Below are 94,620 nucleotides of genomic sequence, written 5' to 3' on the forward strand. Positions count from 1 at the left end.
GAGCCGATATGGCTGACCGCCGACGAAGTTCGTCATCGCCAGCCGGAACAGCTCGCTTTTCGCGGGCGTACGCGGGGGCGCCTTCGTGGGTGCGGATGGTGGCGACCTGTTCGGTACCCAGCGGGCAGTTGCGGTCGAACCGTCGCCGGTCGACGATGTTGAACTTCGCCATGGGATGGGCCTTCGCGTCGCGTGTGCGGGGTGGTGCACGCACGGAGCCCGGCAAGGTGAACCGAGAAGAGGTCGGACGAACTGACGAGTGCTCTGCCAGTTGAGCTTCGTCGAGGCCTTGGCCTCGACGACAGGACTCGAACCTGCAACCACCACTTTGAGAGAGTGAAGTAAGCCCGCCCTGCGCAGCGATGTCGTACCGGTCCCCGTGCGTGCTGCCAGCCGAGGAATGGTCGGCCGAGACGTTCGCACTCCAAGTGGAGTAGCCCCGGCCTGCGCATCGGCTGGCTCGGTCAACGCTAGGGGGCCACGGGCGCCGGGCGCGCGCCGATGTGGACTGGGCCACAGGGTTTCTGCGGCCGTCGATGCGACATCGGCCGATCAATGCCCGAAGGCAACGATCATCATCCATAGGCTGGCTGTTTATGGGATGCCCGGGCCGCCCTGCTGCCCGCCATCGTGGTGGACGTGCCGAAAATGCCCACCCCCGCCCCGCCCGCCAACCTCACGCCCGAGCAGCTGAGCCGGCGCAAGCGCATCAACGCCGTCCTGCTGTCCGGAATCGCGCTGATGCTGTGCTGCTGCGGCGGTGTACTGCTGTTGGGCGACAGCGACGAAGCCGAGCAGCCGCCGCCGCAGCAGCAGCCCGCCGGCGGCGTGAGTGCCTCGCCGAGCGCGGACCCTTCGCCGTCGCTTGAGCCGACTCCCACGGCCCGGCTCGGTGAGGTGTCGTCGTCGCCGCGGCCCACCGCCGGCAGCCGGCCGTCGCCGACCCGCTCGCCGCGTCCCACCGTGCCGCGCACCAGCACGCCGCCGCGCCCCGAACCGACCCGGGCGGATCCGCCGAGCGTGTACTACGCCAACTGCGACGCGGTGCGCGCCGCCGGCGCCGCCCCGCTGTACGCCGGGGAACCCGGGTATTCGCTGAAGCTGGACCGCGACAAGGACGGGGTGGCCTGCGAGACCTAGGCCTGTCCGGCGCGCGCGGCCAGCACCTCACGCCCGGCTTCCAGCGCTTCGATCTCGGCGGCGGTGGGCGCCTCGGCGAGCTCCCCGGTGTTGGCGATCAGCTTCCGCAGGCTGTCGGCCCGGTTGACGTTGAGACGCCCGAACTCCTCCACGGCCAGCACCACGTATGCGCTGGGCTGGACCTCGGACAGCTCGTCGGCGGCCTTGGTGAGCTCGCCGGGGTCGGTGACCAGGCGCACCCCGTAACGACGCAGGCCGGCTGGCGACCGGCCCTGCAATGCCCGCACCCGGTCCAGGCGCAGGTCGTGGACCTGCTCGTCGGCGAGGGCTTTCTGGGCGCGTTGCCGGGCCCGCCAGTCGCCCATGCCGGCGGTGCCGCCGACGACTGCGGCCAGGGCGAGGGCGAGGGTGCTGAAGTCGCCGGCGATGCTGGCGGCGCTGTATCGCTCCGCCAGCACCATCGATGTCCTCGCCCAGGTCAGCCGCATGGGCCGGCGGCAGGTGCCGGCCGATCTGGCCGCCAACGGCATCATCCCGGCGCGGGAAGGCGGCCGCGACGACGGCTCCCTGGCCGGCTCGTAGGCTGTCGGCCGCGAATCGCCGTCGATGCTCTCCTCCGAGGACGGCGGTCACACCAGCAGCGGCCCCGCCTGGTCAGGCGGGGCCGCGGCGGGGGGGGGGCGGAGTGGGTCGGGGCGGCGGGTGGCTGCCGGCGGGGCGGGTTTGGTACAGGGAGCTGATCTTGTCGCGAGCTGCGACAACGAAGTTCGAGCCGCTGGTGCTGTGCGGGTGGGATACCCAGTGCGTTCCCTCTTTGTAGGCACCCTCGTAGAGGTCAAAGGTGTGTCCGCTGCGGTTCCAGTGGCTCTTCGAGTTGTTGTTCATGCCCTGGGGGCCGATGCTGTCGCCGAGGTTGGCGTCGCCCTTCACGAAGTACGCCATGACTCCGGTGCCGTTGAGGCCGGTGAAGAGGCAGTACCGGATTTGCGGGCAGCGGGCGTACCCGGTCGCCGCGGACGCGGGTCCCGCCACGGTGAGCACCAACGCTGCCGCGGTTGCCGTGGCCGCCGCAGCGCCCAGCAGACGTCTCATTCGCATTTGTCTCCCTTGTGGTCGGTGCCGCTCGAAGGCGGGATCGAAAATTATCAGCGCCGAGTCGGCGGCCACAAGACACTCACCGCGCTAAATGATCAACGGTTTGTCCAGAAGGTTTGGCCGATCGTCGCTAGCATCGGCGCAGGACCAGCCGCATTTGTTGCCCCACGGCGCAGGCCGGACCTGGTGGTGCGGGAGCGGGTGCGCGCCCAGTTGCGTGCCGCCTGGGCCGAGCGCGAGGTCAACGCCGAGCAGCGCTTGGCCTGTTCGATGCCGCAGCGGTCGGAGCAGCACGAGCCCGCCATGCGGTTGGTGGCCACGAAACCTTGTGCCATGACGCCGGTGCCGGCTGCGGGTACGGTGCCGAGGTGAGCGCAGACACCGCCGGGGCTTCGTACGGGTCGGTCCGGGACGCCTACGACACCGTCGCCGAGGATTACGCAGCGCTGCTTCCCGACACCCGCGCCGAGGCGGCACTGGATCTCGCGATGATCGATGCCTTCGCCGCTGCCGTCGGCAAGGGCGCCCGGGTGCTCGACGCCGGCTGCGGCGCCGGGCGGATGAGCCGCTACCTCGCCGGACGCGACGTGGCAGTCGAAGGCGTCGATCTCTCGCCGGGCATGGTCGCCCGGGCGCGGCGGGATCATCCGGACATCACCTTCTCGGTCGGCTCGATCGCCGATCTCCCGTACCGGGCGGGCTCCTTTGATGGGGTGATGCTCTGGTACTCGACCATTCACACCCCACCGCCGGATCAGCCCCGGATCTACCAGGAGGTACGCCGGGTGTCGCGCCCCGGCGGTCATTTGCTTGTCGGCTTCCAATCGGGCGAAGGCGTCCACGACGCGGCGCCCAGTTACCGCCGGTACGGGCACGATGTCACGCTGGTCCGTCATCTCTTCACCGCCGACGAGGTGTCGGGGTGGTTGACCGCCGCCGGATTCCACGAGGAGTGCCGCCTGGTCCGCCGTCCGGCGGGGGTCTACCCCGACGACCAGGCATTCTTGATCGCGCGCGCCGGCTGACACCTAGTGGGACCGCCTCGGCGCCAAGGCGGCATTGAGTGCGGGTTACCCGTTCGTGTCGGGGCGGCGGTCCTGGGCGAGGTAGAGCACGTAGGAGAAGACCGCCGGCGCCTGTACGGGCAGCTTCTCCGGCTTGCGCAGGAAGATCGACTCGTAGGCCAGGAGCCAGCCGGTGCGCTGGTCGAAGATCAGCAGGTCGCGGGTGCCGTGGTCCTGCGAGTCGACGCTGACAGCGAGTCCTTCGCGGCCGAGTCTGTCGGTGACGGTGCCCCGCAACAGCACCTTGTCGGTGCGGGCGAGCAACCGCAACGCCGCGACGCGTACGTCCCGGTCGACCGCTGCCCAGCGATACAGATCGGCGATTCCCCGGGCCGTCGACACCGCAGGGTCTCCGAGCGGCTGGTGGCCGTACAGCACCTGGGCGAGGTTGCCGGGGGTCGGTTCGGTGAGGCTGAACGCCAGTTGCCCCGCGGCGTACGTTTCCGCCGTTGGTGTTCGCCGTGCCGCGACTGCGAGCAGGGTGGGGGCGTCGGGCAGTTCGTCGAGGTCCGACGGGCCGAGGGTGACCGTGGCGCGTTTGCCGGAGCCGTCGGCGGCCCGCCAGACGGAGATCACCTGAGGCAGGATCGCCGCCGTCGTGCCGCTTTCGCCGGAGGAGAAGTCCAGAGACCATTGGGCGACCTGTACGAAGCTGACGGGGCCGCTGCGGGGTGGTGCCGGTTCGGCCTGCTTCTCGACGGAGGCGGCGAGCCGCAGCAGGGTGTCGCGGGCCGCGGGCGCGCCGGTGTCGTACTGCAGCCGAAGCGGCGGTGGGGTCGCGGCGAACACCGGCGCGGGTGCGCCGGTTACCTGCACGATCACCGCACCCGTCACGCACGCGGCCACGCCGACGGCCACGGCGCCAAGGGCCGCTCGGCGTCGCCACCGGCGGCCGAGCTGCGCCGTCATTCGACCGGCCCCATCCAGTGCCGGGCCGCCTTGCATGGCCGCCCAGTCGATCTGCGGCGTCGACGGCCAGTCGGTGATGTCACGGACCGGGTCGAGATCCTTCAACAGCTCACTGCTCCGTCTCATAGCGCGCCTCCACGGACAGATGTCGGGACCGGGCGGACGCGGACCGGCGGCGGGGTGTCCATCAGTTGGTGAAGTCGCCGCCGGGCCCGGAACAACCGGACCCCGGCGGCCGTCCGGCTGCACCCCAGGACCTGCGCCACCGCGGCCAGGTCGAGTTCCTCCCACGTCACCAGGCGCAGGATTTCGCGGTCCGGCTCCGAGAGCCTGATGAACGCCTGACGCAGGTCCTGCGCGAGGCTGACCGCGTCGAACCCGCCGTCTTCGGCCCCCGCGTCGGTGGACTCCGCGACGGGCACGGTGACAGGGCGTGCACGCCGCGTGCGCCAGTGGTCAGCCAGCACCCTGCGGGCGATCCCGTACAACCAGGGTGCTGCCGGCTCCGGCGCGTCCCGGCGGCGGCGCCACGCCACCACGAACGTCTCCTGCGTCAATTCCCGCGCGTACTCAAGATCGCCTAGTCGCCGGTAGCAGTAGCGCAGCACCAGCTGGTGGTGCGCGGCGTACATCCGCTCGAACGCCCTGTGCTCACCCTGGTCAACCCCCACTGGTCGCCTCCATCCCTACTGACTACTCATGGCGTCGGTCGGGCTGGTGTTACAGGTCGAGGCGGATTCTCGTCCCGTGCGCCCCAGGCCGGCGCAGCCGCCGGGCGCGCCGATGCCGACCTCGTCACGACACGGGCCACCGGAGTCGCGGCGCGGGGCCGGCGCGGCTTAGGGTCTTCAGGGGCAAGTCGGCGTGCGGTCGGGGGAGACGAGTGGGCGATCAGTTCGTGCATCTGCACGTACACAGCGAGTACTCGATGCTCGACGGCGCGGCCCGGCTGAAGGAGTTGTTCGCCGAGGTCAAGCGCCTGGAGATGCCGGCGGTGGCGATCACCGACCACGGCAACATGCACGGCGCGAACGACTTCTACAAGCAGGCGATGGCCTCCGGTGTGACCCCGATCGTCGGGGTGGAGGCGTACGTGGCACCGGCGTCGCGCTTCGACAAGAAGCGCATCCGCTGGGGTACCCAGGACCAGCGTTCCGATGATGTCTCCGGTGGTGGCGCGATCACCCACATGACCATGTGGGCGCAGAACAAGTCCGGCCTGAAGAACCTGTTCAAGCTCAACTCGCGGGCATCCATGGAGGGCCACTACGTCAAGTGGCCGCGCATGGACATGGACATCATCGCCGAGCACGCCGAGGGGATCATGGCCACGACGGGTTGTCCGTCGGGGGCGGTGCAGACCCGGCTGCGGCTTGGCCAGTTCGACGAGGCGCTCAAGGTCGCCGGCCAGTATCAGGACATTTTCGGCGCCGACAACTACTTCCTCGAGTTGATGGACCACGGCCTGGAGATTGAACGCCGGGTCCGTGACGGTCTGCTGGAGATCGGCCGGCGGCTGGACATCCCGCCGCTGGTCACCAACGACCTGCACTACACCCACGAGCACCAGTCGCAGGCGCACGACGCGCTGCTGGCGGTGCAGACCGGCAAGACCCTCGACGACCCGAACCGGTTCCGTTTCGACGGCTCCGGCTACTACGTCAAGACGGCGCAGGAGATGTACGCCGTCGACTCGTCGGACGCGTGGCGGCAGGGGTGCCGCAACACCCTGCTGGTCGCCGAGAAGGTCGACCCGGCGGGGATGTTCGAGTTCTACAACCTGGCGCCGCAGTTCCCGGTGCCGGCCGGCGAGACGCTGGAGTCCTGGTTCCGCAAGGAGACGTACGCCGGGCTGGAACGCCGCTTCCCCGGCGGCATCCCCGATGATCGGCGCCGGCAGGCCGAGTACGAGCTGGGCGTCATCATCGACATGGGCTTCCCCGCCTACTTCCTCGTGGTGGCCGACTTCATCGGCTGGGCGAAGGCGCAGGGCATCCGGGTCGGCCCGGGGCGTGGCTCGGCGGCGGGGTCGCTGGTGGCGTACGCGCTGGGCATCACCGACCTGGACCCGATCACCCACGGGCTGATCTTCGAGCGGTTCCTCAACCCCGAGCGTGTGCAGATGCCCGACGTCGACATCGACTTCGACGATCGGCGCCGCGGTGAAGTGATCAAGTACGTCACCGACAAGTGGGGTGAGGACCGGGTAGCCCAGATCGCCACCTTCGGCACGATCAAGGCCAAGGCGGCGATCAAGGACTCGTGCCGGGTGCTCGGTTTCCCGTACGCGCTCGGCGACAAGATCACCAAGGCGATGCCGCCGGCGGTGATGGGCAAGGACATCCCGCTGTCGGGGATCTTCGACCCGGACCACCCGCGCTACGGCGAGGCGACCGAGGTGCGCCGGCTCGCCGAGACCGAGCCCGACGTGGCCAAGGTGATGGAGGTCGCCCGCGGCCTCGAAGGCCTGGTACGCCAGCTCGGGGTGCACGCCGCCGGTGTCATCATGAGCGCCGAGCCGCTGATCGAGCACATTCCGCTGGTACGCCGCGACGCCGACGGCGCGATCATCACGCAGTTCGACTATCCGACGTGCGAGTCGCTCGGGCTGCTGAAGATGGACTTCCTCGGCCTGCGCAACCTGACGATCATCGACGACGCGGTCAACAACATCGAGGCCAACCACGGCACGAAGCTGGACCTGCTGGGCCTGCCGCTGGACGACAAGGCCACCTACGAACTGCTGGGCCGCGGCGACACCCTGGGCGTGTTCCAGCTCGACGGCACGGCCATGCGTTCGCTGCTGCGGTTGATGAAACCGGACAACTTCGAGGACATCTCGGCGGTGCTGGCGCTGTACCGGCCGGGCCCGATGGGCATGGAGTCGCACACCAACTACGCGCTGCGCAAGAACGGCCTGCAGGAGATCACGCCGATCCATCCGGAGCTGGAGGAGCCGCTGTCGGAGGTGCTCGGCACCACCTACGGCCTGATCGTCTACCAGGAGCAGGTGCAGCGCGCCGCGCAGATCCTGGCCGGTTACAGCCTCGGCGCCGCCGACAACCTGCGCCGGGCGATGGGCAAGAAGAAGAAGGAGGTCCTCGACAAGGAGTTCGTCCCCTTCCAGCAGGGCTGCCGCGAGCGCGGCTACTCCGACGAGGCGATCAAGGCCGTGTGGGACGTACTGGTGCCGTTCGCCGGCTACGCCTTCAACAAGGCCCACTCCGCGGCGTACGGCCTGGTGTCGTACTGGACCGCGTACCTGAAGGCCCACTATCCGGCCGAGTACATGGCGGCGCTGCTGACGTCCGTCGGTGACGACAAGGACAAGATGGCGCTGTATCTGGCCGAGTGCCGGTCGATGGGTGTACGGGTGCTGCCGCCGGACGTGAACACCTCCATCGGCAAGTTCGGCGCCGTCGACGGGGTGATCCGCTTCGGGTTGGGCGCGGTGCGCAACGTCGGCCACAACGTGGTCTCCGCGATCATCCGCGGGCGCGAGGAGAAGGGCCCCTACACCGGCTTCGAGGAATTCCTGATCAAGGTGGATGCGGCGGCCTGCAACAAGCGCGCCATCGAATCACTGATCAAGGCAGGAGCCTTCGACGAGCTGCCGCAGCCGCACACCCGGCTGGATCTGTTCGCCAACCACGAGGCGGCGGTCGACGCGGTGATGGGCGTCAAGCGCCAGGAGGCGATCGGCCAGGACGACCTCTTCGGCACGGTGCCCAGCATCATGCCGCAGGACGGCATCGTCGGGTTCAGCTTCGCCGCGACCGGCCGCGAGTGGGAGCGGCGCGAGAAGCTCGCCCTGGAACGGGAGATGCTCGGCCTGTACGTCTCCGATCATCCGCTGGCCGGTGCGGAGCGGATCCTGAAGGCCAACAGCGAGCAGACCGTGGCCGAGGTGCTGGCCATGGAGGACGCCGACCGCAAACCGGTGGTGCTCTGCGGCCTGATCTCCGGGGTGAACCGGCGCATCACCGCCAAGGGCGCCAGCTGGGCGATCGTGCAGCTGCAGGACCTGACCGCCAGCATCGAGGTGCTCTTCTTCCCCAAGAGCTACGAGTTCGCCGCGCCGTACCTGATCGAGGACACCGTGATCAAGGTGCAGGGCAACATCAGCGTCCGCGACGGTTCGGTCAGCGTCTTCGGTTCGGACCTGGCGATGGTCGACGTGTCGTCGGTGACGGGCAACGGGGACGCCCCGGTGGTGCTGCACGTCGCCGCCGACCGGGTCACCGAAGCGCTGATCGCCGACCTCAAAGAGGTGCTGCTGGCCCATCCGGGCAAGACGCCGCTGCAGATGCGGCTGCGCTGCCCGGGCAAGGAGATCCGCCTGGCCTTCCCCAACTACTCGGTCACCAACGACCTGGAGTTCCGCAGCGAGGCCAAGGTCGTGCTGGGGGCCGGCGGCGTCGAGTGAGCGGTGACGGTGCCGGCGTGGCGCAGCAGCGGATGCGGTGTCCGGGTCAGTGCGCCGGCTCTGGCCGCAGGCGTCGGGCCAACTCCGGGTAGTCGATGACAAGGCCGTCGGCGTCGACGGTCAGGTGGGTGCTGACGTTGCGGCTGAAGCTCGTGTACTTCACGCGCCGCTTGCCCTCGGGTGCCGCCGAGGCGTAGACCTGGTCGCTGCGGAGCACCCGCAGCGACGGAATTTCGACCCAGGCCATCACGAGGTGGGTGTCGGCGACATCCCGGTCGAGCAGCCGCAGGCGGCGGATCGGCATGGTGTTGGTGACGGGGCAGAGCGCCAGGTCGCAGTCGATCGCGCCGGCGACGGTGCCGGGGTCGTCCAGCCCTGGCTCCGGCAGATCGATTTCACCGTGCCGGGCGACGGCGGCGCACCAGTCTCCGGTCGGTGCGCGGGTCAGGTCGAGGCTGCGCGACCAGCCGAAGCCGCGGACGGTGACGTGCAGTGCGCGGGTCTGCCAGCCGTCGGCGACCTCGAGCTCCCAGTTTGTGGTGAAGGCCTCTGCGCAGGCGCCGCCGATCGCCCGCATCGACTCACCGTGCAGTTCGATGCTCGCGTTCTCGATCCGCTGTGGATCGCCGATGCCGGCCCAGGAGAGCAGACGGTGTGCCATTGACCCAGTATCACCGGGGTCTGGCCGGCGGCACCACAACCCATCTCGCCAGGCTGATCCCGGCGTCGCAGGGGCGTCACCGCTGTCCGGTCCCGCGTCGCTGAATCATGACGGTGTCATGGAGCGTGAAGACGAGCGTTGTGGCTGTCGCGGCCGAGATGGCCGCCGTGGAGTGGGACACGCCTTGCGTCAAGCGTGCATGGGTGCAAGTCTGCACTCGTGCAAGATGGATCTCAGGGGCTGCGGGAGAAGAACCGGGCGCGCACCACCCGCGAACTTCACGAGGCGGCCGCCGCGCTGGTGCTCGAACAGGGATTGTCGGGCGCGACGGTGGAGGCGATCGCCGACCGCGCCGGCGTCTCCCGCCGTACGTTCTTCAACTACTTCGCCTCCAAGGAGGACGCGGTCCTCGGCGCCTGCCCGCCTGCGCTGCCGGAGGTGGAACTCACCCGTTTCCTCGCCGACGAGACCGACCGGTTCACCCGTACGGTGCGGCTCATCGTGGCGATCCTGCGCAGCAGCTTCGTCGACGGCGCCACCTACGAGCGGCGCCGGCTGCTGACCCACCGCTGCCCGGAGCTGCGTGAGCGGCTCAGCGAGCACATCCTCGCCGTCGAGAAGCTGATCCGTACGGCGCTCGACCGGCGCGCGGACGCCGGGACGGCCGCCGAGTCCGCCGACTCCACCCGGGCGCTGCTGATGCTCGCCGCCACCGTGCTGCGCTTCGTCTACAGCCGCGACCCGGAAGCGATGGAGACCGACCCCGAGGCCGCGGTCGACTCCGCCATCTCGATCTTCAAGAACGCTCTGGAGGACATCTCGTGACCGCCGCGACTGCGACCGTGACCGAACAAAAGGGTCCGGACCGCGGACTTCAACTGCTCTTCGCGGGCCTCATGGTCACGATGCTGCTGGCCTCGCTGAACCAGACCATCCTGTCGACGGCGCTGCCGACGGTGGTCGGCGAGCTCAACGGCGTCGACCAGATGCCCTGGGTCATCACCTCGTACATCCTGGCCTCGACGATCACCATGCCGGTCTACGGCAAGATCAGCGACCTCTTCGGACGCAAGCCGGTCCTCATCGCCGCCATCATCACCTTCCTGGCCGGCTCGGTGATCTGTGCACTGACCGGTGACGTCACGTGGCTGATCGTCGGCCGGGTCGTGCAGGGCCTCGGCGGCGGCGGTCTGATGATCCTCTCCCAGGCCGCGATCGCCGACGTCGTCCCGCCCCGGGAGCGGGGCAGGTACATGGGGGTGATGGGGGCGGTCTTCGCCGTCTCCTCGATCGCCGGACCGCTGCTGGGCGGCTGGTTCACCGAGGGCCCCGGCTGGCGCTGGACCTTCTGGATCAACCTGCCCCTCGGTCTGCTGGCGATCCTCGCCGCGTTCTTCTTCCTCAAACTTCCCGCCCGGCCCGACCGGGAACGCCCGCGCCTGGACTATCCCGGCATGGCCCTGATCGCCGCGGCCACCACCGCGCTGGTCCTCGTCGGCACCTGGGGCGGCTCGGAGTACGCCTGGACCTCCCCGACGATCCTCGGGCTCGCCGCGGCCGCGGTCGTGCTCGGCGTGGCCTTCGTCTACGTCGAGTCGCGGGCCGCCGAGCCGATCATCCCGCTCGGCCTCTTCCGCGACCGGAACTTCACCCTCGCCACCGCCGCCGGCCTCTGTGTGGGGATCATGATGTTCGGCACCATCGGCTACATGCCGACGTACCTGCAGATGGTCACCGGCGTCAGCGCCACCAACGCCGGCATGCTGATGATCCCGGCGATGGGCGGCATGCTGGTGGCCTCCACAGTGGCCGGCCGGCTCGTCTCCCGCACGGGCCGCTACAAGCTCTCACCGCTGCTCGGCGTGCTCGTCATGGGAACCAGCCTCCTGCTGCTGGCGAGCCTGCGGGTCGACACCGCACTCCCCGTCGTCTGCGCCTACCTCGGCGTCTTCGGTGTCGGCCTCGGCATGTCGATGCAGATCCTGACCCTGATCGTGCAGAACTCCTTCCCCAACTCCCAGGTCGGCACCGCCACCGCCGCCACCAACTACTTTCGGCAGGTCGGCGCCACCCTCGGCTCCGCGGTGGTGGGCTCCATCTTCGCCACCCGGCTCACCGCGCTGATCACCGAACGCATCCCGGCCGCGAGCGAACGCCTCGGTGGTCTGAACTCGTTCACTCCGGCGCTGGTGGGCGGGCTGCCCGACGAGCTCCGGCTGCCGATCATCACCTCCTACAACGAGGCGTTGCTGCCGATCTTCGGCTTCATGGTCCCGCTCGCCGTCCTGGCCGCCGTGCTCCTCGCCTACCTCCGCGAGAAGCCGCTGGCGACCACGCTCGACGACGGCCCCGCCGCCCCGGCCGCCGGCGGGCCGTCGATGCCGGTCGCCGGCGCCGCCTGAGCGGGCCGGCTTCTGCCGGGCGGACGAAGTCATTTCATGCTGCCGTCGGCGGCTGCGAAGTTGATAGATTCGTAGCCGTCCGGATGCCGGTCGAGAACCGAGGGGTGCACAGTGTCGGCGGAGGTGTGGCTCTACACGCTGCTGTGGGCGGTCCTGCTGATCGCGGCGGCCATCGCCGGTCGCCGGCTCGCCAACCAGCTCACGGTCACGCCGCTGGCTGTCGCCTCGACCGCGGTCGCCCTCACCCTGCTGATCGGGCTGCTCGGCGGCACCGTCGTCGAGGCCGCGGTGGCGACGCTGCTCTGGGGCGGGCTGATGGTCGGGGCGACCGTCCTGGTCACCCGCCTCGGGCCCCTCCCCGGTGCGACTGTCGCCGGCTTCGGTGGGCTGATCGCCGTGCAGGCCGCCGTGGTGGCCTTCGTGCTGGTCCGGTTCAGCGCCGAAGAGGCCCCCCGGGCGTACGCGCTGCACTGGCTGCCGGCGGTGCTCAACGGCGCCATCAGGGACGTGGGGGAGCCGGCGGGGCTCGACGAGTCGCCCTTCGGCGCGCAGCTCACCGCCGAGGCCGGCCTGCTCTTCGGCCTCCTGGTGCTGGCGACCGGTTTCGTCCTCGCCTTCGCCGCCCGCCGGCGCGCCTCCGCGTTCATCTCCCGCTCCGCGCACTGACCCCGGCTGCGTCGATGCCTCGGTTCCGCCGGCGAGCCCGGCGCGGGCCGCACGGCCGCGGGGCCGAGTTGCCGGCGCGGCCGATCAGGGCGGTTTGAGCGCCGCCGACCTGGGCAAGCCCGCGGATATGACTTCGCGTGCCGCTCCCGTGCTCGACAACACCCTGCGCCTCGCCATCGAGGGCTACGGCTGGCTGCCGAATCTGCGCCGACACCGGGGCGTGCGGACCGTGGCCACCCGGCTGGCCGGGATGCGGGCAACCGCGCTCTGCGGCCCGGAAGCCGCCGCCTTCTTCTACGACGAGGACCACGTACGCCGCCACGGTGCCCTCCCGGAGCCGATCCAGGCCACCCTCTTCGGCAAGGGCGCGGTGCACACCCTCGACGGGCTGAGCCACCGGCAGCGCAAGGAGGTCTTCTGGCCGCTGCTCGACGCTGCGGGCATCGCGCGACTGGTGGAGCTGACCAACGACTCCTGGGACACGACGGCGGCGACCTGGCCGCAGCGCGGGCCGGTGGTGCTCTTCGACGAGGCGAGCCGGATCATCGTGCGGGCCGTGTCGCGCTGGACCGGGCTGCCCCTCGACGAGGCGGAGGTCGCCTCCTTCGCCGCCGACATGGTGACCCTGGTCGACGGGTTCGCCACCGCCGGCCCACGCCACTGGCGGGCCCGGCGGGCCCGGCACCGCCGTGAGAAGTGGATCGCCGACCTCGTCGTACAAATCCGAAATGGCGAGGCGGCCGCCCCGGTCGGCTCGGTGCTGGAGCGGATCGTCGTGCACCGTGACGTCGACGGCGAGCTGCTCGACCCGCGGCTGGCCGCCGTGGAGCTGATCAACGTGATCCGGCCGACGGTCGCGGTGAGCTGGTTCGTCGCGTACGCGGCGCACGCCCTGCACCGCTGGCCGGCCAACCGCAAGCCGCTCGCCGAGGGCGACCGGGCCTACACCGAGGCGTTCGCCCACGAGGTCCGGCGGTTCTATCCGTTCGCCCCGTTCATCGGCGGCAAGGCGGTCCGCGACCTGGTCTGGGACGGTGTGGACATTCCCGAGGGGTCGATGGTGCTGCTGGACCTCTACGGCCAGAACCACGACCCCGAGGTCTGGACCGATCCGTACACCTTCGACCCGCAGCGCTTCATCGGGCGCGTGATCGGGGAGTACGAGCTGGTCCCGCAAGGTGGGGGCGATCCCCGCAGCGGGCACCGCTGTCCGGGCGAGCAGATCACCGTCGCGCTGCTGGAGGCGTTCAGTGTGCATCTGGCCCGGCTGGAGCACACCCTGCCGGAGCAGGACCTGAGCATTTCGCTGCAGCGGATCCCGGCGCGGGTCCGCAGCGGCGTCGTCATCGCCGTACCCGAAGGCTGAACCGCCGACAGGGAGCTGTCACCGTCGAGAAGGAGCTGGCCATGGCACAGCAGAAACCGCTCGCCGTCGTCACCGGAGCGTCCAGCGGCATCGGATACGAACTGGCCCGGGAGTTCGCCCGCAACGGGTTCGACCTGGTGGTGGCCGCCGAAAACGCCGGCATAGCGCGGGCGGCGCAGGACTTCGAGGGCCTCGGCGCACAGGTCGAACCGGTGCAGGTGGACCTGGCCGACTACGCCGGCGTGGAGCAGCTCTGGGGCCGGACCACCGCGCTGGGGCGCAGCGTCGACGCGGTCGCCGTCAACGCCGGCGTCGGGGTCAGCGGTGACTTCCCGAGCATCGAACTCGACAACGACCTCAAACTGATCGATTTGAACGTGCGCTCGGCGGTGCACCTGGCCAAGCGGGCCTCCCGGCAGATGGTCGACCAGGGCCGGGGGCGGATCCTGTTCACGTCGTCGATCGCGGCCACGCAGCCGGGGCCGTTCGAAGCGACGTACGCGGCCTCCAAGGCGTTCCTGCTGTCGTTCTCGGAGGCGCTGCGCAACGAACTGAAGGAGACCGGCGTGACGGTGACCGCGCTGATGCCCGGTCCGACCGACACGCGCTTCTTCGACCGGGCCGGGATGGGGGACACCAAGCTGGGTGTCGGACCCAAGGACGACCCGGCAGAGGTGGCACGGGACGGCTTCGAGGCGCTCATGAAGGGCAAGGACCACGTGGTGGCGGGCTCGATGCGCAACAAGGTCCTCGCCGGCTCGGCCAAGGCGGCGCCGGAGCACATCAAGGCCGAGCTGCACCGGCGGCTGTCCGAACCCGGCTCCGCCTGACCTGAGCCGCGCACGCCATCGCGGTAGCGCACTCACGCCATCGCTGTAGTACGCACCACAGCGATGGCGTGAGTGTTCTTACGACTGTTGTTTCCAGCGGGTAGCAAACCCGCCGGGTCAGGACTTCCGGTCCTGGGACTCCCGCCAGTCACGCATGCCGTCGCGCATCCGGTCGAAGAGCGCCATCGGCGGCCCGGCGATCAGGTTCGCCGCCATCGACTCGCCGGCGTTCGGGTGCGGGCGGGTCGGGGCCATCCGCTCGGCGAAGAGCACCGCCTCGGCCATCCGTTGCAGCTCCGGGGCGGAGAGGCTGTGCCGCAGGCCGGGGAACTCGTCGGCCTCCTCATGACCGGCGTGCTCGATCACGGCGCTGGCGAAGTCGGCGAGGCGGGCGTCGAAGTCGGGGTGCTCGACCCCCATGTCGTAGAGGGCGGCCAGTTCCCGCTTCGCCTCACCCTCCTCGTGGAGGCGGGCGTCCACCACTTCCTTGCCGTGGTTGAGCTGCCGCCGGGCCGCCGGGTGCACCACGAGCTCCTCCGCCGTTTCGTGGGCCGCGAGCAGCCGTACGAGGTCCTGGAAGAGCTCCTGTTTCTGGGCGCCCTGGGCGGTGCGCAGCTGCTGGAACAGGCTCTTGATCCGGTTGTGCTGGTCGATCAGCAGGACAACCACGTCCTCCTGGGTCGTCGTCACGAGACCACCTCCTCTGTTGCCCTGATGCTAGGGGAGCCGATGCCCCAAAGCGGGGCAAAGCTCGCAAGTGCCCGCCGTCAAGCCGTCCGTCGCCCCCGGGCGGAGCTGGTAGTTTGCGATGGTTCATCAACCGGGCGGGCGAGAGGGGTGCGGGTGCCGAGGACCCTGCGGATCACCACCCGCAACGCGGCCTTCCAGCAGTGGCAGGCGCTGCTGACCAACCGCACCAAGCGGCAGCGCGCCGGGGAGTTCCTGGTGCAGGGCGTACGGCCGATCAGCCTCGCGGTCGAACACGGCTGGACGATCCGCACCCTGCTGCACCTCGACGGGGCGCCGCGGTCGCGCTGGGCCGCCCAGCTGCGCGAGCAGGTGGCGGCCGACCGGGTGGCGCTGGCCCCGGAACTGATGAGTGAGCTGGCCGGCAAGGACGAGGAGCCGGCGGAGCTGCTGGCCGTGGTGGAGCTGCCACCGGACCGGCTGGAGCGCATCCCGGTCGGCCCGGATCTGCTGGTGGTGGTCTTCGACCGGCCGGCCGTCCCGGGAAACATCGGCACGCTGGTGCGCTCCGCCGACGCCTTCGGGGCGGCCGGGCTGATCGTGGTCGGGCACGCCGCCGACCCGTACGACCCGAAGGCGGTACGGGCCAGCACGGGTTCGCTCTTCGCCCTGCCGGTGGTACGGGTCCCCAGCCACCGTGAGGTGCTCGACTGGGCGGCCGGCCTGCGGACCCGGCAGGTGCCGGTGCAGCTGGTCGGCACCGACGAGGCGGGTGAGGTGGACGTCGCCGCGCACGACCTGAGTGGACCGACACTGGTGCTGATCGGCAACGAGACCCGTGGGCTCAGCGCCGCCTGGCGGCAGGCCGCCGACCGGATGCTGCGCATCCCGATGACCGGCGCCGCCAGCTCGCTCAACGCCGCCGGCGCCGGCACCGTCGTGCTCTACGAGGCGGCCCGCCAGCGGTCCCGGCCCCAGCCGGCGCCGAGCCCGGCCCAGCGCGCCAGTGACCCGGAGCTCCCCGCGCAGCTGCGCTGAGCGGTCAGCCTCCGTAGCCGAAGCGGGCCAGCGGCTCGACCAGTTCCCGCTCCTCGTAGGCCAGATGCGACAGCAGCGTGTCGGTAAGCAGGTTGACGGCCTGCTCCAGCTTCTTGCCGCCGTCGGGTTCGCTGACAAAGCTGATCAGCGCCCGGTCCACGTCCTCGATGACGTCGTGGATGACCCGGTGCTCGGCCTCCAGCCGGTCGATCACCGGCGTCAGCCGGCCGTCGGCCCGCCGCAGGTGCGGGAACATGCCGCTGTCCTCGAGCGTGTGGTGGACGGTGACCGTACGGCAGTAGGTGGCGCAGTAGGCGCCGAGCGTCCAGCTGTTCTGCCGCATGGTCATGGTGTTGAGGTGGCCGCGTGCCGCGCCGGGGCCCATCGTGCCGTCGAGGACCTGGTCGACGATTGAGCGGACCTCGCGCAGTTCGGCGCGGAGGTGGTCGTGGACGTCGACCAGATGCCGCCCGGAGGCCTGCTCGTGCGGGGTGTAGCTGCGGTCCGGGTCGGGGGCGGGGCCGCTCGGCCGGCTGCTCTCGTCCCACGGCTGCACGTCACTGAGCCGGTTGCCGTCGTCCGGGGTGGGCTGCACGGCGAGCGGACCGGCGCTCGGCGCGCTCCGGCGGGCCGGCCGTGCCGGCACCCCGCCGCCGGTCACCGAGGGGCGGCCGGTTTCCGGCTCGTCGGCGCCGTCGGTTTCAGTCCCCTCAGCGGGGCCGTCGGCGGCCGGCGTGCCGGTTCCGCGAGGGCCACCGGCGCCGGTCCCGCCGCCCGGCGCGGTCCCGCTCCGGCCGGCGGCGACGAGTTCACGGACGGCCGGGGCGACCTCGCCGGCGAAGCGTTCGATGTCGCGGGGGTCGTCGGAGGCCAGGATGTAGATGCTCACGCCCTGGTCGAGGGTGAGCTCGGCGAGCTGCTCCGCCCAGAGGCGCGGCGGCCCGTTCAGGAAGCCGTCGCCGGGGCCGTCGAAGGAGCCCATCAGGTTGTAGAGCCGCCGCACGTCACCGGGCTGCCGGCCTGCCGCCGCCGCGGCCTCGTCGATGATCGCGTTCGAGGCGGGCAGCTGCTCCGGGGGGACGTAGGCGCTGCTCGGCAGCCAGCCGTCGGCGAGGCGGCCGGTCAGCCGCAGCATCCGTGGTTTGATCGCGCCGAGCCAGATCGGGACCTCGTGGGCGGGCACCGGTCCGGCGTGGGCGCCGCTGATCCGGTAGTGGGCGCCGTCGACGCGTACCGACCGGCCCTGGGCACCCCAGATGCCGCGGATGACGCCGATCGCCTCCTCGAGCGCGGCGACGGCCTCGCCGGGGGCGAGCTTCCGGCCGCCGTACGCGCCGATGGCGTCCCAGAAGCCTCCCGCGCCGAGGCCGAGTGCGGCACGGCCGCCGCTGAGGATGTCGAGGCTGGCGACGCTCTTGGCGAGCACGGCAGGCGGGCGCAGCGGCAGGTTCGCCACGTTCGGCGACAGCCGCACCCGGGAGGTCTTTCCGGCGAGCACCGACAGCAGGGTCCAGGCGTCGAGGAAGCGGGCCTGGTAGGGGTGGTCCTGGATGGTGACCAGGTCCAGCCCGGCCGCCTCGGTCAGCTGCGCCAGCGCCACCACCCGGTCGGCGTGCGCGGCGTCGGGAGTCAGGAAGGTGCCGAAGGTCAGTTCGTGTCCGTAGTCGCCCATGTCCCCGCTCCTCCATTTATGTGTACCGTCAACAGTCTGCCACACAGACGAATGGTTGAGTAGATGATCGGCAGGACCGCGCGTGGCGTACGCTGGGATCATGTCCGAGGTCACCGCCGCGTCCGCCGCAGCCCCGCTCGCCGACGACCTCGGCTGGGGGCTCGGGGTGCTCTTCCGGGCGTACCTGAAAACCCTCGACACGCTCCTGGGCGACCTCCCCGGAGGTGTCCGCGGCTGGCAGGTGCTCTCCGCCGCCGCCACGACCGAGGCGAGCGGGCAGGGGGCGCTCGCCGCCCGGCTCGGCATCGACCGGACCGTGATGACCTACCTCGTCGACGACCTCGAACGCGCCGGACTGGTCCAGCGCCACCCCGACCCGGCCGACCGGCGGCACAAGCGGGTCGTCGCCACCGAACTCGGCCGCCGGACCGTCGTCGCGCACCGCAAGCGGCTCGCCGAAGCCGAAGAGCACCTGCTCACACCGCTGCCCGCCGCCGACCGCGGACGCTTCCGGCAGCTGCTCGCCGCCCTGGCGCAGCACGCCGACCGGCACGACCCCGTGCGAGACACCTGCCAGATCGTCACCGAGGTCGCCGCCGGCCACGAGGCGCCACCGGTGCGCCGCCGCCGGCGGTGACTGTGCGGAACGGCTGAGCCGCCGCGTCGGGTTCCCTACGCTTGCCCCATGGAGAGCGACACGCTCCGCCGGGCGTACGACCTGCTGTTCGCCGAGATCGACGCGGGCGGGTTCGCCGCTGCGCCGCCCGGCGACGGTCACCTCAGCGCCGAGGAGATCGTCGCCCACCTCGTGATCAACGACGAGCTGATGATCGAGGCGAGTGAGGCGGTGCTGGTCGGCTCCAACTGGGCCGACTACGACCTGGACGCCGTGCACCGGCCGCAACTGGCCGAGATGGTGCGGCGCTGCGCAGGCTTCCCCGGCCTGACGACGGCCTTTCACGCCACCAGTGACCGGCTCTGCTCCCTGGCCACCTGTCTCGGTGCGGCGGCCGGCACGCCGGTGCACACCCACCTGGAGGAAGGGCTGGAGCTGAGCGTCGACGAGGCGCTGCCCTGGGGGCGGGTGCTGGACCTGCACGGCCGGGTCCACCTGCCGATGCACCTGGCGCAACTGCGCGCCCTGCGTCCCTGATCAACCCGACGGACGAATAATCAGATTCGTCTACGTCGACAGGTGCAAAGTGCGGGGCGGATGGGTAGGAGCGGCGAGTGTTCGCCGTTGACGCCGCGTCTGTGCCCACCGTGATCCGGTTCCTCTGCCGCCTGATCGGCCGGGAACTGGACGACTCCGCCCTGGACGTTCCCCCGGCCGTGTGCCCGAAACCCCGTCCGGCGCCGTCCGCCGAGAACCGCGACGGCGACTGTGTGCCGCCCCGGCGCCGTCGACGCCGCCGGGCCCGCACAGCCACCCGCTCGCCCCGCAACCGCAGCACCCCGCTGCGCCGGTGACCACCACCCGTCGTACGCCGCACCGGCGTGGCCGGGATGCCTCGGTGGTCGGCGCCGAGGCCGGCGGGCTCGCGCCGCCGCAGGTCAGGGGCGGCACACCCGGCTGACCCGGCCCGGGGTGGGCGGTGGACGACCGCTAGGTTCGGCGGGTGCTAAACGGCGGCAGGACACCTCGGCGGGTACGCAGCGGCGACAGGACAGCGGGACACCCGGCCGCGGTGCTGGCCGCCGTGCTGCTCGCCACCATCGCGTTGCCGATCACGCTGACCGGGGCGTCGGTCGCGCTGCCGCGCATCGGCGCCGACCTCGACGCCGACCTGGCGGCCGTGCAGTGGGTGGTGAACGGTTACAACGCCACCTTCGCCAGCTTCATGCTGGCCGCGGGTTCCCTCGCCGACGTGCTGGGCCGTCGCCGGGTCTTCGCCACCGGCATGGCGATCTTCACCGTCGGCGGGTTGGCGAGCGCCTTCGCCGGCGACATCGTGCTGCTGGACGCGTTGCGGGCCCTGGCCGGCATCGGCGCCGCGGCCGGTGCGACCGGAGCGTCGGCGCTGCTCGCCCAGACCTTCCACGGGCGGGCGCGGGCCCGGGCGTTCGGGCTCTTCGGGGTCGCGCTCGGGGTGGGGCTCGCGTTCGGCCCCTCGATCGCCGGCGCGCTGATCGAGCTCTTCGGCTGGCGCGCGGTCTTCGTCGCCCCGGCGGTGGTCGGCGCGGTGGTGCTGCTGCTGGTGCCGCTGCTGCCGTCCGGGCGCGGTGAGCAGACCGGACGACTCGACTGGGCCGGCGCCGCGACCTTCACCGGCGCGCTGCTGCTGGTGATCTTCGCCTTTGTGCAGGGACCGGACTTCGGCTGGGGGCATCCGCTGATCCTGGCCGCCTTCGTCGCCGCGGTCGCCCTGCTCGGGCTCTTCGTGCGGGTGGAACGCCGACACCCGGCGCCGATGTTCGACCTGGCGCTGCTGGCGAGCCCCCGCTTCCGCGGCGTCTGCCTGGCGGCCGCCATCATCGTGATGGTGCTGGTGCCGCTGCTGGTCTACCTGCCGTCGTACTTCACCACCGTGCTCGGCATGAGCGCCGGTGGCGCCGGCGCGACCCTGATCCTGCTGACCGCCCCCACCCTGGTGCTGCCGCTGGTCACCGGAATGATCACCCGGCGGGGCGTCTCGCCGTACGCCGTGGTTGTCGTCTCGGTGGCCGTGGTGGCCGCCGGCGTGGCCTGGCTGACCACCATCGGCCCGGACAGCACCGCGGCCACGCTCGCCGCTCCGCTGCTGACCGTGGGCACCGGGGTCGGCATCTCCATCGGACTGCTCGACGCGCTCGCCGTCGGCAGCGTCGATCCCGCCCGGGCCGGCATCGCCTCCGGCATGGTCAACACCGCGCGGGTGGCGGGGGAGACGGTGGCGATCGCCGTGGTCGGCTCGGTGCTGGCCACCACCACGGCGGGCCGGCTCGCCGATCCCGGTTTCACCGGCGGGCTGCACGCGGTCCTCTGGACGATGGCCGGGGCGGCGGCGCTCTGCGCGATCAGCGCCGCCTCGCTCACCCGGTCCCGGCCGGTGCCGGTTTCGGCAAGCGTGGGCTGAGCGCGGACCGGGTATCAAGGCGGCATGTTCTTCATCTTCGGATTGCGGACCTCGGTGGACCGGCTCGGCGTGACCCACGAGCCGTGCCCCAACTGCCGGCAGTCCGCCGCGCAGGTCGTCACCCGGCACCGGACCCGGTTCACGCTCTTCTTCGTTCCGTTGATTCCGATCCGCACCCGCCACCAGCAGCAGTGCACCTGGTGCGGCGCGGCCTACGACCGCGCCGCACCGCAACCCGGCACCCTGGTCGCCGGCTGACCCCTCGGGCGACCTGCCGCACCTCAAACCGTGTCGTGCGGCGCCACGGGCAGGGACGGCATATCGTGGGGCGATCATGACCACCACCGAGGAACGGCTCGCCCGCATCCGCGGCCCGGTGCCCGCGCAGCGGCACAACGCGCGCACGATCGCGGCGCTGACCGGAAATCCCGGCTGCACCCGCCGCACGGTGCTCGACGGCGCCGGGATCGACAAGACCGCGATCGCGGAACGGATCGGCTTCCCCGCCCGTTTCGGCCAGTCCCGCTTCGCCATCACCCGCGGCAACGCCTTCGAGGCCCGGGTCAAGGCCGACGACGGCGCCGAACTGCTGCGGCTGCTCGCCGAACGGCTCGGCGTGCCGGCGCCGCAGGCCACCTACACCGACCTCGGGGCCGGCGACGGCGACCGGGTCGCCCGCTCGGCCGATGTGCTCCAGAACGCCGCCGCCGGTGACGACGCGGCGCTCTTCGACCACCCGCTGCTCACCCTCGACGTCGCCGGCCAGCGGGTGCGCCTGGAGCCGGACCTGGTCGCCGCCCGCCTCGGCGGCCGGTTCCACGTGGTCGAGATCAAGTCCTTCCCGGTGATCGACGGCGGGGCGGACGCCGCGAAGGTCTCCGCCGCCGCGGTCCAGTCGGCCGTCTACGTGCTGGCGATGCGGCAACTGCTCACCGCCGCCGGCCACGACCCGGAGACCGTCTCGCACGAGGTGGTCCTGGTCTGCCCCCGCGACTTCTCCAACCAGCCGGTGGCGAGCCTCGTCGACGTCCGCCGGCAGATGCTGGCGCTGCGCCGCCAGCTCGACCGGATGGCCCGCCTCGACGACCTGCTCACCGGGCTGCCGGCGCAGCTGCGCCTCGACCCGTCCGACCCGCCGGAGACGCTGCGCGCCGCCCTGGCCCAGACCGAGGCCCGGTACGCCCCGGACTGCCTGGCCACCTGCGAGCTGGCATTCCACTGCCGCAACGAGGCGCACGGGCAGACATCCGCGCTCGGGCGCACCGTCCGGGAGGCCCTCGGCGGCATCGACTCCGCCGACACGGTGCTCGCCCTCGCCGCCGGCGAGGCGACGCCCGAACCGGAGCAGACCGAGGTCGCCCGGCTGCTGCGCACCGCTGCCGAACTGCGCGCCGAGGCGCTGAGTTCATGAGCATGCTGCGGGCGCTCGCCCGCGTGCAGGCCCTGGCGGCCGGCCGTGCCCAGCCGATCGCCACCGTGCGCCACCTGCACCTGGCCGACCCTCCGCTGGTGCTGGTGCCGCTGACCCTCGCCGGCGAGGCGAACGCGCCGCTGGCGCTGCTCGCCGGCACCGACCCGGCCACCCCGCGGCTGCTGGTGGTGCCGCAGCCACGCAACCGCGACCTGCGTACCGCCTTCCACCTCGAACTCGCCGAGATCCTGCTGCCCTATCTGGAGGCCCACCGCTCGGTCACCGAGGCCGTCGCGACCGACCGGGGCCGCGACGTGCGGCACCGCTACGCCGACGCCCCGCAGATCCTGCTCCCCAACAGTGCCGGCATCACCTTTCTGCGGCTGCTCGGCCGGGCCACCCGCTTCGCCGAGACCGAGGGCGAGTACGCCGTGCCGGCCGTGGTGCCGCTGCTCGGGCGCTGGCTGACCTTCCTCGCCGAGCGGGCCGAGCACCCGGGTTCGGCGCTGACCGTGGCGCTGACCGAGGCGCTCGGCCTGCACTGGGCGACCGGTCAGAGCAATGTGGAGGATCAGCACCTGCCCGCCCTGCTCGCCTGGATCGACCCGCCCGCCGGCACGCCCGGCGACGTCGCGGCCCGCGCCGCCGAGTTCGCCCCACCGGCCGGCCCGGCCACCGACCCGGAGTTCGACAACGAGGTGCTCGCCCCGCTGATCACCGCCTACGAGGAAGCCGGCGAGGACCCGCAGGCCCGCCAGGAGGCGTACGACCGGCTCGCCGTCGCGCTGCGTGGCCAGCTGGCGGGGACCTGGGAGCTCATGTGGCGCGGGGTGGCGCTGCTACGGGCGCTGCCCGAAGGCGCCCGGGCGCCGGGGCGCTGGGACGGCGACAAGGACGCCTTCACCGCGTACGCCGAGCACGTCGACGAGGGCGGGGCACCGCAGCCGCGCCGGGACGGGGCGGTCGCCGCGGCGGGCCGGCTGCACCGGCTGGAGCGTGCCCTGCAGTCGTACGCCGTGCAGCGCGCCTACGACGATCCGCTGGTGCTGGCCGAGTACCGGCTCGCCGGTGAGGCGTTCGCCGGTGAGGTGACAATGGCGGACCCGGCCCGGATCGACGACACCGGCAAGCGGCCGGTGCTGCGCCCCCGCATCATGGTTGTCACCGCCGACGCGGTGACACTGCAGCCGGGGGCGAAGGTGCAGAGCCCCGTCCGCCCGGCCCAGTCCGCGAAGGTCGTCTTTGTGACCCGGCTCGACGACGGGCGGACCCAGCTGGTGCTGGAGCTGGTCAGCGGCATGGGACGGGGGCTGACCGCGGCGCCGGGGAGCGTCCCGCAGGTGGGGGAGCGGCTCACCTACACCACCCTGTCGGACGCCTACCTGCCGTCGCCGGCCCTGCCCGAGCCGGACCGGACACCGTGGACCCACGGCGGCCCGCCACCGGACCGGGAACCGGCCGGTTAGCGCCGGCTACACCTCGAAGAAGTCCCGCAGCGCCTTCTCCAACCGGGCCATGCTCGTCCCGGTGACCATTCCGACGCGGACCGCTCCGGGCAGGCGCGGAATGCGACGCATCCGGTTGACGACCACCACCCCGGAGAGCGGGTCGGCCTCGTGCAGCGCCACGGCGAAGGGCGGCAGGTCCGGGCCGCGCTGACGCACGATCGGCGCACAGAACGGGACCGCGCCGCTGCGTTCGTTGTGGGCGTCGCTGGAGAGCACGACCACCCGGTGCCGTAGGTCCCCGGGGCCGCCGACCGTCCAGATCTCGCCCCGCTTCACGCCGGGTCGGCCAGGTCCGACCGGTGCCTTGCCGCCATGCGCCCGATGTTACCGCCATCGCCGCCGTCCGCCCGCCGGTGGCGGCAGCCGCCGCGCACGGCATTCCTGATCAACGGCGTCTGTGCTAGCTTGCCGTCCGCCGACGAAGGCCGCGGCGGGTGCCCAGCAAGCGGCGCGGGCCGCCGAGCGTCCTTGGTGCCGGGACGTGCGATGAGGGGAGCGAGCCGACGTGTCGCTGCCGGGTGCCGCCCCCGGAGGGTCGCTCCTGCGCGCGGCCGCACCCGCCCCGGGGCGCGGGCTGCGCTCCTGGACGGCGCTGGCCCTCTGCGCCGCCGTGATCGTCGGGGAGCTGCTCTGGTTCCTGCTGGACCTGCCCCGCCGGGCGCTGGTCAGCGACGCCGCCGCGACCGTTGTCGCCGGGATCGCCGCCGCCTACTGCCTGCGGGTCGCCCGCCGGCACCCGAGCGCCCTGCGGACGTTCTGGCGGCTGCTGGCGGTGACCATGGCACTCGCCGCCGCCGGCCGTGCCATCTGGACCGTCGCCCGGCTCACCGGTGACGGGCTGCCCCATACGCCGCTGATCGCCACCATCTTCATCGCCGGCATCTGCGCCGGCACCGGCGCCCTGCTGAGCTTCCTCTCCGCACCCGACTCGGCGATCGGCCGGACCCGGATCCTGCTCGACGGGGTGATCGTCGCGCTGGCGCTGGTGCCGATCTCCTGGCTGATCGCGCTCCGCGACGTCACCGGGTCGTCGCTGGCCGATCCGCTGCGCTCGCTGGCGCTGGTCTATCCGATGCTGGACCTGGTGCAGCTCACCGTCCTGGTGGCGATCAGCAGCGGATCGCGGGTGCGCTGGCCGGCGCTGAGCCTGATCGGGGCGAGTCTCGCCGTCCGGGCCCTGGCCGACACCGTCTACGTCTCGCTCAACGTCCGGGACGACTACGTCGCCGGCCACCTCATCGACGTCTGCTGGCCGCTCAGCTACCTGCTGATCGCCGTCGCCACCCGCTACCCGGCGCCGGTGCGGCTCGACGACGCCGACGACAACGTCGAGCGGCTGCTGGCGGCGAGGTGGCGCACGGCCGTGCCGTACCTGCTGGTGGGCGGCTCGATCGTGGCGACCCTGGTGGCGCGGCAGGTCGCCGGGAGCAGTCCGGCGATCGTCTTCTGGTCGAGCCTGGGGCTGCTGGCCGCGCTGGCGATCCGGCAGAGGCTCGTCGCCCGGGAGAACCGCCAGCTAGCCGCCCGGATGCGGGGCCTGGCCCACCAGGATCCGCTCACCGGGCTGCCGAACCGGCTCGCGTTCAACCGGGAGCTGCAGCGCCACGTACGGCATCGTCGGCCGGTGACCGTGCTCCTCCTCGACCTGGACGGGTTCAAGCAGGTCAACGACCGCTTCGGGCACGCCACCGGCGATCAGTTGCTGACCGCGGTCGCGGAACGCATGCGGCACGCCCTCGACGGCGAAGGGGTGCTGGCCCGCGTCGGCGGGGACGAGTTCGCGGTGCTCGTCGACGGCGTACGGGAACACGACCCGGAGCTGATCGCCCGGCGGCTGCTCGCCGCGCTCGGACCGGCCGGACCCGACGACGACATCGCCGGCCACTGCACGGCCAGCATCGGCATCGCCGCGTACGGCCCGCAGCACTCCGGCCAGGCGGACCTGCTGCGCGACGCCGACATCGCGATGTACGCGGCGAAGGAGGCGGGCAAGTCGGCGTACCGGGTCTGCACGCCGGCGCTGCGCCGGCAGGCGGTGTCGCGGGCCGAGCTGATCGCCGACCTGCGCCGGGCGCTGGCCGAGGGTGGCCAGCTGGAGCTGGCGTACCAGCCGATCGTGGCTGTCGGCACCGGTGCGATGAGTGGCGCGGAAGCCCTGGTGCGCTGGCGGCATCCCAGACACGGGCTGCTCGGGCCGGACCGTTTCCTGCCGCTGGCCGAGGAGATCGGGCTGATCGTCGCCGTTGACCGCTGGGTGCTGCGGGAGGCGTGCCGGGCGGCGGCCGGCTGGCAGGAGCTGGCCCCCGGGCTGACGGTGGCGGTCAACATCTCCCCGGCGAACCTGCGCCGTCCCGGCCTCGCCGCCGACGTCGCCGAGGTCGTCCGGGACACCGGGCTCGCGCCGGCGGCGCTGACGCTGGAGCTGACCGAGACGGCGCTGATCGACGGCACCGAGACGGTGCTGGAACGGCTGCGGCAGCTGCGCGCCACCGGTGTGCGCATCGCCATCGACGACTTCGGCACCGGCTACTCGTCGCTGAGTTACCTGCACCGCATCCCGGCGACCGAGTTGAAGATCGACCAGTCGTTCGTGGCCCGGCTCGGCGGCGCGGATCCGCAGGCGTACGCGACGGTGGCCATGGTCAGCAAGCTCGCCGCCGCCTTCGACCTGGTGGTGGTCGCCGAGGGGGTGGAGACCGAGGAGCAGCACCGGGCGGTGGCCGAGATCGGCTGCCCGCACGGTCAGGGCTACCGGTACGGCCGCCCCGCCACTCTCGCGCAGTTGCGCAGCTCGCTGCGGACCGCTCAGGCGTCGGCTTGACTCTGACGTAACGGCAGGGGCGAGCCTGGTCCGCGGAAGGGAGAGAACCCATGGACCACCCGGTGGGGGAGGTGGCGCGGCTGGCGGGAGTCACCGTGCGAACCCTGCATCACTACGACGAGATCGGGCTGCTCTCGCCGCGCGGACGTACGCACGCAGGTTACCGCCGGTACGACGACGCGGACCTGGCGCGGTTGCAGCAGATTCTCTTCTACCGGGAGCTGGGGTTCTCACTGGAGGAGATCGCGGCGATCCTCGACGATCCGGCCGCCGACGCCACGGCGCACCTGCGCCGGCAGCACGAGCTGCTGACGGCGCGGATCAGCCGGTTGCAGGAGATGGCCGCCGCGGTCGAACTCGCATTGGAGGCGGAGAAGATGGGCATGTCACTCACTCCCGAGGAGCGGTTCGATGTCTTCGGCGACCAGGACCCGCAGCAGTACGCCGAGGAGACGAAGCAGCGCTGGGGCGGCACCGACGCGTACCGGGAGTCGGCGCGGCGCGCCGGGCAGCACAGCAAGGAGGACTGGCTGCGGATCAAGGCCGAGAACGAGGATTGGAACCGCCGGTTCACCGAGGTGATGGCCGCGGGTGCGCCGGCCGGCGGCCCGGCGGCGATGGCGCTCGCCGAGGAGCACCGGCAGCACATCTGCCGCTGGTTCTACGACTGCTCGTACGAGATGCACACCGCGCTGGCCGACATGTACCTCGCCGACGCGCGCTTCACCGAGACGTACGAGAAGATCCGGCCGGGGATGGCGGCGTACCTGGCGGAGGCGATCCACGCGAACGCCATCACCGGCTCCTGACGGCTGATGCGCGGCGGCCGTGCGGGCTGCCCGCCCGCACGGCGCGCGTCGCCTCCCGGCTCGCCGGGCGGGGGCGCGGGGAACTACGCGGGAAGCGCCCGCGTCCCGGTGTCGGCGGCGCCCGGTAGGGTCGCCGCAGTTGTGGGGAGGTGGGCGCGTGTCAGTGGGGCTTGAGCTGCCGCCGGGGGTGCGGGCCGAGCGGGTGATCACCGCTGTCCTGGCCGACCTGCACTCCGGCGCGCACCGGGGCGTGGTCGTCGACTCGCCACCGGGGGCCGGCAAGTCGACGCTGGTGGTGCGCGCCGCGATCGAACTGGCTGCCGCCGGCGAGCCGCTGATCATCATCGCGCAGACCAACGAGCAGGTCGACGACCTGATCGACCGGCTCGCCCGCGACGCGCCCGAGCTGCGGATCGGGCGCCTCTCCGCGGGCACCTACACCCCCTCGGAGCGGGTGGCGCGGTATTCGACGGTCCGGGTCGCCGCCAAGGTCGCCGAGCTCGACGGGCCGGCGATCATCATCGGTACGGCCGCGAAGTGGGCGACGGTCACCGAGGGATCCTGGCCGTGGGCGATCGTCGACGAGGCGTACCAGATGCGTTCCGACGCCCTGCTGCGCGTGGCCGGCCGCTTCGACCGGGCGCTCTTCGTCGGCGATCCCGGCCAGCTCGATCCTTTCTCCACCGTGGAGACCGAGCGGTGGACGGGTCTGACCTGGGATCCGATGCAGTCGGCGGTGGCGACGCTGCTGCGGCACAATCCGCAGCTTCCGGTGCACCGGCTGCCGGTCTCGTGGCGGCTGCCCGCCTCGGCCGCCCCGGTGGTCGCCGAGGCGTTCTACCCGTTCACCGGGTTCCAGGCGGGCACGACGGCGGCGCAGCGGGCGCTGTCCTTCGACGCCCCGGGGGAGGGCAGCCCCGCCGACGAGGCGGTGGAGCTGGCCGCGGCGACCGGCTGGGCGCTCTACGAACTGCCGGCCCGGCACACCGTGCGCACCGACACCGAGGCGGCGAAGGCATGTGCGGACCTCGCCCTGCGGGCGCTGCGCCGCGGCGCGGTGGCGACCTCGGAGCGGGAGCCACAGGGCGCGCCGGTCACCGCCGACCGGATCGCCATCGGCGCGGCCCACCGCGATCAGGTCGCGGCGATCCGGGCCCGGCTCGGCGACGCGGGGGCCGGCATCACCGTCGACACCGCCAACCGGTTGCAGGGCCGCGAGTACGACCTGACGATCGTGCTGCACCCGCTCTCCGGCCGGCGGGACGCGACCGCGTTCCATTTGGAATCGGGGCGGCTCTGCGTGCTCGCCTCCCGGCACCGACACGCCTGCGTCGTCGTCGCCCGCGCCGGCATCGACGAACTGCTCGACGCCTACCCCTCCACCGAACCGGTACGGCTCAACGTGCCGGTCAAGTTCCCCGACGGCTGGGCGGCCAACCAGGCGGTGCTGGACCACCTGCACCGGCGGCGGGTCGCCGGCTCACCCGGCTGATTCCCGGCGGCGGTCAGCGGCCGGGGCACGGCCTGCACGATCACCCCTGCACCGCCCGTTCCTTCACCCCTGCCGAGTCCCGTGCAGCGGTCGGAGTGACTCCTGCACGCTCGCCCAGGGCAGGCGGTCGCCGCTGGCGGCCTTCTGTAGCCCGTCGATGCCGGGAAAGCTCACCCCCGCCGCGTGCAGCAGCGCCACGTGCTGGGCGTACGCCGGATGCGATGTCAGGGTCGACCGGGCGTACGGGTAGACGATCATCGGCAGGCGCTGGCCGAGCGACTCGTTGAGGATGCCGAGGGCGTAGTTGTCGTTGTTGCCCACCGCCCACTTGTTGATGGTGTTGAAGGTGGCCGGGGCGACCAGCACCGCGTCGGCATCGGGCAGCAGTCGCGGGTCCTGTGGTTTGCGCCAGTCGGCGCGTACCGGGTAGCCGGTCTGTTCGGCCAGGGCGGCGACGTCGATCCAGGTCGCGGTGGTCGGGGTGGGGATGAGGCAGACGGTCCAGCCGTCGTCCTGCAGCAGGGCGATGGTCTCGCCGATGGTCAGCGCCGGTGGTGCGGCACAGGCCACCAGGTAGAGCACCGGACGTCCGGTCTTGTCGGCCACGGTCGCCTCCTCTCTTCCCCTTCTCCTCAGCCTAGGAAGAGTCGCAAGATCAAGCCCTGGCTTGCGGTCATGCGCCGATTGCGGCGATCGCCGGTGCTTGTCCGGATCCGTGCCGGCTGCCTCGGCAGCGTCCGGCCTGCGTCCGGCAGTGGTACGTCCGGTGACAGGCGGCGGCTCTTGGTGGTGGCACCCGGGGCCTATGATCCGTGACCGTGACGAACCCCCCGTACCCGCCGCAGCAGCCCTCCGGCTACCCCCAGCAGCCCGGGTATCCCCAGCAGCCCGGATATCCACAGCAGCAGCCCGGGTACCCGCAGGCTGCCGGGCAGCCGGGGCAGTGGCCCGCGGCGCCCTCGGTGCCGCAGCCGCCGAAGAAGAGCAGGACCACCCGCAACGTGCTGATCATCGTCGCGGTGGTGCTCGCGCTCTGCTGTGCCGGCGGCGGGATCGGCGGCTTCGTCCTCTACAAGGGAGTCGACGGCGCGACCCGGGGGGTGGCCGACGGGGCCAGTGCCTACCTGGACGACCTGCGCGACGGCAACTACCGGGGCGCCTACGCGCGGCTCTGCAACGCCCAGAAGGCGGGCGTCAGCGAGAGCGCCTTCGTGGGAGTCAAGGAGCGTCAGCCCAGAATCGTCGAGTACACGATCGACGGTCGCCGGGTGAGCAGCAACAACGGCGTCAACACCGGGTCTGTCACCATCACGCTGACCTTCGACAACGGCAAGAAGAACTCCGAGACCCTGCAGATGGCCTACGAGAACGGGCAGTGGCGGGTCTGCTCGTAACCGGCGCGCCGCCTCGCATTGGTCCTGACGTGATGCGCCAATACGATCTTGACCGTGGCCAATCCCTTTCACCCGCCCCCGCACCCCTCCGGGTATCCGCCCCAGCAGCCCGCGGCGTACCCGCCGCAACCGGCGCCGGGAAACAACAAGACTCTGGCGAACGTCCTGATCGTCGTCGGCGTGCTGCTCGGGCTCTGCTGTGCCGGCGGCGCGACCAGGGTGTTCTTTACGGTCAGGGACGCCGACAACGCAACCCGGGAGGTGAGCGAGGCGGCCGACGGCTATCTGCGGGACCTGCTCGACGGCCGTTACCGGGAGGCGTACGCCCGGCTCTGCAGCCAGCGGCAGGTGGAGGTCGGCGAGAACGGCTTCGCGGTGGCGCAGTCCGGGCAGCAGATGACGAGTTACTCCATCGTCGGTCGCCAGGTGCAAGACCGCCATGGCGTCAGTACCGGATCCGTGCAGGTCGCCATCATCGGCATGGACGGCAAAATGATCAGCGACGACCTCGTGCTCGTGCGTGAGGACGGCGAGTGGCGGGTCTGCTCGTGAGTGGCGAACCGCTCGCCTCGCGGGTGGTCAACCCCGACGAGGTCGTTCTCACCGAACATCCCGCCATCGGCCGGTACGCCCACACCCACCTCGGGCGCACCCCCGCCGGCACCGATCTGGAGGTGGGGGTGCTGCACCTGAGCCCGGGAGCCCAGGCGCACCCGGTGCACACCCACGTCGAGGAGGAACTGATCACCGTCCTCGACGGCTGCGGCACGCTCCACCTCGACGGCACCGACCAGGAGGTACGCGCCGGAGCGATCACCTACATCGCCCCACACGTGCCGCACGTGCTGCGCAACACCAGCGCGGAGGTACTGACCTACCAGTGGGTCAAGTGGCGGGCGGGGTCGCCGCCGGCAGGGTGACCGGCGGCCCTCACCGCTGCCGGTAGAGGACGTGGCCGTCCCGGTGCAGTACGCCGTCGCGGAAGCTGCCGTACTCCCGGGTTCCGGTGTCGTCGACGTAGACGATGCGCTCGCCGCTGACCTCGTACCGGCCGGTCTGGGCCTTGACGCGGGCGCCGTGGCTCTCGGCGTAGCGGCCGTCGGTACGCAACTCCTGCCGGACCTTGCCGTCCGGAGTGGACCAGACACCGACGTACGGCTGGGGGCCGGCCCGGGTGTCACCACCACCGCCGAGCAGTGCCGTCGCGATACCGGCGGCGAGCATGCTCCAGAGGACGGCCCGGACCAGGCCGCCGTGGCGGTAGGTGATTTCCATGTGACCTATTGTTGATGATCTCGTGCCCCGATGCCAGACGTGCGGTGTTGCCGGCTTGAGTCGATCTTGTTGCGTTCACCCCATGGGAGAGCGCTCGCGCCACCGCGGCAGGCCGGTAGCGTGCCCCGCATGGAGATTGGATTCGCCCCGCCGGTCTCCGGGTCGTGGGCCACCCCGGAGAACATGCTGCGGATCGCCCGCCGCGCCGAAGAACTCGGCTACGGCTCACTGTGGACGTTTCAGCGGCTGCTCTCGCCGCCCGACGGCAACTGGGGCGAGATCTACCGCAGCGTGCAGGACCCGATGGTCACCCTCGGATTCCTCGCCGCCGCCACCGGGCGCATCCGCCTCGGCGTCTCCGTGCTCAACATCCCGTACGTCTCCCCGGTGGTGCTCGCCAAGCAGATCGCCACGGTCGACATCCTCTCCGGCGGCCGGCTCGACGTCGGCCTCGGCAACGGCTGGGCCGCCGAGGAGTTCGCCGCGACCGGCGCCGACCCACGCCGGCGCGGCCGGCAGGCCGACGAGGCGGTGCCGCTGCTGCGCCGCCTCCTCACCGACGAGGTGATCACCCACGACGGCGAGTTCTATCAGGTGCCCGCGATGCGGCTGGAGCCCAAGCCGGTGCAGCGTCCGGTGCCGATCCTGCTCGGCGGGGCCGCACCGGCCGCGCTGCGCCGCGTCGGCCGGCTCGGCGACGGCTGGGTCAGCAGCAGCCGGGCCGACCTGACCGCGATCGGCGACTCGATCCGGGCGATCAGGTCCGCTGCGGCCGAGGCCGGGCGGGACCCGGGGCGGTTGCGCTTCGTCTGCCGCGGCGCCGTCCGGATCGGTGCCACCGGCGCCGGGCCGCGCACCCCGCTGACCGGCACCGAGACCCAGATCAGGGCCGACTTCGACGCGCTCGCCGCCGAGGGCATGACCGAACTCTTCCTCGACCCGAACGTCGACCCGGAGATCGGCTCCCCGGACGCCGACCCGGTCGCGTCGCTGCGCCGGGCCGAGGAGTTGCTGGAGACGTTCGCCCCGGGCGCCCCCGCCGGCATCTGACCACGTGCCGCCGGCGCGTTGCCCGGCCCGCGTACCGTGCAGGGCGCGCAATCCCGCCGGTCATCGGCGGCTGACCGACCACCCCCGCAAGAGGAGCACGATGTCGATCGGTCCCAGCGGATCCTGGACACCCCCGCAGGGCGGGCGTCCGAGCCCGCCGGTGAGCACCTCCTGGCGGGTCCAGCACAGCCTCTGGCTGCTGGTGCCCTTCATCGGTTGCTGCTTCGGTGGTCTGGGGCTCGTCTACGTCGGCATCCGGGCCGGCCGGCCCGGATGGTGGGCCTCCGGAACCGTCTACACCGTGCTCACCTCGGTGGCCTTCTTCGGGGTTGCCGAGAGCGATCCCGACAGCGACCTGAGCCTTGCGCTGGTCTTCGTCCTGATCGCCTCCTGGGTCGTCACCATCGCGCACTCGTGCCTGGTCAACGCCGCCTGGCTGCGGTGGCGGGCGGCGCGTGAGTGGGCTCGGCCGCGGACCGGGCCCGGCTGGCCCACGTCGGTGTACTCGCCGGGGGCACTGCTGCCGGTGCAACCCACCCCGCACGGCCACTACCCGCCGACGCCGCTGAACACCACCACCCCGCCGGGACATCCGCCGGCAGCGCCCGGCTACCCCGCGCCGTCGGCCCCTGGCTACCCCGCGCCGTCGGCCCCTGGCTACCCCGCGCCGGCCGCCCCGGGTTATCCGCCGCCGGCCTTCGACCCGTACCGCGTGAACCCAGCGCGTCCGGAAGATGAGCAGGCCGAGAGTTACGGTCCCGCCTCCGACCCGTGGTCGACGCCCGCTGTCACAAGCGCTCCGCTGCCGGCCGATCCCACGGCTGCGCCACCGGTGCAGTCCAGCGGCATGACGCCACCGCCGTTTCCCCCGGTGGCCGGCGCGACCCCGCCGCCGTCCCCACCCGAATCCTCACCCGACTCCGCGCCCCGCTGACCCGCCGGCCCGACCGCCGTACGTCGCCGGCCCCGATCGGCCCACCGCCGTCCGCCCGCGCCTCGCCGAGGGGCGGGCGGTGTCGTCGTGACCGCGTTGTCAGTCGATCAGCGCCTGGTAGACGAGCTGCCGCAACTGCGGGCGCAGCGGGTAGGTGCTCGACGGCATGAGCTGGGTGAAGAAGAGTGCGGTGATCTCCTCCACCGGATCGACCCAGAACGCGGTGCTCGCCAGGCCACCCCAGTAGAACTCACCCGTGCTGCTCGGCACCCGGCTCAGCACCGGGTCCTCGATCACCGCGAAGCCGAGCCCGAAACCGACGCCCTCCAGCGTGGTCTCGGTGAAGCCGCCGACCGCCAGCTCCGGCAGGTACCGGCCGCCGGGGAGGTGGTTGCGGGTCATGAAGCGCAACGTGCGCGGCCCGAGCAGCCGTACGCCGTCAAGTTCGCCGCCGCGCAGCAGCATCTGGGTGAAGCGGTGGTAGTCGGCGGCGGTGGAGATCAGGCCACCGCCACCGGAGTGGAGGTCGGGCTCGTGCAGCGCCAAAGCCCCCATCCGGTCGTGCCGCAGCGCCTGCCCGGTCATCGGGTCCGGCACGTAGAGGGCGGCCAGCCGTCCCACGTCGTCGCCCTCGACCCGCCAGTGGGTGTCTGTCATGCCGAGCGGGCCGAGGATCCGGTCGGCGAAGAACCGGTCCAGCCGCTGCCCGGAGACGACCTCGACGAGCCGGCCGAGCACGTCGGTGGCGACCGAGTAGCCGAACCCGGTGCCCGGTTCGAAGAGCAGCGGGAAATTCGCCCACGCCGTGCAGGCGGCCGCCAGGTCGGTGCCGGGCGGGCCGAAGAGCTCATAGCCGGCCTGCCGGTAGAGCGCGTCGACGATCGTGTGCTGGTTGAAGCCGTACGTCAGGCCGGCGGTGTGCGTCAGCAGGTGCCAGATCCGGATCGGCTCGGTGGCCGGCGCCGTCACCGGGGCGAGGTTCGAGCCGCCGGTGAGCACCCGCATCTCGGCGAACTCCGGCAGCCAGCGGCTGAGCTCGTCGGTGAGCTGGAAGCGCCCCTCCTCCCACAGCATCATCGCCGCCACCGAGGTGATGGGCTTGGTCATCGAGTAGATGCGCCAGAGGGTGTCCGGCGTGACCGGCAGGTCGGCTTCCCGGTCCCGCAGGCCGTAACAGCTGGAGTGGGCGATCTCGCCCCGCCGGGTGACGACGACCTGCCAGCCGGCCAGCTGTCCGTTGTCGACGTACCGGGCGAAGTGGCGGTCGATGCGAGCCAGCCGATCAGGGGAGAAGCCGACCTGGGCCGCATCGACGGTCTGCGCGACGTTCATCCCTCGAATCTACTGGCCGATCCGACCGCGAGCGCCGCCGGACAATCCGGGGATTAGCACCTCCGCTGCCTCCCGGCGTCGCCGCCTCTGGAGCTTCCTGGTCAGGGCCGGGCGCTAGCCTCGGCTGATGGCTGACGAGATCGAGGGCGTGACCTACCGCGGCGAAGACTGGTACGGCGAGGAGATCACCGACCGGCGGTATGTGAACTGTTCCTTCCACGATGTCGATCTCAGTGAGGCGGTGACCCGGGGGACGGAGTTCGTCGGCTGCACCTTCGGCGGGGTCTCCTTCAACTCCTCCCGGCACACCGACTCGGCTTTGCTGCGCTGCACCTTCCTGCGCTGCAATTTCTTCGAGGCTTCCCTGGTCGGCTGCAAACTGATCGGCAGTGTGTTCACCGACTGTGACCTGCGGCCGCTGACGGTCACCGGTGGTGACTGGTCCTTCACCGGACTGGGGCGGGCGGACCTGCGGGGCGCACGCTTCACCGGCGTCCGGATGCGCGAGGCCGATCTGACCGGCGCGAACTGCGCCGGTGGCGCCTTCACCGACCTCGACCTCTCCGGCGCCCTGCTCGCCCGCGCTGACTTCACCGGCTGCGACCTGCGTGGCAGTGACCTGAGCGCGCTGGATCCGACGGCTGTGCGGGCAGCGGGCGCTCTGATCACCGCCGAGCAGGCCATGACGGTCGCCGCCGCGCTCGGTTTCGAGATCCGCTGACCTGCCGCCACCCGGGCTCCCGCACGGTTTCCCACGTGATCGCCGCGTCGTCGGCAGGGGAGCGGGTCCTCCCCTGATGCGAATGTTCTTTGCCGCCGCCTGTGCCGGGTATGAGGGGTAGCGTCCGGAAGCAGGTCACCGAAGAAGGGCAGGAGGGCGTGATGACGTCGAGCGAACAGGTGCTGGACAGTCCGCAGAGCTGGGTCGCCGACCACATCCGGACGTACGTCGAGAGCGAGGGTCTGCAGGGGCACGAGTGGCGTCCCGGCGTCTACACGCTGCTGCTGACCACCCGGGGACGGCGCTCGGGTCAGCTGCGCCGGACGGCCCTGATCTATGGCCGTGACGGCGACCGCTATCTGGTGGTGGCCTCCCAGGGCGGGGCGCCGAGTCACCCCTACTGGTACCTCAACCTGCTGGCCGATCCCGAGGTGCAGGTCCAGGTCGGCTCGGAGGTCTTCACCGCGCGGGCGCGTACCGCCGACGCCCGGGAACGGGCGCGGATGTGGGCGACGATGGCCGCGATCTGGCCGCAGTACGACGACTATCAGGCCAAGACCGGCCGGGAGATCCCGGTGGTGGTGCTGGAACGCACCTGAGGCGCGCTCCGGTCAGACCAGTTCGGCGTCGTGCACCAGTAACGCCACCTGCACCCGGTTGTTCAGGTTGAGCTTGACGAGCAGGCGGGAGACGTACGCCTTGACGGTGGCGACGCTCATGTAGAGGCGCGCGGCGATCTCGGCGTTGGTGCAGCCCTGGCCGATCGCCACGGCGACGTCGTGTTCGCGTTCGCTGAGGGTGTCGAGCAGTCGCCGCGCGCGGTCCCGGCGGGCCGTGGCGCCCGCGGGCGCGGCCCCGGTGACATGACTGATCAACTGGCGGGTGACCGAGGGGGAGAGGGTCGCCTCGCCGGCCGCCACCCGTCGCACGGCCTGCACGATCTCGGCCGGCGGGGTGTCCTTGAGCAGGAAGCCGGCGGCGCCGGCCCGCAGCGCCCGCAGCACGTCGGCGTCGGCGTCGAAGGTGGTCAGCACGATCACCTCGGGCGGGTTGGCGTTGCGGCGCAGCGCCTCGGTGGCGGTCAGCCCGTCCACCCTCGGCATCCGGATGTCCATCAGCACCACGTCCGGGGCGCAGCCGGCGACCGCTGCGGGCACCTGGCTGCCGTCGGCGGCCTCACCGACGACTGCCAGTCCGGGATCACCGCCGAGGATCATCGACAACCCGGCCCGGACCAGCGCGTCGTCGTCGACGATCAGGACGCGGATCGGCGTCGGCCCGGCCTGCTCTGTGGTCACGCCAATACCCGCCGCGCGTTGTTTTCCGGTCACGCCGGCCACGGTAGCCAGGCCGAGAGGGTGAAGTCGTCACCGGCGCCACGGCCGTGGTCGAGAGTGCCGCCGATCAGGCTGACCCGTTCGGCGAGTCCGATCAGGCCGGTGCCCGTACCGGGGATCTCGGGGGCGGGAGGCTTGCCGAGCGGGTTGCGGTTGCCGATCTCGACGGTCAGCCCGTCGCCGGGCGCGCCGCTGACGGTCAGCGTGACCGCCGCGCCGACGGCGTGCTTGCGCGCGTTCGTGAGCCCCTCCTGCACGATCCGGTACGCGGTGCGTCCGACGCTCTCCGGCACGGTCGACGCCGCGGCGACCGTGATCTGTTCGGAGATCCGCATGCCCGCCTCGCGGCACTCCTCGATCAGCGCTGGGAGCTCCGCCAGCGTCGGCTGCGGACGGTCCGGCCGGTCACCGGGCTCCTCCCGCAGTACGCCGATGACCTCGCGCAGATCCTGCAACGCCTGGTGCGCGCTGGCCCGGATCACCCCGGCTGCCTGGGCGACCTCCGCCGGCGGCGCGTCCGGGCGGAACTCCAGTGCGCCGGCGTGCAGGCTGAGCAGTGAGATCCGGTGGGCGAGCACGTCGTGCATCTCCCGGGCGATCCGGGTCCGTTCCAGGTGCCGGGCCTGGCTGATCCGCAGCTGCTGCTCGGCCTCGGCCCGCTCGGCGCGATCCCGTAGCGACAGCACCAGCTGGCGGCGGGCCCGGACGAACATGCCCCAGGCGAGCACGGTGGTGATGAGAACCGTGGTCAGCGCGACGTTGCCCCAGTAGCTGAGGTCCGGGTCCGGCCGTAGGTAGCAGTAGAAGGCCCCGGCGACGACGTGCCAGGCGGTGATCAGCGCGGCCGGCAGGAGAGGGCGGTGCACGGCGACGGTGAAGATCGAGATCAACAGGGCGATCGCGCCGCAGGCCGAGAAGAGGCCGAGCGGCATCAGGGCCAGGGCGACCCCGATCGGCCAGCGCCGCCGGAGCCAGAGCGCCAGGCACGCGGGCACCGCGGTCGCGACGTCAACCGCCATCAGCGCCGGATCGAAGGGGGACCGCAGGACGAAGGACTCGGTCCCCTCCTGCCAGTCGCCGAAGGCGAGCACCAGGAAGCCGACTGCGAAGAGGAAGCAGTGGGTGTCGACGATCCAGTCCCGTACCGATCGGCGCGGTGCCCGCCGGGCGGGTTCCGGCCGGCCCCGCAGGGTGGCAGGGAGCAGCCACGGGTGTTCGGGGGCGGCGACGGTGCTCACCGGCTCAGACTACGGAAGCCGCCGGCCGGCCGGCAGCTACCAAAGTCGAGACCGGGTACGGCCGAAGGTCGGCGCATGTCGACTGCGGACGGCAGCGCATGGCCGGGTGGCGGGCGCAGCCTGATTCCATGATTGCGGTAGAGAACCTGAGCAAGCGCTACGGCGAGCAGGCCGCCGTGGACGACATCTCCTTTGTCTGCACGCCGGGAACCGTCACCGGTTTTCTCGGCCCCAACGGCGCCGGCAAGTCCACCACCATGCGGATGATCTGCGGCCTGACCCCGCCGTCGGCGGGCCGGGCGACGGTGGCCGGTCGGCCGTACCGGAGCCTGCCGAATCCGGGCCGGGAGGTGGGGGTGCTGCTGGACGCCTCGGCGCAGCATCCAGGGCGGACCGGTCGGGAGGTCCTGACACTGGCGGCCCGCACGATGGGGCTCGACTCCCGCCAGGTGACCGAGAAGCTCGAGCTGGTCGGGCTGGGCGGGGTGGCCGCAAAACGACGGGTGCGGGCGTACTCGCTGGGGATGCGCCAGCGGCTGGGGCTCGCGCACGCGCTGCTCGGCGACCCGGTGGTGCTGGTGCTCGACGAGCCGGCCAATGGACTGGACCCGGAGGGCATCTTCTGGATGCGCGGGCTGCTGCGCGACTTCGCCGATCGGGGCGGGACGGTGCTGCTCTCCTCGCACCTGCTGCGCGAGGTGCAGGAGGTGGCCGACCGGCTGGTGGTGATCGGGGGTGGCCGGATCGTGGCGCAGGGGGAGAAGGCCGAGCTGCTCGCCTCGACGGGAACTCTGGTGCGGGCCCGTGAGCCGCACCGGCTGCGGGCCGCGCTCATCGCGGCGGGGATCACCGTGGCGGCCGCGGCCGACGGCACGCTGATCGCCGAGGCGGAGACCGGCGCGGTCGGCCAGGCCGCCGCCGACGGCGCGGTGGTACTGACCGAGCTGCGGCCGGCCGAGAACGGACTGGAAGAGCTCTTCCTCCGGCTCACCGCCGGCGAGACGATCAAGGAGTCGCTGCGATGACCGCCATGACCGCCACCCCGGCCACCGCCGGAGCCGCCCGGGACGCCGGGTCGCGGCCGCCGCTGCTGCGGCTGACCGGGGTCGAGCTGCGCAAACTCATCGACACCCGGGCCGGCTTCTGGCTGCTCGCCACGATCGGACTGATCGCGGCCGGGATCGTCGCCATCCAGCTGGTGGTGGGCGGCCCGGCGGACCGTACCTTCATGAGCTTCTTCGGCGCGTCGGTCTTTGCGGTCGCTCTGCTGCTTCCGGTGCTCGGCATTCTGCTGGTGACCAGTGAATGGTCGCAGCGCACGGCGATGACCACCTTCGCGCTCGTGCCCCGGCGGGAGCGGATCGTGGTGGCGAAGATCGGCGCCGGGCTGGTCGCCGCGGCCCTCTCCGTCGTGGCGAGCCTGTTGGTTGCCGCGGTGGCGACGCTGCTGGTGGGCGTCACCGTCGGCAACGCCGATTGGGGCATCGACGGCTCGGGACTGCTCAACGCCACGCTTTTCCAGGTGCTCAACACCCTGATCGGGGTGGCGTTCGGCATGTGGCTGCTCAACAGTCCGCTGGCGATCGTGCTCTATTTCGCCCTGCCGACGGTCTGGGCGATGCTCACCGGGATGGTCTCCTGGCTGCGGGACTGGGCGCAGTGGCTCGACACCACCGTGACGATGGCACCGCTGATCGGTCCGGAGGTGACCGCCGGTCAGTGGGCCCGGCTCGGGGTGTCGATGCTGGTCTGGCTGGTTGCGCCGATGCTGGTCGGCTTCTTCCGGATCCTGCGCCGCGAGATCTCCTGACCCTGCGCCCGTGAGCGCCAGGGGGCAGCCTCGCGTCACGGCTCCGGCGAGGGCGTCAACCGGCCCGGGACGGGGTTCCGGCAGAGGGGCCGGGCGGTGTCACACCGTCCGGCCCCGCCGAGTGAGCCGCCCCGCGGTCGCCGGCTGCATACCCGCCTGCGCCGCCGGTCATGCCTGCCGCGCCGTCCTCGGTAAAGGGCGAGGCGTTGGGTTGTTCGAGCCCGGGCGGGTGTGGCGGCCCGCGAGCGGGTAACCAGGTCGCGGAGGGTGACCGGTCGGGACAGGTGGCCGGCCCTGCCGTCACGTGACCGGAGAGCCGGCGTCGACCGGGCGTCGATCAAGAAGCCACGAGGAGTTCTTCATGCTCACCATGACAGACAACGCCGTGCTCGTGATCCGCGACCTGGCGGCGCAGGAGGCTGTGCCGGAGCAGGGTGGGCTGCGGATCGCCACGGACCAGGAGGCAGGTTCCCTGACCATCGAGCTGGCGAGCCAGCCGATGGAGGGTGACCAGGTCGTCAACACCGACGGCGCGCGGGTCTTCCTGGATCCGGCGGCCGCCGAACTGCTCGACGACACCGCGATGGACGCGGCCGTCGACGACGACGGCACCGTGCAGTTCGGATTCAGCGAGAAGCCGATCTGACGCGGCGGCCACGCAGGAACGGGTGGGGACGGCCGTGGCCGTCCCCACCCGTGTTCGTGCCCCCCTCGGCACTCACCCTGTTCCGTCTCCCACCGTCGCAGCTCTGCGGCGGTACGTCGGCGGGGACTTCGTGACCGGCACCCCCTAGCGCCTGTCCACAGAAACGGTTCCCGGGCCGTTACCGGCCCAAACCTCGCGATCGGCGGGAGTTAGTCCCGGTCCTGGCGCGGGTAACGAAGCGGCATGGAACACTTCACGATCGCCACCGAGGCGGAGAAGAACCCGGATTTCCGCCGTGTCCTCTGGACCGGCAAGTACAGCCAACTCGTGATCATGACGATCCCGCCCGGCGGCGAGATCGGCGAAGAGGTGCACGAGGACGTCGACCAGATCCTGACCTTCGTCAGCGGGGTGGGTGAGGCCGTCGTCTCCGGCCAGAAGAAGGCCGTCGCCCAGGGCGATCTGGTTGTCGTCCCCGCGGGCCGGAAGCACAACTTCGTCAACACGGGCCCCAACCCCCTGGTGCTCTACACCGTCTACGGCCCTCCGGAGCACGCCGACAAGGCGGTGCACCGCACCAAGGAGGAGGCCGACAAGATGGAAGAGGCCGGCAAGGACGAGCCGCCGACACAGAAGTGAGCAGCGGGGAAGGGCAGCCGGTGACATCGTGTCGCCGGCTGCACCGCTGCCGTAGCCGGCCAGATCCCGGCTGTAGCCCCAGATCCCGGCTGTCGCCGACCAGGGAGAGACCCGCCAATGACTCCACTCGACCAGCCCACCGTTGCACTCACCGGTGAGGTCCGGATGCCGCTGCTGGGTTTCGGCACCTGGCAGCTCACCGGCCAGGACGCGTACGACGCGGTCCGCGCCGCCCTCGACGTCGGCTACCGCCACATCGACACCGCCACCATGTACGGCAACGAGGCCGAGGTGGGGCGTGCGGTGCGCGACAGCGGCATCGACCGGTCGGAGCTGTTCATCACGACGAAGCTCCCGCCCGACCGGGTCGGGCAGGAGCGGGCGACGATCGAGCAGAGCCTCGCCGAACTCGGCACCGACGATGTCGACCTGTGGCTGATCCACTGGCCGCCGGCGGCGCATGACAGCCTGCTGACCTGGCGGGAGATGCTCGCCGCCCGCAGCGCCAACCTGACCCGCGCGGTCGGCGTCAGCAACTACAGCACCGGCCAGATCGACGAGCTGATCCAGGCCACCGGCGAGGCCCCCGCGGTCAACCAGATCCGGTGGAGCCCCGCGCTCTACGACCCGCAGCGGCTGGCCGAGAACTCCGAACGCGGCATCGCCCTGGAGGGGTACAGCCCGTTCAAGTCCAGCGACCTGACCGACCCGGTGCTGGTGCGCATCGCCGAGACGCACGGCGTCACCGCCGCCCAGGTGGTGCTCCGCTGGCACCTGGAGCACGAGATCGTGGTGATTCCCAAGTCGGTGACGCCGGAGCGGATCGCCAGCAACTTCGACATCTTCGGCTTCTCGCTGACCCCCGAGGAGGTCGCCGAGATCGACGCGCTCGGCGGCTGAGAAAACCGGCTTGACCTGCGTGATCTCCTGTCCGGGTGAGTGACGAACAGAGCCGCTACCGGGCGGTCGAGGAAGAAGCCTTCGCGTCCTACGGCGCCGGCCGGTACGCCGAGGGCGCGGCGACGGCGATCGCGGCGATCCCGCGGTTGCCCCGCTACCGGGCCGACCTGGCCCACCTGGCTGCCTGCCTGCTCGCCCTGGCCGGGCGTCCGGACCAGGCGTACGCCCAGTTGCGCGCCGCGCTGGCCGCCGGAGCCTGGTGGCACCGGCGGATCCTGGTCGATGACGACGACCTGGCCGCGCTGCGGGACATCGACGGCTTCGACGCGCTGGTCTCGACGGCACACGCCCGCTGTGTCGCGGCCGGCGCGCAGGCACCGGCGCCGGTCCTGCGCCGCCCTGACGGGCCGCCGGTCGGGCTGCTCGTCGCCCTGCACGGCGCCGGTGAGGACGCCGACGACGCCGCGCGCGCCTGGGCCGGCGCCGTACCCGAGGGCTGGCTGCTGCTGGCCGTCTCCTCGACCCAGCGCAACACCCCCGCCTACCGGTCCTGGCCGGAGCACGCCGTCGGCGTACGCGACATCGAGACCGCGCTCGGGCTGCTCGACGAGACCGAGCGGGCGCTGCCGACGGTGGCGGCCGGTTTCTCCGCCGGTGGCCGCCAGGCGATCCGCTGGGCGCTCGGCGGCGGGGCCGCCGCGTTCGTCGCGATGGCCCCGGCGGTTGCTCCGGAGCACCTCGACTCCGAGGCGACCGCGGCCGCCGCCGCGCGCGGCGTCACCGGCCGGGTGCTGATCGGCGAGGCCGACGACGACGTACGCGACGAGGCGCTCACCGCCGTCGGGAAGCTCCGTGCGGCGGGGCTGCGGTGCGGGCTGGACGAGATCCCCGGTCTCGGGCACCGGTTCCCGGCCGACTTCTCCGCGCGCCTCGCCACGACCCTGGCCGGGGTGCCGTCGAAGCACTGATCACCGAGGCGTCGCGGCAGGTGTGAAGATCGGCGCGGCGGGGGAAGATTCCTGTTGCCAGAGGACAATCATCGATTTGGATCAAATAAAAACCACACCAGGCCCAGAAGGCTCTACCGGTATCTCTGTAGCGGGGAGTAGTGTCTTGCCTTCAACGCGTGCCGAACCCCTCCGGAGGCGTTACCACCATGGCGCTCGCGTCCGCGTCCGGTTCCCTTCCGCGTGTGCTCGTCGTCGGAGCGGGAGTGGCCGGTCTGGCCACTGCCCGTGCATTGCGCCGGGCCGGCTTCCGTCCCGAGGTGGTGGAGAGCCGCTCCGCCGTTGACGCGAACGCCGCCGGCATGTACCTGCCCGGCAATGCCGCCCGCGCGCTGCGCGCCCTCGACCTCGACCATCCCGTACGTCCACTGGGGCAGGTCGTCTACCGGCAGCTCTTCCTCGATGCCGCCGGGGACCGGCTCTGCGAGGTCGACCTGACCCGGCTCTGGGCCGGTGTCGGCGAGTGTCGCGCCCTGCCGGTGGCCGAACTCCAGCGGGTGCTCATCACCAGCATCGGCGGGAACGTGCGCTACGACACCAGGGTGACCCGCCTCGACATCGGGGAGCAGGCCGTCACCGTCGGTTTCGCCGACGGGCAGTTCGCCGAGTACGACCTGGTCGTCGGGGCCGACGGGCGGCGGTCCGTGGTGCGTGCCCTGGCGGCGCTCGGTGGCTCGCCCCGCACCACCGGGCAGGTCGTCTACTCGGGCGTGCTCAACGGAGGGCCGGTCGTCACCGAGTGGACCGGCCTGCTCGGGCACCGGGCCCGCTTCGTCGTCGTGCCGATCGGCGCCCGGCGGCTCTACTGGGAAGCCGACGAGGCGGGCGAGAGCCTGCCGGCCGATCCGGTTGCCCGGCTGCGGAGCGTCTTCGGCGGTTACGGGGGGCCGGTTCCGCGCATCCTCGCCGGGGTCGAGAAAGCCGAAGCGACCCTCACCGGCGAGGTCGAACTCGGCCGCTGGTCGCGCGGGCGGGTGGTGCTGGTGGGTGATGCTGCCCACGCCACCGGGCCGTCGCTGGCCCAGGGGGCGGCGATGGCGCTCGAGGACGCGGTCGTACTTGCGCAGTCACTCAGGGTCAACGCCGATGTGGACGCCGCGCTCACGACGTACGAAAGACGTCGCAGGCCACGTGCCCAGTGGGTGCGGCACCGCACCCGTGACCGCGACCGTACCCGGGACGTGTCACCGGAGCTGCGGGATCCGTTGCTGCGACGCAGAGGTGCGCGGATTTTCGAGGACCACTACCGTCTACTCGTCGACCCGCTGTGAGCGCCGCCGTGTGACGCGACGACGAACGGATCAGCACGTCCCCGCCACCCGGCGCGCCGCCCGGCGCTGCCGCAGACTATTCTGCCTGCGAAGTACGGCCCGCAGATATCCACCGCGTGCCGAGTGGGAGAAACGAGAACCGGAGGCCACTCGTGACCACCGTCGCACCCAAACCGATCGTGACCCGGCCGTGGCCGGTCCGGGAGCCGGTCAAGGGCTCGGCAATCGCGCGGCTGATGCGCTCCACGGACGCGAAGCAAATCGGGATCATGTACATGGTCACCGCGTTCGTGTTCTTCGCGATCGGCGGCCTGATGGCGCTGGTCATCCGTGCGGAGCTTGCACAGCCCGGGATGCAGTTCCTCTCGGCTGAGCAGTACAACCAGGCGTTCACCATGCACGGCACGATCATGTTGCTCTTCTTCGCGACGCCGATCGTGTTCGCGTTCGGCAACTACATCGTGCCGCTCCAGATCGGCGCGCCCGACGTGTCGTTCCCGCGGTTGAACAGCTTCGCGTACTGGCTGTACCTCCTCGGCGGCTCGATGACCCTGCTCGGGTTCGCCGTTCCGGGTGGCGCCGCCGACTTCGGCTGGACCGCCTACGTGCCGCTGAGCACCGTCGAGCACTCGCCGGGCATCGGCGGCAACCTGTGGGTGATCGGCCTGGTCCTCTCCGGCCTGGGCACCATCCTCGGCTCGGTCAACCTGATCACCACGATCCTGACCCTGCGCGCGCCCGGCATGACGATGTTCCGGATGCCGATCTTCACCTGGAACATGCTGGTCACCAGCCTGCTGGCGATCCTGGTCTTCCCGCTGCTCGCCGCCGCGCTGATGGCGCTCGCCGCGGACCGCATCCTCGGCTCGCACGTCTTCGCCGAGGAGACCGGCGGCCCGATGCTCTGGCAGCACCTCTTCTGGTTCTTCGGCCACCCCGAGGTGTACATCATCGCCCTGCCGTTCTTCGGCATCATCAGCGAAGTCATCCCGGTCTTCTCCCGCAAGCCGATCTTCGGCTACAAGGGTCTGGTCGCGGCCACCATCGCCATCGCCGGCCTCTCGATGAGCGTCTGGGCGCACCACATGTTCGCCACCGGCCAGGTGCTGATGCCCTTCTTCAGCTTCCTGAGCTTCCTGATCGCCGTGCCGACCGGTATGAAGTTCTTCAACTGGATCGGCACCATGTGGCGGGGTCAGGTCAGCCTCGAGACCCCGATGCTCTGGGCGATCGGCTTCCTGGTGACCTTCCTCTTCGGTGGTCTCTCCGGCGTTCTGCTGGCCAGCCCGCCGCTGGACTTCCACGTCCACGACTCGTACTTCGTGGTGGCGCACTTCCACTACGTGCTCTTCGGCACGATCGTCTTCGCGGTCTTCTCCGGTCTGTACTTCTGGTTCCCGAAGATGTTCGGCCGGATGCTCGACGAGCGGCTCGGCAAGATTCACTTCTGGCTGACCTTCGTCGGCTTCCACATGACCTTCCTGGTGCAGCACTGGCTGGGCAACGAAGGCATGCCGCGCCGGTACGCCGACTACCTGCCCACCGACGGCTTCACCACGCTGAACATGATCTCGACGATCGGTGCCTTCATCACCGGTATCGGCATGCTTCCCTTCATCTACAACTGCTGGAAGTCGTACAAGACCGGTCCGGTGGTCGAGGTGAACGACCCGTGGGGTTACGGCAACTCGCTCGAGTGGGCCACCACCTGCCCGCCGCCGCTGCGCAACTTCGACGAGATGCCGCGCATCCGCTCCGAGCGCCCGGCCTTCGACGCGAAGTACCCGCACCTGGCGGTCGGCACGCTCGCCGGTCCGCCGGCCGGTGGGGCCAAGCCGCTGACCAGCGAGTCCGACGGTGGCGCCACCTACACCGAGGACACCTCCACCAACCTCGACAAGTAACCGCACCGCGCAACCGCACCATGTAACCGCACCGCGCAACCGCACCGCACGACGGGCGCCGTCAGCCGGAACCACCCGGCCGACGGCGCCCGTCGCGTTCTCCCCGCGCTTGTCCCGACCCACGGCTCTCCTCCTGCGCTGCGGGCGGGCGGCTCTCCTCCTGCCCCTCCCGAGACACTCAAGATCCGCGCAACTTCCCGGATGTTGTCGGGTCCACCTCCTCCGGAAGCAGCAGTTTCGCTGAAGTTGCGGCCTGGGAATTGGGCCTAGGGAGTGCTCTCCTGGGGGAGGGAGCATTCGGGGGATGGCCTGGGCGGGTGGGGCGATCCGAGGGCCTACCGGAAGTCATCTTCCGACTCGTTCCCACCACAGAGACGTAGTGGCGACATCAGGCGAGTAGTGGCCGGTCTTGGGGGATGCCGGAGAACGGTGTGCAGGTCGGGCCGAGGCGGGACCCTCGCCGGCGAGTTCGGTGCGCAGCGTCAGGCGGCGCCACAGCTAAATCCCGCCAAACCATGATCGTTAGTTGGTTTCCGGTGCTCTGACAGGCTCAGAACACCGGAAATGAACTAATGATCTTCCTCCGACGCCGAGGAACGGCGTCCGAGGGCCAGGCGATGTGGGTCGGACGCTGGTACCAGGGCGCGTGGGACAGGAGATGGGGTCGGGGCCCTGGGTCGGGCCCTGGGTCGGGCCGAGGGCGGCGGCCCGGGGCCGGAGATGGGGGTCAGGGCGCGGGGGTCAGGGGGGCGGGGGTCGGGGGCGGGACCGGGGTGCGGCTGTGGCGCAGGGTGGCGGGGAGAACCAGGGCGGCGGCGAGCAGCCCGGCCAGACCGATCACCACGAATCCCCAGCCCGGCGACCAGCGGTCGATCACCGCTCCCGCCAGTGGGGCTCCCAGCGCCGTGCCCACCGTCACCGCCGAGCCGTGCAGCCCCATCACCAGGCCGCGGACCGGCGCCGGGGCGAGTCGGCTGAGCGCGTCGGCGGTGGAGGCCAGCGTGGGCGCGCAGAGCAGCCCCGCCGGGATCAGCGCCAGCGCCAGCAGCCACCAGCTGCCGCCGGCGAGCCCGACGGGCACGGTCGCCAGGCCCAGCCCCGCCATCAGTGTCAGCGGGGAGACAGCCTGCCGGGCGGCGCCGTAGCCGAATCCGCCGACCAGCGACGACGCCGCCCAGACACCGATCACCACCCCGGACCACTGGACCTGGCCGGCCTCCCGGGTCGTCGCCACGAGCGCCACGTCGGTGCCGCCGATGACGAGGGTGGCAGCGGCGCTGATCAGCAGAATGCCGACCAGGCGTGGGGTGAGCCACTGCCGTACCGGTACGGGCGCACCGGCGTCGCGCAGCTCCGCGGCGTTGCGGATCGGCGGGTTCAGCAGGTAAAGCGCCGTCCCGGCGACGACGATGCCCGCGCCGATCAGGTAGAGGGTGGTGCGTCCCGAGATCGCGGTGACCAGCAGTACCGCCACCGAGGGGCCGATGATGAACGACAGCTCCACCGACATCGAATCCAGCGCGTACGCCTGCCGGCGCTTGGCCGGCGGTGCGAGCGCGGCGATCGACTGCCGGGAGACCGAGTAGATCGGCAGCATCAGCAGCCCGCCGACGAACGCGGCACCGATGAGCACGCCGTACGGCAGCGACGGCGCACCGGCCCAGAAGATCGCCTCGGCGATGCTGGTGAGCACCAGCACGGGGCGCAGTCCGCGCCGGTCCGCGAGCCGTCCCATCAGCGGCGCGCCCAGGGCGGCGCCGATCGTCACCGCGGCGGCGACGGCGCCTGCGGCGGCGTACCCCCGGTCGAGATCGGTCACCACGTAGAGGGTGAGGGTGATCCCGGCCATCGAGGTGGGCAGGCGCGCGAGCGTCGTCACCAGCAGCAGGGCGCGGAACCCGGGAAGGGCGAGCGCCTCCCGGTAAGGGTTGAGATTCACAGCAGGTCCGTACCTCCGTGATGCATCCTGCTCCGGCGGTACGACCGGCTGACAGCTCAGTCGGCGGTTGCGGCGCCGATCACAGGGGTGCCCTGCAGCACCACGCCGGCCGCGGTGAGCTGCTCCAGGGCCGAGGCGGCCGTCGGGGCGGCGACGGCGGCGGTCAGGTCGAGCAGCACGGTGGTGGCGAAGCCCTCCCGGGCGGCGTCGAGGGCGGTGGCGCGGACGCAGTGGTCGGTGGCGATGCCGACGACGTCGACCTCGGTCACTTCCCGGTCGCGCAGCCACTGCGCCAGGTGCGCGCCGTCGCCGGAGTGCCCCTCGAAGCCCGAGTACGCCGCTGCGTGCTCACCCTTGTGGAAGATCTCCTCCACCCGGTCGGTGGTCAGGTTCGGGTGGAACTCCGACCCGGGGGTGCCCACGACGCAGTGCGCCGGCCAGGAGTCGACGAAGTCCGGCGGGTTGCCGAAGTGCGGGCCCGGGTCGACGTGGTAGTCCTTCGTCGCCACCACGTGGTCCCAGCGCTGGGGCTCGTCGGTGAGGAGGCGGGAGATTCCGGTGGCGACCCCGGCGCCGCCGGCGACGGCGAGGGAGCCGCCTTCGCAGAAGTCGTTCTGCACGTCCACGATGATCAGTGCTCGGCTCATGCCGGCACTCCTTTCCGCTGTTCTGACAGAGTTCAGGCGGTCGGTAGGACATCCACGGGGATCGCCGGGTCGCCGGCGGAGAGCTTCAGCCCTTCCCACGGGATGGAGATCAGGCACTGTCGCAGGTGCTCGCGCGACTCCACCAGCGTCGGCAGCTCGACCGGCTCCCCGCCGACCAGGTACGGCCGCTGCAGCAGCCGGTCGCCGGGCTTGCGCTCCGGCATCCCGTGCGGTATGACGACCTCTTCGGTGGCGGTGCCGGTCGGCTTGTGCCGGCGTACGGCGGTCTTGCGTCCGCCGATGGTGGCCTTGTGCTCGGAGCGCTTGACCACCGGGCGGCCTTCGACCTCGACGAGCTTGTAGACCAGCCCTGCGGTCGGGGCGCCGGAGCCGGTGACGACGGCCGTGCCGGCGCCGTAGATGTCGACGGGTTCGGCGGCGAGGGCGGCGATGGCGTACTCGTCCAGGTCGCCGGAGACGACGATGCGGGTCTCGGTGGCGCCGAGGGAGTCCAGCAGGTCGCGGGACTGCTGCGCGAGCACCGCCAGGTCGCCGGAGTCGATGCGTACCGCGCCCAGTTCCGGTCCGGCGACCGCGATGGCGTTGCGGATGCCCTGGCTGATGTCGTAGGTGTCGACCAGCAGCGTGGTGCCCTTGCCGAGGGTGGCGACCTGGGAGGCGAAGGCGGTCCGCTCGTCGTCGTGCAGCAGGGTGAAGGCGTGCGCCGCGGTCCCGGCGGTCGGAATGCCGTACCGCTGCCCGGCGGCGAGGTTGGAGGTGAAGCTGAAACCGGCGAGGTACGAGGCCCGGGCCGCGGCGACAGCCGCCTCCTCGTGGGCCCGCCGGGAGCCCATCTCGATCAGGGTGCGCCCACGGGCGGCGGTCACCATCCGGGCGGCTGCGGCGGCGATCGCGCAGTCGTAGTTGAGCACCGAGAGCACCAGGGTCTCCAGCACCACGCACTCGGCGAAGGTGCCGGAGATGGTGAGCACCGGGGAGTTGGGGAAGAAGAGCTCGCCTTCGGCGTAGCCCTCGATGTCGCCGCGGAAGCGGTAGTCGGCCAGCCAGGCGGCGGTTGTCTCGTCGACGACTCCGGTGCGGCGCAGGAACGCGACCTCGTCGGCGTCGAAGCGGAAGTCGCGGATCATGTCGATCAGCCGTCCGGTGCCGGCGACCACCCCGTAGCGGCGGCCGGTGGGCAGTCGCCGGGTGAAGACCTCGAAGACACAACGCCGGTCGGCGGTGCCGTCCTGCAACGCCGCGCTGATCATGGTCAGCTCGTAGTGGTCGGTCAGCATGGACGGGCTAAATGCGGTCACCGCCCCAGCCTAGGGTTCAGCCGCCACCGCCGTGAACGTGGTCCGGCATCGCGGCCAGGGCGGCCGGCAGTTCCGGCCGCCCGGCGACGCCGAGTTTGCGGTAGATGCGTTGCAGGTGGTTGTCGACGGTGCGCGCCGAGAGATAGAGCCGTGTGGCGATGCCCCGGCTCGGGGTGCCCGTTGCGGCGAGCCGGGCGATCTCGGATTCGCGGGCGGTCAGCACGGGACGGCTGCCGGCGAGCGCGGGCGTGCGGACGACATCGCAGCGGGCGAGCAGGGCGGTCAGCCGACGCTGCGCGGCCAGGCTGGAATGCCGGTTGTCGCGCAGGCGCCGCACGGCCTGGGCGGCGGCTTCGGCGGCGTAGAGGTGCAGTCCCATCTCCTCGAAGGTGCCGGCGACGGCGAGCAGTTCGGTGCCGGGACCGGTGGTCAGTGCGCGGGCGTGCCACGCCAGCACCGGCGGCAGCGGTCCCTCGACGACCTCTGCCAGCTCGGCAAGGCGCTGGGCGGCGGTCGGCCGCGTCCCGCCGTGCGCCGCCACCCCGACCGGGGTCCGCGGCCGGTCGAGGCGGACCAGGTCGTGCAGGGCCCGCACCTCGTGCCCGGCGAGGCCGTCGTTCTGCAGTCGCAGCACCAGCGCCCCCAGGTGGCGCAGCGCGCCGGTGAGGTCACCGCCGCCGGCGGCGACCGCCGCGCGGGCCTGTTCCCGCCACGGATAGACCATCTCCACTGCCGGGGTGTGCACCCGGTCCGACTCGGCCATCGCCTCCCGGGCGCAGGAGAGCTCCCCGCGCAGCGCCGCGGCCTGGGCCCGCTCGGCGTGGGCCAGGCTGGCGAAGATCCGGCTGGTGGTGAGCAGGGCGCAGGCGCCGAGGCTGGTCCGCAGGGCGTCCGCGCTGCGGCCGCGCAGCCGCGCGGCGTAGGCGCGCAGCACCGACAGGAAGCCGCCGGCGAGGTGGAAGTCGCCGGCGGCGAAGAGGTCGGCGAACTCGTCGGCGACGATCGCGTCGAGCCCGGCGAGATCCGCGCCGAGCGCGAGCCGGGTGCCGTCGGCCACCTCCAGTGCCAGCTGCAGGTACGGCATCTGCGCGCGCCACCGGTCGCTGTCGTCCCGGACGGCGGCCAGCACCTTCTCACTGGTCAGCAGCTCCCCCTTGACCGCGTGCAGGTATCCGAGGGTGCAGTGGGCGAATGTCTGCGCCGCCGTGGGCAGAGCGGGCTGGGCGAGCACCTCGTCGCAGAGGCGCCGTGCGGCGGCGACGTCCAGCTGGTGCAGCCGCATCGCCGCCTCGAAGGAACGCACCAGGCCGCGGGCGCCCGGGTCGCCGAAGGTAGCGCCCTGTTCGGCCAGCTCCTCGACGCCGTCGGTGCGGCACTGTCCCCAGTAGGTGACCAGCGCTCGCATGGTGAGCCGGCGCGCCCGGCGCAGCTCGCTGCCGTCGCTGTCGGCGCGGTCGTCGAGCAGGGCCAGCGCCTCGTCCGACTGCCCGTTGAAGGTCAGCAGGGCGGCGAGGAGCTCGCGGGCGTCGAAGCCACCGCCGGCCGCCACCGCCGCGCGGGCGAGGCGGGTGGCCAGGGGCACGTCGTACCGGACGGAGGCCTCCTGGGCGGCGGTCAGCAGCAGGCGAGGGCTGGGGGAGTCGCCGCAGTCGAGTCGCCAGACGGCGACCCGCAGCAGGTCGTCGCCGCGCCGCTCGGCGGACTGGGCGAGCAGGTCGGCCAGCTGCGTCTTGAGGCGGCGGGCCCGGCTGACCGGGCACTGCTGCCGGACGATCTCGCCGTAGAGGGGCTGCGCCAGCCGTACGGTCGGCTCCGGTTCGTGCCGGGTGACCGAGACCAGCCCCAGCTCCTCGGCCTGTTCGACCTCGGCGGCGGTGGTCGCCCGGATGAGCAGGTCGAGGCCGAGCGGCTCACCGAAGGCGACGTACTCGGCGACGATGCGCAACCCGGGGTCGAGCTGGCCGATGCGGGCGTCGATGAGGTCGGCGAGGGTCGGGGCGATGGCGAGCCGGCCGCTCCACTGCCACTGGCCGTACGCCTCGCTCAGCTCCCCGCCGCGCCTGGCGGCTTCGATCAGCTCCCGCACCAGCAGCGGGTTGCCGCCGGCCAGACGCCAGAGCCGCTGCGCGCTGGCCGGCGCGACCGGCCCGCCGACGAGTCCGGCGATCAGTTCGGCGGTGTCGTCGAGCCCGAGCGGGCCGATGTCGACCAGGTCGGCCAGGTCGTCGGTCCAGAGTGCCCGTACGGGCAGCGGCAGCTGGCTGCCCTCGAGCCAGGCGCCGATGACGGTGGCGTTGTCGGAGCGGGCGATGAGGTGGACCAGCGCGGCCGAGGAGGCGTCGAGCAGGTGGGCATCGTCGACGGCGAGCACGATGCGCCGTCCGGCGGCCTGGCGGTGCAGGGTGTCCAGCGCCCAGCGCAGCACGCCCGCGGCGGGGAGGTTCGGTGGCTGGTCGGCGGGGAGCACCTGGGCCAGGCCGCCGAAGGGCAGGCCGGAGGTGGCGAGCGTCGCCGAGGCCGACCAGAGCGCGAAGCGTTCCGGCGGCAGGGCGGCGCTGCCCTCGCGCAGCAGCCGGCTCTTGCCGACGCCGGCCGCGCCGCTGAAGAAGATCCCCCGGCCGCCGGTCTCGGCGGCGCTGACGAGGCGGGCGAGCTCGCCGGTACGGCCCACGAAGCGCCAGGAACTCATCGTGGCAGCATATCGAGCAATATCGCTCCGCGCAGGTATGGTGACTCTGTGGAATTGAGTAGTGTGGTGCTTGTTGCTGAGTATCCCATCTCTACCGATCCACTCCGGATGGTCCGTATTCTTCTGATCCCCGCACCGGATTGTCCGACCGGCTGACTCACGGCCGCTCACCCCTGGCCAGGGAGGCCATCAGATGGAGCCCGGCGCTCGTCGCCCCGCCACTGATCTCAACCACGATCGCCTGCGCAGTACGGTCTCCGTTCCCGCTCCCCGCCCGCACAGTGGCCGTACCGGCCCGGACGAACCGCTCGCGGTCATCGTGACGGGCCCGGCCGGCGCCGGCCGGCGTGCGGTGCTGGCGGCGCTGCTGGAGACGGACCTGGCGGCGGTGACCGTCCCGGACGGCAGCTACCTCGCGGTCGGCTACGGCCGCAGCGCCCGGCGCACGGCCTACGTCCCCGGTTCCCGGCAGCCGCACTCCGGTGCCGGCCACCCCACCCGCCCACCCCGGCGCACCCAGCTGACCAGCCCCAACCCGATGTTGCGCCACTTCGGGGTGGTGGACTGCCCGGACACCGCCTCGCTCGGTGTCGCCGGGGTCCGGGTGCTGCTGGAGGCCGCGGCCCGCGGGGGAGCCGTTCTGTTCGTCATCGGGGCCGACCAGAGCTTCGACCGGGCCGACCTCGACCTGCTCACCGAGCTCGCGGCCACCGGCGTGGAGGTCTTCTTCGCCGTCACCCCCGGCGCGGCCGGCTGGCCGGCCGAGGACGGCGCCGGGCTGGACCCGGTCGCCATCAGCGTCGACGCCCACCGGGTGGCGTTGCTCGCCTCGGTGCCGGCGCTGGCCGACGCCCCGTGGCTGCCGGTGCCCCCCGGTGATGCCGAGAAGGTCCGGCGCGCGCTGGTCTGCTGGTCGTCCCGGGAAGGACTGCGCCGGGCCAGTCAGAGCCCGCCGGAGGGGGCCGAGACCACCCGCCGGGTGAGTGTGGCCGCGACCGTCGCCGGCAGCGACTGGGCCGGACGGTTCGACAGCCACGTCCGCGCCGCGGTCCACCGGCTGCGGCAGAACGTCTCCCTCGAACTGGCCAACATCCACCTGCGGGTGGTCCGTGAGATCGTCTTCTGCGGCGGTCCCGCCTCGCTGGCGGCCGTGCTCGACCGGGAGCTGCACGCGCTCTCCCTGCTGGCCACCGCCGAGTGCGACGCGACCGTCGACCAGCTGATCGACGACGGGTACGCGCTGGTCTTCGGCGGCACCGCCGAGCCCGACGTACGCCGCCGGATCATCCGGGCGGTGAGCTGGGGCCTGGCGGAGAACGGGCGCAGCCGTGACACCGGCAGGGTGCTGCTGGTCACCACCACCGGCGGGATCGCCGCCCTGAGCGGCCCCGGCGCGCTCGCCGCACTCGACGTCCACCCGGCGGCCGGCCGTCACGAGGTGCTGCCCCCGGTGGGGCTGGCGCTCAGCGGCAGCTGCTACCAGCACTGGCGGGCCCCGGAGAACGCCGACCAGACCCGCGCGCGGATCTGGTCGCAGCGGGCCCTGCGTGAGATCGAGCTGGAGCTGCTGCGCGATCTGTCGCAGCGGGTGGAGGCGGTCCGGCTGGCGTTCGAGCCGGTGCTGGCCGACGCGGTGGACCACGGCATCCTGCTGGCCTGATCACCGTGTTCCGATTCACCGTCCGGGCGCGGGCGGTGGCACGATGGGGGCATGGCGGCTCCGCAGACAGCGCCGGTGCAGACCCCGGACACCCGAGAGGTGCCCGACTCCGGCCGACCCTGGGTCACGGTCGTGTGGGATGACCCGGTCAACCTGATGACGTACGTGACCTGGGTTTTCCAACGTGTCTTCGGCTACAGCCGGGAGAAGGCCGAACAGCTCATGCTCGACGTGCACCACAAGGGACGGGCCGTGGTCTCCAGCGGCGCCCGCGAGCGGATGGAGCACGACGCCGCGCAGCTGCACGGCTACGGGCTCTGGGCGACGGTGGACCGGTCATGAGCACCTTCCACCGCAGCGGGGACAGCTACCTCGCCACCTTCTCCGCCGACGAGGTGCGGGTGCTGCGCAGGGTCGCCGACGAGATCGTGGCCCTGCTCACCGACAGTTTCGACCACGGCGACCCGGTCGTCGGCCGGCTCTTCCCCGACGTCTACCCCGACGACCCGCAGGACTCGGCCGAGTACCGCCGCTACACCGAGGGCGATCTCAAGACCGCCAAGATCGATCAGGCCGGCGCGATCCTGGCGGCGCTGCCGCCACGCGGCGGCGGCACCGTCCGCCTCGACGCCGAGGAGGCCGAGACCTGGCTGCGGGCGATCAACGACGTCCGGCTCGCCATGGCGGTGCGCCTGGAGATCACCGCCGGGACCGACATCGAGGAGGAGCTGGGGCAGGCGGTTTCGGCCGACCCCGCCTCCAGCCGCGTCTTCCAGCTCTCCGTCTACGCCTACCTCGGCTACCTGCAGGAGTCGCTGCTGCAGGCGCTGATCGGTCATCCCGCCAACGCCCGGTGGTCCGAGGAGTGAGCCGGAGTCCACGCTGTGGACCGCGCCGCCGCCCTGCCGCCCGTCCCGCACCGCGCTGAACTGCGCGAACGCGACGTCTGCGCAGGTGGGTGACCGTTCCCACTTAGCGTCGTGCCGCCGGTAGGCGGTAGGCTCTGACTCGTGCTGAGCGTAGACCGGTCGATCATCGACGCGATTGTCGCGCACGCGCGTCGGGACCACCCGGACGAGGCGTGCGGCGTCGTCGCGGGCCCGATCGGGCGCGACACCCCGACCCGGCACATCCCGATGGAGAACGCCGCCCGCTCCATGACCTTCTACGAGTTCGACTCCATGGAGCAGCTGCGGGTGTGGCGCGAGATGGACGACCGGGACGAAGAGCCCGTGATCATCTACCACTCGCACACCGCCACCGAGGCGTACCCGTCACGCACCGACGTCGCCTTCGCCGGCGAGCCCGGGGCGCACTACCTGCTGGTCTCGACGCAGGACGCCGAGACCGAGGAGATCCGGTCATTCCGGATCGTCGACGGCGTGGTGACCGAGGAGCCGGTGCGGATCGTCGAGGCCGGGGTGGACCCGCACGCCGTGCAGTCGTACATGTTCGGGCAGAGCCCGGCGGCGGTCGACTACGAGTGTTCCGACCGCTGACTTCTCAGCGCGTACGGCACCTCCTTCTTTTCTTCCGTCACCTTGCGGTTCTGCGATTTGGAGTACGACATCATGGCCATCGAAGTTCGCATCCCCACGATCCTGCGCAGCTACACCGGCGGCGCCAAGGTGGTCGAGGGCTCCGGCGACACCCTCGCCGACCTGCTCACCGACCTCGACTCCCGGCACGCCGGCCTGCGGGCCCGGCTGGTGACCGAGGAGGGCGTGCTGCACCGCTTCGTCAACGTCTACGTCAACGACGAGGACGTCCGCTTCCTCGGGGCGCTCGACGCCAAGCTCACCGACGGTGACAGCGTGACAGTGCTGCCCGCGGTCGCCGGTGGCGCGTTCGGCTTCGCCGCCGCCGCGGCGATGCTGGGCAACGGCTCCGCTCGCGCACTGGTTCGCTGAGGCGGATCCGGTCATGACGCGATACGACAGCCTGCTGGACGCCTGCGGCGAGACCCCCCTGGTGGGGTTGCCGCGCCTGTCGCCGACGGTGCCCGAGGGCGCCCCGCCGGTGCGGCTCTGGGCGAAGCTGGAGGATCGCAACCCGACCGGAAGCATCAAGGACCGGCCGGCCCTGTTCATGGTCCGCGAGGCCGAACGGGCCGGCCGGCTGCGCCCCGGCGACACCATCCTCGAACCGACCAGCGGCAACACCGGCATCTCGCTGGCGATGGTCGCCAAGCTGCGCGGCTACCGGCTGGTCTGCGTGATGCCGGAGAACGTCTCCGCCGAGCGGGTGCAGCTGCTGCGCATGTACGGCGCCGAGATCATCTTCTCGCCCGCCGCCGGCGGCTCCAACCAGGCGGTCGCCACCGCCAAGCAGATCGCCGCCGAGCACCCGGACTGGGTGATGCTCTTCCAGTACGGCAACGAGGCGAACGCCCGGGCGCACTACGAGACGACCGGTCCCGAGCTGCTGCGCGACCTGCCCACGATCACCCACTTCGTCGCCGGCCTCGGCACCACCGGCACCCTGATGGGCACCGGCCGCTACCTGCGGGAAAAGGTCGAGGAGATTCAGATCGTCGCGGCCGAGCCGCGCTACGGCGAAGTGGTCTACGGCCTGCGCAACATCGACGAGGGCTACGTCCCCGAGCTCTACGACGCCGGCGTGCTCAACCGCCGCTTCTCGGTCGGCACCCGCGACGCGGTGCTGCGTACCCGGCAGCTGGTCGAGGTCGAGGGCATCTTCGCCGGCTTCTCCACCGGGGCGATCCTGCACGCCGCGCTGGCGGTGGCGCACGAGGCGGTCAAGCAGGGCAAGCGCGCCGACGTCGCCTTCGTCGTCGCCGACGGCGGCTGGAAGTACCTCTCCACCGGCGCGTACGCCGGCACGCTCGCCGAGGCCGAGGACGCGCTCGACGGCCAGCTCTGGGCGTGACGGTCGCCGAACAACGCCCAAGGTGTCACCTTGGCGACAAGTTGTCCCGGCTGTTCCGACGTTGCGCGGGCTGCGGCGTAGGCTGCCCTGCGTGCGTGAATCGTCGGTAATGGTCGACGGGGGCCGCTGTCCGGGATCCCGTCGTGTCGGGGGCGGTCGCGGGGCGGGCCGATGCGCCTGACCGTTCTCGGATGCGCCGGCAGCTTCCCCGGCCCGGAGTCGGCCTGCTCGGCATATCTGGTGGAGGCCGACGGCTTCCGGCTCCTGCTCGACTTCGGCACCGGGTCGCTCTCGGCGCTGCAGCGCTACGCCGGGCTGCACGCCGTCGACGCGGTCCTCCTGAGCCACCTGCACGGCGACCACATCCTCGACGCCGTCTCCTACGTGGTGGTGCGCCGCTACGCCCCGGACGGTCCGCACGAGCCTCTGCCGCTCTACGCCCCGGCCGGCGCGGCCCAGCGCCTCGCCGGCGCCTACAGCGCCGACGCCGAGATCGAGTCCGTCGAGGACGTCTACGACTTCCGGACCCTCAGCGAGGGCAACTTCGGGATCGGTCCGTTCACGGTCACGTTGGCGCGGGTCAACCACCCCGTCGAGACGTACGGGATCCGGCTGGAACACGAAGGCCGGGTGCTCTGCTACTCGGCCGACACCGCACCCTGCGACGCGCTGGTCCGGCTCGCCGACGGCGCCGACGTCTTCCTCTGTGAGGCCAGCTACCTCGACGGCCCGCAGAACCCGCCCGGGCTGCACCTGACCGGCAGGGAAGCGGGGGAGGCGGCCCAGCAGGCCGGGGTGGGGCGGCTGCTCCTGACCCACCTGGTCGACGCCTGGGGCAGCGAGGCGCAGACCGTCGCGGCGGCCGCCGCGGTCTACGGCGGTCCGCTCGAGGTGGTCCGCCCCGGCGCCCGGTACGACATCTGATCATCGCCCGGCGCGGAACCGCCCGGGTGGCGAGCCGGACCGCTGCTCACGGCGAGGCCGGCAGCGCATAGGCTCTTCGCCATGGCACGACCTGACGGGCGCGCGCCCGACCAACTCCGACCGGTGACCCTGACGCGGCAGTGGAGCATCCACCCGGAGGGCTCGGTGCTCGTCGAGTTCGGCGACACCCGGGTGCTCTGCACCGCGAGCGTGACCGAGGGGGTGCCACGCTGGCGCAAGGGCTCCGGGCTCGGCTGGGTGACCGCCGAGTACGCGATGCTGCCCCGGGCCACGAACACCCGCTCCGACCGGGAGAGCGTCAAGGGCCGCATCGGCGGCCGGACCCACGAGATCTCCCGGCTGATCGGGCGCAGCCTGCGGGCCTGCGTCGACCTCAAGGCGCTCGGTGAGAACTCGATCGTGCTCGACTGCGACGTGCTGCAGGCCGACGGCGGCACCCGTACGGCCGCCATCACCGGCGCGTACGTGGCGCTCTACGACGCGGTGAACTGGCTGGCCGAGCGGAAGTCGCTGGCCGGCAAGCCCGCCGCGGTGATGCACCGCTCGGTCTCGGCGGTCAGCGTCGGCATCATCGACGGCGAGCCCCGGCTGGACCTCAACTACGTCGAGGACGTCGCCGCCGAGGTGGACATGAACGTCGTCTGCACCGGCGCCGGGGAGTACGTCGAGGTGCAGGGCACCGGCGAGGCGGGGGTCTTCACCCGCGCCCAGCACGACGCCCTGCTCGACCTGGCGGGGCTCGGCTGCGCCGAGCTGGCCCGGGCGCAGCGGGCGGCCCTCGGGCTCGCGGAGGTGCCAGCGTGAACACTGTCCTGCTGGCGACCCGCAACCGCAAGAAGCTCGTCGAGCTGCAGCGCATCCTGGACACCGCGCTCGGCGGGCACCGGATCGCCCTGGTCGGGCTCGACGACGTCGATCCGTACCCGGAGACCCCGGAGACCGGGCTGACCTTCGGCGAGAACGCGCTGCTCAAGGCCCGCGAGGGCTGCCACCACACCGGGCTGCCGACGGTCGCCGACGACTCCGGCCTGACCGTCGAGGCACTCAACGGCATGCCGGGTGTGCTCAGCGCCCGCTGGTCCGGCCGGCACGGCGACGACAAGGCGAACCTGGAGCTGGTGCTCGCGCAGATCGCCGACCTGCCCGACGACCGGCGCGGCGCGGCCTTCGTCTGCGCGATCGCGCTGGTGCTCCCCAGTGGGCTCGAACACCTGGTGGAGGGGCGCCAGAACGGCCGGCTGCTGCGCGCACCGCGCGGCGCGGGCGGCTTCGGCTACGACCCGATCTTCCTCGGCGACGGCGAGACCCGCACCAACGCGGAGCTGACCCCGACCGAGAAGGACGCGGTCAGCCACCGGGGCAAGGCCCTGCGCGAGCTGGCCGTACTGGTCACCCGGGTGCTGCCGCCCGCCGACTGAACTCCCGGCACTTCCCGCCGACCGGGGCCCGGCGAGCGCCGTCAGGCGATCCAGCAGATGACGGCGTCGCCGGCCCGGGCGGCCGCGGCGAAGTAGGCCGGCAGGTAGTCGTAGTGGTGACCGAGCTCTTCCAGCTGACCCGGACGGTCCCAGACCTGCGGGTAGATGTGCTCGCGGATCAGCTCGGCCGGCTCCACGCCCTCGATGAGCTTCTCGAACGGCGTACGGGCCAGCAGCTCCGCGGCGAGCTTCACCTGCTCGGGGGTGAGATAGCCGGGCGGGCCGGCGCCCCAGTCGACCTCGGAGCCCTCCAGCTCGTCCCAGTTCTCCAGCTTCTCGACGAACGACTGCTCGCCGGTGACGATGTCCAGCGGAAAGCCGGCGCGCTGCAACAGGTACTGCAGCCCGTGCCACGACTTGTCGGTGCCGTAGTTGCGCGGCTCGGCCGGCTCCTCGACGAACTCCGCCTCGATCACCGAGTCGGCGAGCTGCCGCCCCCAGACCGGGTCGGCGATGCTGCGCGCCAGCTCGTCGGGCGTGACGCGCAGGTACTCCCCGTACATTCCCACGGGGAGCCAGCCTACTAGCCGCAGCGCAGCCGGCCCCGCCGCTCCCGGGCCGGTCCGTCAGGAACACCGGGTCAGCCCAGGGGGCCGATCCGCGTCTCGATTTCGGCCCGCAGCTGTGGGCCGGCGACGACGGCCGCCGCGCGCTCCATCACCGGCGCGAGGAAGACATCCGGTCCGGGTTCGCCGGCCACCCCGGCCAGCGCCGCGACCGCCGCCTGACCGGCCGGCGACGGCGTGAGCGGGGCCCGCAGCTGCAGTCCGCGTACGCCCGCGAGCAGCTCCACGGCGAGCAGGCTGGTCAGGTTCGTCAGGACCGTGCGCAGCTTCTTGGTCGCCGCCCAGCCCATCGAGACGTGGTCCTCCTGCATGCCGCTGGTCGGCAGCGAGTCGACCGAGGCGGGGGCGGCGAGCCGCCGGTTCTCGGCGACGATCCCGGCCGCGGTGTACTGGGCGATCATCAGCCCGGAGTTGACGCCGGCGTCGGGGGAGAGGAAGGCCGGCAGGTCACGGGAGCGGGTGACGTCCAGCAGCCGGTCGACGCGTCGTTCGGCGATCGCACCGACCTCGGCGGCGGCGATGGCGAGGAAGTCGGCGGCGAAGCCGAGCGGCGCGCCGTGGAAGTTGCCCGTCGACTCGACCCGCCCGTCGGTGAGCACCACCGGGTTGTCCACCACGGAGAGCAGCTCCCGGGCGGCGACGGTCTCGGCGAAGTCGAGGGTGTCCCGGGCGGCGCCGGCGACCTGCGGGGCGCAGCGCATCGAATAGGCGTCCTGCACCGCGTGGGCGAGGTCGTCGCGGTGGGAGTCCATGATGGCCGAGCCCTGCAGGAGCCGGTGGATGTTCGCCGCCGAGACCGACTGGCCGGGGTGCGGGCGGATGGCGTGCAGCTCCGGCAGGAACGGCCGCTCCGAACCGAGCATCGCCTCGATCGCCAGCGCCGCGGTCACGTCGGCCATGGTGAACAGGTGCTTCGCGTCGGCGATCGCCAGCAGCAGCATGCCGAGCATCCCGTCGGTGCCGTTGATCAGTGCCAGCCCTTCCTTGGCGGCCAGCGCGATCGGGCGCAGCCCGGCCGCGGCCAGGGCCGGACCGGCGTCGAGCCGTTCGCCGGCCGGGCCGAGCACCCAGCCTTCGCCGAGCAGGGCCAGCGCGCAGTGCGCCAGCGGCGCCAGGTCCCCGGAGGCGCCGAGCGAACCGTGCTCGGGCACCCACGGGGTGATGTCGGCGTTGAGCAGGTCCACCAGCGCCTGCGCCATCAGCGGGCGTACGCCGGAGCGGCCCAGCGCCAGCGACCGTACCCGCAGCAGCATCATCGCCCGCACCACCTCGCGCGGCATCGGCGCGCCGACGCCGGCGGCGTGTGAGCGGATCAGCGCGTGCTGCAGTTCGGCGCGACGTTCGGGAGCGATGAAGGTGTTGGCCAGCGCGCCGAAGCCGGTGGAGACGCCGTAGACAGGCCGGCCGTCGCGTTCGATCCCGTCCACGATGGCGCGGCTGGCCGCCATCGCCGCCACGGTGGCGTCGGCGAGCGCGACCTTCGCGTCGCCGCGGGCCACGGCGAGCAGGTCGGCGGTGGTGATGCCGGTGGGCTGAATTGTCACGGTCGTCATAGCGGTACTCCGTTGCGCAGAACCTGGCGGACCAGGGGCACCCCCGGCCGGTAGGCGAGGTGCAGGTGGGTCGGGGCGTCGAGGATCATCAGGTCGGCGCGGGCGCCGGGGGCGAGCCGGCCGAGGTCGTCGCGGCGCAGCGCCGCCGCGCCACCCGCGGTCGCCGCGGCCACCGCCTCCGCCGGGGTCATCCCCATCTCCCGTACGGCCAGCGCCACACAGAACGGCATAGACGAGGTGTACGACGAGCCGGGGTTGCAGTCGGTCGCGAGCGCCACCGTCACCCCCGCGTCGAGCAGCCGCCGCGCGTGCGGGTACGGCGACCGGGTGGAGAACTCCGCACCGGGCAGCAACGTGGCGACCGTGTCCGAGCCGGCCAGCGCCGCCACGTCGGCGTCGTCGAGGTGGGTGCAGTGGTCGACGCTGGCGGCGCCCAGCTCCACCGCCAGCCGCACTCCCGGGCCGGGGCCGAGCTGGTTGCCGTGCAGGCGCAGCCCTAGACCGGCCGCCCGTCCGGCGAGGAGGACCCGCCGGGTCTGGTCGGCGTCGAAGGCGCCCCGTTCACAGAAGACGTCGACCCAGCGCGCGTACGGCGCGGCCTGCGCCAGCATCTGCCCGCAGACCAGGTCGACGTAGCCGTCGGGGTCCGACGCGTACTCGGCCGGCACGGTGTGCGCGCCGAGGAACGTCGTCTCCTCGGTGAACTCGGCGGCGATGCGCAGGCAGCGGAGTTCGTCGGCGACGGTGAGGCCGTACCCGCTCTTGATCTCGATGGTGGTGGTGCCCTGCCGCAGCGCCTCACCGACCAGCCGGGCGACACCGGCGCGCAGCACGTCGTCGCTCGCGGCGCGGGTGGCGGCGACGGTGGTGCGGATCCCCCCGCCGGTGTACGGCTGTCCGGCCATCCGCGCCGCGAACTCCCCGGCCCGGTCGCCGGCGAAGACCAGGTGGGCGTGGCTGTCGACGAAGCCCGGCAGCACGGCTGCCCCGCCGGCGTCGAGCCGCCGGTCGGCCGCCGGGGCCTGCCGGGTGTCGCCGACCCAGACGATGCGGCCGTCGACGATGACCAGCGCGGCGTCGTGCCGCAGGCCGAGCGGTCCGTCACCGTGCGGCGAGTTGGTCACCAGCTCGCCGATGCCGTCGACGAGCAGGCTCGCTCCGTCCCGGCCGCTCATCGCGTCACCGCCGAGATCGCGGCGCCGAGTTCGGCGGGGACGTCCACAGTGGTGTGCATCCCGGCGGTGACCACCGGCCGGCCGTCGACCAGCACGTCGGTGACGTCGGCGGCGCCGGCGGCGAAGAGGACCCCGGTCGGCGGCACCCCGGCGGTACGGACCCGGTCCAGGGCGACCGTCACCAGGTCGGCGCGCTGTCCGGTGGCGATGCCGCCCGCGTCGGACCAGCCGAGCGCCTCGTGCCCGGCGCGGCTCGCGGCGCTCAGCAGCTCGGCCGCGGTGAAGGTCCCGCGGACCCGGCTGCGCAGCCGCTCGTCCAGCTCCAGCCCGCGGGCCTCCTCGAACGGGTCGATGACGGCGTGGCTGTCGCTGCCGAGGCTCAGCGGGCTGCCGGCCGCGGCCAGCTGCGGCGCCGGCCCGATCCCGTCGGCCAGGTCCCGTTCGGTGGTGGGACAGAAGCAGACCCCGGTACGGCTCGTGCCGAGCAGCCGTACATCGGTGTCACCGAGGTGGGTGGCGTGCACTGCCGTGGTGCGCGGCCCGAGCACGCCGGCGTCGGCGAGCAGCTCGGCGGGGCTGCGGCCGTACGCCGCCTGGCAGGCCTCGTTCTCGGCGGGCTGCTCCGACAGGTGCAGGTGCAGCGGCGCGTCCCGCTCCCGTGCCCACGCCGCGACCACCGGCAGCTGCGCGGCCGGCACCGCCCGCACCGAGTGCACCGCCGCGCCGACGCGGACGTGGCCGCCGGCCGGGGCGAAGGCGTCCACCCGTTGTGCCCAGCGGTCGGCGTCGCCGTCCCCGAATCGTCGCTGCGCCCCGGTGAGCGGGGCGCCGTCGACCCCGGCGCTCAGGTAGCAGGTGTCCAGCAGGGTGATCCGGATGCCGGCCTGCGCGGCGGCGGCCACCAGCGCCTCACTCATCGCGTTCGCGTCGGCGTAGCGGCCGCCGTCGCGGTCGTGGTGCAGGTAGTGGAACTCCCCGACGCAGGTGATGCCGGCCAGCGCCATCTCGGCGTAGACCGCGCGGGCCAGCGCCAGGTAGCGCTGCGGATCCAGCCGGTCCGCCACCGCGTACATCTGCTCCCGCCAGCTCCAGAAGTCGCCCCGCCCGCCGTGGGTGCGGCCGCGCAGCGCCCGGTGGAAGGCGTGCGAGTGGGCGTTCGCCAGCCCCGGCAGGGTCACCCCGGGCAGGCGCCGGGCGCCGGCCGGCGCGGGGACTCCGGCGGTGACCGCACCGAACCGTCCGTCGGCGACCTCGATCAGCACGTCACGGGAGGGTTCGGCCGCGCCCGGTAGCCAGGCGTACTCGGCGTGCAGCCTCATGCCGGCTCCGCCGGCGCGATCGGCTGGGCCGGTTGTGCCGATGCGGTCGGCTGGGCGGGACCGGTCAGCCCCGCCAGCACGTCGGCGAGGGCGCGGACTCCGGCGGCACAGTCCTCATCGTTGGCACCCTCGGCGGGGGCGTGCGACACCCCGGTCGGGTTGCGCACGAAGAGCATCGCCGTCGGCAGGTGCGCGGCGAGCACCCCGGCGTCGTGCCCGGCGGCGGTCGGCAGCAGCGGGCAGCGCAGCAGGGTACGCAGCCGCTCGCCCAGGGCCGCGTCGAAGCCGACCGGCGGGGTCACCGACTCGGCGGTCACCGCCAGCAGGGTGCCGTCGCGCCGGGCCCGTTCGGCCGCCTTGGCGCGTACCGCCTCGACCAGTTCGGTGACGGTCGCCTCCTCGGCCGCGCGGGCGTCGAGCCAGCCGACCACGCTGGAGGGGATGGCGTTGGTGGCGTTCGGCGCCACCCGGACCCGGGCCATCGTGGCGTGCGCGCCGAGCCGGCGGGCCTCCTTGTTCGCCGCCAGCACGGTGAAGGCGAAGGTCAGCATCGGATCGCGGCGGGCCGTCATCGGGGTGGTGCCGGCGTGGTTCGCCTCGCCGGTGAACTCGAACCGCCACCGGCCGTGCGGCCAGATCAGGTTCGCCACCGCCACCGGCGAATCGAGGTCGGCCAGGGCCAGCCCCTGCTCGACGTGCAGCTCCACGAAGGCGGTGAAGCGCCCCAGCAGCTCCGGCCGGGCACCCGCCGGCTCGGCGCCGAGCGCGGCGGCGAAGCTCACCCCGTCCCGGTCGGTCAACGCCGCCGCGTGCGCCGGCGTGATCGCCCCGGTCAGCAGCCGGGACCCCAGACACGGTACGCCGAAGCGCGCCCCCTCCTCCTCGACGAAGGCCGCGACCGCGATCGGCCGGGCCGGCACGACACCCCGGGCACGCAGCTCGTCGACGGCCGCGAAGGCGCTGACGATGCCGAGCGGGCCGTCGTACCCGCCGCCCTGGGGCACCGAGTCGAAGTGGCTGCCGGTCAGCACCGCCCCGCCGGCGAGCGGGTCGCCCCACCAGGCGAAGAGGTTGCCGTTGCCGTCGGCCTCCACCGGCATGTCCCGGGCCCGCGCCTGCGCGGTGAACCAGTCCCGCAGCCGCAGCTCCGGCTCGGAGAAGGCGTAGCGCAGGTAGCCGCCGGTCCGCTCGTCGCGCCCGATCGGCACGATCTGGTCCCAGAGCGCGCGGAAGTCGTCGCTTGACATCAGGCTCCTCAGTGCTCGCTCATCGGGATGCGCAGGCCGGTTGCTCCGGCCACCGCGGCCGCGTCGTCGTAGCCGGCGTCGACGTGCCGCAGCACCCCCATCGCCGGGTCGTTGGCGAGTACCCGCTCGATCTTCTGCCCGGCCAGCACCGAGCCGTCGGCCACACAGACCTGCCCGGCGTGCAGCGACCGGCCCATGCCGACTCCGCCGCCGTGGTGGATGGAGACCCAGGAAGCGCCGCTTGCGGTGTTGACCAGGGCGTTGAGCAACGGCCAGTCCGCGATCGCGTCCGAGCCATCCAGCATGGACTCCGTCTCCCGGTACGGACTGGCGACGCTGCCGCAGTCGAGATGGTCCCGGCCGATCACCACCGGCGCCGACAGCTCCCCGGCGGCGACCATCTCGTTGAACCGGACCCCGGCGGCCTCCCGCTCGCCGTAGCCCAGCCAGCAGATCCGGGCCGGCAGCCCCTGGAAGGCGACTCGCTCGCCGGCGAGCCGGATCCAGCGGGCCAGCGGCTCGTTGTCGCCGAAGAGCTCCAGGATCGCCCGGTCGGTGGCGACGATGTCCGCCGGGTCGCCGGAGAGCGCCGCCCAGCGGAACGGGCCCTTGCCCTCGCAGAAGAGCGGCCGGATGTAGGCCGGGACGAAACCGGGGAAGTCGAACGCCCGGGCGTAGCCGCCGAGCTGCGCCTCGCCGCGGATCGAGTTGCCGTAGTCGAAGACCTCCGCGCCGGCGTCCAGGAAACCGACCATCGCCTCGACGTGCTTCGCCATCGACGCCCGGGCCCGTTCGGTGTACTCCTCGGGGGCCCGCCGCGCGTAATCAGCCGCGTCGGCGACCTCGATGCCCTCCGGCACGTACGACAGGGGGTCGTGGGCGCTGGTCTGGTCGGTGACGATGTCGATCTCCACGCCGCGGCGCAGCAGCTCCGGGAAGACGGTGGCGGCGTTGCCGGCGACGCCGACCGAGAGCGCCCGCCGCTCGCGCCGGGCGGCGAGCACCCGGGCAACGGCGTCGTCCAGGTCGTCGGCGACCTCGTCGAGGTAGCGCTCGCGGACCCGGCGGTGCAGGCGGGCGGCGTCGACGTCGACGATCAGGCAGGCCCCGCCGTTCATGGTGACCGCCAGCGGCTGCGCGCCCCCCATCCCGCCGCAGCCGGCCGTGAGCGTCAGCGTGCCGGCCAGGCTCTCCCCGCCGAGATGCTCCCCGCCGCGGGCGCCGGCGAGCTTGGCGGCGACCGCGGCGAAGGTCTCGTACGTGCCCTGCAGGATGCCCTGGGTGCCGATGTAGATCCAGGAGCCGGCGGTCATCTGGCCGTACATGGTCAGGCCGAGCTGCTCCAGCCGGCGGAACTCCGGCCAGGTCGCCCAGTCGCCGACCAGGTTGGAGTTGGCCAGCAGCACCCGCGGCGCCCACTCGTGGGTGCGCAGCACCCCGACCGGACGTCCCGACTGGACCAGCATCGTCTCGTCGTCGCCGAGGGTGGTCAGGGTGCGCACCAGCGCGTGGTACGAGGGCCAGTCCCGGGCGGCGCGCCCGGTGCCGCCGTAGACGATCAGATCCTCGGGGCGCTCGGCGACGGCCGGGTCGAGGTTGTTCATCAGCATCCGCAGGGCGGCCTCCTGCGGCCAGCCGCGGGCGGTGAGCGCGCTGCCGTGCGCGGCGCGGACGGGCTGCTGCATGGGAACTCCTATCCCGGCCGGGGCCGGATTCAGACGAAGAGCTGGCGGCGGGCGGCTGCGGACTCGAACTCCTCCAGCCGGCGCTGCGTCTCGGCGGGAGCGGCGTCGCAGACGGCCTGCAGCAGCACCATCGTCAACGCCATCGGGGCGGTGTGCAGGTCGAAGACGAGCCGGGTGCCGACCGCGGCCGGCAGGACGATCTCGGCGTGTTCGGCGGCGGGGCTGACCGGCGAGTCGGTGATCGCCACCACCGGCAGGCCGATCTCGCGGGCGGTGCGCAGCGCCGCCAGGGACTCCCGCGGATAGCGGGGCAGCACGATCGCCAGCAGGGCGCTCGCCCCGGCGGCGCGGGCCTGTTCGAGCCGGTCGGTCAGGAGGCTGCCGCCGGAGTCCAGCACCCGCACGTCGGGGTGGACCTTGGCGGCGAAGAAGGCGAAGTACGCCGCGAGCGGCGCGGCGGCGCGCAGGCCCAGCACCGGCAGCGGGCGGCTGGCGGCGAGCAGCTCCCCGGCGGCGGTCACCTGTTTGAGGTCGGTCAGCGCCTCGGCCAGGTGCGCCAGGTTGGCCCGCTCGGCGTGCACCGCGCGTTGCAGCGCGTTGTCGCCGTCCCCGCCGGTGGGCACGGCGGCGGTGGTGATCTCGCGCAGCCGGCGGCGCAGCGCCGGATAGCCGTCGTAGCCGAGCGCGACGGCGAAGCGGGTGACCGAGGGCTGGCTGACGCCGGCCAGTTCGGCGACCTCGACCGCCGACAGGTACGGCGCCGAGGCGGCGTGCCGGACCAGGCTCTGGGCGATCCGCCGCTGCGTCGGGGTCAGCCGGATCTCGCCGAAGAGGTCCAGCAGGTCCCGGGCGGGGGAGTCGTCCGGCGTACGGCCGTCATTCACGTCGTCAGCCTATGCATAAGTTCATTCAGCAGCAATGGTCCGGCATCCACCCGGCGAACACCGGAAAAACGGTGCCCGCCCGGCCATCGAAAAAAGCCGTTCAGGTGGTACAAACTGCCGATGGACGTCACCAGCCTCCGCCGGGCGATCGCCCGTACCCCGCTCGCCCCCGTCGCCGCCTTCCCCAAGCGGCTCGCCCGGGTCGGCCGGCACAACGGCCGGATCATGCGCACCTCGGCCCGCTGGCTGGTCACCTCCCGCGAACACCACAACTACACCTACGACCTGACCAAACTCAGCCGCAGCCACCTCGCCTGGTTCGTCAGCGTCATCTGCGACGTGCCGGTCGGTCAGGTCCGCGCGTACTTCGACGAGATCGAAGGCGACGAGACGCTGCGCCGTCACATCGAGCAGACCACCGCCGGCGCCGCCCGCCGCGGCCTCGCCGACAAGCAGGTCCGCTACGCCCGCCGCATCGGCTGGTACGCCATCGTGCGCGCCACCCGCCCCGCCCACGTCGTCGAGACCGGCGTCGACAAGGGACTCGGCAGCTGCGTCATCGCCGCCGCCCTGCTGCGCAACGCCGCCGAAGGCCACCCCGGCCGGGTCACCTCCCTGGACATCAACCCCGAAGCCGGCTACCTCGCCCGCAGCGAACCCTGGTCCCAGGTCGTCGACCTGGTCATCGGCGACTCCATCGCCTCGATCGAGGCCCTCGACCGGCCGGTTGACCTCTTCCTGCACGACAGTGACCACAGCCGGGCCCACGAACGGCGCGAATTCGCCGCGGTCGAGGCGAAACTCGCCCCGGGCGCGCTGCTGCTCACCGACAACGTCACCGCCACGAACGTGCTCGCCGAGTACGCCGAGAAGACCGGCCGCCGATTCCTCGCCTACCGCGAGACACCGGCCCGGCACTGGTACCCCGGCGACGGCATCGGCGTCGCCTGGTGAGGAGGCTCGACCTGACCCTTCCCGGGTAGATCCCGGTTCAGTAGCCGGGACGGGGGTGACGCGGATCACGAAACATGGATAGCTTCACTTGATCTTCCCGTCTCACCCCCGGAGGCGTTCGTGTTCTCGACGTTGTTCCTGCTCATCGCCCTCGGCCAGCTCGTGCTCTTCGGACTGTTCGTCCGCGCCCTGGTGACCCGACGCCAGCTCGCCGACCTGATCCCGCTCGTCCTGACCGGACTGCTGGCGTACGAGAACGCGGTACTCGGCCTCGGTCGCTGGATCGGCGAGGGTGAGCTGCTCTCGGACCTGAACGCCCCGAGGTTCATCGGCCACGCCCTGCTCACCCCGCTGCTCATCGTGTGGGGATTCGTGCTGCTGCGCCGGCAGCAGGTGGCGTGGACCCTGCGCACCCCGGCCGCCGTCAGCGTCGGCCTGATCACCGCCGCCCTGGTCGCGTACGGCGTCAACCACGACATCGTCCACCTCGCACTCGCGCCCGAGCAGTGGCAGGACACCCTGCGCTACGCCAACGACAACGCGCCCGCCGGGCCGCCGCTGACGGCCATCCTCACCGGGCTCGCGCTCATCGTCGCGGGCGCCCAGCTCTGGATCGAGTCGCGTGCCCTCAACCTGGTCGTCGCCTCCTCGGTGATGGCCATGGTCGCCGGTCTTGCCGGTTTCTTCCCCGTGCTCGGCAACCTCGGCGAACTGGTGCTGATGGCCGGCATCCTGTCGGCGCTCTCCGTCCACGCCAGCTCCACCCGGGTACGCAGGGCGGTCGTCTCCCGGCGCGCCCAGCAGGTCGGCTGGATCGCCTGGCCGGTCTTCTTCTTCGGCTCGCTGATGACCTTCATCCCGATGTTCGGCACCATGGACCCGGCGGACAAACTTCCGGTCAGCGCCCTCCAGTACGACGTGGCGAGCGCGTCACAGGGCGCCTGGCTGGTGCTGATGGTGCTTCACGCCCACTTCGCCATCTCCGTCTTCGGGCTGGCGAAGTCCGGCTCGCGGCTGCGGAAGTTCCACGTGTGGTTCGGCTACGCGAACCTCCTCCTCTGCTTCGGCGGTCAGCTGCTGTTCATCTTCCCGCAGACCGCGACCCTGGGCTCGCACGCGACCACGCTGGTCTTCGTCACGATCACCGTGCACGTGATCCTGGGCGCCATCTTCGCCGTACGCCGCCGCGGCAGCCGCAAGAAGCCGAACCCGCGCGCCGAGCGTGGACCGGCGCTGCAGCAGGTCGCCGGATGAGGCTGGTCTCGATCCACACGTACCCGGTCAAGGGGGCGCGCGACGTCGCACGGGACCGGGCCGAGGTGCGGCCGTGGGGGCTCGCCGGTGACCGGCGGTGGATGCTGATCGACGGCGACGGCGTCGGCCTCACCCAGCGCGAGTTGCCGGTCCTGGCCACTCTGGAAGCGACCGCGTCCCCCGGCCGGCTCACCCTGCGGTCCGCCGACGGTGACGGCCCCGCACTCGCCGAGCCCGCCGACGTCACCCCGATCCCGGTACGCGTCTTCCGCAACCGCCTGCCGGTGCCGGCGCTGCCCGTCACAGCCGAGGCCGACAACTGGCTCACCGCCCTCTTGGGCCGGCCGGTCCGGCTGGTCTGGCTGGGGCAGCCCGCCCGGCACCTCGCCCCCGGTGACCGTCCCTACGACACCGGTGACCAGGTCAGCTTCGCCGACGAGTACCCGCTGCTGCTGGCGAACCAGGCGTCACTGGACGCGCTCAACGGCTGGCTGGCCCAGGAGCAGGCCGCGGCCGTGCCGATGACGCGCTTCCGCCCGAACCTGGTCGCCGACACGGACCGGCCGTGGGTCGAGGAGGAGTGGGCCGGCCGGCGGCTGCGTATCGGCCAGGTGCGCTTCCGGGCCGCGGGGTCGTGCGGGCGCTGCGTCGTCACCACCGTCGACCAGGCCAGTGGCGTGCGGGGACGGGAACCGCTGCGCACCCTGGCCCAGCGGCACACCGTCGACGGCAAGGCCCGGTTCGGACTGCACCTGGTCCCACTCGGCCCAGGAACGCTCGCTGTCGGCGACCCGCTCGAAGCGCCCGACTGAGCTGCGCCACCCGCCTCTACGCAACGGCGCTGCTCGTCGCCTGCGCCGGCCACTCGGTCGGCCGGGCTAACCGTCTGCGGGGCCGGCCGGCTCGACGATGTCGCCGGTGTCCGGCAAGCCCTCCGCCACGAACTCGTCGGCGCCGTCGCGGCGGTGGACACGGTAGCGCGCGAAGAGGATCGGCACCCCGGTGGCGGCGAACGGATCGACGTCATCCATGACCTGGACATGCACATGCGGCTGGGTCGAATTACCCGAGTTGCCGCACCGGCCCAGCGGCTGCCCGGCCACCACCGACTCACCCGGTCGCACCGCCACCGTGCCACAGCGCAGGTGCGCCACCACGAGGTACCCGCGGCCTGCGGCCAGCTCGATGACGACGTGATTGCCGGCCAGTCCCCGTGCACCCTGTCGTGCCCGGGCTGCCTGAGTCAGCGCGTACCCGATGCGGGCGAACGGCGAGCGCCGGGCAGCCAGGTCCGGCACCCCGTCCTGAGCGGACACGACACGTCCGCCGGCTGGGGCGAAGACCGCCTGATCGAAGGCGTAGAACCGCTGCACCGGCTCCACCGTCAGCGCGGTGCGCCAGTCCCGTACCGGCGCTGTCCTTCCCGCCCGGACCGCCACGAAGTCGATGGCGTGGCTCGTGCCGAAGGCGTCGGTGCCGTGACTGGGGACCCGGCGGGCCGGACTGTTCTCGACGATCCAGCTTCCCGCGAACGGCAACATCAGCACCACCGGACGCGGGGTTGCCGGGCCGGTTGTGCTCACCGAAGGCTCCACCGCGACATCCACACGCTTCTCAGTATGGGCCGGTGGGCAACTCTGCGGCGACCACGGACGGGACGGGTCAAGGACTCATTCGCTTGACATGTCGACCGCTCGCCACATCAGCACCTCGTCCCGGTCGTCGTCGGGGGCCACCCGCAGCGCGCCCGGGAGCCGGCCGATCTCCCGGTAGCCGAGACGCTTGTAGAACTCCTCCAGCCCGAGGCCGCCCCGCACCGTCAGGTGCAGCGCCTCGAAACCCAGGGTGGGCGCCAGCCGCTCGGCCTCCCGCATAATCTCCGCGCCGTAGCCGTGGCCCTGAGCCTCCGGGTGGACCATCACCCGGATCAGAGTGCACCAGTGCGGCTTCAGGTGGAACCGGTTGTCGCGGAAGATCAGCATCGCGATCGGGCGCTCGCCCGCGTAGCCGAGCAGCAGCCGGTCCGGACCGTCGGCGATCCCGGCGAAGGTCGCCTCCGCCATCGGGCGCACCTGCGCGGCGGTGACCGGCGGGACGAAACCCACCGCCCCGCCGGCGTTGGTGACCTCCACCCAGAGGTCGACGAGCTGCTCGCGCAGCCGAGGGGAGAGTTCCGGGTCGAGAACGAAACGCAGGCTCACGGCTGCCATGCTCGCCGAAGCGCCACCCATGCTGCTCGCGATCGTGACGCGCGAGACAGCGCAATCAGGGCGCGCCTCTGGATCCACTGGTAGGGCCGGCGGGATTCGAACCCGCACTGGTGCGGACCTAAACCGCATGCCTCTGCCGTTGGGCTACGGCCCCTTGAAGTTGTAGACCCGTACCTTCCATGACCAGGTGGTGCGACCCGGGAGGCGCCGGCCGATCGGAAAGCCGGTGGGGGTTACAGCCTCCGCATCGTAATCCACGTCCGGTGCGACCGTCGGACCCCTCCGGTTGCCGGCGTACGTGGCGGTCTGGCTGTGGCAGTTCGGGCAGAGCAGGCGCAGGTTCACCGGGCGGTTGTCGAGAAAGTCCCCGTTGATGTGATCCACGTGCAGCGTCAATGGCCTCCCCTGCCAGGTGGCGCCCACACCGCACTTCTCGCACTTGTCAGGCAGCCCGATCATGCGCAGGGCGTGTTTGAGGGTGGTGCCCGGCACCCGGCGGGAGTCCGGCGGCAGTTTGACCAGCCGCTGCGGCACCGGCGTCCGGGGGCCTGACCGGCCGCGGTTGTGGACGCGGCCGGTGAAGTGTGAGGTGTCGATGCCGAGGTGCTTGATCCGGCGACTGAGGTGCGCGTGGGACCCGCCGCTGATGCGGACCCCGAGCAGGCGCATCACCTCGGCCATGTTCCGTGACTGCGCGACCGCCTCCGCCAGCGCTTCCGCGGTGTACCGGTATCTGACCACCGGCGCACGGTATCGACTAGGTGTGACGTCCCGAGTGCATCGAGCCGGGACAGGCGGCCCCGACTCATCCCGTCTCGCCCGGCGCCGAGCGTCAGTCCAGGCCGAGGTCGCGGCGGAGCTTAGCGACGTGCCCGGTGGCCCGGACGTTGTAGAGCGCCTTCTCGATCTTCCCGTCGGCGTCGATGACGAAGGTCGAGCGGATCACCCCGGTCACGGTCTTGCCGTAGAGCTGCTTCTCGCCGAACGCCCCGTACGCGGTCAGCACCGCCTTGTCGGGGTCGGAGACGAGCGGGAAGGTGATCGCGTCGCGCTCGCGGAACTTCGCGAGCTTCTCCGGCTTGTCGGGGGAGATGCCGACGACCTCGTACCCGGCGGCCTGCAGGGAGGCGAGCGAGTCGCGGAAGTCGCAGGCCTGCTTGGTGCAGCCCGGGGTCATCGCGGCCGGGTAGACGTAGAGGATCACCTTGCGGCCGCGCAGCTCGCTGAGGGTGAGCGTCTGGCCGGTGTCGGTGGCGAGGGTGAAGTCCGGCGCGGGATCGCCGGCGGTGAGGCGGGCAGCTGCGGTCATACCGGCGACCCTACCGCCGGGGCAGCGGTGTGCGGTTCGGGGCGTGCGGGCGTTGGGGGCGCGGGCGCCGCAGGCGGTGAACCGAGCTGCGGAGCCGGAAACTGCCGCAAACCAACAGTTGCAAACTCATGGCAACAAGGACCGAAAGTGAATAGTCTGATGCGGCGTGTGAGCGCCCGCCTCCGCGCCGACAGGAGATCACGTGGAAACCGTGGCGATGCACATCTCCAACGGGATCATCAACGGTCCCGTGGCCGCTGCTTTCGCAGTCTTCGCCGTGGGCGCGCTCGCCGGCTGCCTGCTCCGCGCCCGTCAGGGCCTCAACGACCGGCTGGCGCCGATGGCCGGCCTGGTGGCCGCCTTCATCTTCGCCGTCCAGATGCTCAACTTCCCGATCTTCACCGCCGGGGTCAGCGGCCACCTGCTCGGCGGCGCGCTCGCCGCGATGCTGGTCGGGCCCTGGGTCGGGGCGCTCTGTGTCGCCGTCGTCCTGGTGGTGCAGGCGCTGGTCTTCGGTGACGGCGGCGTCGCCATGCTCGGCCTGAACATCACCAACATGGCGATCCTCGGCACCGCCGTGGCGTACGGGCTCATCGCCCTCCTGCTGCGGGTGGTGCCCCGCACGGCAGGTGGTCTGGCGGTGACCGCCTTCGTCGCCTCGGTCCTCAGCGTGCTGGTCGCCGCGATGGGTTTCGTGGCGCAGTACCGGCTCGGCGGAACCACCGACCTGGGCGCCGGCTTCGGCGCGCTGACCGCCACGATGGCCGGCTCGCACGTGCTGATCGGCATCGGCGAGGGGCTCATCACCGCGACCACCGTTGTCACCGTCGCCAAGGTCCGGCCCGACCTGGTCCACGCCCTGCGCGGGCGTCCGCTCACCGCTCCGGCCGTGCCGGTGCCCGTCACCGAAGGTGCCCGATGAGCAAGCAGCACTGGGGTTTCGTTCTCGGTGGTCTCCTCGTCGCGCTCCTCCTGGCCGGCGTCGTCAGCAACTTCGCCTCCTCACACCCGGACGGACTGGACTCCTCGTTGCGCGACGGCTGCGTCTTCGACGCCGAGGAGAACGTCATCGGCGGCTCCTGCCCGGCGCAGGCCGCCCGCGAGCACGAACTCGGCGACAGCCCACTGGCCGACTACGGCATCCGCGGCATCGGCAACGACTTCCTCTCCACCGGGCTCTCCGGTGTCGCCGGGGTGCTGCTCACCTTCGCCGTCGGCGGTGGCCTCTTCCGGCTGGTCCGCCCCCGCGACGGCGGTCGTCCTGACGGCGAGGTCGCCGGCACGGCCCGGGCCACCGCCGCCGGGCTCAAGGGCTGAGCGTTGGGCGCAGGCCACGGCCACGTGCTCTACCGGGACACGGCCAGCCCGGTGCACCGGCTCCCACCCGAGGCGAAGATCGTCGCGATGGTGCTCTTCACCTTCGCGGTGGTCGCCACGCCCCGCGAGGCGTTCTGGGCGTTCGGCGCGTACGCCCTGCTGGTGGTGCTGGTGGCGGCGCTGGCCCGGGTGGGGCCGGGATGGCTGCTGAGCCGGGCGCTGATCGAGTTGCCGTTCGTGGCTTTCGCGTTCGCGTTGCCGCTGCTCGCCGCCGGCGAGCGGGTGCAGTGGCTCGGCATGTCGCTGGCCGTCGAGGGCCTCTACGGCGGCTGGAACATCCTCGCCAAGGGCACCCTCGGGGTGCTGGCGTCGCTGCTGCTGGCGGCGACCACCAGCACCCGGGACCTGCTGCTCGGGCTGGACCGGCTGCGTTGCCCGCAGATCCTGACCCAGATCGCGACGTTCATGCTGCGCTACCTGGACGTGCTGATCGGCGAGTCCCGCCGGATGCGGGTGGCCCGGCTCTCCCGCGGTGACGATCCGCGCTTCTTCTGGCAGCTGCGCGGCTTCGCCGCGGGCATCGGCGCGCTCTTCCTGCGGGCCTTCGAGCGGGGCGAGCGGGTCTACCTGGCGATGCTCGCCCGCGGCTACGACGGCCGGATGCCGGCGGTGTGGCGCGAGACCGGCGGGGCGACGGCAGCCCAGTGGGCGGCTGCGGCGACGGTGCCGGTGGTCGCCGCGGGTGTCGCCGCGGCGGCGCTCGTGCTGACATGATTGCGCCGGTGGAGACCGTTGCCGCGCTGGCCGTACGCGACCTGCACTACGCCTACCCGGACGGGCACCCGGCACTGCGCGGGGTCACACTGACCGTCGCCCCGGGCGAGCGGGTGGCGCTGCTCGGGCCCAACGGCGCCGGCAAGACGACCCTGGTGCTGCACCTCAACGGAATCCTCGCCGCCGCCTCCGGGGACGTGTCCGTGGGCGGTCTGCCGGTCCGCGGCGACCGGGCGACGCTGGCCGAGGTCCGCCGGCGGGTGGGGATCGTCTTCCAGGACCCCGACGACCAGCTCTTCCTGCCGACCGTCGCCGAGGATGTGGCGTTCGGGCCGGCGAACCTGGGGCTGCGCGGGGCGCAGCTGCGGGAGCGGGTGGCGCAGGCGCTGGCCGCGGTCGGGATGTCCGCGCACGCCGACCGTTCCCCGCACCATCTCTCGTTCGGTCAGCGCCGCCGGGTGGCGGTGGCGACGGTGCTGGCGATGCGCCCGCAGGTCCTGGTGCTCGACGAGCCGTCGTCGAATCTCGACCCGGCGGCCCGCCGCGAGCTGGCCGAGATCCTGCGTGCGCTGCCGGTGACGCTGCTGCTGGTAACCCACGACCTGCCGTACGCGCTGGAGCTCTGCGAGCGGGCGGTGATCCTCGACGAGGGGCGCGTCGTAGCCGACGCCGGCACCCGTGAGCTTCTCGCCGACGCCGAGGTGCTGGCCCGGCACCGGCTGGAGCTGCCTTACGGCTTCGCCCCGGGCCTCGCCACCGGCTGATCCGTCCCCGCCGCGGCATCGCCCACGGGCTGGGCCACTCCGGCGTTGCCCACGGGCTGGGCCGCCGCGGCGTCACCCGCCGGCTGGGCCGCTGCAATGTCGCCGGTGCGCAGCCGCCACACGCCGGCCAGCGTGAGTCCGGCGCCGATGGCGATGACCGCCGCGACCGCGAGGCGCGCCACCTGCGGGTCGCCGACGGTGGGGGCGACGGCGCGGCTGAGCACCTCCACGTTCGCGACACCGGCGAAGAGCGCCACGCAGGCGCCGGCGAGCGCCAGCGCGAAGTCCGCCGCCGAGCGCCGGGCGAGGGCGTACGCCCCGGCGGCGAGCGCGGCGAGGCCGGTCAGCACCGGCCAGGTGGTGCCGCCGAGCAGGCCGAGCGTCAGCCCGCCGACGCCGCGGGCGCCGGCGTCGAGCTGTTTGAGTACCGAGAAGACCAGCGCGGCGCCGCCGGCGACGAGCGCCAGCGCCCCCAGCGCGGTCAGCGCCCGGTCTCCGGCGGCCGAGGCGACCGGGGTGAGTCCGGCGGCCCCCACCAGCAGCGCGACGATGCCGATCCCCGCCCACCACAGGTACGCGTCCGGTGGCGGCTGCCAGTCGACCGTGCCCCGGACCTCGACGAGGGCGCCGCTGTCGTCGTGCAGCGGCACCGTCCAGTCCAGCACGCGGTGCGGCCCGCCCGGGTCGGCCCGGGCGGCGGGTGGCGGATCCGCCCCGCGCCACTGGGCCCGCTGGTCGTGCCAGCGGGCCACCGGCTCGCCGCCGGTGCGCCGCCACTCGGGGGCGGCCGCCGGGTCGGCGTTGGCCGGCGGCAGCACATCCCCGGCGAGGGTCTCGTTCAGGTACGTCGCCGGCGAGTTGACGTTCTCGTAGACGCCGTCCGGGCGGACCTGCAGGTACGGCTCTCCGGAGTAGCCCAGGACGGTGATGGTGGCGCCGGTGTCGTTGCGCAGTTCCAGCCGGGCGCCGGCCTCGATGGGGCGTACGGTCACTCCCGGCGTCGCCGGGCTGAGCCCGGTCACCTCGGTGCGGTAGTCGCTGGCGTCGGGCGCGTCCGCGCCGTGCGCCGCCGCGGGCGCGCCGACGGCCAGCACGGCGGCGACGACGCCGGCGCAGACCAGGCCGAACCGGCGCAGGCCGGAACTCACCTGCTCGCCTCCTCGACCGCGGCGGAGATCGCCGCCGGGCTGATGTCGTCGAGCTCCTCGCCGTCGACGGTCACGGTCGGGATGGAGTTGACCCCGGCCTGGCTGGCCTCGTCGGTGACGTGCCGGGTCCAGTCGCGGTAGGTGCCCTCGCGCACGCAGCGGCCGAACTTGTCGCGGTCGAGCCCCACCGAGGCGCCGATGTCGATGAGCTGGTCGTTGCTGAGGCCGGCGCTGCCCTGGGCGGGCTGCTGGGCGAAGAGCGCCCCGGCGTACTCGACGTACTTCCCGTCGTTGGCGGCGCAGCCGGCGGCGGCTGCTGCCCGGGTGGAGTACTCGGTGTCGGAGTAGCGGTTCAGGTAGGCGACAGGGTGGTAGATCACCTCGGCCTTGCCCTCGGCGGCGAGCTGCTGGAGGGTCTGCGAGCCGGTGGCCTTGAACCGGGCACAGGCCGGGCACATGAAGTCCTCGTAGACGTCGACCTTCACCGGTCCGCTTCCGGTGACGATGCCGCTGCCGGCGGCGTTCGCGCCCTGCGGTGCGGTGAAGTCCCCGCCGGAGTCGCCCTTCTGGTCCGACCAGACTGCGACGCCGATCGCGCCGGCGATCACCAGCACCACGACCGCGGCGAGCGACGTCCAGAGGGTGCGCTTGCGGCGGCGTTCACGCGCCATCTGCTCCCGTACGACCCGGGTCGCGCTCTTCTTGTCCTTGCGGCTACTCATCGGTGTCCTCCATCCGGTGCGCGCCGTCGAGGGCGCGGTCGACCGACAGTGCGGTGTACGGCCAGATCAGCAGGAAGCCGGCCATGGCGAGGAAGCCGACGTCGCGCAGGATCTCCCCGAAATAGCCGGGATCACGCCCGTCGGTGATCGCGCCGCCCTCGCCGAAGCAGCCGCAGTCGATGTTGAGGCCCCGTGCCCAGGCCGAGGCGATGCCGACGATGAAGACGACCAGCAGCAGCGCCGAGGCGCCGGCGGCGAAGCGCGTCGCGAAGCCGGCGAGCAGCAGCAGGCCGAGGGCGATCTCGATAAAGGGCAGCGCCGCGCCGACGGCCATCGCGAGGTCGTACGGCAGGAGTTCGTAGGCGTTGACGGAGCGGCCGGAGGCGGCGAGGTCGCCGAGCTTGCTCGCACCGGCGTAGATCCAGACGGCGGCGAGCCCGAGCCGCAGCAGGGTGCCGAGCCAGGGTCGCAGGGTGCTCCAGGCGCTGGTGCGCTGTGGGGGCAGCGTCGTGTTCACGGGGCGGCTCCGGTGCGGTCGGGGGTCAACTCTGCTCGGTCTGGCCGTAGGCGTCGACGAGTTCGGCGCGGGCGCGGGCCACCCGGGAGCGGATGGTGCCGATCGGCACGCCGCCGGCCTCGGCGGCCTCGGCGTAGGAGAGGCCGAGGACCTGGGTCAGCACGAACGCCTCGCGTCGTTCGGCGCTCAGGCGCCCGAGCAGTTCGGCGGCGTCGAAGTGGCCGGCCGGGTCGGGGTGCACCGCGTCTGTGCGCTGGGCGACCAGCCGGGCGGTCAGCCGCCTGCGGCGCATGACGACGCGCAGGTGGTCGGCGCAGACCCGCCGGGCGATGCCGAGCAGCCAGGTCCGGACGCTGGAGCGCCCCTCGAAGCCCGGCAGCGCCCGGAAGGCCCGCAGGTACGTCTCCTGGGTGAGGTCGTCGGCGCTCTCGGCGTCGACGAGGGCGGCGGTGAAGCGCCACACCTCGGCCTGGGTGCCGCGGACCAGGGCGGCCTGGGCGATGGGATCACCGTCGCGTGCGGCGAGCGCCCAGGCGGTCGGATCGCCGCCGTCGGGGCGGGCGGCATCGTCACCGGCTGCGGGCAGCGTCGCCCCGGCCGGCCCGGTGACACGTGGGACGGGGATCACGCCACCAAAGGTACGCGGCGGGCCCGGCAGGGGCAGGGTCCTTCGGCCCTTCCATGTCGTGGGCCACTCGTGGAACCGGACGGGGTGCCGGGACGACTATTCCTTCATGACATGTGACGACGTACGCGTGGCGCTGTCGGCGCGGATGGACGGGGAGGACCCGCAGGCGCCGGCGGCGGCGTTGGAGGCCCACACCGGTGACTGCGCCGGCTGCCGGGACTGGCTGGCGCGCGCCGAACGCCTCACCCGGATGGTGCGGGTGCAGCCGGTGCGGGTGCCGGACCTGACCGCGCGGGTGCTCGCGGCGGTGGCCGCCGACGCCCCGGCCCCGGCCGCGGTACGTCACGCCGAGCGGCTGCGGGCCCGGCAGCGGGTACTGCAGATCGCGGTGGCGGTGGCGGCGCTCGGCCAGCTGGCGGTGGCGCTGCCGGTGCTGCTGGCCGGTTTCGGCATCGGCGCCGATCCGCATGCAAGCCGCGAGATGGCCTCCTTCGACGTGGCGCTGGCGGTGGGGTTCGTGCTGGCCGCGTACCGGCCGGAGCGGGCGCAGGCGTTCGTGCCGGTGGCGCTGGTGCTGGCGCTCTGTCTCGGGCTCACCAGCGTGGTGGACATCGCCAACTCGACCACGGCGCTGGTGCACGAGCTCGGGCACCTCTCGGCGATCGTGCAGGCGGGTCTGCTCTGGGCGCTGGGGCGCACCAGCCGTCCGGCGGGTCCGGTGCTGTCGACGGTGACGGCGGGTGGCCGCGGGTGAACCCGGTCATTGCCGCGTCAAGGGCTTCGGCGAGCATGGGCACATGATGGTTGCGACCTCCCGGTTGATTTCCCGGCTCGGCGCCGGGTTCGGCCTGCTCTGCCTGACCCTGGCCCTGCTGGTGCTCCCGGCGGCCCCGGCGCAGGCGCACGCCGTGCTGGTCAGCAGCAGCCCGGTGCCGGAATCGGTGCTCTCCTCGGCGCCGTCGGAGGTGGTGCTGACCTTCAGTGAGCCGGTGAGCCGGATCCCGGACAAGGTCCGGGTGATCGCCCCGGACGGCAGCCGGGCCGATCGCGGTGAGCCGGTCTTCGAGAACACCCTGGTGCGGATCCCGGTCGACCCGGGCGCGGGGCGCGGCACCTACCTGGTCAGTTACCGGGTGGTCTCCGCCGACAGCCATCCGGTCGCCGGCGGCTACACCTATTCGGTGGTGGTGCCGTCCGCGCCGCCGGTCGACGACGGGGCCGACGGGCGGGTGAACCCGGTCGTCGACGGCGCCATCTCGGTGGCGAAGTACATCGGGTACGTGGGCCTGCTCCTGCTGACCGGCGCGGCGCTGGTGCTCGCCCGGCTCTGGCCGGGGCGGCTGCCGCGCCGAGGCGCCGCGCGGGTGCTCTGGGCCGGGTGGGGCCTGGTGATGCTGAGCACCCTGGCCGGGATCTGGCTACAGGTGCCGTACGTCAACGGCGGTGGCCTGCTCGCCGTCACCGGTACCGGTCTGGGCGACGTGCTCGGCAGCACTTTCGGCGCGGCGCACCTGGCCCGGCTCGGGCTGCTGCTGGCGGGGCTGTTCCTGCTGCGTCCGGTCGCGGCCGGAGTCGCCGGTGGCAGTGACCGGCTGATCCTGGCGCTGCTCGGCGGCGCGGCGCTGCTGACCTGGCCGATCGCCGGGCACCCGGCGGCCTCGCCGGTGCCGGCGGTGTCGGTGCCGGTCGACGCGGTGCACCTGGGCGCGATGGCGGTCTGGCTCGGCGGACTCGTGATGGTCGCCGCCTTCCTGCTGCGCCGGGCCAACGAGCGGGAACTCGCCGCGATCCTGCCGATCTGGTCGCGCTGGGCGGCGCTGTCGGTCTCGGCCCTGCTGCTGGCCGGGATCGTCTCGGCGCTGATTGAGGTCGGCACGCCGGCGGCGCTGGTCTCGACCGGATACGGGCGGCTGCTGCTGGCCAAGGCCGGGCTGTTCGCGCTGGTGCTGGGGGTGGCTGTCTACTCGCGCCGGCTGGTCGAACGGCGCACGGCCGAGCGGGAGCCGACAGGCCTGCGCCGGGCGATCTGGGTCGAGCTGGGGGTGGCGGCGGTGGTGCTGGCGCTGTCATCGGTGCTGGTGCAGACCACACCGGCGCGCAACGCCGGGGCGGACGTGGCCGGCCGGGGCGGCGCGGACTACTACAACAGCACGCTGACCAGTTCCATCTACAGCCTCCAGGTGCAGGTCGACCCGGCCCGGCGGGGCAACAACTCGGTGCACGCCTACGCGTACACACTCGACAACAGGCCGTTGCCGGTGGTGGAGTGGCGGGTCACCGCGGCGCTGCCGTCGGCGGGGGTGGAGCCGATCGAGGTGCCGTTGCTGCCCTTGACGGACAACCACGTCACCGGTGAGATCAACTTGCCGGCCGCCGGCGACTGGGAGCTGCGCTTCACAGTCCGAATTTCCGAGATCGACCAGGCAACGGTGCTCGCCACCGTGCCGATCAGGTGAGGGTAGGTAGTCAGATGATTCGCTTCCGACGTGCCGCGCTGTCCGCGGTCACGCTGGCGGTCGGTTTCGCGGTGTTCGGCGTCGCCGCGCCGGCCTCCGCCCATGTCTCGGTGAACCCGAACGAGGCGACCCAGGGCGGGTACGGCCGGTTCGCGTTCCGGGTGCCGAACGAGAGCGACACCGCCTCCACCGTCAAGGTCGAGGTGGTGCTGCCGGAGAACGCGCCGGTCGGCTCGGTGAGCACGATGCCGGTGGCGGGCTGGACCGTGGCGGTGGAGAAGCGCACGCTCGACACTCCGGTGGAGGTGCACGGCACCCCGGTCACCGAGGTCCCGTCGAAGATCACCTGGACGGCGGACGGCGAGGAGAACGCCATCAAGGCCGGTCAGTTCCAGGAGTTCCCGGTCTCCCTGGGGCCGCTGCCGCAGGTGGAGACGATGGTCTTCAAGTCGTTGCAGACGTACTCCGACGGCACGGTGGTGCGCTGGATCGAGGAGCCGGTCGCCGGTGGCGAGGAGCCGGCGCACCCGGCGCCGGTGCTGACGCTGGCCGCGGGGGGTTCGGCGGGGCACGGTGCCGAGGCTCGGGACGACGACGATGACGACGAGTCGGAGGGCTCCGGCGCGGCGCTGGCGCTGGGTATCGCCGGCCTGGTCGCCGGTCTCGGTGGTCTGGCGTTGGGCGGCGCCGCCTTCGCCCGTACCCGGCGGGTCTGAGAGAACGCCGGCGGCGCCTAGTCGCCGCCGAGCGGATGCCGGCGGCGCGTCGTCGTCGCCGAACTGATGTGGCCCTCCGCGCTGCCGTCGCGGAGGGCCACATCTGCACCGGGGGACCGGTGGAGGGTGTTTCATGGTACTGAGGACAATTTAGCGGCTTTGTAGCCGATCCGGTGATGTCTGTCCTTTTGGTGCAACTTCCGGCGATGCCGGCGGCTCCGGTTCCGGCTGCGGCTCCCGGTCGGCGGGACGGATCGGCAGCACCACCAGCAGCAGGAGCGCCAGCAGCACGTACATGTTGCGGACCAGGAACTCGCCCGGCGAGTCGGTCGGTTCCGGCGCCACCCCCCATTTCTGGAAGGACACCACGCCGTAGGTGATCGGCAGGTAGATCCCGGCGGCGAATGCCAGCAGCCACGCCCCGCGCCGGGAACGGCCCGGGGTGGCGCGGGCGCGCAGCCCGGCGTCGACGAGCACCACCAGCGCCGGGACGAACCAGTAGACGTGGTGGGTCCAGGTGATCGGGCTGATCAACGCCCCCACCAGGCCGGCCAGCGCCAGCCCGGCGGTCCAGTCCCGGGCGCGCGCGGCCCGGCCCGCGCGCCACATCCCGTACGCGACGACGAGCGCGGCGAGCGCCGGCCAGAGCAGCGCGGCGGGCTCCTGTGGCACCGCGAGCCGGCTCAGCATGCCCTGCAGCGACTGGTTGCCGGTGTAGTCGAGCCGCCCCACCCGGTCGGTGGCCCAGAGTTCGTGGGTCCAGAACCGCCACGACGCCTGCGGCGCGAACGCGGCAGCCACCAGCGTCGCCACCGCCGCGGTCGCCGAGGCGACGCTCGCCGCCCGCCAGCGGCGCGCGACCAGCAGATAGACGATGAAGATGCCCGGGAAGAGCTTCAGCGCCGTCGCCAACCCCACCCCGACACCCGCCCAGCGCCGCCTGCCCGGCACGGCGAAGAGCAGATCGGCCAGGATCAGCACCACCAGCAGCATGTTGATCTGACCGAAGGTGATCGTCTCGCGGGTGCTCTCCAGCGCCAGGACCAGCAGGGTCGCCACCGTCAGGGTGAACCACCGGTCCAGCCGGTGCCGGCGGATCAGCGGCAGCACCAGCCACCGGGTGGTGACCACCACCGCGACGACACTGAGCGCGCTGAAGAGCGCGATGGTGGCCCAGAGCGGCAGCAGCCCGAACGGGCGCAGCAGCAGCGCGGTCAGCGGGGGATAGGTGAAGTAGAGGGTGCCCTGCACCGGGTCGGACTGCGCGTAGTCGTAGAGATGCTGACCGCTGTTCCACCAGTCCATCGCCGACATGTAGATCTTCAGGTCGAAGAAGTTGTGGACCAGCCCGGGGAGGTAGAGCACAGGCAGGGCCGCCGCCAGGACGGACAGGAGCGCGATCCGGCGGACCGTACCGCCTGCCGGGTCGTCCTCGTCGTCGTTGCGCGGAAGGGCGGGAAGGGCGGGCACGGGAGAAACCCTAACGGTCCCCGCCGCCTGTGGGGGTCAGGCGCGGGGGTACGGCCGGCGCGTAGGCTGTGCCGGTGGCTGATCTTCTTGTCTGGATCGATTGCGAAATGACCGGCCTGGATCTCGGCAAGGATGCCCTGATCGAGGTCGCGGCACTCGTCACCGACTCCGACCTCAACATCCTCGGCGACGGCGTCGACGTCGTCATCCACGCCGACGAGGCGGCGCTCGATGGCATGCCGGAGATCGTCCGGACCATGCACGCCAAGTCCGGCCTCACCGAGGAGGTCCGCCGCTCGGCGGTCACCCTCGCCGAGGCCGAGGACATGGTCCTGGAGTACGTCAGGACGTACGTGAAGGACCCGCGCACGGCGCCGCTCTGCGGCAACTCCATCGCCACCGACCGGGGCTTCATCACCCGGGACATGCCGCGCCTGGACGCGCACCTGCACTACCGGATGGTCGACGTCTCCTCGATCAAGGAACTCTGCCGCCGCTGGTACCCGCGGGTGTACTTCGGCCAGCCCGCCAAGGGGCTGGAGCACCGGGCGCTGGCCGACATCCGGGAGAGCATCCGGGAGCTGGAGTACTACCGGCGCACCATCTTCGTGCCGCTGCCCGGCCCGGACGTGGAGACCGCCAAGGCGGTCGCCGCGCAGCTGACTGCGCCGGCCGTCGAACCGCCGGTCGAGCCGCCGGTCGAGCCGCCGGCATAACCCCCTCGACACCTCCCGGCGGGGTGTGGCTATGATTGGTCGTCGCCGCCCCGGAGCAATCTTCCGGAGACGGTGTACGTGGTGGCTGTAGCTCAGTTGGCAGAGCACCGGGTTGTGGTCCCGGTTGTCGTGGGTTCAATTCCCATCAGTCACCCCACCAGAGAAGAACCCCCTCCCCGGAGGGGGTTCTTTCCTTTTCCCGGCTCGTGTCCGCTTCCCGGCTGGTGTCCGCTGATCGTGCGACCTGCCGCTGCATGCCGAATCGGTCAGGAACCGAGAAGCGCCGCGCTCTCGGCCCGCCTAGCGTGAGTTGCAGCTCAATTCAAGGTCAGGCGAGTTCAGGGAGTGATGTCGATGAGTGTGAAGGTGGAGGGCGGGAGCGCCGGCAGCGGGGGCTTCTCCGAGCAGGAGCGGGCCGCGATGAAGGAGCGCGCGGCCGAGTTGAAGAAGGAGGCGGGTCGTGGCCGGGGCAGGAAGCAGGCCGCCGACCTGCTCGACGTGCTGTCGAAGATCGAGAAGATGGCGGAGCCGGATCGGGCCATCGCCGAACGCATCCACGCCATCGTGACCGCCAACGCCCCCGGCCTGTCACCGAAGCTCTGGTACGGCCAGCCCGCGTACGCCAGGGACGGCAAGGTCATCTGCTTCTTCCGCAGCGGTGCCACCGACAAGGAGCGCTACTCGACCTTCGGGTTCACCCCGGAGGCGCAGCTCGATGACGAGAGCGGTCTCTGGCCGACCTCGTACGCGGTGACCCGGCTCGGGGAAGAGGCCGAGAAAGCCATCACCGCCCTGGTCCGGAAGGCCGCCGGCTGAGCGGGGCGTGCAGAACAGGCGTGTGACACGAAGGAGCCCCCTGCGGCGAGGGGGCTCCTTCGTGTCTGCCTTCTTTGCTTGTGGACCTTGCGGCCGGCGCGCTCCGGGTGCCCGGCTGCCGGTCAGCCGGCCGGCTCGTACGGCAGGGCGCTGCCCTTGACGTACTCGTCCCAGCTCATGTTCCAGTCGGTCCAGCCGTTGCCGTTGGCGAGTTTGCGCTCGGTGCCCTGGACGGTGATCGGGTCGCCGAGCATGGTCTGTGCGAAGAGCCACTTGCCGTCGGCCATCGAGACGTTGACGCAGCCGTGCGAAACGTTGACCCGGCCCTGCTGCCCTTCGGACCAGGGCGCGGCGTGGATGAACTCGCCGCCCCAGGTCAGCCGCTGCGCGTAGTCGATCTTGGTGCGGTAGCCCTCTTCCGGGCCGAGCTCCTCGAGGGTGTCGAAGACCGTCTTGCGCAGCTTCTCCATCACGATCATGGTGCCGGTGGAGGAAGGGGTCTTGGCCTTGCCGAGGCTGACCGGGATGGTCTTGACGACCTGGCCGTCACGGGTGACGGTCATCCGCTTGTTGCTGTTCTCCACCGTCATGATCAGCTCGCGGCCGATGTTGATGTCGACGCTGAGATCGTTGCGCAGGTACCAGTCGCCGCCGACCGGCAGCCCCTCGCCCCTGATCGTGTAGTTGACGCTGCTGTTGGCCTTCCAGAAGTCCTTGGGCCGGTAGTGCACCTCGGTGCCGCTGATCCAGTGCCAGATGCCCTCCTGGGCCGGCTTCGCCGTCACGCTCATCCGCTGCTGCACGTCGTCGCGGTAGTCCGCGGGGATCTCCCGGCCGAACCGCACGATCAACGGCATGCCCACCCCGACGGTCTGGTCGTCGCCGAGGAAACTGCTGACCGCGACCTTGTTCGCCGGCTCGTCCATCACCGTGAAGGTGCTGGTGCCGGTGGCGGGCTTGCCGTCGTCGCCGGTGGCGGTCACCGTCGCGGTGTACGTCGTGCCGTACGCCAGGGACTTCTTCGGTGTCCAGGTGGAGCCGGCCTCGTCCACGGTCCCCGCGACCGCCTTGCCGGCGGCGTCGGTGACCTCCACGGCGGTCTCCACGGCCTGCTCGGCCTTGAAGGTGATCACGGCGGTGGCGGGGACGTCCGTCGCGTCGGCGGCCGGCGCCTCGATCGACACCGATGCCTTCGGTGGGTCCTCGCCCTTCTCCCAGCTTCCGGTCTCGCCACCGTTGCCGCCGGACCCCGTGCAGGCGGCGGTGAAGGTCAGGACCGTGGCGAGCAGCAGCGTCACGCCGCGCCGCGTCGATGTGGAAAACCGTCCCGACCTGCGGCGCATCAGCCCGTTCTGGCTAGCTTCCATGATCCCCTCACAGTTCGGTGCCGAGGTGCCCATCGTCCTCCGGCCGATGCCAGGTGACAAATAGTGCTGCTCAGTCAACCGGCAGCGCGCTGCCCTTGACGAACTCTTCCCAGCTGAGGTTCCAGGCGCTCCAGCCGTTGCCGTGGGTGAGCTTGACCTCGGTCCCCTCGACCGTGATCGGGTCGCCGATCTTGGTCCGGGCGTAGAGCCAGGCCGCGTTGCGGGTCGCCAGGTTCACGCAGCCGTGCGAGACGTTGGTGTTCCCCTGCTGCCCCTCCGACCAGGGTGCGGCGTGGATGTACTCGCCGCCCCAGGTGAGGCGCTGGGCGTACTCGACGTCGGTGACGTAGCGGTTCTCCGGGTCCGGGTTGGTGCGGGTGTCGAAGGTCGTCTCCCGCTTCTTCTCCATGATCACCATCGTGCCGCTGGAGGAGGGGGTCTTCGGCTTGCCCAGGCTCACCGGGAAGGTCCTGGTCAGCTTGCCGTCCTCGTAGACCCTCATCTGCTTGGTGGCGTTGTCGACCTTCATCTCCAGCCGGCTGCCGATGGTGGCCTTCGCCGTCCGGTCGGTGTTGCCGTACCGGCCGTTGCTCAGCGGAATGCCCTCCAGCGCGAGCCGGACGTCGAGCGTCGTGCCCGGCTTCCAGTACTCCGGCGCCCGGTAGTAGGCCTGGGTGCCGTTGGGCAGCCAGTGCCAGACACCCGGCTGCGAGGGCGTGGTGCTGACGAACATCCGCTTCTCGACCTTGGCCCGGTCCTTCTCGGGGATGCCCGGGCTGAACTCCACCACCACCGGCATCGCCACGCCGTAGGTGTTGCCGTCGAAGAGGTAGAGCCCGGAACCGATCACGTTCCCCGGCCGGCCCATCGTGCGGAACGTACTGGTCGCCGTCGCCATCCGGCCGTCGGGCGCGGTGGCGGTCACCGTCGCCGTGTACGTCGTGTCGTACGCCAGCGGCTTGGCCGGCACCCACGCCGAACCGTCGTCGCGCAGCGCGCCCTTGACCTGGCCGCCGCCCGTGGCCTTCAGGACCACGTCGCTGAGAGCGACCCCGCCCTCGACCCTGGCGGTGATCTCAGTGCTGACCGGACGGTCCTTCGCGCCGGACTTCGGCGCCACGGCCACCGTCAACGGCTCCGCCGGCGCGGCGTTCGCTGTCGGAGTGGCGGCCGCCGGCACGAACGTGGCCTTCTCGTCGTCGTCGCCACCGCACGCGGTCAACGCCAGCGGCGCGACCAGAGCAAGGGCAAGCAGCAGCGCCCGAGCCCGGATGAACTTTCGCATTCCCACACCTGTCTGTCGGTCCCCGCGGACATGGTGCCGCATCCGGAGTGTGGTTCGGTGCCGCCGCTCGGGCAGTTACTCCCATCGTGGGTGCTTTGCCGGGAAAGCTCGGCCGAACGGGTGAGCGGGGATGTGATTGGAGCTCCCGTTCTGGGCCGTGCTAATGTTCTCTCCGTTGCCAACGAGCGCCGCTAGCTCAACTGGCAGAGCAGCGGACTCTTAATCCGCGGGTTCGGGGTTCGAGTCCCTGGCGGCGCACCACTGAAGGCCCAGGCCACAGCAGATTTCTGCTGTGACTGGGCCTTCGCGGTTTCTAGCGGTACAGCCATTGGTACAGCCAAGCTCACCCGAAGATCCGCTTCGCCGCTGCGTCCATAGCCGCCCGCTCGACCTCGGCCAGGACGTGTGCGTACGTGTTCATCGTCAACGCGATCTGGCTGTGGCCGAGGGTCTTCATCACGGTACGGGGAGATGCGCCCGACGCGAGAAGGAACGTGGCGCAGGCATGTCGAAGATCATGCAGCGCAACCAGGGCAGGCCTGCGCGAGCCCGAGTCGCATGCCAGGCACGGTCGACGTGGCGCGGCTCTATGGGCGTGCCGATCGTCGAGGCGGCCAGCGATGCGGGCCGCGCCGCCCATCCTCGGCCTGCTGGCGACCTCCGGCCGGCATCGGCCGGGCCGGCCGGCCACGCTTGGGGACGACCAGGAGCTTGAAGACCTCGGGGCTCCGCCCCGACCCCCCGACCCTCCTCAGAGATCCGCCAAGCGGCGCGGTTCGGCATAGGCAGCGCGAGCCCGCCAGACGACGGTGGGACGTTGAGGAGCTAGAACAAGCCGACCTGACCGGGAAGCTCGGTTGGCGTGGGCAGCACAGCACGAAGCTCTTCGAGGTGCGGGAACTGCATCGCCCCGGCTTCGCTCCACAGCTCCCGCCACTCTGAGTGATCTCCCAGAACCCGGACGAGAGCTTCCGCGGCGAGTTCTGGCACGTCTTCGTCCAGCTCAAGTGCATCGCCGGCAAGCAAGAAGTTGGGTGCGTACGTGGAGGTAATCGGCGGCCCGCCGGGCATCCGAGACGCAACGATTGCCGCCGCAGCGATGGCCGCCGCCGCGTCGTCATATTCGAGGTATCCGGTGGTGTGGGCTGCCGTTGTCAAGGCTGCACGAACCATTCCCCGGCGCTCCGACGGGTCGGCATCGTGAAGGCCATCGCACCAGTCGGCTGCGCTGTCGTTCTCAAAAGGGCCCTCGCCCCAGGCGCCCATCTGCCACTCCAACCCGTCGACGTAAGGGGGATCATGAGCCGCCGTTGTGCGGAGCGCAAGACCGAGGGGCATCCGGCGGCGTTGGTCGGCGATCGCTTCCGGCCGACGGTCGGGGCAAGCACCCGGCGTGCCATTAGCGTGCCATTGGGCGAGGACAACAGGGGCCAGTCGAGGTCACGCAAGACCGCCGAGACCAGGCCGCCAAGTCCGTGGCCTGCCGGAGATCGGCAATTCCCAAGCTGCGAGTTCCTGGACCCAGCCGTGAGCGTATGGAGGCCGACGTTTGTCGGCGTCAGCGATGATCGCTGCGTGGCTGAGAAGGACTTCAGGACTCGCGGCGCCGTTGCCTACGTCGACCCTCCGTTCCGGACGTGGGGACGCCCACAGTTCCATCGCAGGGCAACATGGCCATTCGCCCGGCTCGGCGTTGGAGCGCAGGACATCGTGATCTCCTCCATCTTCGGAGAGTTCCGAGTCGCCCGGACGAACCTCGTATCGATCTCCCGCGTCCGTATGGTCCCCGTGCTGGCCGATGGCTTCCTGTTTGTGGCACACGGCCACCACAAAGCAGTGATCTTTTGGGCTGTCGGCGTCCGCAAGGTGTTGGACGAGTTGCATCGCCGCGGATGGGCGGTAGGAGACGCCTAGCAGGTAGCAGTCGAAGGCATTGGCTCGTACAGCCATCCGTACAGCCAAGCCCTCCCGCTGGCGCCGACACTGCCCGACAACGACGGACCGCCTAACCAGGCGCTTAGCCACCTGATCCGCGATCTTCTCTTAATCCGCGGGTTCGGGGTTCGAGTCCCTGGCGGCGCACCAACGAGCAAGGCCCTGACCTGGTGGTTAACACCGGGACAGGGCCTTTTTCGTGTCCGGCGGTGGTGGCCGGGTCCCGGCCACGGTCCGCCCGGCAACTACGATGGGCGCGATGGCAATCCCCGAACGGCGACCCAACGACATCCCCAGCGACGAGGACCGCGTCGAGGAGGCCGTGCGGCTTCTCTGCGGCGTGCCGGTCGAGCTCAATGTCGCCGTCAAGCGGCTCAGCCGTGGCAGCGGTGTCTACGCATGGTGGGCGGCTCCCTCGGTCTTTCCCGACCTCCCAGGGCTGCCGAATGAGAACGTCCCGTCGTTGCGGCTGCTGTACGTAGGGCGGGCGACCAACCTGCGGGGGCGAATCCTGCGTAACCATCTCAGGCGTTCGGGCAGCTCGACTCTGCGCCGTACCCTGGCCGGGCTTCTTGTATCCGAGGGATTCCGAACGACCTGGACCGACCGTGTCGTCCTGGTCCCCGAGGATGAGGCGCGGCTGACCGCGTGGATGCATGCGCACCTGCGCCTGACGTGGGCGGAGGACCCGGAACCGGTGGCTGTCGAGGCCGAGCTTGTCCGGCGTCTGCACCCGCCACTCAACGTGCACGGCGTCGACCCCGAGTACCTCCAGGCGACCGTGGTGGCCGCCAAGAACTCGTACAACGCCAGCAGCCGCCCGGCCGAGCCTCCGCGAACGTCGTAACTGATTTCCCGAGATCGGCGGGGTTGAGCGACCGGCGGGGTTGCGACAGATACGCAGAGTTCTCGTGACTCAGTCAGTGCCCGGACCGGTCGGCCTGGCATAGCCGCGTACATCGTGCACCCAGTAGTCCAGATACCTCTCCACGGCCTCGCGGTCCGCAAGGTCCAGCGATAGCCACTCCCGTGCTGACCGGACCATCTCAGCTGCGGCCTGCTCAGTCTCGTCGGACTTGAGCCGCCGGCTACACGAGTCGGCTGATCTGAGCCCAGCTACCAGCGGGGTCCGCCCGATCGGACGCCCATCCGGTCGCTGAGTTCGATGGCCGGCCGAGGTGGCCGGGGGCGGGTGAGAATGTCCCGGACGAGGTCGCGGGAGAGTCGGTTCCACCGGGCGAGCGCGGGTTCGGGGTTCGAGTCCCTGGCGGCGCACCACTGAAGGCCCAGGCCACAGCAGATCTCTGCTGTGACTGGGCCTTCGCGGTTTCTAGCGGTACAGCCATTGGTACAGCCAAGCTCACCCGAAGAGCCGCTTCGCCGCTGCGTCCATAGCCGCCCGCTCGACCTCGGCCAGGACGTGTGCGTACGTGTTCATCGTCAACGCGATCTGGCTGTGGCCGAGGGTCTTCATCACGGTACGGGGAGATGCGCCCGACGCGAGAAGGAACGTGGCGCAGGCATGTCGAAGATCATGCAGCCGCAACCAGGGCAGGCCCGCGCGAGCCCGAGTCGCATGCCAGGCACGGTCGACGTTGCGCGGCTCCATAGGCGTGCCGATCGTCGAGGCGAAGATCAGACCAAAGTCCTGCCAGCGCTCGCCCGCTTGGAGCCGTTCGGCCGCCTGCCGCCGCCGGTGAGTGCGGAAAAGCGCCATGGTGTGCTCGGGAACCGGCACGGTCCGCCGTGAGCGTTCCGTCTTCGGTTAGGCGAAGTGGAGCTGCCCACCAGCACGGAGCAGGGTTTGGCGAACGGTGAGGGTGCCAGCGCTGAAATCCACGTCACACCAGCGCAGCCCGAGCAGCTCGCCGCGCCGCAGACCGACGGTCAGGGCGCAGACCCACAGCGCTTCCAGCCGATCACCCCGGATTGTTCCGATCAAACGACGGGCTTCCTCGACCGTAAGTGCCCGCCGCTCCTGCTGGCGGACGGAGGGAGCCCGGACAGCAAGCGCCGGGTTGCGGTGCAACAACTCCTCGCGCACCGCGTCGCCAAGGACATTGCGGATCATGCCGTGGATGTGGCGAACGGTGGTGGCCGAGAGACCTGCGTCGGCCTTCGCCGACAGAACACGACGGATCATCGTCGGCGTGAGCTTGCTCAGCGCCACCTTGCCGAGCGCCGGTCGGATGTGACTCTCGATCAACCAGCGGTAGCCACGAAGCGTGGACGCCCGAGGGCCCTCCTGAGCCTTCATCGCCATCCACTCGTCCAACCAGTCGGAAAGAGTGCGAGGCTGCGCGGCGAGGTTTTCGCCCAGATCATGCCGCCGCCGCAGGTCATCGCGCTTGCGGATCGCCTCTGCCTCAGATTTGGCGTAGACGTACTTGCGCCTGCGCTTACCGTCGATCCACCCGAGGCCGACCACGGCAGCCAGATACCCGGACGCTGCTCGTACACCGAACCCTCGCCATGAGAACGGCGACGCAGGACGAGGGGCCGTAGCCGCGACGGTTTCGGGGGCGAGGCCGGGCAGCGTTTGGGCGGTGGTCATTGGGTGACCTCCCTCGCGGCGGTGGTGGCATCCTTCGTGCCGTGGATGAGGGACGGTTTGTCAATGTCTTCCGGCAGGGCGATGGCCCGTATGCCTGCCCGTGCTGCGGTTACCGCACTTTGGGTGAGCGAGGGTGCTACGAGATCTGCGATGTGTGTTTCTGGGAGGACGACGGGCAGGACGACCATGACGCCGACCGGGTGCGGGGCGGACCTAACCGGGACCTGAGCTTGGCGATGGCGCGGCGTAACTTCGCCGAGTTCGGCGCGGCCGATCGCCGGGACCTGCGACTTGTTCGACCGCCGAGGGATGACGAGCACCCGCTGGCTTGATCCGATCAGCGCGGTCAGGGCCGCGGTCATCGGGTCACCTCCCCGGTCAGCGGGGTTCCGTTACGACGGACGAACGCGGTAGGAGCGACCGGGGCCAGCGGCACCGAAGGGACCGGAGCCGGACGGGCCGAGGCGCGACAACGGCGGGCGCCACCTCGACCCGAGCCGGAACGGGCCCGACCGGAGCCGGAGCCGGGGCGGACTGCTCGACCTGAGGGGCCAGAGCAGAGGGCGGGGAGGGCTGCTGGACCGGACGAGGGCCGGAGCGGGGGTGGGTTCGGTGGCAGGACGAGTTTGACCAGGGTCATCTTCTCGCTGTGGGAGTCCGCTGCCGAAATCGCGAGCTGGGGCGGACTGGCTTGCCTCGCGGCGTCGGCCAGCTACGGTCTCAGCTACGTCTACATGGGCCGCTACTTGACCGGGCGGGGGATCAGCCCGCTCGTGTTGTCCGAGAGTCAGCTCGGTGCCGCCACGGTCCTGCTCGCCCTGGCGATGCCGTTCGCCGGCCTCGATGCACCCGAGTGGCGGTGGGACGCGGTGGGAAGTCTGCTTGTGCTGGGTGCCCTCGGTACGGGTATCGCCTACGTCCTGAACTACCGGATCATCCAGGACGAAGGACCAACGGCCGCGTCGGTGGTCACGTACCTATTGCCGATCGTCGCCGTGATCCTCGGTTGGGCCGTCCTGAACGAAGCGGTCACCGTGGCGATCCTTGCCGGTGTCGTCCTGGTCCTCGGCGGCGTCATCCTCAGCAAGCGAACCGGGCGCGACAGGCGATCGCAGGAAGTTGCCGAATAGTCCTCTTAAGAATCAAGGCGGCCCGCGATGCGGGCCGCGCCGCCCGGCCTCGGCCTGCTGGCGACCTCCGGC

Annotated in this window: 98 protein-coding genes, 3 tRNA genes and 1 pseudogene (1 of these 102 running past the window's edge); 61 read left to right on the top strand and 41 right to left on the bottom strand. The window is 71.8% G+C overall.

What is annotated here, in order from left to right; genetic code table 11:
• Positions 1 to 172: the 5' portion of a hypothetical protein gene (locus ACK8GG_RS04635; RefSeq protein ID WP_440355604.1), read on the bottom strand. Its footprint begins 8 nt before the window's first position; 172 of the gene's 180 nt are visible here — the first part of the coding sequence; the start codon lies at positions 170 to 172; its stop codon lies beyond the left edge, outside the window.
• 476 nt (positions 173 to 648) lie between these two features.
• Between ACK8GG_RS04635 and ACK8GG_RS04640 the strand changes: the two genes are divergently transcribed.
• Positions 649 to 1,140 (top strand): excalibur calcium-binding domain-containing protein, encoded by a 492-nt coding sequence (locus ACK8GG_RS04640; protein WP_440355685.1) that lies wholly within the window; start codon positions 649 to 651, stop codon positions 1,138 to 1,140.
• Here the strand turns inward: ACK8GG_RS04640 and ACK8GG_RS04645 are convergent.
• Positions 1,137 to 1,601, bottom strand: coding sequence for a hypothetical protein (locus ACK8GG_RS04645; RefSeq protein ID WP_440355605.1), 465 nt, complete (start codon positions 1,599 to 1,601; stop codon positions 1,137 to 1,139). The genes ACK8GG_RS04640 and ACK8GG_RS04645 overlap by 4 nt on opposite strands.
• A 193-nt stretch (positions 1,602 to 1,794) precedes the next feature.
• Entirely contained in the window at positions 1,795 to 2,232 is a 438-nt protein-coding gene (locus ACK8GG_RS04650) for a peptidase inhibitor family I36 protein (RefSeq protein WP_440355606.1), read from the bottom strand.
• A gap of 24 nt (positions 2,233 to 2,256) precedes the next feature.
• Between ACK8GG_RS04650 and ACK8GG_RS04655 the strand changes: the two genes are divergently transcribed.
• Complete coding sequence (locus ACK8GG_RS04655; protein ID WP_440355607.1) at positions 2,257 to 2,607, top strand: hypothetical protein; 351 nt, start codon at positions 2,257 to 2,259, stop codon at positions 2,605 to 2,607.
• Complete coding sequence (locus ACK8GG_RS04660) at positions 2,604 to 3,260, top strand: class I SAM-dependent methyltransferase (protein ID WP_440355608.1); 657 nt, start codon at positions 2,604 to 2,606, stop codon at positions 3,258 to 3,260. Before ACK8GG_RS04655 ends, ACK8GG_RS04660 begins: the two co-directional genes overlap by 4 nt.
• Before the next feature lie 45 nt (positions 3,261 to 3,305).
• On the opposite strand, the gene ACK8GG_RS04665 is transcribed toward ACK8GG_RS04660, so the two are convergent.
• Together ACK8GG_RS04665 and ACK8GG_RS04670 are read right to left on the bottom strand one after the other, a co-directional pair.
• Complete coding sequence (locus ACK8GG_RS04665) at positions 3,306 to 4,334, bottom strand: CU044_5270 family protein (protein WP_440355609.1); 1,029 nt, start codon at positions 4,332 to 4,334, stop codon at positions 3,306 to 3,308.
• Positions 4,331 to 4,840: an RNA polymerase sigma factor gene (locus ACK8GG_RS04670; RefSeq protein WP_440355610.1), complete on the bottom strand. Its 510-nt coding sequence runs from the start codon at positions 4,838 to 4,840 to the stop codon at positions 4,331 to 4,333. The genes ACK8GG_RS04665 and ACK8GG_RS04670 overlap by 4 nt, the downstream gene beginning before the upstream one ends.
• A gap of 251 nt (positions 4,841 to 5,091) precedes the next feature.
• Between ACK8GG_RS04670 and dnaE the strand changes: the two genes are divergently transcribed.
• On the top strand, positions 5,092 to 8,634 hold the full coding sequence (dnaE, locus tag ACK8GG_RS04675) for a DNA polymerase III subunit alpha (protein ID WP_440348058.1): 3,543 nt from the start codon (positions 5,092 to 5,094) through the stop codon (positions 8,632 to 8,634).
• 46 nt (positions 8,635 to 8,680) lie between these two features.
• Here the strand turns inward: dnaE and ACK8GG_RS04680 are convergent, their stop codons facing one another.
• The gene (locus tag ACK8GG_RS04680) at positions 8,681 to 9,295 is read right to left on the bottom strand and encodes a putative glycolipid-binding domain-containing protein (protein ID WP_440355611.1); all 615 of its coding nucleotides are present in this window, start codon (positions 9,293 to 9,295) and stop codon (positions 8,681 to 8,683) included.
• A gap of 219 nt (positions 9,296 to 9,514) precedes the next feature.
• Here ACK8GG_RS04680 and ACK8GG_RS04685 point away from each other — a divergent pair, with 219 nt between their 5' ends.
• From ACK8GG_RS04685 to ACK8GG_RS04705, 5 genes are all read left to right on the top strand, one after another.
• Entirely contained in the window at positions 9,515 to 10,120 is a 606-nt protein-coding gene (locus ACK8GG_RS04685) for a TetR/AcrR family transcriptional regulator (protein ID WP_440355612.1), read from the top strand.
• A gap of 17 nt (positions 10,121 to 10,137) precedes the next feature.
• Positions 10,138 to 11,697, top strand: a complete 1,560-nt coding sequence (locus ACK8GG_RS04690; RefSeq protein ID WP_440355613.1) for an MDR family MFS transporter — start codon at positions 10,138 to 10,140, stop codon at positions 11,695 to 11,697.
• A 111-nt stretch (positions 11,698 to 11,808) separates the two neighbouring features.
• Positions 11,809 to 12,363, top strand: a complete 555-nt coding sequence (locus ACK8GG_RS04695; RefSeq protein WP_440355614.1) for a hypothetical protein — start codon at positions 11,809 to 11,811, stop codon at positions 12,361 to 12,363.
• Positions 12,364 to 12,490: 127 nt separating this feature from the next.
• Positions 12,491 to 13,729: a cytochrome P450 gene (locus ACK8GG_RS04700; protein ID WP_440355615.1), complete on the top strand. Its 1,239-nt coding sequence runs from the start codon at positions 12,491 to 12,493 to the stop codon at positions 13,727 to 13,729.
• A 41-nt stretch (positions 13,730 to 13,770) separates the two neighbouring features.
• Positions 13,771 to 14,559 (top strand): SDR family NAD(P)-dependent oxidoreductase, encoded by a 789-nt coding sequence (locus tag ACK8GG_RS04705; RefSeq protein ID WP_440353967.1) that lies wholly within the window; start codon positions 13,771 to 13,773, stop codon positions 14,557 to 14,559.
• A 117-nt stretch (positions 14,560 to 14,676) separates the two neighbouring features.
• Here ACK8GG_RS04705 and ACK8GG_RS04710 read toward each other — a convergent pair whose 3' ends face one another.
• Entirely contained in the window at positions 14,677 to 15,249 is a 573-nt protein-coding gene (locus tag ACK8GG_RS04710) for a hemerythrin domain-containing protein (protein WP_440348051.1), read from the bottom strand.
• A 153-nt stretch (positions 15,250 to 15,402) separates the two neighbouring features.
• Here ACK8GG_RS04710 and ACK8GG_RS04715 point away from each other — a divergent pair, with 153 nt between their 5' ends.
• The gene (locus tag ACK8GG_RS04715; protein ID WP_440355616.1) at positions 15,403 to 16,284 is read left to right on the top strand and encodes an RNA methyltransferase; all 882 of its coding nucleotides are present in this window, start codon (positions 15,403 to 15,405) and stop codon (positions 16,282 to 16,284) included.
• 4 nt (positions 16,285 to 16,288) lie between these two features.
• Here the strand turns inward: ACK8GG_RS04715 and ACK8GG_RS04720 are convergent, their stop codons facing one another.
• Complete coding sequence (locus ACK8GG_RS04720) at positions 16,289 to 17,956, bottom strand: LLM class flavin-dependent oxidoreductase (protein WP_440355617.1); 1,668 nt, start codon at positions 17,954 to 17,956, stop codon at positions 16,289 to 16,291.
• Positions 17,957 to 18,056: 100 nt separating this feature from the next.
• Between ACK8GG_RS04720 and ACK8GG_RS04725 the strand changes: the two genes are divergently transcribed.
• The 7 genes from ACK8GG_RS04725 to ACK8GG_RS04755 all read left to right on the top strand — a co-directional run bounded on the left by ACK8GG_RS04725 (position 18,057) and on the right by ACK8GG_RS04755 (position 23,889).
• A complete protein-coding gene (locus ACK8GG_RS04725; protein WP_440355618.1) occupies positions 18,057 to 18,593 on the top strand; it encodes a MarR family winged helix-turn-helix transcriptional regulator in 537 nt (178 codons plus the stop codon).
• Between the two features lie 48 nt (positions 18,594 to 18,641).
• Complete coding sequence (locus ACK8GG_RS04730) at positions 18,642 to 19,109, top strand: hypothetical protein (RefSeq protein ID WP_440348047.1); 468 nt, start codon at positions 18,642 to 18,644, stop codon at positions 19,107 to 19,109.
• A gap of 77 nt (positions 19,110 to 19,186) precedes the next feature.
• Positions 19,187 to 19,426 carry a hypothetical protein gene (locus ACK8GG_RS04735; protein ID WP_440355619.1) on the top strand — a complete coding sequence of 80 codons (240 nt, stop codon included), beginning with the start codon at positions 19,187 to 19,189 and terminating at the stop codon, positions 19,424 to 19,426.
• A gap of 218 nt (positions 19,427 to 19,644) precedes the next feature.
• Positions 19,645 to 21,012 (top strand): MFS transporter, encoded by a 1,368-nt coding sequence (locus ACK8GG_RS04740; RefSeq protein ID WP_440355686.1) that lies wholly within the window; start codon positions 19,645 to 19,647, stop codon positions 21,010 to 21,012.
• 24 nt (positions 21,013 to 21,036) lie between these two features.
• A complete protein-coding gene (locus ACK8GG_RS04745; protein ID WP_440348045.1) occupies positions 21,037 to 21,270 on the top strand; it encodes a zinc-ribbon domain-containing protein in 234 nt (77 codons plus the stop codon).
• Between the two features lie 76 nt (positions 21,271 to 21,346).
• Positions 21,347 to 22,423 (top strand): hypothetical protein, encoded by a 1,077-nt coding sequence (locus tag ACK8GG_RS04750; RefSeq protein ID WP_440355620.1) that lies wholly within the window; start codon positions 21,347 to 21,349, stop codon positions 22,421 to 22,423.
• Positions 22,420 to 23,889 carry a hypothetical protein gene (locus tag ACK8GG_RS04755; RefSeq protein ID WP_440355621.1) on the top strand — a complete coding sequence of 490 codons (1,470 nt, stop codon included), beginning with the start codon at positions 22,420 to 22,422 and terminating at the stop codon, positions 23,887 to 23,889. The genes ACK8GG_RS04750 and ACK8GG_RS04755 overlap by 4 nt, the downstream gene beginning before the upstream one ends.
• A gap of 6 nt (positions 23,890 to 23,895) precedes the next feature.
• Here ACK8GG_RS04755 and ACK8GG_RS04760 read toward each other — a convergent pair whose 3' ends face one another.
• Positions 23,896 to 24,207 carry a type II toxin-antitoxin system PemK/MazF family toxin gene (locus tag ACK8GG_RS04760; RefSeq protein ID WP_440348042.1) on the bottom strand — a complete coding sequence of 104 codons (312 nt, stop codon included), beginning with the start codon at positions 24,205 to 24,207 and terminating at the stop codon, positions 23,896 to 23,898.
• A gap of 229 nt (positions 24,208 to 24,436) precedes the next feature.
• Here ACK8GG_RS04760 and ACK8GG_RS04765 point away from each other — a divergent pair, with 229 nt between their 5' ends.
• The 3 genes from ACK8GG_RS04765 (at position 24,437) to ACK8GG_RS04775 (ending at position 29,053) form a co-directional block, all read left to right on the top strand.
• Positions 24,437 to 26,752 carry a putative bifunctional diguanylate cyclase/phosphodiesterase gene (locus ACK8GG_RS04765; protein WP_440355622.1) on the top strand — a complete coding sequence of 772 codons (2,316 nt, stop codon included), beginning with the start codon at positions 24,437 to 24,439 and terminating at the stop codon, positions 26,750 to 26,752.
• Between the two features lie 50 nt (positions 26,753 to 26,802).
• Positions 26,803 to 27,561 (top strand): MerR family transcriptional regulator, encoded by a 759-nt coding sequence (locus ACK8GG_RS04770; RefSeq protein WP_440355623.1) that lies wholly within the window; start codon positions 26,803 to 26,805, stop codon positions 27,559 to 27,561.
• 157 nt (positions 27,562 to 27,718) lie between these two features.
• The gene (locus tag ACK8GG_RS04775) at positions 27,719 to 29,053 is read left to right on the top strand and encodes an AAA family ATPase (protein ID WP_440355624.1); all 1,335 of its coding nucleotides are present in this window, start codon (positions 27,719 to 27,721) and stop codon (positions 29,051 to 29,053) included.
• 63 nt (positions 29,054 to 29,116) lie between these two features.
• On the opposite strand, the gene ACK8GG_RS04780 is transcribed toward ACK8GG_RS04775, so the two are convergent.
• On the bottom strand, positions 29,117 to 29,659 hold the full coding sequence (locus ACK8GG_RS04780; protein ID WP_440355625.1) for a flavoprotein: 543 nt from the start codon (positions 29,657 to 29,659) through the stop codon (positions 29,117 to 29,119).
• Positions 29,660 to 29,871: 212 nt separating this feature from the next.
• Here ACK8GG_RS04780 and ACK8GG_RS04785 point away from each other — a divergent pair, with 212 nt between their 5' ends.
• The 3 genes from ACK8GG_RS04785 to ACK8GG_RS04795 are packed head-to-tail and all read left to right on the top strand — an operon-like array spanning position 29,872 to position 31,367.
• Positions 29,872 to 30,447 carry an Rv0361 family membrane protein gene (locus ACK8GG_RS04785; protein WP_440355626.1) on the top strand — a complete coding sequence of 192 codons (576 nt, stop codon included), beginning with the start codon at positions 29,872 to 29,874 and terminating at the stop codon, positions 30,445 to 30,447.
• A gap of 54 nt (positions 30,448 to 30,501) precedes the next feature.
• On the top strand, positions 30,502 to 30,999 hold the full coding sequence (locus tag ACK8GG_RS04790; protein ID WP_440355627.1) for an Rv0361 family membrane protein: 498 nt from the start codon (positions 30,502 to 30,504) through the stop codon (positions 30,997 to 30,999).
• Entirely contained in the window at positions 30,996 to 31,367 is a 372-nt protein-coding gene (locus ACK8GG_RS04795) for a cupin domain-containing protein (protein ID WP_440355628.1), read from the top strand. Before ACK8GG_RS04790 ends, ACK8GG_RS04795 begins: the two co-directional genes overlap by 4 nt.
• Before the next feature lie 10 nt (positions 31,368 to 31,377).
• On the opposite strand, the gene ACK8GG_RS04800 is transcribed toward ACK8GG_RS04795, so the two are convergent.
• The gene (locus tag ACK8GG_RS04800) at positions 31,378 to 31,722 is read right to left on the bottom strand and encodes an Atu4866 domain-containing protein (protein ID WP_440348035.1); all 345 of its coding nucleotides are present in this window, start codon (positions 31,720 to 31,722) and stop codon (positions 31,378 to 31,380) included.
• A gap of 129 nt (positions 31,723 to 31,851) precedes the next feature.
• On the opposite strand from ACK8GG_RS04800, the gene ACK8GG_RS04805 reads away from it, so the two are divergent.
• Positions 31,852 to 32,772 (top strand): TIGR03619 family F420-dependent LLM class oxidoreductase, encoded by a 921-nt coding sequence (locus ACK8GG_RS04805; protein ID WP_440355629.1) that lies wholly within the window; start codon positions 31,852 to 31,854, stop codon positions 32,770 to 32,772.
• 100 nt (positions 32,773 to 32,872) lie between these two features.
• Positions 32,873 to 33,706 (top strand): hypothetical protein, encoded by an 834-nt coding sequence (locus ACK8GG_RS04810; protein ID WP_440355630.1) that lies wholly within the window; start codon positions 32,873 to 32,875, stop codon positions 33,704 to 33,706.
• A gap of 99 nt (positions 33,707 to 33,805) precedes the next feature.
• Here the strand turns inward: ACK8GG_RS04810 and ACK8GG_RS04815 are convergent, their stop codons facing one another.
• Entirely contained in the window at positions 33,806 to 35,038 is a 1,233-nt protein-coding gene (locus ACK8GG_RS04815) for a serine hydrolase domain-containing protein (RefSeq protein WP_440355631.1), read from the bottom strand.
• A gap of 127 nt (positions 35,039 to 35,165) precedes the next feature.
• On the opposite strand from ACK8GG_RS04815, the gene ACK8GG_RS04820 reads away from it, so the two are divergent.
• Complete coding sequence (locus ACK8GG_RS04820) at positions 35,166 to 35,759, top strand: pentapeptide repeat-containing protein (RefSeq protein WP_440355632.1); 594 nt, start codon at positions 35,166 to 35,168, stop codon at positions 35,757 to 35,759.
• 161 nt (positions 35,760 to 35,920) lie between these two features.
• Positions 35,921 to 36,358, top strand: a complete 438-nt coding sequence (locus ACK8GG_RS04825) for a nitroreductase family deazaflavin-dependent oxidoreductase (protein WP_440355633.1) — start codon at positions 35,921 to 35,923, stop codon at positions 36,356 to 36,358.
• A gap of 12 nt (positions 36,359 to 36,370) precedes the next feature.
• Here the strand turns inward: ACK8GG_RS04825 and ACK8GG_RS04830 are convergent, their stop codons facing one another.
• The gene (locus tag ACK8GG_RS04830; RefSeq protein ID WP_440355634.1) at positions 36,371 to 37,090 is read right to left on the bottom strand and encodes a response regulator transcription factor; all 720 of its coding nucleotides are present in this window, start codon (positions 37,088 to 37,090) and stop codon (positions 36,371 to 36,373) included.
• Entirely contained in the window at positions 37,087 to 38,334 is a 1,248-nt protein-coding gene (locus ACK8GG_RS04835; RefSeq protein WP_440355635.1) for a sensor histidine kinase, read from the bottom strand. Before ACK8GG_RS04835 ends, ACK8GG_RS04830 begins: the two co-directional genes overlap by 4 nt.
• 128 nt (positions 38,335 to 38,462) lie before the next feature.
• Here ACK8GG_RS04835 and ACK8GG_RS04840 point away from each other — a divergent pair, with 128 nt between their 5' ends.
• The 8 genes from ACK8GG_RS04840 to ctaD all read left to right on the top strand — a co-directional run bounded on the left by ACK8GG_RS04840 (position 38,463) and on the right by ctaD (position 46,511).
• On the top strand, positions 38,463 to 39,359 hold the full coding sequence (locus ACK8GG_RS04840; RefSeq protein ID WP_440355636.1) for an ABC transporter ATP-binding protein: 897 nt from the start codon (positions 38,463 to 38,465) through the stop codon (positions 39,357 to 39,359).
• A gap of 5 nt (positions 39,360 to 39,364) precedes the next feature.
• Positions 39,365 to 40,144: an ABC transporter permease gene (locus ACK8GG_RS04845; protein ID WP_440355687.1), complete on the top strand. Its 780-nt coding sequence runs from the start codon at positions 39,365 to 39,367 to the stop codon at positions 40,142 to 40,144.
• A 361-nt stretch (positions 40,145 to 40,505) separates the two neighbouring features.
• Entirely contained in the window at positions 40,506 to 40,790 is a 285-nt protein-coding gene (locus ACK8GG_RS04850; RefSeq protein ID WP_440348025.1) for a HesB/IscA family protein, read from the top strand.
• Positions 40,791 to 41,033: 243 nt separating this feature from the next.
• Positions 41,034 to 41,429 (top strand): cupin domain-containing protein, encoded by a 396-nt coding sequence (locus ACK8GG_RS04855; protein ID WP_440353949.1) that lies wholly within the window; start codon positions 41,034 to 41,036, stop codon positions 41,427 to 41,429.
• A 117-nt stretch (positions 41,430 to 41,546) separates the two neighbouring features.
• Positions 41,547 to 42,329: an aldo/keto reductase gene (locus ACK8GG_RS04860; RefSeq protein ID WP_440355637.1), complete on the top strand. Its 783-nt coding sequence runs from the start codon at positions 41,547 to 41,549 to the stop codon at positions 42,327 to 42,329.
• A 35-nt stretch (positions 42,330 to 42,364) separates the two neighbouring features.
• On the top strand, positions 42,365 to 43,297 hold the full coding sequence (locus ACK8GG_RS04865; protein ID WP_440355638.1) for a hypothetical protein: 933 nt from the start codon (positions 42,365 to 42,367) through the stop codon (positions 43,295 to 43,297).
• A gap of 188 nt (positions 43,298 to 43,485) precedes the next feature.
• Positions 43,486 to 44,607 (top strand): FAD-dependent monooxygenase, encoded by a 1,122-nt coding sequence (locus ACK8GG_RS04870; protein WP_440348021.1) that lies wholly within the window; start codon positions 43,486 to 43,488, stop codon positions 44,605 to 44,607.
• 152 nt (positions 44,608 to 44,759) lie between these two features.
• Positions 44,760 to 46,511: an aa3-type cytochrome oxidase subunit I gene (gene ctaD / locus ACK8GG_RS04875; RefSeq protein ID WP_440348020.1), complete on the top strand. Its 1,752-nt coding sequence runs from the start codon at positions 44,760 to 44,762 to the stop codon at positions 46,509 to 46,511.
• Positions 46,512 to 47,238: 727 nt separating this feature from the next.
• Here the strand turns inward: ctaD and ACK8GG_RS04880 are convergent.
• Genes ACK8GG_RS04880 through ACK8GG_RS04895 form a run of 4 tightly spaced genes read right to left on the bottom strand, consistent with a single transcriptional unit; the run spans position 47,239 to position 53,105 of the window.
• A complete protein-coding gene (locus ACK8GG_RS04880; protein WP_440348019.1) occupies positions 47,239 to 48,450 on the bottom strand; it encodes an MFS transporter in 1,212 nt (403 codons plus the stop codon).
• Positions 48,451 to 48,506: 56 nt separating this feature from the next.
• A complete protein-coding gene (locus ACK8GG_RS04885; RefSeq protein ID WP_440353944.1) occupies positions 48,507 to 49,097 on the bottom strand; it encodes an isochorismatase family protein in 591 nt (196 codons plus the stop codon).
• A gap of 32 nt (positions 49,098 to 49,129) precedes the next feature.
• Positions 49,130 to 50,416 carry a nicotinate phosphoribosyltransferase gene (locus tag ACK8GG_RS04890; RefSeq protein WP_440355639.1) on the bottom strand — a complete coding sequence of 429 codons (1,287 nt, stop codon included), beginning with the start codon at positions 50,414 to 50,416 and terminating at the stop codon, positions 49,130 to 49,132.
• A gap of 16 nt (positions 50,417 to 50,432) precedes the next feature.
• On the bottom strand, positions 50,433 to 53,105 hold the full coding sequence (locus ACK8GG_RS04895) for a LuxR C-terminal-related transcriptional regulator (protein WP_440355640.1): 2,673 nt from the start codon (positions 53,103 to 53,105) through the stop codon (positions 50,433 to 50,435).
• Between the two features lie 193 nt (positions 53,106 to 53,298).
• On the opposite strand from ACK8GG_RS04895, the gene ACK8GG_RS04900 reads away from it, so the two are divergent.
• The 9 genes from ACK8GG_RS04900 to rdgB all read left to right on the top strand — a co-directional run bounded on the left by ACK8GG_RS04900 (position 53,299) and on the right by rdgB (position 60,017).
• Positions 53,299 to 54,765 (top strand): hypothetical protein, encoded by a 1,467-nt coding sequence (locus ACK8GG_RS04900; protein WP_440355641.1) that lies wholly within the window; start codon positions 53,299 to 53,301, stop codon positions 54,763 to 54,765.
• 51 nt (positions 54,766 to 54,816) lie between these two features.
• On the top strand, positions 54,817 to 55,107 hold the full coding sequence (gene clpS, locus ACK8GG_RS04905; RefSeq protein WP_440348014.1) for an ATP-dependent Clp protease adapter ClpS: 291 nt from the start codon (positions 54,817 to 54,819) through the stop codon (positions 55,105 to 55,107).
• Positions 55,104 to 55,634 (top strand): DUF2017 domain-containing protein, encoded by a 531-nt coding sequence (locus ACK8GG_RS04910; RefSeq protein WP_440348013.1) that lies wholly within the window; start codon positions 55,104 to 55,106, stop codon positions 55,632 to 55,634. The genes clpS and ACK8GG_RS04910 overlap by 4 nt, the downstream gene beginning before the upstream one ends.
• Before the next feature lie 141 nt (positions 55,635 to 55,775).
• A complete protein-coding gene (locus tag ACK8GG_RS04915) occupies positions 55,776 to 56,264 on the top strand; it encodes a M67 family metallopeptidase (protein ID WP_440348012.1) in 489 nt (162 codons plus the stop codon).
• A 72-nt stretch (positions 56,265 to 56,336) separates the two neighbouring features.
• Positions 56,337 to 56,675: a MoaD/ThiS family protein gene (locus ACK8GG_RS04920; RefSeq protein ID WP_440348011.1), complete on the top strand. Its 339-nt coding sequence runs from the start codon at positions 56,337 to 56,339 to the stop codon at positions 56,673 to 56,675.
• A gap of 13 nt (positions 56,676 to 56,688) precedes the next feature.
• Complete coding sequence (locus tag ACK8GG_RS04925; RefSeq protein ID WP_440348010.1) at positions 56,689 to 57,654, top strand: PLP-dependent cysteine synthase family protein; 966 nt, start codon at positions 56,689 to 56,691, stop codon at positions 57,652 to 57,654.
• Positions 57,655 to 57,825: 171 nt separating this feature from the next.
• The gene (locus ACK8GG_RS04930; protein WP_440353940.1) at positions 57,826 to 58,578 is read left to right on the top strand and encodes an MBL fold metallo-hydrolase; all 753 of its coding nucleotides are present in this window, start codon (positions 57,826 to 57,828) and stop codon (positions 58,576 to 58,578) included.
• Positions 58,579 to 58,659: 81 nt separating this feature from the next.
• Entirely contained in the window at positions 58,660 to 59,403 is a 744-nt protein-coding gene (rph, locus tag ACK8GG_RS04935) for a ribonuclease PH (RefSeq protein WP_440348008.1), read from the top strand.
• Positions 59,400 to 60,017 carry an RdgB/HAM1 family non-canonical purine NTP pyrophosphatase gene (rdgB, locus tag ACK8GG_RS04940; protein ID WP_440355642.1) on the top strand — a complete coding sequence of 206 codons (618 nt, stop codon included), beginning with the start codon at positions 59,400 to 59,402 and terminating at the stop codon, positions 60,015 to 60,017. The genes rph and rdgB overlap by 4 nt, the downstream gene beginning before the upstream one ends.
• 41 nt (positions 60,018 to 60,058) lie before the next feature.
• Here the strand turns inward: rdgB and ACK8GG_RS04945 are convergent, their stop codons facing one another.
• From ACK8GG_RS04945 to ACK8GG_RS04975, 7 genes and pseudogenes are all read right to left on the bottom strand, one after another.
• A complete protein-coding gene (locus tag ACK8GG_RS04945; RefSeq protein ID WP_440354433.1) occupies positions 60,059 to 60,580 on the bottom strand; it encodes a YfbM family protein in 522 nt (173 codons plus the stop codon).
• A 77-nt stretch (positions 60,581 to 60,657) separates the two neighbouring features.
• A complete protein-coding gene (hutH, locus tag ACK8GG_RS04950) occupies positions 60,658 to 62,196 on the bottom strand; it encodes a histidine ammonia-lyase (protein ID WP_440353938.1) in 1,539 nt (512 codons plus the stop codon).
• Positions 62,193 to 63,371 (bottom strand): imidazolonepropionase, encoded by a 1,179-nt coding sequence (hutI, locus tag ACK8GG_RS04955; protein ID WP_440355643.1) that lies wholly within the window; start codon positions 63,369 to 63,371, stop codon positions 62,193 to 62,195. The genes hutH and hutI overlap by 4 nt, the downstream gene beginning before the upstream one ends.
• Positions 63,368 to 64,690 carry a formimidoylglutamate deiminase gene (locus ACK8GG_RS04960; protein ID WP_440355644.1) on the bottom strand — a complete coding sequence of 441 codons (1,323 nt, stop codon included), beginning with the start codon at positions 64,688 to 64,690 and terminating at the stop codon, positions 63,368 to 63,370. The genes hutI and ACK8GG_RS04960 overlap by 4 nt, the downstream gene beginning before the upstream one ends.
• A 62-nt stretch (positions 64,691 to 64,752) precedes the next feature.
• Positions 64,753 to 65,937 (bottom strand): annotated as a pseudogene (locus tag ACK8GG_RS04965) (allantoate amidohydrolase); the annotation flags it as partial.
• Positions 65,938 to 65,945: 8 nt separating this feature from the next.
• A complete protein-coding gene (hutU, locus tag ACK8GG_RS04970) occupies positions 65,946 to 67,622 on the bottom strand; it encodes a urocanate hydratase (protein WP_440355645.1) in 1,677 nt (558 codons plus the stop codon).
• Positions 67,623 to 67,651: 29 nt separating this feature from the next.
• Positions 67,652 to 68,506 (bottom strand): MurR/RpiR family transcriptional regulator, encoded by an 855-nt coding sequence (locus tag ACK8GG_RS04975; RefSeq protein ID WP_440348001.1) that lies wholly within the window; start codon positions 68,504 to 68,506, stop codon positions 67,652 to 67,654.
• Between the two features lie 120 nt (positions 68,507 to 68,626).
• Here ACK8GG_RS04975 and ACK8GG_RS04980 point away from each other — a divergent pair, with 120 nt between their 5' ends.
• The 3 genes from ACK8GG_RS04980 (at position 68,627) to ACK8GG_RS04990 (ending at position 71,526) form a co-directional block, all read left to right on the top strand.
• Positions 68,627 to 69,460 (top strand): class I SAM-dependent methyltransferase, encoded by an 834-nt coding sequence (locus ACK8GG_RS04980; RefSeq protein WP_440348000.1) that lies wholly within the window; start codon positions 68,627 to 68,629, stop codon positions 69,458 to 69,460.
• A gap of 120 nt (positions 69,461 to 69,580) precedes the next feature.
• Complete coding sequence (locus tag ACK8GG_RS04985; protein ID WP_440353932.1) at positions 69,581 to 70,714, top strand: hypothetical protein; 1,134 nt, start codon at positions 69,581 to 69,583, stop codon at positions 70,712 to 70,714.
• Positions 70,711 to 71,526: an MOSC domain-containing protein gene (locus ACK8GG_RS04990; RefSeq protein ID WP_440355646.1), complete on the top strand. Its 816-nt coding sequence runs from the start codon at positions 70,711 to 70,713 to the stop codon at positions 71,524 to 71,526. The genes ACK8GG_RS04985 and ACK8GG_RS04990 overlap by 4 nt, the downstream gene beginning before the upstream one ends.
• A gap of 66 nt (positions 71,527 to 71,592) precedes the next feature.
• Here ACK8GG_RS04990 and ACK8GG_RS04995 read toward each other — a convergent pair whose 3' ends face one another.
• The 5 genes from ACK8GG_RS04995 to bcp form a co-directional block, all read right to left on the bottom strand.
• A complete protein-coding gene (locus ACK8GG_RS04995; protein WP_440347997.1) occupies positions 71,593 to 72,297 on the bottom strand; it encodes a peptidoglycan DD-metalloendopeptidase family protein in 705 nt (234 codons plus the stop codon).
• Positions 72,298 to 72,384: 87 nt separating this feature from the next.
• Positions 72,385 to 72,915 (bottom strand): GNAT family N-acetyltransferase, encoded by a 531-nt coding sequence (locus ACK8GG_RS05000; protein ID WP_440355647.1) that lies wholly within the window; start codon positions 72,913 to 72,915, stop codon positions 72,385 to 72,387.
• Between the two features lie 87 nt (positions 72,916 to 73,002).
• Positions 73,003 to 73,078: transfer RNA gene (locus tag ACK8GG_RS05005), tRNA-Leu, on the bottom strand.
• Positions 73,069 to 73,665 (bottom strand): HNH endonuclease signature motif containing protein, encoded by a 597-nt coding sequence (locus ACK8GG_RS05010; RefSeq protein WP_440355648.1) that lies wholly within the window; start codon positions 73,663 to 73,665, stop codon positions 73,069 to 73,071. The genes ACK8GG_RS05005 and ACK8GG_RS05010 overlap by 10 nt, the downstream gene beginning before the upstream one ends.
• A gap of 91 nt (positions 73,666 to 73,756) precedes the next feature.
• Positions 73,757 to 74,233 (bottom strand): thioredoxin-dependent thiol peroxidase, encoded by a 477-nt coding sequence (bcp, locus tag ACK8GG_RS05015; protein ID WP_440347994.1) that lies wholly within the window; start codon positions 74,231 to 74,233, stop codon positions 73,757 to 73,759.
• 202 nt (positions 74,234 to 74,435) lie between these two features.
• Here bcp and ACK8GG_RS05020 point away from each other — a divergent pair, with 202 nt between their 5' ends.
• The 4 genes from ACK8GG_RS05020 to ACK8GG_RS05035 are packed head-to-tail and all read left to right on the top strand — an operon-like array spanning position 74,436 to position 77,088.
• Positions 74,436 to 75,155 (top strand): energy-coupling factor ABC transporter permease, encoded by a 720-nt coding sequence (locus ACK8GG_RS05020; RefSeq protein WP_440355649.1) that lies wholly within the window; start codon positions 74,436 to 74,438, stop codon positions 75,153 to 75,155.
• Complete coding sequence (locus tag ACK8GG_RS05025) at positions 75,152 to 75,550, top strand: PDGLE domain-containing protein (protein WP_440355650.1); 399 nt, start codon at positions 75,152 to 75,154, stop codon at positions 75,548 to 75,550. The genes ACK8GG_RS05020 and ACK8GG_RS05025 overlap by 4 nt, the downstream gene beginning before the upstream one ends.
• A gap of 3 nt (positions 75,551 to 75,553) precedes the next feature.
• On the top strand, positions 75,554 to 76,324 hold the full coding sequence (gene cbiQ / locus ACK8GG_RS05030) for a cobalt ECF transporter T component CbiQ (RefSeq protein WP_440355651.1): 771 nt from the start codon (positions 75,554 to 75,556) through the stop codon (positions 76,322 to 76,324).
• 8 nt (positions 76,325 to 76,332) lie between these two features.
• Positions 76,333 to 77,088: an energy-coupling factor ABC transporter ATP-binding protein gene (locus tag ACK8GG_RS05035; protein ID WP_440355652.1), complete on the top strand. Its 756-nt coding sequence runs from the start codon at positions 76,333 to 76,335 to the stop codon at positions 77,086 to 77,088.
• Here ACK8GG_RS05035 and ACK8GG_RS05040 read toward each other — a convergent pair.
• From ACK8GG_RS05040 to ACK8GG_RS05055, 4 genes are read right to left on the bottom strand one after another with little or no spacing between them, the layout of a single operon-like run.
• A complete protein-coding gene (locus ACK8GG_RS05040) occupies positions 77,055 to 78,236 on the bottom strand; it encodes a hypothetical protein (protein WP_440355653.1) in 1,182 nt (393 codons plus the stop codon). The two genes, ACK8GG_RS05035 and ACK8GG_RS05040, sit on opposite strands and share 34 nt — an antisense overlap.
• Positions 78,233 to 78,958 carry a DsbA family protein gene (locus tag ACK8GG_RS05045; protein WP_440355654.1) on the bottom strand — a complete coding sequence of 242 codons (726 nt, stop codon included), beginning with the start codon at positions 78,956 to 78,958 and terminating at the stop codon, positions 78,233 to 78,235. The genes ACK8GG_RS05040 and ACK8GG_RS05045 overlap by 4 nt, the downstream gene beginning before the upstream one ends.
• A complete protein-coding gene (locus ACK8GG_RS05050; protein WP_440355655.1) occupies positions 78,951 to 79,475 on the bottom strand; it encodes a MauE/DoxX family redox-associated membrane protein in 525 nt (174 codons plus the stop codon). The genes ACK8GG_RS05045 and ACK8GG_RS05050 overlap by 8 nt, the downstream gene beginning before the upstream one ends.
• Positions 79,476 to 79,500: 25 nt before the next feature.
• Positions 79,501 to 80,103, bottom strand: a complete 603-nt coding sequence (locus tag ACK8GG_RS05055; protein WP_440355656.1) for a sigma-70 family RNA polymerase sigma factor — start codon at positions 80,101 to 80,103, stop codon at positions 79,501 to 79,503.
• A 106-nt stretch (positions 80,104 to 80,209) separates the two neighbouring features.
• Here ACK8GG_RS05055 and ACK8GG_RS05060 point away from each other — a divergent pair, with 106 nt between their 5' ends.
• From ACK8GG_RS05060 to ACK8GG_RS05070, 3 genes are read left to right on the top strand one after another with little or no spacing between them, the layout of a single operon-like run.
• Complete coding sequence (locus ACK8GG_RS05060) at positions 80,210 to 80,857, top strand: zf-HC2 domain-containing protein (protein WP_440355657.1); 648 nt, start codon at positions 80,210 to 80,212, stop codon at positions 80,855 to 80,857.
• Between the two features lie 43 nt (positions 80,858 to 80,900).
• Positions 80,901 to 82,559, top strand: a complete 1,659-nt coding sequence (locus ACK8GG_RS05065; protein ID WP_440355658.1) for a copper resistance CopC/CopD family protein — start codon at positions 80,901 to 80,903, stop codon at positions 82,557 to 82,559.
• Positions 82,560 to 82,573: 14 nt separating this feature from the next.
• Positions 82,574 to 83,275, top strand: a complete 702-nt coding sequence (locus tag ACK8GG_RS05070; protein WP_440353921.1) for a YcnI family copper-binding membrane protein — start codon at positions 82,574 to 82,576, stop codon at positions 83,273 to 83,275.
• Positions 83,276 to 83,425: 150 nt separating this feature from the next.
• Here ACK8GG_RS05070 and ACK8GG_RS05075 read toward each other — a convergent pair whose 3' ends face one another.
• Complete coding sequence (locus ACK8GG_RS05075) at positions 83,426 to 84,745, bottom strand: glycosyltransferase family 87 protein (protein ID WP_440353920.1); 1,320 nt, start codon at positions 84,743 to 84,745, stop codon at positions 83,426 to 83,428.
• A 68-nt stretch (positions 84,746 to 84,813) separates the two neighbouring features.
• Between ACK8GG_RS05075 and orn the strand changes: the two genes are divergently transcribed.
• From orn to ACK8GG_RS05090, 3 genes are all read left to right on the top strand, one after another.
• Complete coding sequence (orn, locus tag ACK8GG_RS05080; RefSeq protein ID WP_440355659.1) at positions 84,814 to 85,461, top strand: oligoribonuclease; 648 nt, start codon at positions 84,814 to 84,816, stop codon at positions 85,459 to 85,461.
• An 81-nt stretch (positions 85,462 to 85,542) separates the two neighbouring features.
• Positions 85,543 to 85,618, top strand: a tRNA-His gene (locus ACK8GG_RS05085).
• Positions 85,619 to 85,809: 191 nt separating this feature from the next.
• Positions 85,810 to 86,277, top strand: coding sequence for a DUF1801 domain-containing protein (locus tag ACK8GG_RS05090; protein ID WP_440347980.1), 468 nt, complete (start codon positions 85,810 to 85,812; stop codon positions 86,275 to 86,277).
• 122 nt (positions 86,278 to 86,399) lie between these two features.
• On the opposite strand, the gene ACK8GG_RS05095 is transcribed toward ACK8GG_RS05090, so the two are convergent.
• Together ACK8GG_RS05095 and ACK8GG_RS05100 are read right to left on the bottom strand one after the other, a co-directional pair.
• Positions 86,400 to 87,620 (bottom strand): L,D-transpeptidase, encoded by a 1,221-nt coding sequence (locus ACK8GG_RS05095; RefSeq protein WP_440355688.1) that lies wholly within the window; start codon positions 87,618 to 87,620, stop codon positions 86,400 to 86,402.
• A gap of 94 nt (positions 87,621 to 87,714) precedes the next feature.
• Positions 87,715 to 88,929, bottom strand: a complete 1,215-nt coding sequence (locus ACK8GG_RS05100) for a L,D-transpeptidase (protein WP_440355660.1) — start codon at positions 88,927 to 88,929, stop codon at positions 87,715 to 87,717.
• Positions 88,930 to 89,114: 185 nt separating this feature from the next.
• Between ACK8GG_RS05100 and ACK8GG_RS05105 the strand changes: the two genes are divergently transcribed.
• Positions 89,115 to 89,190 (top strand) — tRNA-Lys (locus ACK8GG_RS05105).
• 82 nt (positions 89,191 to 89,272) lie between these two features.
• Here ACK8GG_RS05105 and ACK8GG_RS05110 read toward each other — a convergent pair.
• Positions 89,273 to 89,569: a tyrosine-type recombinase/integrase gene (locus ACK8GG_RS05110; protein ID WP_440355661.1), complete on the bottom strand. Its 297-nt coding sequence runs from the start codon at positions 89,567 to 89,569 to the stop codon at positions 89,273 to 89,275.
• Positions 89,570 to 89,754: 185 nt separating this feature from the next.
• Positions 89,755 to 90,195: a DUF4259 domain-containing protein gene (locus tag ACK8GG_RS05115; protein ID WP_440355662.1), complete on the bottom strand. Its 441-nt coding sequence runs from the start codon at positions 90,193 to 90,195 to the stop codon at positions 89,755 to 89,757.
• Positions 90,196 to 91,123: 928 nt separating this feature from the next.
• On the opposite strand from ACK8GG_RS05115, the gene ACK8GG_RS05120 reads away from it, so the two are divergent.
• Positions 91,124 to 91,711, top strand: coding sequence for a GIY-YIG nuclease family protein (locus ACK8GG_RS05120; protein ID WP_440355663.1), 588 nt, complete (start codon positions 91,124 to 91,126; stop codon positions 91,709 to 91,711).
• A 513-nt stretch (positions 91,712 to 92,224) separates the two neighbouring features.
• Here ACK8GG_RS05120 and ACK8GG_RS05125 read toward each other — a convergent pair.
• Both ACK8GG_RS05125 and ACK8GG_RS05130 read right to left on the bottom strand, forming a co-directional pair.
• Entirely contained in the window at positions 92,225 to 92,602 is a 378-nt protein-coding gene (locus ACK8GG_RS05125) for a tyrosine-type recombinase/integrase (protein ID WP_440353915.1), read from the bottom strand.
• A gap of 27 nt (positions 92,603 to 92,629) precedes the next feature.
• Positions 92,630 to 93,418, bottom strand: coding sequence for a site-specific integrase (locus ACK8GG_RS05130; RefSeq protein WP_440349836.1), 789 nt, complete (start codon positions 93,416 to 93,418; stop codon positions 92,630 to 92,632).
• Between the two features lie 41 nt (positions 93,419 to 93,459).
• On the opposite strand from ACK8GG_RS05130, the gene ACK8GG_RS05135 reads away from it, so the two are divergent.
• Positions 93,460 to 93,750 carry a CPCC family cysteine-rich protein gene (locus ACK8GG_RS05135; protein ID WP_440349837.1) on the top strand — a complete coding sequence of 97 codons (291 nt, stop codon included), beginning with the start codon at positions 93,460 to 93,462 and terminating at the stop codon, positions 93,748 to 93,750.
• Between the two features lie 294 nt (positions 93,751 to 94,044).
• Entirely contained in the window at positions 94,045 to 94,548 is a 504-nt protein-coding gene (locus ACK8GG_RS05140) for a DMT family transporter (protein WP_440355664.1), read from the top strand.
• Positions 94,549 to 94,620: the final 72 nt, after the last annotated feature.

Origin of the sequence: Melissospora conviva, assembly GCF_049523535.1 — a bacterium.
GTDB classification, from domain to species: domain Bacteria; phylum Actinomycetota; class Actinomycetes; order Mycobacteriales; family Micromonosporaceae; genus Melissospora; species Melissospora conviva.

What these genes read in the sequence shown, in the direction of transcription:
- ACK8GG_RS04640 (WP_440355685.1), top strand. Translation starts at nt 649, where the DNA reads ATGCCCACCCCCGCCCCGCCCGCCAACCTCACGCCCGAGCAGCTGAGC.
- ACK8GG_RS04645 (WP_440355605.1), bottom strand. Translation starts at nt 1,601, where the DNA reads ATGGTGCTGGCGGAGCGATACAGCGCCGCCAGCATCGCCGGCGACTTC.
- ACK8GG_RS04650 (WP_440355606.1), bottom strand. Translation starts at nt 2,232, where the DNA reads ATGAGACGTCTGCTGGGCGCTGCGGCGGCCACGGCAACCGCGGCAGCG.
- ACK8GG_RS04665 (WP_440355609.1), bottom strand. Translation starts at nt 4,334, where the DNA reads ATGAGACGGAGCAGTGAGCTGTTGAAGGATCTCGACCCGGTCCGTGAC.
- ACK8GG_RS04670 (WP_440355610.1), bottom strand. Translation starts at nt 4,840, where the DNA reads ATGTACGCCGCGCACCACCAGCTGGTGCTGCGCTACTGCTACCGGCGA.
- ACK8GG_RS04680 (WP_440355611.1), bottom strand. Translation starts at nt 9,295, where the DNA reads ATGGCACACCGTCTGCTCTCCTGGGCCGGCATCGGCGATCCACAGCGG.
- ACK8GG_RS04700 (WP_440355615.1), top strand. Translation starts at nt 12,491, where the DNA reads ATGACTTCGCGTGCCGCTCCCGTGCTCGACAACACCCTGCGCCTCGCC.
- ACK8GG_RS04705 (WP_440353967.1), top strand. Translation starts at nt 13,771, where the DNA reads ATGGCACAGCAGAAACCGCTCGCCGTCGTCACCGGAGCGTCCAGCGGC.
- ACK8GG_RS04720 (WP_440355617.1), bottom strand. Translation starts at nt 17,956, where the DNA reads ATGGGCGACTACGGACACGAACTGACCTTCGGCACCTTCCTGACTCCC.
- ACK8GG_RS04725 (WP_440355618.1), top strand. Translation starts at nt 18,057, where the DNA reads ATGTCCGAGGTCACCGCCGCGTCCGCCGCAGCCCCGCTCGCCGACGAC.
- ACK8GG_RS04730 (WP_440348047.1), top strand. Translation starts at nt 18,642, where the DNA reads ATGGAGAGCGACACGCTCCGCCGGGCGTACGACCTGCTGTTCGCCGAG.
- ACK8GG_RS04745 (WP_440348045.1), top strand. Translation starts at nt 21,037, where the DNA reads ATGTTCTTCATCTTCGGATTGCGGACCTCGGTGGACCGGCTCGGCGTG.
- ACK8GG_RS04750 (WP_440355620.1), top strand. Translation starts at nt 21,347, where the DNA reads ATGACCACCACCGAGGAACGGCTCGCCCGCATCCGCGGCCCGGTGCCC.
- ACK8GG_RS04755 (WP_440355621.1), top strand. Translation starts at nt 22,420, where the DNA reads ATGAGCATGCTGCGGGCGCTCGCCCGCGTGCAGGCCCTGGCGGCCGGC.
- ACK8GG_RS04770 (WP_440355623.1), top strand. Translation starts at nt 26,803, where the DNA reads ATGGACCACCCGGTGGGGGAGGTGGCGCGGCTGGCGGGAGTCACCGTG.
- ACK8GG_RS04800 (WP_440348035.1), bottom strand. Translation starts at nt 31,722, where the DNA reads ATGGAAATCACCTACCGCCACGGCGGCCTGGTCCGGGCCGTCCTCTGG.
- ACK8GG_RS04805 (WP_440355629.1), top strand. Translation starts at nt 31,852, where the DNA reads ATGGAGATTGGATTCGCCCCGCCGGTCTCCGGGTCGTGGGCCACCCCG.
- ACK8GG_RS04810 (WP_440355630.1), top strand. Translation starts at nt 32,873, where the DNA reads ATGTCGATCGGTCCCAGCGGATCCTGGACACCCCCGCAGGGCGGGCGT.
- ACK8GG_RS04815 (WP_440355631.1), bottom strand. Translation starts at nt 35,038, where the DNA reads ATGAACGTCGCGCAGACCGTCGATGCGGCCCAGGTCGGCTTCTCCCCT.
- ACK8GG_RS04820 (WP_440355632.1), top strand. Translation starts at nt 35,166, where the DNA reads ATGGCTGACGAGATCGAGGGCGTGACCTACCGCGGCGAAGACTGGTAC.
- ACK8GG_RS04825 (WP_440355633.1), top strand. Translation starts at nt 35,921, where the DNA reads ATGACGTCGAGCGAACAGGTGCTGGACAGTCCGCAGAGCTGGGTCGCC.
- ACK8GG_RS04840 (WP_440355636.1), top strand. Translation starts at nt 38,463, where the DNA reads ATGATTGCGGTAGAGAACCTGAGCAAGCGCTACGGCGAGCAGGCCGCC.
- ACK8GG_RS04845 (WP_440355687.1), top strand. Translation starts at nt 39,365, where the DNA reads ATGACCGCCACCCCGGCCACCGCCGGAGCCGCCCGGGACGCCGGGTCG.
- ACK8GG_RS04850 (WP_440348025.1), top strand. Translation starts at nt 40,506, where the DNA reads ATGCTCACCATGACAGACAACGCCGTGCTCGTGATCCGCGACCTGGCG.
- ACK8GG_RS04855 (WP_440353949.1), top strand. Translation starts at nt 41,034, where the DNA reads ATGGAACACTTCACGATCGCCACCGAGGCGGAGAAGAACCCGGATTTC.
- ACK8GG_RS04860 (WP_440355637.1), top strand. Translation starts at nt 41,547, where the DNA reads ATGACTCCACTCGACCAGCCCACCGTTGCACTCACCGGTGAGGTCCGG.
- ACK8GG_RS04870 (WP_440348021.1), top strand. Translation starts at nt 43,486, where the DNA reads ATGGCGCTCGCGTCCGCGTCCGGTTCCCTTCCGCGTGTGCTCGTCGTC.
- ACK8GG_RS04885 (WP_440353944.1), bottom strand. Translation starts at nt 49,097, where the DNA reads ATGAGCCGAGCACTGATCATCGTGGACGTGCAGAACGACTTCTGCGAA.
- ACK8GG_RS04895 (WP_440355640.1), bottom strand. Translation starts at nt 53,105, where the DNA reads ATGAGTTCCTGGCGCTTCGTGGGCCGTACCGGCGAGCTCGCCCGCCTC.
- ACK8GG_RS04900 (WP_440355641.1), top strand. Translation starts at nt 53,299, where the DNA reads ATGGAGCCCGGCGCTCGTCGCCCCGCCACTGATCTCAACCACGATCGC.
- clpS (WP_440348014.1), top strand. Translation starts at nt 54,817, where the DNA reads ATGGCGGCTCCGCAGACAGCGCCGGTGCAGACCCCGGACACCCGAGAG.
- ACK8GG_RS04910 (WP_440348013.1), top strand. Translation starts at nt 55,104, where the DNA reads ATGAGCACCTTCCACCGCAGCGGGGACAGCTACCTCGCCACCTTCTCC.
- ACK8GG_RS04920 (WP_440348011.1), top strand. Translation starts at nt 56,337, where the DNA reads ATGGCCATCGAAGTTCGCATCCCCACGATCCTGCGCAGCTACACCGGC.
- ACK8GG_RS04925 (WP_440348010.1), top strand. Translation starts at nt 56,689, where the DNA reads ATGACGCGATACGACAGCCTGCTGGACGCCTGCGGCGAGACCCCCCTG.
- ACK8GG_RS04930 (WP_440353940.1), top strand. Translation starts at nt 57,826, where the DNA reads ATGCGCCTGACCGTTCTCGGATGCGCCGGCAGCTTCCCCGGCCCGGAG.
- rph (WP_440348008.1), top strand. Translation starts at nt 58,660, where the DNA reads ATGGCACGACCTGACGGGCGCGCGCCCGACCAACTCCGACCGGTGACC.
- ACK8GG_RS04945 (WP_440354433.1), bottom strand. Translation starts at nt 60,580, where the DNA reads ATGTACGGGGAGTACCTGCGCGTCACGCCCGACGAGCTGGCGCGCAGC.
- hutH (WP_440353938.1), bottom strand. Translation starts at nt 62,196, where the DNA reads ATGACGACCGTGACAATTCAGCCCACCGGCATCACCACCGCCGACCTG.
- hutI (WP_440355643.1), bottom strand. Translation starts at nt 63,371, where the DNA reads ATGAGCGGCCGGGACGGAGCGAGCCTGCTCGTCGACGGCATCGGCGAG.
- ACK8GG_RS04960 (WP_440355644.1), bottom strand. Translation starts at nt 64,690, where the DNA reads ATGAGGCTGCACGCCGAGTACGCCTGGCTACCGGGCGCGGCCGAACCC.
- hutU (WP_440355645.1), bottom strand. Translation starts at nt 67,622, where the DNA reads ATGCAGCAGCCCGTCCGCGCCGCGCACGGCAGCGCGCTCACCGCCCGC.
- ACK8GG_RS04980 (WP_440348000.1), top strand. Translation starts at nt 68,627, where the DNA reads ATGGACGTCACCAGCCTCCGCCGGGCGATCGCCCGTACCCCGCTCGCC.
- ACK8GG_RS04990 (WP_440355646.1), top strand. Translation starts at nt 70,711, where the DNA reads ATGAGGCTGGTCTCGATCCACACGTACCCGGTCAAGGGGGCGCGCGAC.
- bcp (WP_440347994.1), bottom strand. Translation starts at nt 74,233, where the DNA reads ATGACCGCAGCTGCCCGCCTCACCGCCGGCGATCCCGCGCCGGACTTC.
- ACK8GG_RS05025 (WP_440355650.1), top strand. Translation starts at nt 75,152, where the DNA reads ATGAGCAAGCAGCACTGGGGTTTCGTTCTCGGTGGTCTCCTCGTCGCG.
- ACK8GG_RS05045 (WP_440355654.1), bottom strand. Translation starts at nt 78,958, where the DNA reads ATGAGTAGCCGCAAGGACAAGAAGAGCGCGACCCGGGTCGTACGGGAG.
- ACK8GG_RS05060 (WP_440355657.1), top strand. Translation starts at nt 80,210, where the DNA reads ATGACATGTGACGACGTACGCGTGGCGCTGTCGGCGCGGATGGACGGG.
- ACK8GG_RS05065 (WP_440355658.1), top strand. Translation starts at nt 80,901, where the DNA reads ATGATGGTTGCGACCTCCCGGTTGATTTCCCGGCTCGGCGCCGGGTTC.
- ACK8GG_RS05070 (WP_440353921.1), top strand. Translation starts at nt 82,574, where the DNA reads ATGATTCGCTTCCGACGTGCCGCGCTGTCCGCGGTCACGCTGGCGGTC.
- ACK8GG_RS05090 (WP_440347980.1), top strand. Translation starts at nt 85,810, where the DNA reads ATGTCGATGAGTGTGAAGGTGGAGGGCGGGAGCGCCGGCAGCGGGGGC.
- ACK8GG_RS05095 (WP_440355688.1), bottom strand. Translation starts at nt 87,620, where the DNA reads ATGCGCCGCAGGTCGGGACGGTTTTCCACATCGACGCGGCGCGGCGTG.
- ACK8GG_RS05100 (WP_440355660.1), bottom strand. Translation starts at nt 88,929, where the DNA reads ATGCGAAAGTTCATCCGGGCTCGGGCGCTGCTGCTTGCCCTTGCTCTG.
- ACK8GG_RS05110 (WP_440355661.1), bottom strand. Translation starts at nt 89,569, where the DNA reads ATGGGCGGCGCGGCCCGCATCGCTGGCCGCCTCGACGATCGGCACGCC.
- ACK8GG_RS05115 (WP_440355662.1), bottom strand. Translation starts at nt 90,195, where the DNA reads ATGGGCGCCTGGGGCGAGGGCCCTTTTGAGAACGACAGCGCAGCCGAC.
- ACK8GG_RS05120 (WP_440355663.1), top strand. Translation starts at nt 91,124, where the DNA reads ATGGCAATCCCCGAACGGCGACCCAACGACATCCCCAGCGACGAGGAC.
- ACK8GG_RS05130 (WP_440349836.1), bottom strand. Translation starts at nt 93,418, where the DNA reads ATGACCACCGCCCAAACGCTGCCCGGCCTCGCCCCCGAAACCGTCGCG.